Here is a 115343-nt window from a genome sequence, read left to right on the forward strand (position 1 = left end):
TTTGCAGCATACTCTGTGAGCAGCTCCTTCAGCCGGACGTCCACACCATTAATTAATACTTTTCGTCTATACTTTGGACACCATACTACATGGTATTTACAGGAATAGACGACATTGTTGTTTGATTTATATGTTGTGTTCATATTTATATTATACTATGGTTTATTAGTTAATACAATTACTATTTTGTCCATCTTCAATTACTTGCATAAATTCGATGGACGCGTCTTATATCCCCATAGCTGAAGCAAGGGGTTTTACGACGCATTGGATAAGAAACGCATATGCACCGAAATCAACTTTTCTTTTTTCTTCATTCCCTCTTTATTACATACAAAAACCTGCGGTTTTTATAAAAGCCGCAGGTTTTTCCCATGTTTTTTTTAACTTTCTAAACTATTTTTTAATTTTCACATGCTTTCTGTGCATACTCTGTCTGCACCAGATTTTCATACGCTGTACGATCCGTCAGCTCACCTGCATCTTCCAGGATATCCTGCAGAAGCTCAAAGCTGTCTTTTTCGAAGATAAGATTTTCTTTCCAGGTGTCCTGGTCATAATAACGTTTTACAATGGCAGTGATGGTTTCAAGATCTGTTTCCTTGAACTGCGGTGCGATCACTTCTGCGATTTCCTCCGGCGTATGACTCTGCACATAGTCCATTCCCTTCTGAAGTGCATCGGTAAATTTCTGGATGATCTCAGGGTTTTCTTTCATGTAGCTTGTTTTTGCACTGTAGGATGTATATGGTACATATCCGGATGCCTCTCCGAGAGATGCCACTACATAGCCCGCTCCTTCTTTTTCCAGAATGGTCGCAGATGGTTCAAATTCTACTGTATATGCCGCGGAATCATCACCTGTAAAAGCTGCTGCTGTGGAACCGAAATCAATACTCTGGTCGATGATCAGATCCTTTTTCGGATCCATGCCGTTTTTCTTCAGTATATATTCAAATACCATTTCCGGCATTCCGCCCTTACGACCGCCAAGAATCTTCTCTCCTTTCAGATCCTCCCATTTGAAATCAGGCATCTCTTCTCTTGCCACTAGAAAATTCCCCGCACGCTGGGTTAACTGTGCAAAATTTACGACAGGATCCGTGGCGCCCTCCTGATAAGCATAAACAGATGCCTCTGCGCCCATAAATCCAATATCTGCCTCACCGGAAATCACAGCAGTCATCGTTTTATCTGCTCCGAATCCCGTCACCAGTGTCAGATCCAGACCTTTCTCCGCAAAATATCCCTCCTCGATCGCCACATACTGCGGTGCGTAAAAGATTGAATGTGCGACTTCATTCAGTGTAACCTTTGTAAGCTTCTCTTCTGTGCTGTCTTTCTTCGCAGCAAATACTCCCATTGGCAGCGCCGTCACCGCCAGCACAACTGCTGCCGCCAGTGCAATCTGTTTTTTATTTTTCATGAAGATACTCCTTTTTTAACTTCTGATTTTAGCATATGCCAGAAGGACCTGAAGGGTTCGGAACATCAATAAAGCAGATAAGATCATCAGAAAAATGAAAATTCTGGTTACTGTTCATTGGTAATATTCCGTGAGGTGTTTTTTGTGAGCGAAGGTTACAGAAAACCCGAGACATACCGCGCGAATTTATGCGATTAGCATAAATTCTGTGCATCGCGAAGCGTGTTGCTGAGAACGGAGTGAACAGTAACAAATTCTGGCCGTAATATCATACTGAAATGGAAAAGAATTGCCCCTACCCCCAAAATATGATGTCTATGTCATCTCAGACGAGATCTGGTCTGACCTCATCCTGAATGGCCATAAGCATATCCCCAGCCAGTCCGTCAGCGAAGATGCCCGCCAGCGTACAGCGGCCTTCTACGCTCCATCCAAAACCTTTAATCTGGCAGGACTTGTTGGCAGCTATTACATTGTATACAACAGCTGGTGGCGGGATCGTATTTTGAAGGAGTCCAGTCTGAGCCATTATAATATGATGAATGTTCTGTCCATGCACGCTCTGCCTGGCGCTTATCAGCCTGAAGGCTATGAATGGACCGATGAACTATGCGAAGTACTAAGCGGAAATGTAAGCTTTGCCTGTGATTACATTGACCGGCACTTTAAGGGTGTCAACGTTTCCAGGCCGGAAGGCACCTACATGCTCTTTGCCGACTGCACCGACTGGTGTACTGCCCATGGCAAAACAATCGAAGATGTGGAAAAAGCCTGCTGGGATGTCGGCGTTGCCGTCCAGGACGGCAGGATGTTTTTCGGTCCCTGTCACCTGAGAATGAATCTGGCCTCACCCCGTTCCCGCATAGAAGAAGCCTTCCGCCGAATGGATCGGTACGTCTTCAACAGGTAAAAATCTACTCTGCCATTCATTACAATCTATGCTATAATAGAGCTCATAACATCAGCGTTCCATCCTGTCACTTTCCGGAACGCTGTAAACAGGAGGAAATCAATATGGATATTAAAGAGGAAATCCACGCATTATCAGAAGAAATGCTCACAAATCTTGGCAGACTGGTTGCCATTGACTCCCAGCTCGGTACCCCTTCCGAGGGAAAACCATTTGGTGAGGGTCCTGCAAAAGCCCTGGAAGAGGGACTGAAGATTGCCGAAGAGCTTGGCTTTAAAACCGTAAACCTGGATAACTACTGCGGTTATGCCGAAATGGGTGAGGGCGATGAGATCGTCGGCATCGCCGGTCATCTGGATATCGTTCCTGTAGGCGGAGACTGGACCTACGATCCGTTCCGCCTTACCCGTGAAGACGATCATGTATACGGCCGCGGGACCACTGATGACAAAGGCCCTATCCTGGAAGCGCTCTATGCCATGAAGCTTCTCCGCGACCACGGCGTGAAGCTGAACAAAAGAGTCCGCCTGATCATGGGCTGCAACGAGGAAACAGGTTCCAGATGTATGGATCACTACAATCAGGTAGCAGAAGAGCTTTCCTGTGGTTTCACACCGGATGCCAGCTTCCCGTGTATCCACGGTGAAAAAGGTCAGCTTGCCATGATCGCCTGCTCAAAAAACACCCGGATTATCTCCATGAACGGCGGTTTTGTATCCAATGCAATGTGTGACACCTGTACAACCATTGTTCCCGATGAGGACGGTCTGAAGGAAAAGCTGGAATCCGCACTTTCCCGGACGAAGCTCCAGGAATATAAGGTAACCGAAGAAAATGGTGAGCTCACCATCTACGCCAAAGGTATTCCGGCTCATGCCAGCACTCCCCATCTCGGTGTCAATGCTGCAGGAGTAACCTTTGAATGTCTGGCAAAAGCAGGCTTTGAAGATGACTTTGTGGAATTCTATAACTCCCATATCGGCACTGCATGTGACGGCTCCGGCATTGGTCTGAAATTTGCAGATGAATACGGCGATCTGACGTTATGCAACGGAATCGTCAAAACAGAAAACGGTGTCATTTCCTGTACCATCGATATCCGTGTTCCGGTAACTCTTAATGAGACCGATATCCGCAAAATGTGCCAGGACAGACTGGAAGATAAAAACGGTCATATTGAGATCATAAAGGTTGTTGCTCCGTTATTCTTCCCAAGAGAATCTCCGCTGGTAAATGCTCTTTACAAAGCTTACACAGATGTGACCGGCGATACCGAACACAAACCAATGGTCATCGGAGGCGGCACTTACGCAAAATCCCTCAAAAACATCATAGCCTTCGGACCTGAAAAAGAGGGAATTGACTACCGCATCCACGGAGCCGATGAATTTATCCTGGTCTCCGGCATGGAAGAAGCGGTACTGATCTATATGGAAGCGATCAAAAATATGCTTGCAATCTGAAATCAGGAGGATAAGAAATCATGAGTACAAAAGCTGAACACGCTACAAAATTACACGAGAATGGCTGTAACTGTGCACAGGCAGTTGCCTGTTCTTTCTGCCGGGAATTTGGCATCGATGAAAACGAGATGTTCCGTATTGCCGAAGGCTTCGGCCTTGGAATGGGTGTTATGGAAATGTGCGGTGCTCTTTCCGGTATGGCTATGATCATCGGACTTTCCAACAGCCGCGGAAATACCAAAGAAGGTTCCGGCTCCAAAGGTGACACTTACAAAAAGCTCCGCACCTATATCGGGAAATTCAAGGAAAAAAACGGCTCCTGCATCTGCCGTGAATTAAAAGGTGTAGAGACAGGCAAGGTCCTCTGCAGCTGCCCGCAGTGTATCACAGATGCGGTTGCTCTTACAGAAGAATATCTTGCGGAAAACAGATAATCTCATAAAATAAAACAGCAGAATTGTATATTCCCTGTAATCCCGGGACATACATCTCTGCTGTTTTCTGTTTCTATTCGCTTTTCACTGTCATATCCTTCACCCATCTGTATTTCTTATAATTCAGGTACACAGCCGGGATCTTTACAACTTCATCCAGACTGATGAGCTTTCTGGTAAAAATGCCGGCGCTCTTTTATTTTCCATTTATTTTTGCCCACGTCTCTTCGTCAAACTTACGGTCTTTCACGCTTTTCTATTTCATCTCGATCTTAAACAATCTGGCCGCTTTTTCCTGTGGCATCTTCACTACAAGATTTCCATTTTCTATCTTATATCCGCACATCTCTTCCTTCGGATAGATCACGGATACTCTGCGGACCTGCTCTGTATTTTCCAGCGGGATCACTGCTTCTGTTGTTCCCGGTGTCCATACCGAAAGATAGGTATTCTTCTCTGCTTTCACTCCGTAAGCAAGAACTTCAGATTTCAGAGTTCCAAAACCAAGCGGAAAGAACGGCACGCCGTCACGGACTTCCTCACGGATCTCCTTATACAGGGAGATTCCCTCCTTCATACGGTTCATGGAGTTTTCGCCCAGCTTCCATACCATACCGCTGATATATGGGCGGAGAAGCATACCATTTACTACATTGTAGATTACATGCTCTTCTTCATCCTCATACGGATATACCCACATACCACCCTGCTCCGGAGTTACCGCACTGGCTACATTGGCAGCGATATTGGCATTGTAGAGATAATCTGTCTGATCACTGGTAGACTGCAGGCTTAAGATCTTCAGCATACCATAATCCATACGCTGTCCGCCGGAACCGCAGTTCTCCACAACAAGCTCCGGATGATCCCGGAAGATTTCCTCATACCACTGGTGAAGACATTCATAATGCTCACGGATGGCATCTGCACAGCTGTCACTGTTCAGATCACTTCCATATCCCATGGTTACGTTATAGTCCACTTTAAAGTACTCTACACCGTAATCATTGATCAGCCTGTCTACTACATCACGGCAATATTTCCGTACCTCCGGATTGCGGAAATCCAGCATATAGCGTTTATTGTCAATGTGGCGTTTTCCATGACGGCAGACAAACCAGTCATCCGGAAGCTTGTTTGCCAGTTCGCAGGCAACTCCCATAACCTCGATTTCCAGCCAGAGTCCCATTTTCAGGCCTTTACTGTGTGCATGATCGCAGACTTCTTTCAGACCATTGGGGAATCTTCCGGATGCTTCTTTCCATTCCCCGACACGGTCCCACCAGAATCCGTCGTCATACCAGCCTGCATCCAGGCAGTAATATTCGCATCCGAGCTCTGCTGCCTTGTCAATGATGGAAAGCTCCCGCTCCGTTGTAGGGTCTCCCATCAGGCAGTTCATGTAATCATTAAATACCACGTTCAGCTTCTCATCGTCCGTATTCGGTCTGCGTACTTTTCTCCGATATCTGGTCAGTGCCGCTGCTGCCGGATTCAGGCCACCTTTTACAACAGCTGCCCCTGCCGGAACGGTTGTAAAGCTTTCTCCCGGTTTCAGATTCTTATACCAGCCATGCTCCTGCTCTGTGGCGCCGCTTAAGGCAAGATACAGATTTCCGCCCTGTGCAGAACCATATTCTGCCAGCCACTGTCCGGAGCTTTCAATCTGGAAAATATACGTCTCCCCTGTTTCTCTGTCCTCGGCAATTCCCATGGGAAGATACTCACAGGTAGACCAGGTGCCCTTTCCACTGTAACAATAACGGTTCAGGCCATATCCCTGATGATTGAAGCCATCTACGACCATTCCGTTTAAATTCAGCGTTTCTGCATCGTATTTCTGCCACTGTGCCTCACAGCACCAGCTGTTAAACGGCACATAGATATCTGTTTTTTTATAATAAGGCTTCTCGCCGCCTCTGGAGATTCCCTGATACATAAAAGAAGAAACATAGGTCAGCCCCTGATCCTCGCTTCCCTCGTTGATGATCTCTGTCCAGGTCTGTACTGCCGGCACTCCGTCAAACAGGCGCATATGATATACTGCCTTCAGCTTTTCCGGGGAAATCATTACGATCTCCAGCTCTTTTCCGCCGGCCTGTACCTTCAGCTCATGGTTCTCATAAACAAAATCCACAGAGGACTGATTGATGTTGTTTTTGTAGGCATGCATGTTTAAGCTTCCTGTGCCGCTTCTGTGGATCTCAACAGCCGGATAACAGATATCCTCCTTCGGCTCCATGACTGCTTTTTTTACTTCCTGCGAAGAAAAATCTGCCAGCTCTACCACGCCGTTTTCCCGGATACGAAACTGGATATCCAGGCCATTCTCATGTAATTCGATCATTTTCATGTTTTCATTTTTATAGCTCATAGAAAATACCCTCCGTTTTTCTGATTCTGATCACAGTATAATATCTGTTTTTTTATAATGTGACAGGTATCATCCCCTGAATGTAAAAATGCAATATATTGTCGTATTTATTTTTGCGTGATATACTGTTTGCTGACAGTAAAGAGTACAGTCAGTCAGACATGTAGGGCGATTTAATCGAATATCTGCATCTGTCCGACTCGCAATTTACAGCTGAAATATTTACATTCCGCTTCGCAGCATACTCAGGAGGTTTTTTCATGCCAGATATTTTCCAGGACTCTTCCCGATATTTCCATATTTCTGCTTTTTATGCTCTCTCCCTGCCTTATTATCATATGGAGCATCACACACATTCCAGCTATGAGATCATGTATATCACCTCCGGTTCCTGCCGGGTTTTCTGCCTGGATGGCACACAGGACACGGAATTCCCACTGAAATCCGGGCAATTTATCTTTATCCGGCCGGATGTACCTCACAGGCTGGAGATTCCGGATGGTTTTCCCTGCTCGATCCTGAATCTGGAATTTTCCCTTACTCCCGAAAAAAGTCCGGTTGCTCTGGAGCTTCTCCTGAAAAAGGATCCCGGATTTTCCCGGTTCTGGAATTTTATGGAAGCCTCCCAGGGCTTCTGCTCCGGCGCGGATTCCCGCAGCTTCGGATACAGCCTGAAGGATCTGCTCACCTTTTTACAACAAAATTCCGGTCAGATACAAAAGGAAGAATTTCTCTTCTTTCTTCTTTTCAGCCGCATGCTTACAGAGCTTGCATTCTGCGCCCGCTCCAGCCGGAGCACCCAGGGAATCGTCTATCTGAAAAAAGCGCTCCGCTATATTGACGAGCATTATCTGGAAGACATTGATATTCCTGCCATCTCCGCATATGCAGGGATCAACAAATCCTACCTGCAGGCGCTCTTTACAGAAAAAAACGGCTGCACCATCAATACCTATATCAACCGCAAGCGTATGGAACAGGCCTCCTTTCTTCTGTGCAACAGTACTCTGCACATTACGGATATTGCCTTTTCTTCCGGATACAACAGCCGGCAGCATTTTGCACATACCTTCGAAAAATTTTATCATATGAGCCCCTCCAGGTACCGAAACCTTCATACCCGGCCTCTCCGTTCGGATACCCAAAAGAAACGCTATCATATGACTGACGGACTGATGTTGGAAAGCGAACCCTTTCCTCAGGAATAAAACTTACTTCATACACCTACACCTTCAGGCTGATACCTGCGATCCACGTCTGAGCAGCCTAAAAAAACGGCCAGGTACGAAGCTCATATCTCTTCGATAACCTGGCCGGCTTTTTATATTTATTGTCAAGCGGATATTCGCAATCCTGCAGGGGACTTACTTGATTCGGTTAAAATTTTTCTATGGAAGCAGATTCTGCATACTCTTCAGGCTGATTGCCAGTGTGGAGGTATTATGCAGAAGTGCGGATGAAGTCGGCTGCAGAATACCTGCAACGCCACAGGCGATAAGACCTGCGTTAAAGGTAATAATAAAACGGTAATTGCGTCTGATACGCTTCATCAGTGCATTGCTGATCTCTTTCAGAACAACAAGCTCCTGAAGATCATCTGCACCTACAGTAATATCTGCGATCTCCCGGGCAATTTCAGCACCATCACTGATGGCGATACCGACATTGGCTGCGGAAAGTGCCGGAGAATCATTGATTCCGTCACCTACCATGATAACCTTTCTTCCGGCTGCCTTTTCTTTTTCGATGAAGTTGGCCTTATCCTCCGGAAGTACCTCGGAATAATATTCGTCCACTCCCACACGTCTGGCAATGGCTGCTGCTGTACGCTCACTGTCCCCTGTCATCATAACGATCTTGGAAATCCCTGCCCCGCGCAGTGCTTCTACAGAAGCTTTCGCCTCCTCACGAAGAGGATCTTCAATACAGATCACGGCTGCAAGACGTCCGTCAATGGCAAGATACAGATGGGAATACTCTTCCGGAATATTGTCGAATTTCTCCTTGCCATCCTCCGGGATCAGACATTTCTCATCTTCAAATACAAAGTGATAGCTTCCGATCACGGCCTTATGGTCTTCGATCGTAGTGGAAATTCCATGCGCTACTACATATTCAACCTTTGAATGCATCTCCTCATGGGCCAGATGCTTCTTCCTGGCAGCACTGACAACAGCCTTGGCCATGGAGTGCGGGAAATGCTCTTCCATACATGCGGCGATACGCAGCATCTCCTCCGGATCATTGTTGTCAAAAGGAACCACATCCACAACGGTTGGCTTCTCCTTTGTCAGAGTTCCTGTCTTATCAAATACGATGGTATCTGCCTCAGCCATTGCTTCCAGATATTTACCGCCCTTAACTGTAGCCTTATGTGTACCGGCCTCACGGATCGCAGACAATACAGAGATCGGCATTGCAAGCTTAAGCGCGTAGGAGAAATCCACCATCAGGATCGCAAGGGCCTTGGTGGCATTTCTGGTAAGGAGATATGTAAGTGCTGTTCCTCCAAGAGTATAGGGAACCAGCTTATCTGCCAGATGCTCTGCCTTTCCCTCCAAAGAAGATTTCAGCTTCTCAGACTCCTCGATCATGGTAACGATCTTGTCATAGCGGCTGGAACCACCTACCGTCTTTACGCGGATGGTGATCTCACCTTCCTCCACAACAGTGCCTGCATAGGCAACGCTGCCCTCTTTCTTGCATACAGGTACAGACTCACCGGTAAGAGAAGCCTGGTTGACCATAGCCTCTCCATCTGTAACACTTCCGTCAAAAGGAATTACGGTACTCATGCGTACAACAACATCATCTCCCGGCTGGACCTCTCCGGACTCTACCAGGATCTCCTGATCCTCTCTCTTCAGCCATACCCTGCCAACATTCAGGGACATGGTTCTTGCAAGATCACCTACGGATTTCTTGTGCGTCCACTCTTCCAGGATCTCTCCGATCCCAAGCAGGAACATGATGGAGCCTGCAGTACCAAAGTTCTGACGTAATACAGACACTCCAATTGCAGTGGCATCCAGGACCGGCACCTCGATCTTACGGTGAAGAAGTGTATCGATTCCCTTCCAGATATATTTCAGGGAAGTAGCTGTTGTATAAATGGCATTCAGCGGATATGGCAGAAAAAGACTTCTTCCGTAATGGCAGATCACCTTGGAGATCAGCTTCTCCTGATATTCTGCATTCAGTGCTCTCCCTGAGCTCTGCAGCACCTGTGAAGGAACCTCTACATCCTGATAATGAAATTCGCTGATACCACGGATAACCGCAGCTCTGCTGCCCCGATAATTTACAACTGCGTCACAGGTTCTCTCGTATACCTTGGCAGAAACCACTCCATCAAGATTCTCGAGATAATACAACAGCGTATCTGCCTGCCCGTAGCTCATCCTCTTCTGAGCAAAATGGATACGAAGCCGGCCTCTTGTCTCATGTTTGATATAAAATTTCACGGAAAATCGCCTCTTTACTCAGCTGTCTCTTCTGCTGCTTCTTCTGTCTCTTCTGCTGTTTCTTTGAATGCATCCTCATCTGCAGTTTCCTCTGCTTCTGTCTCAACATCCTCTACAGCCTCTTCAGCTGCTGCTCTTTCCTCATTGATCTCCTTAGCTTCAGCATAAATATCTTCAGCATTCTCCTGAAGATTCGTAGCTGTTTTCATGATGCAGTCCTTAGCTCTTAAAACAGCTGCTGTGCATCCTGTGTAAAGCTTCTTCGCATCCTTGCTTGTGAGGATCTTGATTCCTGCTGTACCGAAAAGAACGCCTGCTGCAAAAAGTCCTGATTTCTTGAATTTAAAGTCTGCCATAATAATTTCCTCCTGATATATGATTTTTATTTTTTTCTGATTCCCAGTGAGGATTTTTTCATGTCCGCCCCGATATTTTCATTATTATAAAATGTCTGTAAAAAAAGTCCAGTGTTTTTTGTGTGAATCCAACACAATTCGTTAAATTTTCAGTTATTTTTACCTAACAGTTAATTTTTACTAATAGTTTAATCTATCTAATTCTTAGTCTGTACAAACCTCTTCTTTCCTATTATATTGTGCCATAGCTTTTCCATACTCACCCGACCTCATGAACAGGCAGCAGCGCCAGGGTACGGATATTCTGTTCACTGATCTCCCCGCAGGCCCGAAGTCCTGCAAGGATCACTTCATTAAGCTTCTGTCCGGACAGATGGCATATCGTATCATCATCCAGTTCTACTGTGCAGACGCCTTTTGTGCTGCATGCCACGCGATACATATTCTTTCGGCTGATAGCACCGATGGATTCCAGCGTATTGACCATACGGTATACTGTAGCTACACCGATCTTCGGATCCAGTGCGGAAGCCCTGTAATAGATTTCCTTACAACAGGAGCACTCTCCCTCCAGGATAATGTCCAGAAGAATCTTTCTCTGTCTGGTGATGCGGAGCCCCTTCTCCTTCAGTTTCTCTATAATAAGATCCCTCTGCATCTCTGTATGTCGGTAGCATCCTGTTTTTTTTCTCTTCTGTTTCGGCTTCTGCAATATGCATTCTGATCCCTCCTTTATTGAGAAAACTTTTCTTTTATCTAATAAGTTAGTATACTCCAACTTATGTTAGTTGTAAATAACTCGTTTGAACTTTTTTTACATATTGAGGATTCTGCCTGAATACCGTATAATGTTTCGTGAACCTGTACATAGGAAACCGTCGTTTTGGCAAAATGACGAAAAATCCCCTTTCGTTTTTTCGTCAGAATGACAAGAAACTGCCGGAAACTTTGTAAGATTCAGCTCTAGCCCTTTTCTCTCATTTTCGATATACTGTTAACCAGCAAAGGAAATTACGTAAAACAATATATTAATTTTGGAGGGAAACAACAATGGCAAGTTTATCATTATCTCACATTAATAAAACTTATCCGAACGGCTTCCAGGCAGTTAAAGATTTCAACCTGGAGATCGAAGACAAAGAATTCATCATCTTCGTAGGACCATCCGGATGTGGAAAATCTACAACACTTCGTATGATCGCAGGTCTTGAGGAGATCAGCGGTGGTACACTTAAGATCGGTGACAAAGTCATGAACGATGTTGAGCCTAAGGACCGTGATATCGCAATGGTATTCCAGAACTACGCTCTGTATCCTCATATGACAGTTTATGATAACATGGCATTCGGACTTAAGCTTCGTAAAGTTCCGAAGGACCAGATTGACAAGGCTGTTCGTGAAGCAGCAAGAATCCTTGACCTTGACAAGCTTCTTGATCGTAAACCGAAGGCTCTTTCCGGTGGTCAGAGACAGCGAGTTGCTATGGGACGTGCTATCGTTCGTAATCCTAAGGTATTCCTTATGGATGAGCCTCTTTCCAACCTGGATGCTAAGCTTCGTGTACAGATGCGTATCGAGATCTCCAAGATTCATCAGAGACTTGGCGCTACTATCATCTATGTAACACATGACCAGACAGAGGCTATGACACTTGGTACCAGAATCGTTGTTATGAAAGACGGTGTTGTTCAGCAGGTTGATACACCACAGAACCTGTATCAGAAACCAGGCAACCTCTTCGTTGCAGGATTCATGGGATCTCCGCAGATGAACTTCCTTGATGCTGTTATCTCCGAGAAAGGCGGCAATGTAGTTGCTACGATCGGTGGTGAGCATGAGGTTATCGTTCCGGCAGCTAAGGCTAAAGTCCTGAAAGACAAAGGCTATGTTGGAAAGAAAGTTGTTCTTGGTATCCGTCCTGAGGATATCCATGATTCTCAGATGTTCCTTGAGACATCTCCAAGCAAACCAATGAACTCCGTAGTTAAAGTTTACGAGCTTCTTGGTGCTGAAGTATTCCTGTACTTCGATGTTGACGGAACTCAGGTTACAGCACGAGTTGATCCTCGTACAACAGCTAAGACCGGTGATCCGATCAGATTTGCATTCGATATGGAGAAAGCTCACTTCTTCGACAAAGAGACAGAGCTTACTATCACAAACTAATTCTCGTCGAATCATAAAAACAGAAAGTAACCCCGGGGATATGATTTCCCGGGGTTTCTTTTTATTTCACTAGTTTTATTTCACATCAGAAAGGACGCTTTTTATGAAAATACAGCAAACAATTCAAAAATGTCTGGATGACTGGAACCGGATCAGCGGTCTTGATTTCTGTATTCTGGATGAAAATGACCAGATATACATTTCCACAGGGGACCACCGACTTCCTTCTTCTGAAAAGCTTGCTCAGTTCCGGGAGGATCCTGCCTTATGCATCTCCAACCGCAGCTGCAGTCTGTACAAGCTGAACAACACACCTCAGAGCAATATGCTTCTGATCGTATGGGGCTCCGGAGAGCAGGCTTCTACCATCGGAGAGCTTGCTGTCTGCCAGGTAGAAAGTCTCCTCACCGCCTATACGGAAAAAACAGACAAGAACTCCTTTATGCAGAATCTTCTCCTGGACCGCTATTCCCAGGTAGAAGCTTTTAACAAGGCTGCCCGTCTTCATATCACACCTTCTGCCCGCCGTGCGGTATTTCTTGTGGAAACCAAACAGCACAAGGACGAAAATGCCCTGGCTACCATCCGCAACATCTTTTCTGCCCGTACACGGGATTTTATCACTGCACTGGATGATTCCGGCATCATCGTAGTACGTGAGCTTCAGAGCACCGAAAGCTACGAAGAGCTGGATGGTATCGCCTGCATGCTGGTGGATATGCTCAATACAGAGGCCATGACCTCTGCCTGGGTTTCCTACAGCAATGTTGCAGATGATATCATGGAGCTTTCCGATGCCTACAAGGAAGCCCGCACTGCTCTGGAGGTCGGCAAGATCTTTTATGCTGACAAAAACGTTTTCGGTTACAACCGTCTGGGCATCGGACGTCTGATCTATCAGCTTCCCACTCAGGTCTGCAACATGTTCGTAGGCGAGATCTTCGGAGAAGAATCCCTGGAATCTATTGACGACGAAACCCTCAATATCATCCGGACCTTCTTTGAAAATAACCTGAACCTTTCTGAAACCTCCAGACAGCTCTATGTGCACCGGAATACTCTGGTGTACCGTTTTGAAAAGCTGCAGAAGCGATTTGGCCTGGATATCCGTACCTTTGAGGATGCACTGGCCTTCAAGCTTGCCATGATGGTGTCCGATTACATCACCTATTCCGGAAATCACGGAAAATAGCTCCTGTCCGCAAAAATCCATCAAAAATGCAGGTGCACAAAAAATCCCGGAAACAGCAGATAATGTCTGTTTCCGGGATTTTCTTTATTTCAGCAGCATCAGATGCTCCGGTGGAAGATACAGATATTCCGGAAGATCTTTATCCGGATCCTCCGTAAAGCTGTTTTTGGGACGCATCCACCATAATCCGGAAGCACTCTCTTCCGCTTTGTTCCGGATCATATACTGATGTTCAAATGTAGTTTCTATGTATTGGTCTACCTGCACTGCCATACAGTTCTCACCCGGCTCTGATTCCGGGCGGATCCAGTGGCCGCGGATCCCTACATGGGTAATATCCATATCTACGTTTTCTTCGGTATGGAGCTTCATTTTCCAGTCCGCCGCATAGATCTCGTGAGGTCCCAGCATCTCCGCTCTGGAAAAATTCTTACAGCCGGTAAGCTTTGCTGCCTCCAAAAGTCCCGGTCTCTCAAACAGCTGCTTTGTCTCCCCGGTCATAAGGATCCTGCCTTCATGTACAATGGAAAGCTCCCTGCAGAATTTATAGGCCTCATCTCTGCTGTGTGTCACAAGGATCATATCTCCCGGATAGTCCTTGAGGAAATCCTGCATCTCCCGCTGGAGCACATCCTTCAGGTAACCGTCCAGTGCGGAAAACGGCTCATCCAGAAGAATAGCTTCCGGCTCTCCGATCATCATTCTGGCCAGTGCCACTCTCTGCTGCTGTCCGCCGGAAAGCTGTGAGGGCAGGCGCTTCTCCAGCCCCTCCAGATGATATCGCCGGATCAGATCTGCCACTTTTTCTCTGGCGGAGGATTTTTCCCCACGATAACCGCAGCGGATGTTCTGTTCCACTGTCATGGTTGGGAACAGCGCATAATTCTGAAACAGATATCCGATCCGTCGCTTCTGCGGTTTCAAATTGATCCCTTTTTCAGAATCAAACACTGTTTTTCCATTGATGACGATCCTTCCCTTATCCGGTGTTTCGATCCCTGCAATACAGCGTAAGGTCATGCTTTTTCCGCTGCCGGAAGCACCAAGAAGCCCAATGGCTGCCGAACTGCCTTCAAAATCCACCTTCAGGGAAAAATCCCGGAAGTTTTTTTCGATATTTACTTTGACTGCCATCAGATCCACCTTCTTGTTTTCATTCCTCTTCCGGATACGATATTGATCAGCGCTATGATCACAAAGGAGATCAGCACGATCACAACGACCCAGAAGCCTGCAGTTCCGTAATTTCCGGCTGCTGTCTCTGATGCAATGGCAACAGAAACTGTTCTGGTTTTTCCAAGGATATTTCCGGCAAGCATGGAGGTTGCGCCATATTCTCCGATCGCACGTGCAAATGCCAGCACTGTTCCGGATGCGATCCCCGGTCCTGCTGCCGGCATGACTACCCGCCAGAATATCCGGCTGTCGCTCATCCCCAGAGTCTGGCCTGCATGGATAAGATTTATATCCACCTGTTCAAAAGCAGCCCGTGCATTGCGGTACATCAGCGGAAATGCGATCACTGCTGCTGCGATCACACAGCCCTTCCAGGTCTGCACGATCTTAATATCAAAATTATCCAGAAGAAAGCTTCCGAAGGGCCTTTTCAGACTGAAGATCAGTAGCAGAAAAAATCCAGCCACTGTAGGAGGAAGTACCAGCGGAAGAGTAAGGATCCCGTCCAGTACTGCTCTGGCTCCCGGCTTCAGTTTCATGATCTTCCGGGCACAGAATATTCCCATAAAAAAAGCGATCACTGTGGCTGCCAGACCTGTTTTTAAGGAAATCCACAGCGGACTCCAGTTTATTTCTCTCAAAAATTCTGTCATATTTCATTCCTGTGCCGGCATTTACTGTGTTTCAGTATTTACTGCCTGCCGGTTTTCTACATCATACTCATTTGGATGTGCTGTCTGCGGAAGCTGTACTGTCCTCAGCCTCCGTGTTGTCTGCGGAAGCTTCTGTGGAATCCTTGGAGTCCTCAGCCTCATATGCAGTAAATCCATAGTCCTCAAATACCTTGATCGCTGCGTCAGACTCTACATAATCAAGAAAATCCTCTGCTGCCCTGGTATCGTCTTCCGATGCTTCCTTGTCCTCGATAAGTCCCACCGGATAAAGAACCGGCGTCTTAAGGCTGTCTGCCGGCGCCTCTGCGATGATATCTACTTTATCAGTAACAGATGCAGCATCTGTCGCATATACAACACCAACCTCATTACTTCCTTCACTGACTGCTGCAAGTACATCCGTTACATTCTTGCACTCGTTGATCTCCATTTTGTTTACATCGTCCATGATCCCAAGATTGTTAAAGATCTCACGGGCGTACTGTCCCACCGGAACATCCTCTCCTGCAAGCGCCATATTCTCAGCGTCTGTGATATTCTCGAATCCTGTTACCTTTGTCTCTCCGTCCTTTGGTCTGATCAGAACGACTTTGTTCTCAAGAAGATCCTTAACGGTGTCTTCCTTTGTCAGTTTTTCCTCTGTGAAGGCATCCATCTGTTTATCTGCTGCTGAAAAGAAAAGATCACAGCGTGCACCTTCCTCGATCTGTGTCTGCAGTGTACCTGAGCTGTCTGCACTGTAATAGATCGTTACATTCGGATAAAGCTCATTGAAATCCTTCTGGATCTCCTCCATGGAATTGCTGAGGCTGGCAGCAATAAATGCATAAACCTCTCCCTTCAGGTTCTCATCACCTTTCACTTCTGTGTCCGCCGCAAAAACAGTTCCGGTCATAAGGCCTGTTGTTAAAATTCCCGCGGTAAGGGCTGCTAAGATTTTTTTCTTCATCTTTTGTTCCTCTACTTTTCCGTTTCATTCAGTTTTGTTTAGTTTTGAATGGTTTTGTTTAATTTTACCGAAAGGAAAGTTTCTTGTCAAGCTATAAGGCATTGCTGTTTTTCTCTACAAGTGCTATCATAAATACATAGTTGACAAGCCAGACGGATGTTCACGATCCGCTTCGTTTCTTATCATGAGTGGCTTACAGCACTCCTGATACAGACAAATCCCACACAAGGTTCATTGCTCTGCACAACGGAAGCAGGGAACTTGCCTGATCCGGTTCATTCAATATTCAAGAAAAGGAGAATTACTTATGAAACTCAGTGCACGTAATCAGTTAAAAGGAAAAATCATCAACATCAACCAGGGAGCTGTAAATTCCATCGTTTCCATCGATATCGGTGGTGGAAATATCATCACTGCTACCATCTCCTGTGCGGCGGTGGAAGAACTTGGACTGAAAGTAGGCTCTGATGCTTACGCAGTTATTAAGGCAACCAATGTTATGGTAGGTATCGATGAATAAAGTCTACACAGCACAGGAAGTTGCAGATAAACTAAAGATCAAAAAATCCACAGTATATGACCTGATCAAACGCGGAGAGCTTTCCTCCTCCAAAGTCGGCAAACAGCTGCGGGTCAGCGAGGAACAGCTGTCTCAGTATCTTAAGGGTTCGGAATGTTCTGCGTCTTCTGCTCAGTCTTATGATCACCAGCCGGAGAGTTCTCTTTTGAAAAGGGATTATCTTCTGCATTCCAGTGGACTGATCATCAGCGGACAGGCTTCTCCGGCTCTGGATCTTCTCCTGAATCAGCTTCCCACACACCCGGATAATCTGCCGGTTCTGCAGTCTCACATGAATACCTACAACGGACTGTATTCTCTCTATTTTGAAAAAGTCCACATTGCCTGTGCATCCGCCTCACCGGAAGATATCCATAGCCTTATACCCGGTATCCCACTGACTGTGATCTCTCTGTGTCAATATCCCGTCGGCTTCTATGTAAAAAAAGAAAATCCCAAGAATATCCGGGGATTTTCTGATCTTACACGGGCAGATATTATTTTTGCGAACCGCGAAAAAGGAAGCAGCCGTCGTATCCTTCTTGACCGTACACTTCTGTCTTCCGAAATTTCACCGGATTCCATATCCGGATATCGAAATGAGCTTGTTACCGATCACTCCACGGCTGCTGCAGTGGCTGGCGGACAGGCAGACATAGCTCTTGGCGAGGCCTGTGTAGCGAGAAGCTTTCCGGAGCTGGATTTTCTTCCTGTTTGCCAGGAATCACTCTTCCTGGTTATGCAGACCAAAAATCTGAGCACCCCCGGCTTTCAGGCCGTAGCAGAAACCATTGCATCCGAACCTTTCCGCCGGTTCCTGTCCCTCCAGACCGGATATGATACAAGCCATACAGGAGAAATATTTTCTATCTGAGCCTGTTTCTACACAATAAAAATCCTGAATGCTGATATCTATCAGAAGCCTGGACATCTATTCTGTCCGGTAAAAAAGATGTTTATCAGAATTCAGGATTTTTTATATTTTTACATAATCTGTTCTGCTTTCACACAGATGTTCTGGATCAGGCGGTTGTATCCGCTTACCTTTTTCAGCCATTCCAGCGCTATGGATACTGCCAGTGAAGCCAGCAGAAGCGTCAGTGTATTGGTCAGAAAATATCCACTCACATACACAAAAGAGTATTGTCGTAGAAATGTATGTGTCAGAAATATATTCATGGAATGTTTTCCGAGGAACAATAAAATCTGTCGCACTCCCGGAATGACATTAATAAATTCGCAGCAAAATGCCATAAATACAATTGGATACACACCCCAGTGGATCTCACTGTATACCGTCAGCGGCAAAGTTCTGTACGCTTTATACAAAATAAACACCGCAAGAAGCTCCAGAAGAAATTTGAAAACATGCTTCATTCCAGCATTCCATATCTTAAACCATCGGTTAAACAGATCATACTTGGCTACACACATTCCCATGAGAAATACCGGTAAAAATGCATAAATACCCGTAATTCCCATAACCTCCATGGAAATTGTCCGTGGAAATGCCGCAACAGCCACAAGAATAAATACCAGATATTCTTCCTTTATCATAAACAGCGGCACGCAGATGATAAAAATGATCGCCGCACTCATATACCACCAGGTTCCGTTCAGAGTCGAAGTTCCGAAAAGTTTCGCCAGACCAAAAAAATCCAGCACCATTGCGCTAACACCTTTGGCAATATTTCCGTTTCCGAAATATCTGGTCACGGCATAGCCGTTATAAAGCTGTAAGATCACAACAGAAAACCCCCATATGATCCAGAACCCTCCCATTGTTTTTATCAGTCTTTTGGCTGTCCACTTGCCAGGTGTAGAATTATTTTTTCTATAACTGAGATACAGTCCGTATCCGGAAATAAATGCATAGATCGGTACACAGATCTTAAATGTTCTGCACAGATACATGATCCAATCTGCTGAAAACGGAGTGAAAACAACATTCAGCCCCTCAAATCTGTCTTGACTCAGATACATATGATGGAACAACATCATAACAATGGCAATGCCCTTTATCGCCTGAGAATTATATTTATCAAACTTTATTGCCTGCTTTCCTTCCAAAATCCAACCTCCATATTACCGATTCTCGATGATCCTCTCATAAACTCGTTTGGAACAGTTACGATCATTAAATGCAAAGGTCTCATCCATTCGTTTCCGATATTCCTCTTTCATCTGACAGCTGTCTGCCATATATTCGATGATCCGTTCCACAGTTCCATCCAGTGTATGCTCCACCTCTCCGAAGCCATCTCTCTCATAGTCAAAGTATCCCTCTGTGTAGGAATGCGCGCCACTGAAAAAGCTGTCTCTGTCAAACTGGGAGTATACGATGGGTTTTCTCAAATATGCAAAATCAAAGGCAACCGAAGAATAGTCTGTGATCATCAGATCTGTCTGGGCAAAAATGTCCTTGTAGGAATAAGACGAATCCATAAATTTTACCCGTGGATCATGACGGAACATATGCAGACCGTCAATGGTATTTGGGTGAGGCATGAAGCAGATGGTATATCCGTATTTCTCTGCCGCTCCCAGAAGTCTTTCGTTGTTGAGAAGATCATCATAAAAATGGAAATATTCGCTTTCCTTAAATTCTTTTCCAAGCTGCCATACTCCTCTGGCATCGGTTCCTGAGGAAAGGCTCTTGCGCCAGGTAGGCATCACCGTCACATACTTACGCTCATCATGGACCAGACGGTCATAACGCGGCATTCCCGTAAGCCAGATATTTTTTTCCGGATAAAAATAGTCATAGGTAAAGGCAGAATCATATTCCGGCTTTGTGCTGACGATAAATCCGAAAAGATTACGGTTGTATTTGTTCAGCCACTTGGACTGGTTGTCTTTGGTCACACCATGCTGCAAAAATACCAGCTTTTTGTCATAGATGATATCGCGGTACAGATACTCCAGCTTTCCAAAAGGATTGATCACCGGTTTGTTAGCCTGGGAGGACAGTGAAAATTCATTCAGCAGGAACAGAAGCTTATGCTTCCAGGAGAAAGGCTCCACAACCTTTCCAAGCTTCTTCATTTCCACATAATCCTGTGTATCCTTGTTGACTACAAAGTACGGCTCCACCGTAGGATCCGGATTGGCGCAGAGATAGCGGAACATCACTTCGCCGTTGTCATCTCCGCGTGTTGTACGATCAGAGATCAGCCAGATCTGCTTTTTCTGCTTCGCCTTCTGCATCTCGTAGAGCTTACGCACGAGAACTGCCTTTTTTCCGGCCTTTCCCTGAGAAAATATTGCTTTGGTGCGTTTTTTCTTCAGCTGTCTCTCCCTGCTCTGACTGTATGGCTCTACCGTTACTTCATACTGATGGCCCAGAACCTTTGCATCTTCCTGATCCTCTCCACGGATCATCCGGACTTTTTCGTTAAGATACAGAAGCTTATCCTCTATGTGCAGGAAAAGCGGCAGCTTCTTTGTAAATGGCACATATTTTCCGTAGGAAATATTGTACATTTTGTTTACATTTCCATCTGTGCCTGTGCCCCAGCTGATAAACTCCCGGATCTCAGAAAGCGGGATGTCCACGATATACAGCTTCTCAACGGCACTTTCTTCTCTGCACCAGCCGGTTCTTCCCAGTGTATATTTCCATCTGGCTTCATAGGTGTTGCCACCAGTCATCATATATGCACGGTTTGTCCTGCTCACAGGCTCCACAATGGAAAATTCACAGTGCAGCTGGTCTTTTTCCGGCTGGAATATCTTGACACGGAGATTGTCATATATGGGATTCAGGATCGTGTCTGCCTGATCCGGAAATTTTTTGCATATATCCGGATAATATTTCCGGAGAAGATATACTTTGTTTGCCCTGCTGATATGCTGATTGGACATCACGATCTCCGGAAACTCCATCTGCTTCAGGAAGCTTTCGATGCCTTCCCCATATCTGCACTTTTTCTCTTCATCAAGCTCCTCGTTATCAAATATGATATCAGCTATTTTTGCGCTGTAATACAGCAGCACATAATCTGCATTTTTTTCATGAACAGGATTTTCTTTTATTCTGCAGTCTGCGATCTTTCGGAAAAATTCCTGATAAAATACCTCCAGCTGGTCCGGATCCTGCAGCATATTCTTCCAGTCCTCCACCATGAGATGGTCCGCAAGGATCTGCACATAGATATCTTCCCCTGAAGCCACTCCCAGACTCCGGCAGCTTACAACGGACCGATATACCATGGTCATCACATCAAGATACCAGATCTCCGGACGGATCTCGGATACCCATTTCACCTGATCTGCGGCAAATGTGTAAGCGGTATACAGCTGATGCAGAAGATATACATTATTATCCAGCGTTGTTTTTTCGGTGAAACGGTTACAGTAATTATTATGCTCCCGCACATGGATATTTCCTTTTCCACGGATCTTTGTTAGGACAACATCTCTGTTCTCTTCCTCAAAGCAGCGTCTGATCTCTGCACTGGATTTTGGGGAAAAACGGATTCCGGCTTTTGCAAAAACAACATAGCTTCCGGCTATCTTATCCTTCAGCTCCGCCACAAGATCCCCGCATTCCAGTCCGTCAATATATAAAAGATCCCGGTCATCCAGCATCTCCCGGAAACGAGGATCCTCCGGATTGAACTCTCCGTAGATCTTATCCAGCTCTTCGTCCTTGAGCTCTTTCTCCTTTTCTCCGGCTTCCTCCAGCTCCCGCATGTCCCGTTCATCAGGAATATCCATATCTCCTGCAATGCGTACTGCAAGGATCTGTACCGTTCCTTCCGGTATGACCTCACGTACATTTTTAAAGGTTCTGTAAAGCTTTGCGGTATCTTTTGCAAAAACAACTACTGAAAATTCATACTCCCTGTTCATATTGCTCCTTTTGTATCCTTATATTAAAATTTTTTCTCTTTCAGCCTTCTTTTCAGTTTGTCCGGTATCTGAGCATTGGCTATATATTCATAGATTCGTTTGCTGTTGTCATTGTCCCTGTAGGGAAGAAGCTCATCTCTTCTTCCTGAAAATTCCGGTTTTTCACGGAATCCGTTCCTCGCATATTCTCCGATAAGGTCTACCAGCTGGTTCTGATCCCATGCCAGATCTCCGAAAACATCTTTTTTGTAGTCCATATAGCTTCCCTGGACTTTCTCATAGGTTTCCAGATCAAAGGGATAAAATATCACCGGTTTTTCCTGATAGTAGACATCCCAGGAAACAGAAGAATAATCGGTGATCAGCATATGGCAGCTCATCAGAAGCTGATTCAGCGGCATGGTCCCAAATGGGATCAGCCGGATATGCCTGTCTTCCACCTGAAAGCTCCGGATATGTTCCCTGAATTTCGGATGGATATAAAAGTTCAGCGTGATATTTTCCTTTTCCAGAAGAGTCTTAAGCCTCTCATCCTGCAGAAATGCTTTATAACGCTGATAGTATTCACTTTTTTTAAACTGCTCCTCGCTGATATCCTCCAGCCAGCTTCTCCATGTAGGCATCAGCAGGATCTCTTTATGAGCCGGATCCGACTTGTCCTCCAGCACATCCCATCTGGCCAGACCAGTGATGATGATCTCTTCATTATCGTATCCGAAATAATCATGGATGATCTTCTGTTCATAGCCCGAAGACACCACAAACAGTGCCATCTGATTGCCTCCGCCTTTGTGGAAGGTCCTGTGGCATTGCTTGAAGCCCATCACTCCATGCTGGAGAAATACAATGTTCTTCCGTGCCTGATACAGAACCTTGTAGATGCTGTTGGGCGAATCCCAGATATAAAAATGCCGGATCGCATCGGTGGATATCAGATACCGTGCAGCGCTGAGATAGATCATGTACTTAAATGACATGAACTGGATCACATTGGCATCATACTCTTTTACAGCCTGATAATCCGGACATTTTTTATCTATTACATAAAAAATCCGACTTCTGTCCTTCTCCGGTGCATGCTCCATACAGTACCGGAAAAAATAGAGGCCGTTGTCCTGTGCCATTGTACAGTATTTCTCGCAGATCAGCCATAATTTCTTATGATCCCAGTAAGGTTTCAGGATAAAATAGCAGAACAATGCAAGAAATTCTTTTGCTATAAATGCATAGCTGTCATATTTCGAATCATATTTCCGGTATTGAATGGTAAACTGCCTTGCTCCGTTGACAAAGGGATAAACCATATGCCCATCCCCGGTTCTGGTCCATCTTGGAAAAAGGATCAGCTTAAGTTTAAGTTTTGAACTTAAGCCTCCCAGGATCGCATCCTCATAATTTCCTTTTCCTTCTTTATCCACAGATGCCACCACATCCCAGAATGCGGTTTCCATAGGATACTGATCTACATTGATCTGTGCATGATACACGATCGTATTTCCTTTTTTTGCTGTCTGCATTTCAAAAGGAAAGCTTGTATCCAGCACTGTATTTCGCTGTTTCAGCTTCAGGGAACGGATCCTTCCTCTGGATCCTTCCAGCTCAAAACTGATCTTTATGGTTCCTTTTGTCAGCGAAAATTTCCTGGTTTTTACCTTGATCTCCGCCGGAGCTTCCATTAACTGCTGCAATTTTTCACCACCTGTTACATTTCTTTGATCGCTTTGTAATTTCTTTCACAGTTCTTTGTATCCCACAGATCAAAATATTTTCCGTGTCTTTCCAGATAGATCTCTTCATTGGCAAATCCCTGCTTATGCAGGCGGATCAGCCAGTCCGTTACTTCCTGTTCCGTTACACATACCGGACCGAAGCCATCTTTCCGGAAATCAAAATACCCGATCTGATGATGACTTTGCCGGAATTTTTCATTGTCAAACTGGTAGTAGACCAGTGGCTTTTTCATGTAGGCAAAGTCCATGGCCACACTGGAAAAATCAGTCACCAGCACTGCGGACTCTTTAAGGAGTGTCTGCACATCGTACTCAGGCCAGGACGCCACTGTGATCTTCGGATGATCCACATGAAAATATTTCAGGAACCGGTGCATTTCCCTGTGCGGATAAAAGATGATCTGAAGATCGTTCTCCTCAATGTAGCGGATCAGTCTCTCATCCTTGAGAAGTGCATCCCAGTACCGGTAATAATCGGTTTCCATGAATTTCTGTGCTTCCAGCTCGTGATCAGAGGCTGAAATCTCATTGCGGATATACATACGCCAGGTCGGCATGATCAGGATCTGGTTCTTTTTTACCTTCATATCATGAAGCTGATCAAAACGACACAGTCCCAGCTCCTGCACATAGCCTTCCGGATATCCGTACCGGTCATTGACATATTTCCACTCATCATAGGTACTGGTAACAAAAAGGCTCATTTTTGTATGCGGATAGTACAGAAAACTAAGATCTGCCGTAATGATCCCATGCTGCAGGAACGCCCGCTTGTTCCGAAGGATTCCGTAAACCTCCAGGACATAGCAGATGGCTGCGTTTGGTTTTCCCATTTTCTGGGAGCTGATATTTTTTGATGCAGCCAGATAGTAGATCCAGTGGCGGAAGCTTCCATACTGGATCACAGGTCCCAGATCTTTTACCCGGGCATAATCCGGAGATTTTCTATTGATGGCGTACACTGCATCCTCACTGGTATTTTCTCTCAGATATTTGTACAGCCAGAATCCGTTATCCCGGCATTCATTCTCTGTATCACAGAGAAGCCAGAGATCCCTGCGAAAAAGTCTGTAGACCATCGCAATGGGAAATGCCAGGATAAACTTGATGATGTGAAGCAGATCCCCAGGTTTTACTCGTTTCAGTTTTTCAAGAAATGTCTGTTCCATGTTTCCCTCTGTTTACAGGATCCCGGTTTATTCCTCTGACCAGTCTCCGTTATCATCCCAGACAATCTCTCCGTCTCCGCTGTCATCTGTATCTGTACTGTTGTCAAGAGAATCGTCACCGCTTCCGCTGTTGCTGCTGTCATCTACATAGTCGCCGCTATCATCACTGCTGTCATAGTTTCCATCATCACTACTGTTGTCGTAGCTTCCGTCATCGCTGCCGTCGTAGCTTCCGTCATCGCTGTTGTCATAGCTTCCGTCATTACTGCTGTCATAGCTTCCGTCATCACTGTTATCATAGCTTCCATCATCACTGTTGTCATAGCTTCCATCACTGTTGTCGGAAGAAGTATCCGTGATACCGGAAGAACTATCTGTCAGATCTGAAGCATCTGTGCTGTCTGCGGAATCACTGCTGTCCGCCTCACTGTTATCCGTTTCCACATTGCCAATAGTGCTCTTCTCACTCTTGTCACTGAGGCTTGTATAGGTCAGGTATGCTTCTCCGTTATCGATCATCAGTTTTGCCTTTTCCATATCGCTCAGCTGTACACTGTAGATCTCATAGGCATTTCCGTCTCCGTCTACGATCTTCATATCATAGATGGCATCTCTTGCAGAATCCGGGGTGTAATACATCTGCACCTGCTCCGCATCTTTGATGGTAGCTTCTGCAGGAACAAGACTTTTGCCCCATTCTTCCCCTCCTGCCGCGCGGAGATAGATCTCACGGATCTCTCCCTTCGTGCTGTTGGTAAGATAAATAAATTTTGCAGTACTGGTCTTTACACCGATCAGCTTCGGTGCAGGTGTAGATGTGGGAAGCGGTGTGGATGTAGCCGGTGCAGCCGTAGGTGCGGCTGTAGGAACCGGTGTTGGTGTCACCTCTGCTGTTTCCTTTGATGATTTTCCACAGCCGGCAATACCAAGCGCCGTCACTGCTGTCAGTACGATCAAAAGCTTCTTATATTTCATAATGATTACCTCCAGATTGCAGTTTTATGCTAAAAATGTTTTTCCAACGAAGTATCCGAGCACCAGGATACCAAGGATGATCCTGTACCAGCCGAATACTTTAAAATCGTGTTTCTTGATATATCCCATCAGGAATTTGATGGCAAGAACAGATACCACAAAGGATACCACAACACCTACGATCAGGATGATCAGCTCTGTGGAGCTGAAGGCAAAACCGAATTTGACCAGTTTCAGAAGACTTGCTCCGAACATAACCGGAATTGCCAGGAAAAAGGTAAATTCTGCTGCAACCGTACGGGATGTTCCTGCAAGGATTCCTCCGATAATGGTAGATCCAGAACGGGATGTTCCCGGAATCACGGAAAGCACCTGGAAGCAGCCGATGATCAGCGCTGTCTTAAAGGAAAGCTCATCCAGTCTGGTGCAGGTTGGTCTGCGGCGTTTGTTGTAGTTCTCGATAACGATAAAAAGCACACCATAAACGATCAGCATGATGGCAACGACCACATAGTTGTAAAATTTCTTTTCAATAATGTCATTAAAAGGAAGAGCGATGATGATCGTCGGCAGACATGCTACCAAGATCTTAAACCAGAGGATCCACTTATCCCTATCACAGTATTTTTCTACAAAAGTAAGGACAGTTCTGGGTACTGCCGGCTGTTTACGCAGTGCCATCTGTGTTTTCTTCGGGATTTTTCTTATGTAAAAAGGCCACAGCTTGTTCCAGTACAGTACAACAACTGCCAGGATCGCGCCAAGCTGGATCACCACCAGGAAAAATTCCATAAATGCCTCGGATACATTCAGCTTGATGAACTCATCCACAAGGATCATATGTCCGGTACTGCTGATCGGAAGCCACTCGGTGATTCCCTCCACAATACCGAGAAGGATAACCTTCAGTAATTCTATAAAAATCATGTTAACTCCTTTCCAAAAGCAAGATAAGGACAGGGCCGGTATGTGAACGACGGCCCCGTCCTTATCAGTATATTACATATTTGACAATTCGTAAACTTTTAATTTTTTATTTCACAAAATTTACAATTTTTTATCGATTGTCGATGGTGGCGATATCTACCAGAGTTAGGTGGTTCAGGTCTGTATTCTCAAGACTTGTGACCAGAGCCTCTGCAGTATCAAGGCTTGTAAGCACATTGACACCTGTCTCGATGGCATTACGACGGATCACGAAACCATCCTTCTGATGCTCAACACCCTGTGGCGGTGTGTCAATAACAACATCGATCTTGTGGCCAAGGATCAGGTCCATCAGGTTCGGAGACGGCTGCTCCAGCTTGTTGGTACGTGTTACCTTGATTCCGTTTTCAGTCAGTACGCTTGCAGTACCTCTTGTTGCAAAAATACGGTATCCCTGAGCTTCGAAACGTTTTGCGATCGGAATGATGTCCTTCTTATCCTCATCTTTTACAGTGATGATCATCTGTTTGTGCTTCGGAAGACGGATTCCGGCTCCGATGAAGGCTTTGTAAAGAGCCTCGTTAAAGGTTTTTGCAATACCAAGGCACTCACCTGTGGATTTCATCTCAGGTCCGAGGCTGATATCTGCGCCCCTGATCTTCTCAAAGGAGAATACCGGCATCTTGATTGCAAAGTACTCTGCTTCCTTCTGAAGTCCCGGTGTATAGCCCAGCTCTTTGATCTTGCGGCCAAGGATGACTCTTGTTGCAAGAGGAACGATCGGAATTCCGGTTACCTTGCTGATGTACGGTACTGTACGGCTGGAACGCGGGTTAACCTCGATCACATATACATCCTCGCCTACAACGATGAACTGGATATTGATCATACCGATAACATGAAGTGCCTGTGCAAGACGACGTGTGTATTCGGCGATGGTATCTTTTGCTTTCTGGCTGATGGTCTGTGCCGGATATACGGAAATACTGTCTCCGGAGTGGATACCTGCACGCTCGATGTGCTCCATGATTCCAGGGATCAGGATGTCCTCACCATCGCATACTGCATCGACCTCAATCTCTTTACCCATCAGGTACTTATCAACAAGGATCGGATGCTCCTGTGCGATCTGGTTGATGATTCCGATGTACTCTTCCACGTCCTCATCGCTGACAGCGATACGCATTCCCTGTCCTCCAAGTACATAGGACGGACGGACAAGTACCGGATAACCCAGCTCATTGGCAGCTTTTTTCGCCTCTTCTGCTGTGAATACGGTATGTCCCTTCGGTCTCGGGATCTCACATTTCTCAAGGATAGCATCAAAGAGCTCTCTGTCCTCTGCAGCATCTACGTTCTCAGCAGATGTTCCGAGGATCTTAACGCCCATCTTGATCAGTGCCTCTGTAAGCTTGATGGCTGTCTGTCCACCGAACTGAACAACGGCTCCGTCTGGCTTCTCGATATTTACAACATTCTCAACATCCTCCGGTGTCAGCGGCTCAAAATACAGCTTATCTGCAATATCGAAGTCTGTACTTACTGTTTCCGGGTTATTGTTGATGATGATCGTCTCATATCCCTCTTTCGCAAATGCCCATGTACAATGTACAGAACAGAAGTCGAACTCGATACCCTGACCGATACGGATCGGGCCGGAACCAAGTACCAGGATCTTTTTCTTATCTTTTGTTTCTACAGCTTCATTCTCTGTCTGCTCATCGCCATATACAGAATAATAGTATGGTGTCTCTGCCGCAAACTCTGCTGCACAGGTATCAACCATCTTGTATGCTGCACGGATGCCGTACTCTTTACGCAGGTCTTTGATCTCAGCTTCTGTCTTTCCTGTCAGGTCTGCGATGATGTAGTCCGGGAACTCCAGACGTTTTGCTTCCAGAAGAAGGTCTTTGTCCAGCTTCTGAGTTTTCAGAGCCTGCTCCATCTCAACAAGGATAGCCAGCTTATCGATGAACCAGATGTCGATCTTTGTGATATCATGAAGCTTTTCCTGGGAAACATTTCGCCTCAGGGCTTCTGCGATTTTCCAGATACGGCGGTCATCCACAATGTTCAGCTCGTCCATCAGTTCCTCATCAGAAAGATGTGAGAAATCATAGGACATCAGACTGTCTACATGCTGCTCCAGGGAACGGATAGCTTTCATTAAAGCGCCCTCGAAGTTATGGCAGATACTCATAACCTCACCGGTAGCCTTCATCTGTGTAGTCAGTGTACGTTTTGCTGTGATGAATTTGTCAAATGGCAGACGCGGGATCTTAACAACACAGTAATCCAGCATCGGCTCGAAGCTTGCATATGTTTTGCCTGTGATGGCGTTCGGGATCTCATCCAGTGTGTAACCCAGCGCGATCTTGGCTGCAACCTTGGCGATCGGATAACCGGTAGCCTTACTTGCAAGTGCGGAGGAACGGCTTACACGAGGGTTAACCTCGATAACGCAGTACTCAAAGCTCTCCGGATGAAGAGCGTACTGTACGTTACATCCACCTGTGATGCCAAGCTCTGTGATGATGTTAAGTGCAGATGTACGGAGCATCTGATACTCTTTATCTCCTAAGGTCTGGGAAGGAGCAACTACGATGGAGTCACCGGTATGGACACCAACCGGGTCAATGTTCTCCATGTTGCAGACTGTGATGCAGTTTCCTGCGCTGTCTCGCATTACCTCGTACTCGATCTCTTTCCATCCGGCGATACATCTCTCTACAAGAACCTCGCCTACACGGGAAAGACGGAGACCATTCTCAAGGATCTCACGAAGCTCCGGCTCATTATGCGCGATACCGCCGCCGCTTCCGCCAAGTGTATATGCAGGACGGAGAACAACCGGATAACCGATAGTCTGAGTAAACGCAACACCGTCTTCTACAGTTGTTACGACCTTGGATGCTGCAACCGGCTCGCCGATCTTTTCCATTGTATCCTTAAATTCCTGACGATCCTCAGCTTTACGGATCGTTGCTGCTGTGGTACCGATGAGACGTACATTGTGCTCTTTCAGGAAGCCCTTTTCCTCAAGCTCCATGGCAAGGTTCAGACCTGCCTGTCCGCCCAGTGTAGGAAGTACACTGTCCGGTTTCTCTTTGAGGATCAGCTGCTCTACGACTTCAACAGTCAGAGGCTCGATGTAAACTCTGTCTGCGATGTCTTTATCTGTCATGATGGTAGCAGGATTGGAGTTTAAAAGTACAACCTCCATGCCCTCTTCCTTCAGGGAGCGGCATGCCTGGGTTCCTGCATAGTCAAACTCTGCTGCCTGGCCGATTATGATCGGGCCTGAGCCGATTACAAGTACTTTTTTTATGTCCTTATTCCTTGGCATTATTTCTCTCCTCCCATCATCTTCATGAATCTGTCAAAAAGGTAACTGGAATCCTGTGGTCCAGGGCATGCTTCCGGATGGAACTGTACAGTAAAGATGTTCTTTCCGTTATATGCCATACCCTCGTTTGTTCCGTCGTTGACGTTTACAAATGCAGGATGTGCGATATTTTTCTCCTCAAGACCCTCTGCGTCTACAACGTAGCCATGGTTCTGGGAGGAAATATATACTCTTCCTGTCTCAAGGTCTTTAACCGGATGATTTCCGCCTCTGTGACCATATTTCATCTTATGGGTATCTCCGCCCGTTGCAAGAGCCATAAGCTGATGCCCAAGGCAGATTGCAAAGATCGGCACATCAGAATCATAGAGTTTTTTGATCTCTTTAATAATAGAAGTACATTCCTTCGGATCTCCAGGGCCGTTGCTGAGCATGATGCCGTCCGGATTGTCTCCAAGGATCTCTTCTGCAGATGTCAGAGCCGGGTAAATAGTAACCTGGCATCCTCTCTCATTCAGTGAGCGTGCAATGTTTTTCTTGGCGCCCAGATCAAGAAGGGCAACCTTCGGTCCGTTCCCCTTAAGCACTTCCTTTTCGCGGCAGGAAACCTTCTCTACCACTTTTCCTGTTGTATATGCTTTTAATCTGGGGATGATTGTATCCAGGTCATAGTTCTCGTCAACTGTGATCATTCCGTTCATGGTTCCCTTCTCACGAAGGATCTTAGTCAGTGCTCTGGTATCAATTCCTGCGATTCCCGGAATGTCGTTTTTGCTCAGAAAATGCTGAATGGTGTCTACGCTTCTGAAGTTGCTGGGAACTCGTGATAATTCGCGTACAATAAATCCGTCAATCCACGGCTTCCTTGATTCCTGGTCATCATAACAGATTCCGTAGTTTCCGATCAGCGGATATGTCATACACACCGCCTGTCCTGCGTAAGAAGGATCTGTCATTACTTCCAGATAACCGGTCATGGAAGTGTTAAAGACAATTTCACTGATGACTTCCCTTGCAGAACCAATGCTGGTTCCTGTAAATACATGGCCATCTTCCAATATCAGAAATGCTTTCATACAATCTCCCTTTCTTTGTTCTCTTATTTTATCCTAAATCTTCAAGATTGTATCACAGGAATCGTCATTTTTCAACACCATATGCAAAAAAAATGTATAAAACTAACTTAAAATATTTTTTTTGAATTTTTTTAATTTTTTTGAATTTTTCTATTGACATTATCCAATTCCTGAGTTATTATAAATGAGCAGTCGAGGAGCGGAGCAAACAAAGCAAAGCAAGCCGGTTGAAAAAATGCAGGAATGGCGGAATTGGCAGACGCGCAGGCTTCAGGTGCCTGTGGTCGCAAGATCGTGTGGGTTCAAGTCCCATTTCCTGCATTCTTTTTTATTTTATCCAAAATCAAAAAAAACAGAAGCGCCCAACACCGGCACTTCTGTTTTTTTATTTATTTTTCTTTTTCAGAAAAGATCTCGCTCCCGCCCCAGAGAAGCGCACCTGTAAATATGAAAAGATCCGAAATATTAAATACGACCTTCTTAAGCTTCGAATTTTCCACATTCAGGCTCACATAATCCGTGACGTATCCCTTTCTGCGACGTTCCGTATAATTATTCAGACCGCCGCCCAGGATCATGGAAAGCCCAAGCTTGGATATGCGTGTGCCTTTTTCTCCGGAAGTACGTATATACTCCCAGATCGCACCGCCCAGCACCATAGATGCAAGATCTCTCAGGAATTCTTTATCTTTGTTTTTTAATATTCCAAGCATCATCCCATGATTATGGCAATTTCTTACGATCAGTCTGCCTCCCAGGCACTTTTCCTTCAGATCTTTCTTTTCCGATGTGTTGATTTTCTTCTTTATATAATAGTCTGTACCAAAGATTCCCGCCGTCAGTAAATTCCACAACATTATTCCCTCTCCTTATTTCTGTGGTCTGCATAATACTCAGGCAGGCTCCCACTGGGGAAAGCCTGCCTTATATGCTTATGGTTATTCTGTTTTTTCTTCTATTGTTTCTGTATTTTCCGGATCAGCCGCAGGCTCCTCTGTTTCTGCAGATCCCACTTCCGTTCTTTCCTCTTCCAATTCCGGATCTGATCCTGATGTTTCTGTTTCTGACGCTTCTGCGGTTTCTGCTGTTTCTACTACTTCTGACGCTTCTACTGTCTCTTCCGGATCTGCTTCCGCTTCTGTCTCCGGTACTTCTGTCACCTCTGCCTCAGCAGCCTCTTCAAGCTCCTCATCTGCCTGCTCAATCACATCGGCAGCTTTCTCTTCCAGCTCCGCTGTAGGACACGCCGCTCCGCAATACGGACAGAAGCTGGCCTCCCGCATCACCGCCTTATGGCAGGCCGGGCAGAACTTCTCCCCTTTACTGGCAGCGATCGCATCTCTGTAGTGATCTGCCTCCAGCATGTGCTGGCTGATCTCCTCGCAGATAGCTCCCGTCTCACCGTCAACGGCATCTCCCTGCTCATAACGTGTATAGATCATCTTTCCGATATCCATCATCAGCTTTTCGGTCATACGCTCCTGTGCAGAGAGCTTGTTACGGATCTTCTGGATCTCATAGAGATTCTCTGCTCTGGAACTTAAGCCCTTTGCCTTTCTTGTCAGTGTGTTTCCCAGATCATCCCAAAAACTGCTTTTTGCCATATCTGTCACGCTCCTTTATATATTAAAGAATCTTCTTGTTTCTTATCCTTCCAGTGCCGGGATCTCCTGTCCACGCATAAGGATCTTCGGACCTCCGTTGCCCTGAATGTATCCCTCTGTGATCACGACCTCACCGATATTGTCGTCCTTCGGGATCTCATACATGATATCCAGCATATATTCCTCCAGGATAGCCCGGAGAGCTCTGGCTCCTGTATGGCGTTCCAATGCCTTACGGGCAATGGCATGTAAGGCACCGTCCTCAAACTCCAGTTTTACTTCATCCAGTGCCAGAAGCTTCTTGTACTGTTTCAGAATAGCATTCTTCGGCTCCTTGAGGATCTTCACAAGCATATCTTCCGTCAGCCCGTTCAGGGTAAAGATGATCGGAAGACGACCGATAAATTCCGGAATCATTCCAAATGCACGGAGATCATCTACCGTTACTTTCTCCAGCACATGCGGATCATCATCATATTTGTCCTTCAGATCTGCATAAAATCCGATAGACGCCTGTTTATTCAGTCTTTCTTTGATGATATTCTCAAGATCCGGGAACGCACCGCCACAGATAAACAGAATGTTCCTTGTATTCACAGTCACCATAGGTACCATGGCATTCTTGCTGGTAGCACCTACCGGAACTTCCACTTCACTTCCCTCCAGAAGTTTCAGAAGTCCCTGCTGGACAGCCTCTCCGCTGACATCTCTCTGGTTGGTATTCTTCTTCTTTGCGATCTTATCGATCTCATCGATGAAAATGATCCCGTGCTCTGCCTTCTCCACATCATTATCTGCAGCTGCAAGCAGCTTGGATACTACGCTCTCGATATCATCACCGATATAACCGGCCTCTGTAAGAGATGTGGCATCTGCAATGGCAAGCGGTACCTGAAGAAGTCTGGCAAGCATCTTCACCAGATAAGTCTTACCGCAGCCTGTAGGTCCGATCATCAGCATATTGGATTTCTCGATCTCAATATCATCCATGGTATCTGTGGCAACTCTCTTATAATGGTTGTATACACCTACAGACATTACCTTCTTGGCATATTCCTGTCCGATCACATATTCATCCAGAGTTGCTTTGATCTTATGTGGTGCAGGAATATCTCTGAGATCGATCACCGGCTTCGGAGTCTCTGATTTTTTCTTGATCTTCTTCGCCTGGTTTCCGGGATTCTGGAAACTGCTGAGATCGATCATGCTCACATTCGGCATGTTAAAAAGATCGGAATAATTTCCATTGTTCATCTGGGTGTTCATAGTATCAAAGCTTTTCTGCATGCAATCTGCACAGATATGTATATGATTGGGAAGGTCGATCATCTTCCCTGCCTGACTCTCCGGTCTGCGGCATAAAAAACAGAATTTCTCGTATTTCTGCTCCTGGTCATTGTCTTTATTATTATCAAACTGATCTGCCATAACATTTCCTTTCTGGTTTTTATTATGCATATTATAGCACATAATCCCGCTGTATCAAATTAAGTTTTTATAAACCGGGGAGCTGCATGTTCTTATGCAGCTCCCCGGTTTATAAATGGTTATCCTGTATTTTCTTTTATTTGTCAGAAGAGGGTTTGCTTCCGAGGGTCACTTCAACCGTCTGTTCCTTGTACTCTCCGCTGTTCGCTCTGGAGATCACCACTTCGATGGTTTCTCCTGCCTCATAATACTGCAGCTTATCAACAAGGTCATCCTTGCCGCTTACCTTCTGTCCATCCAGCTTCACAATGATATCGCCTTTTTTGATCCCTGCATTATCTGCTGCGCCACCTTCCGTTACCTCAGTAATAAAAGCACCTGCCGGCATATTATACATCTGGATGGCTTCTGTTGTAAGATCGGCAGCCTTGACTCCCATATATCCTACCTTGGAAGAATCTTCCACCTTATCCCTGGTTTCGCGGTTCATCAGTTCTTCCAGGATTGGCTCTGCCTTGGAGATCGGAATGGCATATCCCATGCCTTCCACCTGACTGTCTGCATACTTGGCCGCATTGATACCGATCACTTCACCGTTCATGTTCAGAAGTGCACCGCCACTGTTTCCGGGATTGATCGCTGCATCAGTCTGGATCAGTCCGCTGGCTTCTCCGTCCTCTGTACTGATGCTTCTGTTAAGGGCACTTATCCATCCGGAGGTAACTGACTGTCCATAGCCCAGTGCATTGCCAATGGCAACCACCTGCTCACCAACTACAAGATCGTCCGAACTTCCCATCTGTGCGATCTTGATCTCCTCCATGGTCTCATCCGGAATATCGGATTTCTCCACTGCCACCACTGCCAGATCATTCTCTTCATCGGTGCCTTTGATCTTGGCAGAAACTGCGTTATCCACATCCGCATCTCCATCGAAGCTGCTTGCCATAGCCTGGGTTTCTTCTTCCGCTCCTACCACATCACTGCCTGCAAAGCACACAGTAAGTGTAGTCGCTCCAGATACCACATGGTTGTTAGTCGCAATGAGAAGCTCGCTGTCATTTTCTCCTACAATAATACCGGAACCACTTCCTGCACTCTGATACTGCCTCGTTCCATATCCGAAAAAGCTTGGGATCTCCTGCACACTGACAGATGTAATGGCAACGATAGAAGACATGGTTGCCTGGGCTACACCGGCCACTGTACCACTCTCTGCCACAATATCCTTCACAGTAGAATCCGCAGAGCTACTGTCAGTACTGTCCTCTGTTCCGGTAACTGTTTCTGTCTTTCCGATCGTTGTACTGCTGTCATTTCCTCTGTATTTATCTGCTGCAATATTCACGCCCTGAAAAACTGCTCCGGCTACCAGCCCAAAGATCACAGCCAGTGCCACCGCAGTGGCTGCTTTCTTTCCAAAGCTGTTGTTGCCTGAAAAATCTCTCTTTTTCCGTGGCTTTTTGGGCGGTATATTTCCACCGGCATAATTACCGGCCTGAGGCTGGTGCACCTCATAATGTCCGTATTTCGTTTTTTCCTGCGAAGTGCCTTCACTCTGTCCGGCACCTGCATAACTGTCTTGTCTGCTCTCCTGCATCCTGCGTCCCTCAGAATAAGGATGCGTCAGCGGTTTCTGTTCTGCCGAAGCATTCTTATCCTCATCCGGCAAGTCTGTCACCCATTTATTCTCTTCACTCATGCCTCTGGTGCTCCCTTCTATGTTATCTGATGCATGTATCTGTTACTGCTCACTCCGTTCTCAGTAACATTTATTTCTCTTATAAAAGACAGTTTAACAGGGAATTGTGTTTAAACTGTGATATCTCTTTTAAAAAACCGTGACCTGCTCTTATTTGTTCTTTTTCCAGTATTCCGGATTCATGGTGCAGGAGCGGATCATTTTTTCAGGGAGCTTTTTGTATCGTTTTCCGAGAAAATAGCCGGCATATTTGGAGACACTTTGCAAAAACAGTCCGGGGATCAGCCATATGTGGCCTGTTTTCAGAAGATATGCCATGCTTTTTTTTACCAGCCGGATGCCCTCACCTTCGGAAGGCACTCCTTCAAAAACCTCCGGATGCTCCGCCTGGGAAACTCCCAGATCAAAATTCCTGTGGAACTGCTGCATACAGGTGTAATTGTGAGAATGATATACACGCGCTTCTGATACATAGGCAACTCCATAGCCTTTTTTTACTATCCAGCCTGCATAGATCATATCTTCATTAAAAATAGCATGCTCCGGAAATCCACCAATCTCATCATAGATCCTGTGATCATAAGCAGCACAGACGTTGGAGCAGAAATATGTTTTGATCCCGTAGGTCTGTACATCTTTTTCCGTTTTCAGACAGGACTGTTCCGGATAATTAAAGGAACGGGTATATTTTTCCAGAAATCTGCAGTCCTTTTTTGGAAGCTGACGCGCATAAGCGGCTCCTGCCTGTGGATTCTCTGCAAGAGCTCCTACCAGTGCTCCGATCAGTTCCCTGTCTGCCGGCATTGCATCCTGTGTCATAAATACAAGGATCTCCGCATCCGAAAGCTCTGCCGCCTGCCTTCTGGTACCGCCATGGTCAAATTCTTCTTTTGTAAGATGCCGGACTTCCACAAGCGGATATTCCTGTTCCCAGGTCTCTTTCCAGAATTTCTTTTCTGTATTCATGACAAGGATCTTATTGATAGGATATTTCTGTGCGCTGAGTCTTTCCAGCAGTTTTTCAAATTCTTCTCCCGGACGGTATGCCGGGATGATCACGTCTGTTTTTAATGTTTTCATATTTGTCTCCTGTCCAGAAAGGACCACCCGTTACTGGATGGTCCCTTCTGCTGGTTGCTCATTTTGATGTTTTATTCATTCTCCGAATAATCTTCTCCGTCGGTATAATCGCTATAATCCGTATCGGAATCGCCTCCGGAATAGTCCGTATCTGTGCTGTAATCGTCTCCGGAATAATCCGTATCTGTGCTGTAATCGTCTCCGGAGTAATCCGTATCATAATCTGTGTCTGTGCTGTAATCAGCATCATCACTTGTGTCCGTACTGCTGTAATCTGTGGATGTATCTCCCTGCCACGTGTACGAATCATCCGTTGTGTCATTCGGTGTATCTGTCACCGCAGGTGCAGTGTCCTGCACGTCGCCTCCGCCTGCGATATTTGTGATCTGGGCACTTCTGTTGAGTACATCCTGCGTCGGAGTGTAACTGGTGTCTCCATACAGAAACTGATGCATCTTCAGAACATTGGATTCCAGTGTGGTAGGTACGATAACGCTGCCCTTTACCTGGGCAAATTTATAATCGTTGGGGAAGCCTGTAGTTTCATCAATACTGTAGCCGATCATAGCCGGGATCATCTTCAGGATCTCTGTTTTGGAAACAGAAGTTTTGACCATCGGGAATACCTGATCCATAATATCAAAGATAGTGGAAAGTCCTGCCTTTTTCGCCTTATCTACGATCATCTGGATCACTCGCCTCTGTCTCTCGGTACGTCCCATATCAAGACTTGCAGTATAACGGATACGGCAGTAGGAGGTAGCCTGTACACCATTAAGATGATAGGTATCTACGATCGCTTCCTCATCCTCCGGCTTCGGATCCGGCAGTTCGACCGGTGTGTAGCTCTTTCCGGTTTCCTCTGATGTCTCCACACAGTAATTGTTCATATGAACGATCTCCGCATAGGAAAGAGGGATGTCCAATCCTCCGAGGCAGTCTACCACAGTTACCAGCGCATTAAAATCAATGGCAACATAATCTGTGATATTCAGATCCAGATTCGTATTCAGCATGGAAACCGCGTTGGTCGGTCCGCCAAATGCATATGACGAATTGGCTTTGGAATAGGTATCATCCTTTACATTGAGAAGGGTATCTCTATAGACAGACACAAGTTTGACTGCCTTTGTATCATTGTTGATACTCGCAATGATGATGGTATCACTGTTCTCTGTATTCAGCTTCTCATTCTTGCTTCTGTGATCCAGTCCGAACAGTGCATAGGTGGTATATCCCGTCATCTGCGGTGCCTGATCATTGGTTACAATATCCTGGTCTGCAAGATCTGTTTCCTGGATGTCGATCTTATCCAGTTTGGCTGAGATCTGACCATAAACGAACAGACCTCCGATAAACAGGAGCAGTACGACGATCTCCAGGATAAATAAAATCTTCTTGCTTTTTTTCCGAGGTTTTGACATCTTTTCCTTTTCCCCTTTTTAGTATGCGTTCTTATTAATAAATCCTTTGAATATGGTAAGAAACATGATCTTTATATCAAATCCCACAGACCAGTTTTCGATATAATACAGATCACACTCTATCCTTTTTCTGATAGAAGTATCTCCACGATAGCCATTTACCTGTGCCCACCCGGTAAGACCCGGCCGCACCTGATGCTTGACCATATAACGTGGTATCTCCTCCCTAAACTTTTCTACAAAAAACGGCCTCTCCGGTCTTGGTCCCACAAGACTCATCTCACCCTTCAGAATGTTAAAAAGCTGCGGAAGCTCATCCAGACTGGTATGACGCATAAATTTACCGATTCCGGTAACTCTTGGATCGTTCTTTACTGTCCACGCCTTTTTTTCTTCTGATTCTTTCTGGATCTCCATGGAACGGAATTTATACATCCGGAAAGTCTGATTATGAAGCCCGACACGTTCCTGCTTATAGATCAGCGGTCCCGGCGAAGTCAGCTTGATCAGCATACACAACACCAGCATCACTGGTGAGGACACAATGATCGCAACGATCGCGCCTGCAATATCCATAGATCTCTTGATCAGTGCATTAAACGTGTTGCTCAGGGGCACATACCGGATATTGATCACCGGAAGCCCGAGAATATCTTCTGTATATGGTTTGGTCGGAATAATATTATTATAATCCGGAATAAATTTTGTGTGCACGCCGGATTTTTCACAGAGTGCAACGATCTCTTCCAGACGATAATACTCACTTAAGCCCAGGGTAATGGCTATCTCATCCAGACGACTGGATGGAAGGATGATCATCAGATTGGCGATTCGACCGATCACCTTAACGCCCTTATAAGTAGTGCCTGCCGGCACATTGTCATCCAGTATGCCCCTGATTACGTATCCCCATTGCGGATTCTGCAGGATCCTGTCTACATATTCCTCGGCAGCACGGCTGTATCCTACCAGCAGCACCTGTTTCTGGTTCATTCCTTTTTTGCGCATATCCCGGAGAATGTAAAATATGACCATACGCACAAGCCATTCCAGGACGATATTGATCACACAGAAAGAAACCAGAGTAAGACGGGAATAGTCCAGCTCTTTAAAATTGTAAAGTGCAAACATGATGATAAGGAGCCCTAACGCATTTGCCTTCACAATTCCGGCAAGTACGAGACGACGCCCCTGCATTCGCATCGGTGTATAAAGATCAAAGGCCTGATAAAGAAGTAAATATCCCGGAATAATGAATATCAGCATAAACATATATTCCTGGACGGTCTTGGACTGGACCGCCGAATGTTCAAAAATTCCCTGAAAACGGATCAACCAGGCCAGGGCATAGGAGGCCGCGATCACAAATACATCGATCAGCATATGGAGACGACTGAAATTTTTCTGGTTGTCTTTAATCAATTTCCGCCACCTCATTTAAGTTCATTGCTTTTATCTTATAATAGATGAAACTCAAAAGCAATAAAATCTTCCCTCCGAAATATAAAAATCCTGTGAAAATATGATGTCTTAACCGGCAAAACGCCTAAAAATGTTGATCCAGAGTTCAAACTGGAGCTGTATATAACGTGGAAGATTCCTCATGGAAAATCTAACTTTTTTGTTTTTGCGGCTGATCTGAAAGCCGTTTTTGATGCCTGCAAGGTACTCACGTCCGAATCCCTTGGACGCAAAAAACAGGATCTTCGCACCGAATCCCACCAGAAAAAACGGAAGGTTCAGCACGATCTGGAGAAACGGCATATTCTTATAGATAAGATAAATATTGTTTCTGGAAGAATACCGGATCTTAAACTGATTATATCTGGAGCCGCTAGTGCCGCTTCCTACATGATAAACCTTCGCTTTTGGAGCATACCAGTTCTGATAACCGCAGATCCTGGCACGATAGCCGATATCCAGATCTTCCAGATAAGCAAAATGCTCCTCATCAAAATCTCCGATCCTGTCAATAAATTTCTTCCGGTAGATCGCAGCTCCCGCACAGGTGGAAAAAATCTTCTGCTCTCGGTCATAATGGCGGATATCCTTGCCTTTTCCCCTGGCAAAAGCCCAGCCAAGGGCACAATAATAATTTCCGGCATCATCCATCTTGTCCCTGTCATGAAGCTGGATCATCTTTGCCTGACAGGAAAATGCCTTCTTATGTCTGCGCAGGGCAGCAACCATCTCCTCCAGGAAATCCGGTTCCGCTTCCGTATCATTGTTCAGAAGCAGCACATATGGGGAACGTGCCGCATGGATCCCTTCATTGACGGCTCTGCTGAAGCCGTAATTCTCCGGAAGCTGTATCATGTGTACCCATGGATATTCCGCTGAAACAAATGCACAGCTGCCATCAGTGGAATCATTATCCACTAGTATAACCTCAAAATTACGGATAGTCTGTCTTTCAAGACTGGAAAGAACACCATCCAGATATGCCATTCCGTTAAAGTTTGGTATGACTACTGATACTTCCTGCATTGCTTTATCCCTTCTTCTTTCCCATTCCCTGAAGGGGCTTCAGGGAATAATTCCATTTGGTTAAAGAAAGATTTTTGTTATAGTATGGATCTCCTTTTTTCAGGATATCCAGCCAGTGACAGCGCATGTATTCGATCTCCGTCTGGAAACGGCGGACCTTTTCCTCGCTGTCCTCAGTGCCTCTTGACTTGGATTCGTAATGATAGAGCTTCACATACGGATCATAGACGATCAGATGGCCGTGGCTTCGCACCTTCAGACAGAGATCCACATCATTAAACGCAACTGCAAGCTCTTCCGTAAAGCCTCCTGCCTCCAGAAAAACTTCCTTCTTCATCATCATACATGCTGCAGTCACACAGCTCATATCCTGCAGAAGAGAAGCCTTATGGAGATATCCGGTACGCTCTGCCGACATATTCACAAACATGTTCCCGGCAATTCCGCCCATTCCCACCACGCAGCCTGCATGCTGAATGGTGTTATCCGGATAGATCAGCTTGACGCCAACTGCACCTGTTTCCTTACGCTGGCACACGCTCAGCATCTCTGACATCCAGTCCGGATCGATGACCTTTACGTCATTATTCAGAAAAAGCAGGTAATCTCCTTTGGCATGGCGCACCCCGAAATTGTTGATGGCAGAATAGTTGAAGCCTTTTTTCCAGCGGATCAGATGGACCCTGGGATCCTCCGAAAGCTTTCTGTAATACCGAAAGATCTCTTCGGAGCTGCTGTTATTCTCCACAACGATGATCTCGTAATTTTTGTAGGCAGTTTTTTCAAAAATGGATTCCACGCAAGCCTGAAGCGTTTCTTTCTCCTCACGGTTCGGAATGATAACAGAAACCAGAGGTTCTCCCTGCACCGGATACTTCACACGGTAAAATCCAAAATCCGGAGTATGCTCCACGGTTCCCGGAGTTCCGGTCCGTTTGAGATTCCCCTCAATGGCACGTCTGCCGGCTTCAAAAGCATACATCTTGCTTGCCGGATTATCTGCTGTGGAGGATTTGTGGGTCCTCCAGTGATAAAGAATCTCAGGTACATGGACCACTTCCCTTGCCTGCTCCACACAGCGGAAAATGAAATCATAATCCTGGGCGCCGTCAAATTCCCGGCGGAATCCGCCCACTGTCTGCACTACGGAACGTCTTACCACCAGAAAATGGCAGATATAATTATTGGATCTTAAAAGATCCAGGTTAAAGTCCGGTTTCAGATGGGGCTGAAAATGTTCAGAAAGATCTGTCGTGACCTTATCCTCATCTGTATAGATCACATCCGCCTCCGGATGCTCCTCCAGTGCCGCCGCGACCTCATACAATGCATTAGGTGCCAGCAGATCATCATGATCCAGAAGTGCGATAAATTCACCCTCTGCCATGGCAAAAGCTGCGTTTGTATTTTCTGCAATGCCAAGATTCTCTTTCAGATCCTGATAGCGGATCCTCCTGTCCATCTCTGCATAGGATCTCAGCACAGTCTGCATGTCCGGATTCTCCGGGCTTCCGTTTGCCAGACACAGCTCCCAGTTCTCATATGTCTGTGCAAGGAGAGAGTCCAGCATCTGTCTTAAAAAACGCTCCGGTGTCAGATATGCAGGTACCACAATGCTGATCAGCGGCCCATCCGGAAATTTGCGTTTCCGCTGCTTCTCCAGTGTTTCCTCGTCAGGTCTGTATGCCTCATACCATGGTCCGTAAGGAACCTCTTCCGGTTCAAAACGTTCATGAAGCCGGATCCAGAACTCTTTCAGACCATAATGCTTCAGGTATCTTAAGCCCTTCTGTACTGTATAGGGGGAAAGCTTCTTTATAAGTCTGTCCCATTGGATCTTTCCTGTAGAATCATCTTTACTCATATATTATCTCCGTATTACTCAGTTTGATGTTACTGTTCACTCTGTTCTCAGTAACAGTTTGATGAACATATTTTACCATTCCATCATTTTTTTTGCAAGGAAGAGAGGAAATGTGTTATACTGAGCTTACGTATGTATTGCTTACATAAGAATTATTTTTTATACAGGAGTACCATTTATCATGAAAAAATCAAGAATAACCACAGCGCTTCTGGCTATTGGGATCTCCGCTTCCATGGTGTTCCAGACTCCAGTTTTCGCCACAGAAGAAACCGCTGTTGCTGTATCCTCCGGTGTTACCACCAATGGGATCAGCGGATGGCCTCAGGGGCCTGAGATCACTTCCGCATCTGCCGTGATCATGGAAGATACTTCCGATACGATCCTCTATGCCAAGGATATGGACACCACGCTTTCTCCGGCCGGCGCAGTTAAGATCATGACCTGTCTTCTGGCACTGGAGAACAGCCAGCTTGACGATCAGGTTACCATGACAGAAACCGGTGTATCCGGTGTTACAGATGGAGGCGCTCATATTTCCTCACAGCTCGGAGAGGTATTTACCATGGAGCAGTGCCTTTACGCTCTGATGTTGGCCTCTGCCAATGACATTGCTCTCCAGGTCGCAGAACAGATCGGCGGATCTGTGGATGCCTTTGTCCAGAAAATGAACGACCGTGCCAAGGAGCTAGGATGTACCAATACGGTATTCACCAATCCTACCGGTCTCCCGGATGACAACCAGCATACCACAGCACATGATCTGGCTCTGATCATGCAGGCGGCCATCCGTAATGACAGCTTCCGCACCATCTCCGGAGCCACCTCCTATACGATCCCGGCTACCAATGTTTCCGGCGGTACCCGTAACCTGACAAGCTCTTTTACCATGACAGATCCTGCATCCGCTTCCTATTATGAAGGATGTATCGGCGGTCGTGAAAGTACCACCACTGCTTCCGGAAGCGTTCTTGTCACAGCTGCACAGCGAAACGGTACTACTCTGATCGCAGTAGTCATGAACGGAGCGACCGGTCAGACAGCCAACGAAGCGATCTCACTTCTGGATTACGGTTTTTCCAATTTCCAGCTTCTGAATCTCAGCGAGGATGATTTTCACATCCTGTCCGGCGGCACTGTAATGGTTCCATCCGGTGCGACCGCAGACGACCTGACTACGGAAGATACGGAATCTGATGGTCAGATCTTACGCACCTATTTCTTTGGCGGAACTCAGGTGGGAACTGCAGTTGTCGAGGATTCCTCCCAGGAAAGCGCTTCCGATGTACTGGAAAATGATGAAAACATGGATTCTGCAAAAGCTTATTCTGAATCCAGATCCCAGATCCCGTATTTTGCCATTGGCGGTGTGGGCATCCTGCTCCTTATCCTTCTGCTGTGGCGCATGATCCGGATCATCCGTTCCTGATCTTGGTTCCCAGGCAAATATATTTCAGAATTAAAAAATCCCTCCTATGTACCGGTCATATCCGGATACATAGAAGGGATTTTTTTCTGCCATCTCACCCATCGGGGTGTCAGCCATAAAACGGAACTACCAGGAAGATATAGCATAAAAACGGAGAAGCAGCCAGAAGTGCTGTCAGGACCCGGTATATCCACATCCTGATATTTTCTTTTTTTACAAAACGCTCAAGCAGACGATTCCAGCCGGCTGTCACAAAATACATGGCCGGATACAGTGCCGGCATGATATAACGTCCCTGTGCCTGGTTGTCACTATAATATACATAATACATAAACAGACCCACAGGGATCAGGATCAGAAGGATCAGCAGCAGATGAAAGATCCCTTTTCTGTCCCATTTATCGTACACGGTTATTGTTTTTATCTTCATCTTTTCACTTCCTGCTGCTTTTCGTTCTTTTACTACAGTACGTTTCTTCGGATAAAACATTCCCAGCATGGTCAAAATACCAATCCCACCCATTCCAAAGAACAGGAAATATGCCTTGCTCACATTATAAGGCATATAGATCTGCATCAGACCAAAGGTTCCGATAAAGCTTACCAGTACTGTCAGCAGCCAGTTATGCTTCCAGCCCGGGTCCTGATACAGAAGGATATCCTTCCATGACCAGTTCAGCTTCTCCGGTGTAGGGTATCTGGACGGCCTGTAATCAACAGCCGCATATTTTTCCGCACACTGTGCACAGGCTTTTCTTCCGATAAGATCTCCGTCATAGAGAACGGCATTTCGTATAAACCACCAGCCGCATAAGGCAAGGGTTACTGCCGCGATCACGATCCCTCTCCGGAACAGAAATGCAACTCTCTGTTTTACCGGCTCTTCCCTGCACAGAAGGACTGTCAGGCAGAAAAACAGAAAGCTGCATAAGATCCATCCGTAGGCATTATAGTAGGACAGTGCACAGACCGCCATTCCAACAGCCAGAAGGATCGAATTTCTGAAGCTCCAGTCTCCCGCTTCCAGATAACAGGACCAGGAATACAGGATCATCGCCATGGATAAAAGTGCCAGGGAATCCGTATTTACATAAGTTCCCAGAAACAATGCCTGCGGCATAAAGCCTGCCAGTGCGGCAAACAGCCATCTTCCTTCTTTCGGAAAAAGCTTTCCGGATGCTTTCACCACAAAATATACTGCTCCGGTCACAAAGAGCACATCTGCCATTCTCGCCGCATGGAGTAATCCGTCTGCAGAAGCATGGAACAGACCTGCGATCCCCATAAATACAGCAGATACCATATAGGAAAGGATCGGATAATAGGCATAGGAAATCCCCCATGTCGCATCACGGATGGTTGGCTCATCTCCAAGAGGCAGCTTTCCCGGATGCTCATGAAGATACTGTGCCACCATGTAGCGCATTTTTTCATCAGGGCCTGCCCCCAGGGGCTGCATGAACGCCCATGCAGTCAGGAGCAGAAATGCTGCCAGGACAAGAACCCCTGCCTGAACTCTCTCATCCTTCCAGATTTTTTTCTTTTCCAAAATATAACCTCCTATATCCGCTTCAGAGAAAAATCCTGGCTCTCCAGTGTAAGGTTCGGATTATAGTAAGGATCTCCGTCACGGAGGATCTCCGGCCAGTGCTTCTCAAAGGAAGCGATCTCGCGGTTAAATCTTGCCACCTTCTCCGGTGTATCCTCAAGACCTCTGGATTTGGATTCATAGTGATAAAGCTCCGCATAAGGATTGTATACAACCAGATATCCGGCTTTTCCCAGACGAAGGCAAAAATCTATGTCATTAAAGGCAACCTGGAATTCCTCACTTAATCCGTGAACCTTATCAAAGGCCTCACGCTTCACCATCATGCAGGCTGCGGTTACAGCGCTGTAATCCTGGGCACAGATGATCCTGTGGCAGTATCCGGTAGCGTCTCTCTTCTGCTGCACAAAGCAGTGTCCCGCAATGCCGCCGAAGCCAACGACTACTCCTGCATGCTGCACGGTATCATCCTCATAATAGAGCCGCGCTCCTACAGCTCCCACATCCGGTCTCATACAGTATCCCAGAAGCTGCTCCAGACAGTCCGGGCTGATGATCTCCGTATCATTGTTGAGAAGAAGCAGATAGTCACCCTTAGCATGAGCAGCTCCGAAATTATTGATGGCAGAATAGTTGAAAATACCATCCCAGTACACCACATGGGCTTTCGGATTGGATGCTTCCAGCTCTTTATAGTAGGCAAAGGTCTCATCCTCCGTACTGTTGTTCTCCACGATCACATACTCATAATTGCGGTAAGTTGCCTTTTCTTCGATGGAATCAATACATCTCTTCAGATCATCAATGTGATCCTTGTTTGGGATGATGATGGAGATCAGCGGTTTTTCCTCCCAGAGGAATTTTGTACGGTAAAGTCCAAGATATTCACCCTTTTCGATTTCCACCGGAACTCCGAGCCTGTCATAATGAGCCTTGATGGCACGTGCTCCTGCATCAAAGGCATACATCTTGCTTTCCGGATTCTCTGCTGTGGAATCCTCATGGCATCTCCAGTGATAAAGGATCCTGGGGATATGATGGATCTGCTCTCTTCCCGCAGCTTCCACACAGCGGAACACAAAATCATAATCCTGTGCACCGTCAAATTCCTTTTTCAGCATTCCGATCTGATCCACGATCTCTTTTTTTACGACAAAAAGATGACAGATGTAGTTTACTGTACACAAAAGATCAATATTGAAGTCCGGTTTGAAATGCGGCTGAAAGAATTTGTGCCCGTCCATGGACATCTTATCTTCATCGGAATACAGAACCTTAAGCTCCGGATCCTCATTCAGCGCTTTCACACACCGGAACAAGGCGTCCGGCGTCAGCTCATCATCATGATCTGCAAACACGATAAAATCTCCTGTTGCCGCTTTCATGGCCGCATTGGTATTCTCTGCGATCTGAAGTGCCTGGTCGTTGCGGATCACACGGATCCTGTCATCACTTTTTTCCAGCCTGTTCAGATAATCGGTAAGAGGAGAATCTGCTCCGCTTCCGTCGGAAAGACAGAGTTCCCAGTTCCCGTAGGTCTGGGCTTCTATGGAATCTACCAGCTGCTGGAGATATTTTTCCGGTGTTTTGTAAAGCGGGATCACAATACTGAATTTTGGATTCCTGGAAAATTTCGTTTTTCTTTCTTCTGCAAGCTCTGCCTTGTCCGGCAGATGCTTCACGATCCATTTGGAATAATCCACCGGACGGTTTTTACGGTCCAGCACCTTTCCAAATACCTTTCCGGTAAGGGCTGCTGCCCCGTGAAGCTTCATGTAACGGCTTCCCTTACGGAAATATACCGCAGCTTTCTCCGCAAGGCGCTTCTGTGGCTGCAGATGTACCAGACGAAGCGTCCGCACATTGCCTGCCTCAAATACAATGTAGAATTCCCTCACACTGTCATAATGGAATTCAAAGAAAAAACCGCTCTTCTCATCGATTTCTGTTTCCTGGTACTGATTCTGTACATCCACACGTTTCAGTCTGGTGATCTCGCAGGGGATTTCCTTCCGGCTGCGATCCTCCAGGCGTATGGTCAGGGGGCTGTTAAAGGCTGCCCAGCCACGGACACGGCAGATCTTTTCCCCGGCTTCCACCTCGATGCTCTCAATAAAGTACTGCGGTTTTCCCTGTTTCCTGTAAAGCTGTGCTGCCGAAACAGAAAACCACCGGACACGTTTTTCACCTTTTACCGCATAAACAACAAGCTTCTTTTTGCCCTCCAGATCCGGCAGGCAGATTTCCATCTGCACACGTTCTCCGTTTACCAGATCCAGATCCTTAAAGCGCTCCAGGGCGCTGACACGCTCCTGGGCACTGATGGCTGCCGGAAGCTTTTCCCCGTCAAGAACGGCTTCCGGCTTATGATCCTTCGGCCAGATTCCCTGAAGGTGATACAGGGAACTGTCCTTCAGGTCAAACCTGTCCTTTTCTACTTCGTATAGCTCTCGCTGCATAACAATTCCTCCATTGCATCCTTTCCGGTATTTACTGTAAGGTAATGTTCCATAACCTTCTGATGTGCAGCCTCACCCATGGCTTTTCTGGCCTTCTCATCAGTAACCAGAGCTTCCAGGGCATTGACCCACTCTTCTTTTGTGGTGCACATCCAGCCATCTTTTCCGTTTTCGACCACGTATTCCATCTCACAGTTACGGCTCATGACACTCGGAACCTTTACAAGGGCAGCCTCTGTCCACTTATTCTCGGATTTACACCAGTGGAACAGGCTGTTCTCCAGTGGCATCAGATTGATATCAAGTCCTGCGATCACGGCAGGCAGCTGTCTCCAGTCCATAAACGGAAGCTTCTCAATGCGGTTCTGCACCGGCTCCATTCCGGATTCATCCAGCACACCCACCAGCTTCAGATAAACCTCCGGGTGGCGCTCCATCACCTCCAGAAGTGCTGCCTCCACCTGGGCAAAATCCTGATCATGAGTTTTGGAACCACTTAAATATCCGATATAGATCCGGTCTTTAGCCTTGTCTGTCTGCTCCACAGCCTCGTGAGACAGGATCTCCATCTCCATACTCATACAGTTGCGGTTGATCACCACCGGTTTTTCCGGAAATTCTTCCCGGATCTCTCCTGCCAGTGTCTCCGTGGATGTAAAATATCCGTCGCAGAATCCCATACATCCGCGGATACGGTCTGTAGTTGTGCGGAAGTCACTGTACTCGCTTCCCTTCAGGAAATGCAGCCCGGAAATTTTTTCGTAATTAAATACCAGGTCATCCACATCATAGTAAACAGGGATTCCGGCTGCTTTCGCCCGGTTGGCAAGCATTTCTGCTTCCATCAGCTTGCTGCAGCGGTACATCACGATCGCTGTATATTCCTCGATCTTTTCCTGCTCTGCCTGATCTATCTGGATAAACTTCGATGCATAGCCTTTAAGGATCAGCTGCTCCCGGAAATGCTCCACACGATATCTGGAGGCAAAGGAAATCTCCTCTCCTACGAAAAGAAGCCTGCGTTTTTCCACAGGAAGTTCATTTTCGCCGAGAGTTTTCCACAGGAAAATCATCTCTTCCACAATATTCTCCGGCTGCTCATCTTTCAGGACAAGGCCCTTGGCATAGCGTTTCACACGTTCTACAGGTGCACCTACCGGAAGTACCGCTACCGGAAATCCCATGGAAATGATCTCCGAGGTTGTGTAGGAGAAGGTCTCCGGCCATACGGACGGGATCAGGAACATATCAATATCCTGCTCCAGGGTAAGTCTTGGGATCTCCTCTCTTGAATATCTTCCGGTCTGGGAAAATACCGGACTTTCGATCTCTTCATCGGAAGTACCGATCAGTCTCAGACGGATATTCAGTTCATTCTCTTCGATATATCCTGCAAGCGCCTTCACAACCTCCAGGCCTTTTTTGTAGCAGAGTACGCCGATAAGACCAATGTTAAAGGTCTCTGTGGTTTTTTTATTTTTTTTCACTGCCGGAAGGTAATGGGGTGCATGCGGGATTACATGGAGATTGTATACATCCGGATAAGCACGCTTGAACAGCCTTGCCGTATCATCGGAAAATGCACGGATCTCATCACAGTTTGACAGAAATTCCCGGAATTTTGTACGCCAGAGCGTTCCGGTTCCGTATTCTGTGCAGGCATTGCTGCGGTTATCCGGAATACATTTATCGCAGACCTCACAGGATGGAACACCACAGTATTTTCCTTCTGCATCGATCAGATTCACTGCCGGACAAAGGGCAAAGAAATCATGAAGAAGCATAAGGAGCTTCGCACCCTGCTCTCTCTTAAGACGCAGGATACGTTCCAGGGTTCCGTAAAGATTCTGATAGGTCACAAGCTCGTTGATCCAGATCTCATCCACACGCATCAGCTCACCAAGGGCAGTTTCCAGATCATTTGCAAAAAATTCCATCTCATACTGCTTATACTGATACGTAAAGTAAAAACGATTGCTTACGATATTATAGCGGATGGTCACAAAACGGTATCCTTCCCGCAGAGCCAGACGTCTTTTCTCCACAAGATAAGCCGTTGCACCGCCGCCAAGATCATGGTCAAAGGCCACAATGGTAGGCACATCCAGCTTCCTGTTGAGAAGCTTCATTTCCACGTAGAGTCTTACTGGACGAAGCGGGTCTCTTCTGCAGTAATCCGCAGTATCCTTGTTGTAATCCGGATGCTTGCGGAGCAGCGCCTCACTGTGCTCTTTCAGAAGTCTCTGCTTTTCCTCAGACGGGAAGCTTCCACCATGCTTGTGATATACAAACAGGTTATCCACATGCACGTTCTCATAGCCTGCAGCTATGGCACGCTGGCACCAGTCATTCTCCTCACCGTAGCCTTTTCCGAAATTCTCCTCATCCAGAAGGCCAACCTCCTGGATCGCTTTCAGGTTCATACCCATGCAGAAGCCCACACCGGTAGGCATAGCCGGATACTGCGGACGGAGCATGCGGAATTCATCATCGATCTCCCACAGCGGCATTCCCTCAAACAGTTTGTTATCCCGGCAGAAATCCGGGAAGCTGCAGATGGTTCCGCAGGTGGTAAACGGTGTAGTGGTTGCAATATTTTCCTTTGCAAAGATCGGAAGCATCAGGCGCTCCAGCCACTCTTCCGGAACCTCCACATCTGTATTTACAAGAGCCACATGATTTTCCGCCATCTTTAATCCACGGTTTACAGACGGAAGAAAGCCCATATTGGTCTCATTATTCAGAAGTACCACATTGTCATGCTCTGCGGCATATTTTTCCAGATAGTTTCCTACCTCAGGATCCGGGCTCTTGTCATTTACGAGGATCAGACGATATGGAACCTTTGTCTTTTCAATTCCGGAAAACAGGGCATCAAAATACTCCAGTCCGTTGTAAACCGGCACGATCACATCCACCTTCTGCTGATAGACTGCCTGTGGATATGCCTTTCTCGCACTGCATACATGACGCTGTTTGAAATGACGGAGATTTCCGATACTCTTCGGATCTTCGATCGCATATACCAGAAGCTCTTTCTGATCCCTGGTTCCCGGGATCTTTCCGATAAGGAATCTTCCGGTATCCGCTGCGGTTCCGTATTCCAGGAAAACAGAAGTCTCTGCCGGCGCAAGAACCGTTGCCTGGAAAGAAAACCCGGCACTTTCCGCATTCGGATTTCCAATGGCATTGGCCACATCCGTACGGTAGATCGTAGTACAGGAAGCCTCCTGAAGCTTCTGTGTTCCCTGATAAAATGCGATCCTTGGCTGTCCCATAGACGCAAACGTCGGATCAAAGGCCCAGCCAATGGCATTTAAGGTGCCATTCTCATAATGGAAGAAATCAACACTGCCCATACAGGTAGGAGTTGTCTCCACTCCCATCACTGCTGCCGGCTCTGTATGATAACGAAGAATCTTTTTGACCAGTTTCTTTACCTGCGCTTTTTTGCCTGGATGACGAAGGGCCTCTTCCTGCGCAGCCTGCTTTGCGGCACGTTCAGCCTCTTTTCTGACACGCTCCTGTTCTCTTCGTACTTCACGCTCTTTTTCAAAGGCCAGAAGCTTTTCCACATCCGGAAGCTCAAGGCAGTCAAGTTTTCCCTCTATTACGATCCTGTCCACATTTTCCGGGTGTGTAACATCGATAAGATAAAAGCCATCGGTGGTAAAAAACGCAGTGGTACTGTTATCCACCTTCATATGGACACCCTGAGGCACAAGCTCCGCACTGCATCCGCAATCCAGACGCTCTATCCTCACTTTCAGGAAATGACCGTTTGCAGGATTCCAGCGGAGATTTCGTATTCCTTTGATACCGGAAAGCGCAAACTCTACCCGGAAACGGTTTCCGGAAAGTTTTCCCTCTGCATAAAGTGTATGCTCTTCACAGAATCCCTCACCAAGATCATAGTACATCTTGCTGTGCATCTGATGCTTTTCTCTTTCTCTGTTCACCAGCTCTGTTACGGAAACCGGCACTTTTTTCTGTTCAAACGGGATCAGAGAACCACAGCCCACATACTCATAGACGAAATGCATGGTCCAATCCATAAATATCTCATAGTCTGTATAGCTGATGTCAAACTCCGCCATCATCTCATCCTCATGACATAACCGCGGCAGCTCAGAAACATGTGTATACAGTTCATGGATCAGGCGCCACATGATAAAATTCACAGGCACAGGGAAATCAAACATCCACTCATAATCTATGATCTGATTTTCCTTTTCTCCCATAAAGATGTTGCTGCAGATCAGGTCCACATTGGCCGGGCAGACACATTCGTAATCCTCTCTTCCCGGATGATCACCAAATACCTCACGGAACTCTCCGGTCCTGTAATCCACAGTCTGACGAGCCCCGAAAAATTCCTGATAGAATTTTTTAAGAAGGGCCTTGATCTCTTCAAGATCTTCTTTATGGGCAAGCTCTGCGATTTCCTGGTGAAGAGTTTTTCCAGTAAGGAGCGGATAAGAGATCTTTCCGTTTTCTGCCCTGCAGGGAAGATTCTTGTATTTATCGGATCCGGTACTCTCTGTTCCGGTTTTTTCCAGTTTTTCCACAAATTCCTCAGCCTGGGGCACCATAGCCTCTTTTTCCGCACGGACCTCTCCGTTCTCCCGGACGATCCTGGTCAGAAGACGGAACTTTTCTTTTCGCTCCTGGTTCAGCTTCACATAAAGGATTTCCTCCGGGTCCTGATTCTCGGTACGTCCTGCCTCCACAAGAAAAGAATTCACAAAGCTGTCCAGGATCTTCTCTTTTTCGAAGGCCCTTACGCCTTCACTTTCTGCAAAAAGATCTGCTGTCTTATCTGTGTATACAGGATAGCTTCTTCCGTAGGAATTGGTATAAAGGCTCTCATCTGTAAAAATCTCTGTCGGAAATTTATAATCCGGATACGGGTAGTAAAAGCGCAGAAAAGGAAAGCCGCTGTTTTCCAGCAGCTCTCCCAGTTCATTCTTGGAAAAGGTGCGCACAGACTGATTTCCCGGATATCCATTGATCCCGAAAAAGTGAAGATCTGTGTGATCCTCCGGTGCTCCGGCAAAGTACTTCAATCCCAGTCTGTTCTCAATGGCGATCAGAAGTCTTCCCTCCGGCTTCAGATAAGCGCCCATACGCTGAAGAAATGTCTCGTAAGGAGTTTTTCCCTCGGTAAAGCTCATGGCATACTCCAGCACACCGTTTACTACCACATAGTCGAATTTTTCCGGAAAAGTCATGTCATTCAGGTTTCCAACCATGATCGTCAGATTTTCCTTATCCCTGTTTCTCGCATAATTGATATCTGCCCGACGTTTGGAAAGCTCCACGGAAGTCACATGACCGGCCTTGCGGCAAAGCATTCCGGTAATGGCTCCGCATCCGGCTCCGATCTCAAGAACGGAATCCGCCTTTTTCAGAGGATACCAGCTTAAGATATTCTCCCGCAGCCCTGAAAAATGGTAGACCATTGGAAAACTCACCTCTTCCTCCGGCAGGTCTTCAAAAGATTTGCCTTCCTGTGCCATTTTCAGAAGTGTTTCCTCGATATCCCCATCGGAATAATGATCCTTCGCCGTATAATAATCTAAATTCAACTCCGCCATAGTCGTTCCTCCACTTATTTCACAGATACTTTGGAAAACAGATCAAAATATCCCACTGCTTTCTTATCTGTGATCACGGTCAGGTTACACACATCGTAAAGACGATGAAATACGGTAAAATCGCCGTCTTTATATCCGGTGCAGCCCAGACACAGCATATATTCCCCTGCCTCCAGAGGCATCACCTGTTTGAAGGTGATCTCACGGACATCGCCTGCCTTCTGCGGTTTCAGAGGCGTATGTTCATACATGGTATTGGTTCCTGTGATCTCGGTGCCTTTCAGATCTTTCAGGGTAAATGCAAAGATCGGATCGCTGACATCTGCCTGGAACTTCACTTTCATCTGAACGGAAAATTCCTTGCCTTTTTCGATCACATTGGTGATCATACCTGTATCATCCCGGATGGCAAAATCCACGATCTCGCCAAGCTTACTGCCGTATTCCAGGACCTTGGGATTCAGGTTCAGGCTGTCCTTCATAGCTTTACCGCTTCCGGTATGTGCTTTCAGTGAAACGTCTGCTCCGGCTGCCTGGTTCTCCGTCGTCTGTCCCTCTTCTGCATCGTCTGTGTTTTCTTCCAGATCTGCATCGTCATACTGATTGACCAGCACACGACGGTAAAGATTGACCATCTCCTTGGCACCACCCTCTGCAAGCTTCTCACCTTTGTTTAGAAGCACAACACGGTCACAGTATTTTCCGATGCTGCTCAGGTCATGGCTTACAAACAGAATGGTCTTTCCCATTTCCTTGAACTCTTCGAATTTTCGGTAACATTTTGCCTGAAAAAATACGTCACCTACGGAAAGAGCCTCATCAACGATCAGGATCTCCGGATCGATATTGATAGCTACCGCAAAAGCCAGACGCACGAACATACCACTGGAATATGTTTTTACCGGCTGATAGATAAAATCACCGATATCTGCAAAATCCAGAATAGACTGCAGCTTGGCATCGATCTCTTCCCTGGAAAAACCGATCATGCTTCCGTTGAGATATACATTTTCAAGTCCGGAATATTCTCCGTTAAATCCGGCTCCCAGCTCCAGAAGCGCTGAGATCCTTCCGTTTACGGCTATTTCCCCGGCCGTGGGCGAAAGTACGCCGGTGATGATCTTCAGGATCGTGGATTTACCGGAACCATTTGTTCCGATAATTCCCACTGTTTCTCCCTTATGCACCTGAAAGGATACATGGTTGAGCGCATAATGCTCTTTATATTTCTTTTTTCTGGATAATCCCAGGGACTCCTTAAGACGATCCATAGGATTATCGTAAAGCTTGTACATCTTACTGACATCATTTACTGAAATCGCAATATCTTCTGCCATTTTCAACCTCACTTTTGTGTAAATCGTTCACTCTCACAATCTGCCGCCGTTCTGCTTTTTATCCTTACAGAGCAAATCCCCCATGGGAACTGTCCGGTCCGGATCAGGCGGATATCCGCCATCCGCATTCAATTAAAGCACATCTGCAAAATGCGGCTTCAGACGTTTGAATATCACAGATCCCAGTCCGAAAAGCAGGATCGTAACTACCCAGAAATAGATCGTCCATGAAGCATGGTTCCAGATCCCGATATGACCAAGCATGGAATCACGGTAGCCCGTAACTACATAGTACATCGGATTCAGCTTAAACAGCTTGATCAGCCATGGATGTGAAGAAAGCATATTGATATCCCACATGATCGGTGTAAGCCATACCCCCACCTGAAGAAAAATACTGATGATCTGGGTCAGATCACGGAAAAAAATGACGATCGCACTTGTAGCATACACAAGTCCCAGTACAAAAAGGAAGGTGCAGACAGAGTAATAAATGATCTGCAGTGTATAAAGGCTTGGTGTATATCCGTAGCATGCACATAAGATCAGTGCAAAGGCCACAAAGAAAACATGCACGAAAAGTGCGGAAATGATCTTTACGATGGGAAGGATGCTGATCTTGAATACAACCTTCTTCACAAGATAATTGTATTCGATCAGGGCATTGGTTCCACCGTTTAATGCATCCTGGAAGAAAAACCACGGCACGATACCGGATACCAGATAGAGTACAAAAGGGTAATCCGATACCGTTCCGGCCTTCAGTCCTACGGAAAATACAAACCAGTAAACCAGGATCGTTACGATAGGCTGGATAAATGCCCAGACAATACCAAGATAGGATCCTGCATATTTTGTTTTGAAATCATTTTTTGCAAGGCTTAAAACCAGCTTTCGATTCTGGTACAGCTCCGCCGGCAAAGCTAATATTTTCTTCATTCTGCAATTCCTTATCGATTCTTATATTCCTCGAAGCTTCCCCACTTCTGGTCCTTGTCGGAGAAAATAAGCTCCATGCCTTCCGGGATCGGCCACTCAACGTTAATGTCCTTGTCATTCCAGATCAGTCCGCCCTCATCGTTTGGATGATAGAAATCAGAGCACTTGTAAGTGAACTCTGCATTCTCGGAAAGTACCAGGAAGCCATGAGCAAATCCCTTCGGAATAAAGAACTGTTTCTTGTTTTCTGCGGAAAGGACTACACCATACCATTTTCCAAAGGTCTTGGAGCCTTCACGAAGGTCAACCGCAACATCAAACACTTCTCCGTTTACCACACGTACCAGTTTATCCTGGGGATAGCTGATCTGGAAATGAAGTCCGCGGAGAACACCGTAACGGGAGCTGGACTGATTGTCCTGAACGAATTCCACATCAATGCCTGCTTCCTTGAAATCGTTATAATTGTATGTTTCCATAAAATATCCTCTGGAATCACCAAATACAGTTGGCTCGATCACTTTCAGTCCTTCAATATCTCCGCACTGTGTTACTTTTATTTTTCCCATTTTTTCTTTCTCCTTTTCTGTTTTGATTTATTTGTGATGTTTCTTTTCTTTTATTCTGAGAGCCGCAAGAAGGGCGACCAGGATCAGGATCATCGCTGCCATGATCATAAGAAGTATCTTACGCAGGGCAGGAATGCTCTTTTTTTCGCTGGAGTCCTCTCCGGCTGTACTCTTCTCTGTTGTTTTGCTGTTATCTTCCTCTGCTGATTCTGTGGAAGCTTCCGCTTCGGAGCTGTCCGCTTCCTGGCTGTCCTCTGCCGCCGCGGTCGGTTCCGGTACCGGTGTATCAGTTGCCTGTGCAACACTTGCGGTACCGATCAGATAATCTCCGAAATAGTAACCGGTTTCTGTTTTCCCATTGGTATTCTCTGACTTCTCGGTAAGGGAATTCAGCTCCACCCCTTTTGGAAGGAATACATAGCCGCCATTTACTTCTGTTTTTGTGAAATTCTCAAATGCGTAATTGAACATAGCTGTACTGTCCATACAGGAATTGGAAAGCTCTGTTCCACGCATGGTCACTGCAATATATGTGGTATTATCTCTGGTCACTCCTGTGACAAGTGTATGCCCTGCCGCAACGGTAGTTCCGGTTTTTCCACCAATGCAGCCTTCATAGTAAAATCCACTTTCCGGTGCAAACATAGGATGATGGGTATGCAGGATCCTCTGCTGGCTGTTCATATTTGTAGGCTGGATGATATAGTCCGGTGTGCCCACGACCGTACGGAATGTTTCATTTTTCAGGCCTTCTCGGAAGATCAGCGCCATATCCCGTGCTGAAGAATAATGATTATCATCCGGAAGTCCGCTGGAATTTGCAAAATGTGTATTGGTACATCCGATCTCACTGGCGCGCTGGTTCATCATATCGATAAATGCCTGCTCTGTCCCGCCGATATGCTCTGCGATCTGTGCCGCAACGTCATTGGCAGACTGGATGATCAGAGCATGAAGACAATCCTCCATAGTCAGGACTTCGCCCACCTTTGTGCCGATATTACTGGAATCTGCCGTAACATTACGCACCCCGGTCTCTGTAAAGGTCACCTTCTCATCCATGGTGGAGTTCTCCACTGCCACCAGCAAGGTCATGATCTTGGTAATGCTGGCCGGATATCTCTGTTCATCTCCGCCCTTGTTATAAAGAACAACTCCTGTGTCTGCATCCATCAGGATACCGGTATCTGAGGTAATATCCGGTCCTGCCGGCCATCCCTGGATCTGGTTGGTGCTGATATCATATTTCGCATTCAGATCCACTGCAGCCATGGTCTGTAACGGCAGCATCAGCGCCACACCGACTGCTGCGAAAACTGCCAGTAATTTTTTTATTTTTTTCATAGCTCTCCCCTTCTTCTGTTAAAACCCGTCAAAGGAAGCAATCGCATCCACAACTCTCTTCGCATCCTCCATATCCAGATTATAGAACATAGGCAGTCGCATAAGACGCTCGCTTTCTTTTGTAGTATAAACATCTTCTCCGGAAAATCTTCCGAATTTTTTTCCTGCCGGTGCGGAATGAAGGGGTACATAATGGAACACACTGCAGATATCCTTTTCGCGGAGATATTTCAGAAGCCTTGTGCGTACCTGGATATCATGTACCTTAATGTAGTACATATGTGCATTATGTGTGCATTCTTCCGGTACATAAGGCTGCTGGATCTTTCCTTCCTCCGCCAGAAATCTAAGGTTCTCATTGTAAAAATCATAGATCTGCATCCGCTTATCGCTGATCTTCTTATGCTGTTCCAGCTGGGCATAAAGATATGCCGCATTCAATTCGCTCGGAAGATAGGATGATCCATAATCCATCCAGCGGTATTTATCTACCTGACCACGGAAAAACTTACTGCGGTCCGTTCCTTTTTCTCTCAGGATCTCTGCCTTCTCCAGGTACTGCTCCCCGTTGAACAGGATCGCACCGCCCTCTCCCATGGTATAGTTCTTAGTTTCATGGAAGCTGTAGCAGCCAAAATCTCCAATGGTACCAAGGGCTTTTCCCTTATAGTAGGCATCCACACCCTGGGCCGCGTCTTCCACTACCTTCAGATCATGTCTTCCGGCAATCTCCATGATCGTGTCCATCTCGCAGGCTACTCCTGCATAATGGACCGGAACGATCGCGCGGGTCTTATCTGTGATTGCCTGTTCGATCAGCTTCTCATCAATATTCATGGTATCCGGCCGGATATCCACAAATACGATCCTTGCACCGCGAAGCACAAAGGCATCTGCCGTTGATACAAAAGTATAAGACGGCATGATCACCTCATCGCCAGGCTGGATATCTGCCAGAAAAGCAGCCATCTCCAGTGCATGGGTACAGGAGGTTGTCAGCATCACATGACCCACATGAAAGCGCTCTTCCATCCATGCAGAACATTTCTTCGTGTAGATCCCGTCGCCGCAGAGCATTCCCCGTTCTACTGCGTCACGGATGTACTCAAATTCCTTACCTGTAAACGCAGGTCTGTTAAAATCAATCATGTATTTCCTCTTTATTTCTTATTCTTCATGGTTTTTCTACATTAACTGCACATTTCATTTTCTCACACTCATGTTGTAAATTCAATGCCTATTTTTCTGCCGATGCATAATCCGGGATCTGATTATGGTATGCCACCTCCTGGCCGTTGGGATCCAGAATATGCATTTCCTCATAAAATGCTTCTGTGAGAAGATCCATTTCCTTACGATTCTCTGTTTTTACATAATATAATGCCAGATACGGATTAGGACCATGCTCAATGACCTTCTCTCCTTCCTGATAAAAGATCCAGGGCTTTTCCACCTGTTCTTTCTCTCCCAGCCGGACTGCCGCAGACTGATCTCCGATGGTAAGAAGCCTTCCCTGAAAATAAATGACAGCTCCACAGCACTGTGGTTTATGAACATCGTGTTCTGCAAGCATTTTTTTCAGCTTATCCGGATCATAGAGAGATGCAAGAAGAAGCTCTTCCATATTAAATCCATAGACCATATCGGTCAATTCATGCTCATATCCGAAAAATCGTGCGGCGATCTCGCAGACCTGGATACCTTCTCCCGGCTTCCAGAAAAACTGCATGGAAAGGGATCCGTCTTTCTGACCGGTTCTGTCCGCATATGCCTGAAGAAGTTCTGTGGCAGGCTTTTCAACTTTTGACAATAATCTGGAAGGATACACATTTCTTGTGCTGATGGGAATCTCACCTTTGGCAACAAATGTCTTTTCACGGTCTGCAATACTGATCACATGGACTTTTCCATGCCGCACCCAGGTCATCATATTGAATTCATAGCCATCGTTATATTCTTCCACCAAAATCTCCGGCATATCAGAAAATCCTGCTGTTTTTTCTGCCCCGTTTATCAGCTCCTCCAGATCTTCGGATATATAGATCCCGCGGGAGCCGTATTTATCCAGTGGCTTGCTGACCACCGGATAACGAAGTCCCTCAAGCAGCTCTTGCAGCTGAGTTCTTTTGGACCTGTCTTTAAAATATGCGATCGGGATTTTTCGAAAGCCCGGAGTGGGAAGTCCCAGTTCAGTAAGCAGTGCTCTGGTCGCTGATTTATCACGATACCAGGGAAGCTGCTCCGGTTTCAGATAACAGGGGATTCCTGCCCGGTCCGCGATCTTTACCATACATTCCAGAAGAAGGTCGGAAAAGGATGTGATGATCCCATCGATCTCTTTTTCCCGGCAGAGACAGGCGATCCGTTCCGTATCTGTTACCGGGATCTGAAATGCCTCATCTGCAAATTTTCTTGCCGGACCATCCGGATATCCGTCGCAGACAATGGTGTAGTATCCTTTTTCGCGGGCCTTCTGCACCAGCTGCTCAAATTCTCCCAACGTTCCCAGTATCAGCAATCTGTGTTTCATGATTCCGTTTCCTCCCATTCTCTTATGGAATCCGCGATATACTGCATTTCTTCTGCCCCGTATCTCTGGTCACAGGGAAGCGGCAACACATTGGCAGCCCAGTCATATTCCATGGTATCCCTGCCAAATCCTTCCAGGATATTGCGCCAGTTTGTCGGTACAAAAATCTTCCGGCCTGCCAGCCAGCGTCGAAGCTCTAATCCGTTCTTATGATAATACGGATAGGCAAACGGTCCCTCCGGCACCTCCCCTATAAAAGCATTCCTTGAAGGAAGAAGCTGCGACAGCAGACGGTAGTTCTGTTCTCTTCTTGCTTTGATACTGGAATAATCCATAGTCCTGAGGAGGTTTCCGGTCAGACGGGACATTCGGCGGATCTCCATCTCATGATAATTTGCTGCATTATCCAGCATTTTCTGATAGAAGGTTCCGGCATCATATTCATAACGTCCCAGAATATGCTCCATTCTTCCCATGGAATGGTCCAGAGGCTTCTTTTCCGGTTCCAGTTCCGCATCGGTAGACAGATATGCTCCGTCACTGACTCCGAGAAATTTTCTGCAGGAGTACAGAGTGTCCACACCCGGCAGCGGCTTCTGAAAAAACGCATGCGTATGATCCACAATGATATTTCCATAGATTTTTTTATATTTCCGGATCTTATCATCGGTAAGCTGGCCATAATAATTTACCAGATACAGATATTCTCCTTCCGGAAGAGTTCTCTCCTCAAGAACCGGATGCAACCCTTCATCCATATGATAAAATTCGATTTCTGCCCCGGACCTCTCACAGGCACCGGTTACGGAATCACAGAGAAAAAATGGCAGGTAGATCTTTTTGCACCTGCGTGCTTCCATCAGCCACAAAAGCGCTGTTCTTCCGAGATTCACGCCGCAGAGATCCGGATAGTATTCCTGTCCCGCCGGTTCTTCCAGTTCCAGATAGCCGCCGATCTCTTTTTTCATCAGTCTGTCTCCTCCTGACGGATCACATAATGCGGCATCTTTTTGGCCTCATTGAGAATATTCATGAGATAAATACCGATGATCCCGATCGAAAGCAATGTCAGTCCGAAAAATGCCAGCATCACAAGCATCAGAGATGTCCAGCCTTCCACTGAGATCCCGCACAGAAAATATCTCACCAGATAATAGATTCCCAGTAAAAAGCTTACCAGAAAACTGGCAATGCCGATGTTTCGCACCATAAGCAACGGAAATGCCGTATGGGCAGTAATATCATAGATGAGATCCTTAACAAGGCGGCGAAAAGAATATCCGCTCTTTCCATATGCACGTGCTGCATGCTGCACCGGAACATTGATGATACGGTTGGAGCTTAAAACCAGAAGATTTCCAATCTGCGGAAGATATGTATTGGTCTTCAGCATGGCTTCCACCAGAAAACGGCGAATCAGTCGATAACTGGTGATCTGAAGGTTCGGATCCTTGCCGAGCATTTTGGAAGTTGCCCATACAGACAGCTTTGTGCCCAGCTTCCGGATCAGATTATGCTTACGTCCTTCATAGCTTGCAATGATCACATCCACATCGTCACGTTCCTTCATTACATTGATCATTTTGGGGAGCTCCTCAGGCTGATGCTGAAGGTCATCATCCATAGTTACGATGAACTCTCCCTTTGCGTGGGCAAATCCGCACAGAAGCGCAGGATGCTGTCCAAAATTCCTTGCCATCTGGATGATCTTGACACGGGGATCTTTTTCCCGGAGTTCTTGCATAACCGCAAAAGACCGGTCCCTGGACCCGTCATCTACAAGGATCAGTTCAAATTCTTCTTTTATCGTTTCACGGAATACTTTTTCCAGACGGGTGTACAGTTCCTGCAGCGTATGTTCTGAATTGTATACAGGAACAACCACTGAATATAAACACATATCGTTTTTCCTCTCTTTTGTATCAATTGACACTTATCGTTTAATCTTATCATTTTCATTTCCTGTTGTAAACCGTTACATTGTTCAAACATTTTCTTGCATAAACCTACCGGATGATATATATTGATTATCAGTCTATGATAATCGCATTTATGATATGGAGGAAACATGACAAAAATCAAAGATTATATTCAGCTTCATCTGAATATCCTGCTGTTTTCTCTTACCAGCGTTTTTTCCAAGCTTGCATCGGTTTATTATAATAAAGAAGGGCTTCATAGTCCTCTTCTCTATGTATTTCTTTTTCTTATGATCGCAAACTGTGGGATCTACGCCATTGCATGGCAGCAGGTGATCAAAAAATTTTCCCTTTCCACGGCCTACGCCAACAAAAGCGTCTATCTTCTGTGGTCCCAGGTATGGGCTGTGATCATTTTTCACGAAAATCTTTCGCTTCAGAACATCATCGGCATCCTGATCGTTCTGATCGGAGTCTGGATGGTGCAAAGATATGAATAGAACATTTATGCTGATCATGCTGGCCGGAACCTTTTTTTCGGCAATTTCCCAGGTACTTCTGAAGCAGAGTGCCAATATGGAATACAAAAATCCCCTCCGGGAATATCTGAACTGGCGGGTGATCCTGGCCTATGGTATCTTTTTTGGAGTGCTGCTCCTGAATACCTGGTGCTACACCAAAGTGGATATGAAATTCGGACCGGTGATCGATACTGCCGCCTATGTTTTTGTCCTGCTGTTTTCCTGGCGGATCCTGAAAGAAAAGATTTCCCGCGGAAAGATCATCGGAAATCTGATCATCATCCTGGGAATCCTTGTTTATACCTTATGATCATAAAAATGCCGGCAGCGTACGTAAAGCTGCCGGCATTTTTTTATTTTTTCTTATTTGCTGCGGATACAGTTGTGTATACACCATCTTCATCGAATGTATAGCTCTTTCCGTTTTTCTCAATAGTACAGTTTTTGTACATGATTCCTGTTTCCGGATCAAAATAATATCTCTTTCCGTCCAGTTTGAGCCAGCCTCTCTGCATCTTTCCATTGGAGCCAAAATAATAGGTATGGCTTTCATTATTTCCGCTCCATGTATAGAATACCTTTTTGACCATAACGCCATCACCGCCAAAATAATATACATCATTCCTGCTGTTCATGTACCGCACATGTCTCATCCTGTATCCGTATTTGGCCTGAAAATAATAATAGTTCTTTCCAACCTTTTTCATGCCCTTTAATGCATGTCCGTTTTTGTCAAAATAATATTTTTTCTCCTTATAGGTGATCCAGGTATTTTTCACAAGGACTCCATTTTTATCTACATATCTGGAAATATTCTTGGAATCCCTGATCAGCTTTGAACGGCACATTCCTGCGGTCTTATGGATATAATATTTCTTATTTTTCACCTGAACCCAGCCGTATTTTTTGACACCATTGACATAATAAAATTTCTTTCCGTTCTCTGTTGCCCAGCCGGTTTTTCCCTTATAGTTGCTGGTATCCGGTCTGGTGGATGCTTTGTATCCGGTCTGTACATGCCATCTGGGTGTGATGATCTTGGTATAATCAACATAACCGAAGTCAATATCTACAGTAGAATAAGACGGGATTCCCGCAACCAGACCCTTGGTGGTATTCAGATATCCGCCACCGTCACCATCGGTGGACTGCCAGATGGTATATTTGTACTTTTTCTTGTCAGGAGCCGGGATCGTATCACCATACCGCGCAAGCCATACATCATAACCTGTCATCTTGCTCCAGTCAAGCTTGTTGTCATACCAGTCTGTATTGCAGTAGATCATTGGATGATATCCGGCTTTTTTTACCTCATTGCAGAAGGTCTTTGCCAGATCCGCGATCTGTGATGCGGAAAGATTGCGCATCTGATCATATTCAATGTCATAAACCACCGGATAGGATACTTTATATCCATCCATTTTGCGGATGGCAAGCTGTGCTTCCTTCAGTGCCTGCTGTGTGTTCAGCGCAAGGCTGTACACATAGGTTCCTGTCGGAACTCCTGCCTTCTCTGCCTGTTTCATGTTGTAATCATATGTTTTATCCAGATGGTTCAGACCATAGGAGATCCTGACAAAGGCAAAATCTACATTAGATTTTTTGACCTGGCTCCAGTTGATGGTATCCTGCCACTCAGAAACATCGATTCCACGTGTGACAGCACCTTCCAGCTTCTGGCCGCTTCCGTTATAGCAGACACCGTTGATCTTCTTCCAGGCCTTTGAGCTTGCCCTGGAATCCTGTGTTGCCATCCCGCTGGGGACCTTTTCTTCCTCAGCAACTGCCTCGCTTCGGTCTACGCCTCCGCCGCCCATGGCCATCGCTGTAGTTCCCATTGTTCCGATTCCCAGCAGTGCTGCCATACAGCCTGCCACCAGCCATTTCTTCCAGTTTTTCATTTTAGTTTCCTTCCATAAATTATGTTGTTTATTTGTGCATGACTTTTATTATACATATGAAAAAATGGAAAGTAAAGCCATATATGGAAAAAGACCGATGTCAGCTTCATACAGCTGAACATCGGTCTTCGGTTATTCTATATATTTCTTTCTGGTACTGTTTGGTAAAGATCACGGAACTTCCGGGTCTGTAGGATCAAAGTTTCCGGCTCCACGGAAGGTTGCCAGCGGTCTGCGGCCTAACGGTCCCTTGAAGGATTCATTGTTAACGTAATTTCCGCTGCTGTAAATGTGGATCGTAGAACCGTTACAGTTCTCAAATACCCACTTCGCATCAGCCACACAGGTACGGATACATCCGTGAGATGCAGGCTGACCAAGCTTCAGGTACTCGCCTGCCGGAAGATTGTAAACACTCCTGGTTGATCCGGCTACGGAATGGATAAAGATTCCTCCCTGTCCGCATCCGTCAACATGTGTTCCGTACTGTCCCCAGGACGGTCCCATCAGTGGCTGCCATCTCAGACTGCGGGTCAGTCTGTATGTACCATCCCATGTAGGTGTTCCGGAGAGACCTACAGAAACACGGATCGTCTTAACAGGAATCGTCTTGCTGCTGTTTGTGTATACAGTCATAACACCGTTGGTCTTATCAACCTCCAGGTAATAAGGTCCTCCGTAAATACTGGAAACATCATTGCGGCGGTAACCATCCTTATCAAAGTAATACAGTTTTCCATCGATCCATCTGCTTGTGTTGGTCAGATACTTGGAACCGCTGTCCGGATCGATATATTTGACCTGATCATAGTAATCGCTGATGATCACCCAGCCGGTGGAGAAACGTCCCTGGCTGTCCAGATAACCATTTACGGAACCACGCTTCATGGATTTATTTGTCACAACGGTATAGTTCTGCAGATAGTACCAGTATTTACCGACCTTCTGCCAGCCTGACTTTTTCAGAACACCGTTGCCGCCTGCATAATACCACTTATTCTGGTAACGGATCAATGTACTTTTATACATCCAGCCTCTGTGCGCATTGGCATCTGATGTTGCAAAGAAATAATAATTTTTGCCGATCTTGGTCTTTCCGGTTGCAAGCTGTCCTGTGCTGTTGAAGTAATAGCTCTTTTTGGAGGACTTATTTGTTATCATCTGGCTCTTATAATGATTTCCATTTTTGTCGAAATAAAACCATCCGAAGAACTGGCCTTTTGCGTCGGTCACCTTCTGCCAGCCATATTTTTCAACAATCTTTCCTGCTGTGCTTCCGAAATAATAAATCTTGTTGGATGCTCCCGGACAGCCATGCCAGCAGTTCTTCCAGGAAACTCTCTGGCCATTGCCTCCGAAATAATATCTGCTGCCTTTATACTTCACAAGTTTTTTTGTAATGATGCGGCCCTTGCTGTCTGAAACATAATATGCGTTATTCTGCGCCTTCGCCATTGTATTCGTCATAACATAGCCGCTGGCATTCAGCATATATCGATATTTCTTGGACATTACAGGTGATACATAAACTCCATGTTTCATGATCTGTCCACGTGTGGCAGCCTTCGGACTACAATAGATAAAACGTTTCTGATTTTTGCTGTTTAAAACATATGTCCATCCGCCATAAAAAAGCTTTCCTGGAATCTCTCCTGCCTTTGATGACGGCTGGAAGTAATACTGATATGTTGTGGAACCGGTTGTCAGCTTCAGGATTCCTGTTCGCGGTTTTCCGTTACGCATCAGTGTATAATAAGCATTTCCGATCTTCTTGATCTTGCCTACAAGGTTCTGAGCCTCTATGGATTTGTAATCACCCTGGGAATTATAATAGCGGAAAACAGTTCCTGTCCATAACCAGTAATTTCTCTTCTGCTGGCCAAGATTGGATGTCCACGGTGTGATTGCTTTTCCGGTGGAATCCGAATACAGGGAAGCTTTGGAGTTTTCGAGGAAATACCATTCTGTCTTCTGTGTTCCGGTATAACCTGCTGCACCTGGCTCACGGGTCATACGGCCGGTTACCAGATATCCGTCTTCATTAAAAAGATAATATCCCACATGTCCGTTGGTATTGATCTTAAGAAGACCATCCTGCGCAGTAAAATAATTATCTTCGATGGAACCTGTTTCTGATACCTGAGAAGCGTTCCCTTCATCCTGGGCAAGAGTCTCTGCGTTATCTACGCTCTCTGATGTTTCGACTGCCGTCTCTGTTTCTGCGGGTGCTGTCTCTGCGGATGTCTCCTCTGCAGACACTACATCTGCGGATGCTGTCTCTGCAGAAGCTTCTGCTGCGGATACTTCCTCTGTAGAAACTTCTTCTGCTGCACCTTCCTCGGCTGCAGTCTCCTGCTCTCCTTCTGCTGACTCATTCTGGAGTACCTGAGCCTGCTCACTCTCTGCTGCACCATCCGGAAGCTCTTCAGTCTGCTGTACCTCCTGTGCTGCTGCAGCTGTTTCATCAACTGTTGTTTTCTGCTCTTCTTCGCTGCTTTCTGCAGGATCCTCAGAAGCTTTTCCCTCCGGGGCTGCAGATGCAGCAACCTTCTTTTTGCGGAGTCTGTAAAAACCGTTTGCAGAAACCCAGTCACTTGTCTTGGCAACGACTACACCGTTTACCAGTGATGCTCCGGTAGCAGAAGTTTCCTCTGCCTTGTTGTTCTCTACTTTGTTCTGTACTGCGGTATCTGCTGACGGTGCATCCAGTTCCTGTGCATCACCTGCACTGAAATCATCGCCCGGATCTGTACTGTCTTCTGTTGTCGCATCCGGTGCTTCTGTAGCCTCCGGTGCTTCTGTAGTTTCCGGTGTCTCTGTAATCTCCGGTGTTTCTATAACATCCGGTGTCTCTGCGGGGTTCTCCGGTGTAACAGGTGTTTCTTCTGAACTGTCTGTACTGTCAGTACTACCTGTCTGATCCTCTTCTGTCTCCGGCTGCTGTACAGTCGTTCCCTCTTCATCACTGAATACATCCTCAGCCGGATCGCCGGCTGTCTCTGCTGCCATCTGCACGTCTGTACTTCCCAAAGCCGCAGCGCCGGCTTCCAGAGTTCCGCCCATGCATAATGTCAGACTGAGAAAAATTGCCACAACTCTTCTCTTCACAATAATCCCTCCTGATCATGCTGCTGTAAATAATTATTGTATCTGTTACGTATCATTCGCCCAGTCCGCCTTCGATAAGAGCCACAAGCGCATCTATCGCAACCTGTTCATCCTCACCCTCGCAGACCAGTGTGATCTCATCCCCGCTTTTAACACAGGCACCCAGAACACTCAGAACACTTTTGGCATTCGCTGTACCTCCGGCATACTGAAATGTTATGGACGATTTGTATTTTATTGCCTCGCCGCACAAAAGCCCTGCGGGACGAAGATGAAGCCCTGACGGGTTCCTGACCGTTACCTTATAACTTAACATTGCTGCTGTCTCCCTTTATATTACTTATCCTTCAAGCCTTGTCCAAAGCTGTGATTACTTACTGACTGCTGCTGTCTACATTGGAAACCTTGGAGATTTTGATCTCGGCGGTTACATCCTCCAGCAGCTTGTAGCCTTCCGGAAGGCTGATTTTGATCGGTACTTCGTAGCTGCCCTCCTCCCAGTCATCCATGGAAAGTGCTGCTCCTACCGACTTCAGATCAAATTTGGAAAGATCTCCGTCTTCCGCCTGCACCTTCAGTTCAATATCTGCAACTTCAAATGCCAGCTGCAGATCATCAGGCAGACCCTTTACTTTGATATCCTCTGTCGGGAAGCTGTATATCTTACTGCCCTCCGGCAGGATATTGACTGTGATCCAGAGGTCCGTACTGGATCCGGATGTCAGCTTAAGGCCATCCGGAAGAAGCTCTGACAGGTTTACTTTCTTTTCCACGTCATTGCTCTTTCCTGAAATATCCACATTCTCATTATCAAGATAAATAGTATTTCCCTGAAGTTTCAGATTGTTCAGTGCTTCTTCACTTCCGGCTACGCTGAAAGTCTCCGGTACTGTCGTGACACTGTCCACAACATAACCTTCTGCCGGTTCTCCCGTATATCCCGCACTGATCCGTATATCAGAACGCACCTTCCAGAGCTTTGCCGTGACATTGACATTTCCGTTGTTGTCAAATTTCAGATAGCTCATGGAATTTGATGAAAGTGTATCCTGATTCTTATCTGTGATGGTCAGTTCTGCGCCTGTGATCGTCGTATCCTGGTCGATTCCCTCAAGCTTTGAACTTACATCCACACTCACACTGTCTATCTTACCAACCAGGGATTCCGGTCCTGTAATACGGACTTTTTCCGGATTTGCGGTAAGCGAAGCAACCTCCAGCCCCTGTGCAGGCTTGCTGTCATCACTGGTAACGTTGATCGCAAATTCCTTGGTTACCTTTTTTTCCAGATGGACACTTAGATTCTGCGGTGACACCCGGATATTCTCCGGAAGTATCCCGGAACAGGTTGCTGTAATGGGGATCATTACAGGATCTGTATCGGTAGAATGAGCCTGTTGCAGGTCTGCAACTGCCTTAATATCACTTGAGGTGAGACGGTTGACTATCTTCCGCTCACCTGTAATATAAACACGTACTGAATTTTCACGATCATCCTGCATGACCATCTCGCCCAGCTGATCCACATAAGCTTCATTGATGATCTGCACATCTGAGATCACAAAGCCTTTCGTAATGATAGGGTCATCAACATTTACTACGATCAGCCACACCAGGATTCCCACAATGATCGACATGATTTTCAAAGGGATGTTCTTAGTCAGATTTTTCTTCATGTTTCACTCTCCCTTTCAGCAGATTTCTCAGCTTACCGTTGTCAACAACCTTTTTATTCTGAGCAGAAACAAGTACTTCACGAAGCTGCTTGCTGTTAAGCCCTCTGGATAACTCACCGCCTCTGGCCACAGAAACCTGTCCTGTCTCTTCCGAAACAATGATCGTAAGAGAATCCGTAGCTTCGCTGATACCCACACCTGCTCTGTGTCTTGTTCCCAGCTGTTTGCTCAGTTCCATATTATCTGAAAGAGGCAGATAGCAGGTTGCTGCTACTACGCGGTTCCCCCGCACGATCACCGCTCCGTCGTGAAGAGGTGTATTATGCTCAAAAATATTGATCAGCAGCTGACTGGTAAGGATACCGTCAATATTGATACCGGTTCTCACATATTCATCAAGCCGGATCTCTTCCTCGATCACGATCAGTGCTCCGGTCTTAACTTCACCCATATCAAAACAGGCCTTTACCAGTTCGTTGATAGTCTTGTCATTGAAACGCTCCTGCACTTCCCTGCCGGAATCAAAGGGAATAATGTTGGAAACAAACTTCTTCTGTCCCAGCTGCTCCAGCGCCTTCCTCAGCTCCGGCTGAAAGATTACGATCACACCGATCACCAGCACATTAGCCAGGTTCCGGAAGATCCAGAGGATCGTATTCATTTTGAAGATATATGCGACCAGGATAAATCCAAGGACGATCAAAATGCCCTTCAGAAGGGTATATGCACGTGTAAATTTGATCCATGCCATAAACTGATATACAAAAAAGGAAATCAGTCCGATCTCAATGATATCTATCACGCCAAGTCCCGGAAGGGAAATTTTCCCAAGATATCCGACCACAACTGTCAGCACATTCTGCATAAGTCTCCTCCTTTCTTCCTGAGCTATTCCAATCGTTCCTGTTTAAAGATCCTTCAGCGATTCCTCCAGCTGTTTTTCGAAATCGATCTTGTCCAATCCCTGCGGTTTCTCACTTACTGTATTTTCGGAAACCATATCCGGCATCTTTACTGTATGCATTTCGTTCTTCTCAGGAAATACATCATCACTGAAAGACACAACATTGTCTTCTTTTTTTTCTTCTTTTACCGGCTCCGCATTGATCTTTTTGATACTTCTCTCAGAAGTGGCAACCGATGCCTTCGGAACGGCTTTTACGTAGTAATAGTACTCATCATCCTCATATTCCAGACGTTCTGTTCTGCTGTAATCTCCGCCAAAAACAAAGAACTCCAGAACAAATCCTGCCAGTACGGAGATCACTGTGGACAGGATCATCGGCACCATGGCTACCGTAATACTAAGGCAGAAATCTCCGGCAAGGATAACCAGGATATAGATCACGCCACCGGCAATGACAGCGATCCTCCATGCATAATCAAACGCCCGTGTTCTCAGAAGGTTCACAAACAGGATCACTACCACAAACGCGATCACCGTGATCCACATTGCCCAGTTGTGGACAAGTCCGTCAGAGATCAGCTTCAGTTTTTCTGTGATCTCTGCGGCAGGATCACTGAGTGCCGCCGACTGTGCATGTACAAACCGTATAAAATAATAGACCACAACACCGCATCCGGCCGGAAGCGCTGACAATGCGCTACCCAGCAGGCCTGCTCCGATCGGCATAAGTGCAGGAACACCAAATCCGAAGGAAAGTGGTGTAAGGATCATTACAAGATTCTGTGACCTGCTGAATCTTAGGAACAGGATCAGCATTAACAGAATAAGAAGCAGCATAAATCCTGCCGTTTCGATCCCGACTGCATAACAGTGCCCGATCATCAACGCAAATCCCATAAACATCATCACGGAAACCGGAAGGATCGAACATACAAGCGCCAGGATCAGGACAACAAAAATATTATCCAGCTGTTTCATGTAACCCATATTGCTGTTGATCCAGAGAAAATAGGCAAATGCCAGAACAAACTTCAGGACCGGCAGTATATATACTTCATATTGTCCGTAAAATCTTTTGATATTCTGTTTGATCTCAAGTAAAGCTGTCATTTTCTATGTCCTCCTGCATTTCTCCGGACCGGATTTCTTTTTTCCTCCCGCCCGTAGATTTTTTCCAGTCTTGTAAGATCCTGATAATATTCTCTGACACTTTTTTTTGCCCGGAAATATTTCACAGAATACTGGATGTAGGTCAGTATCGAATATACAACAAGCAAGATCAGATAACCGACGATGATATAGATCCCAACCTTGACCAGATTAATCTTATTCACATTATCCATAAGATATTCGCTGAAATATGCGGCAACGCCTGCAAGTCCCAATACATATCCGATCGTTACCAGAAAAAAGTTTCTGATCAGTGCAAGTCCAATATAATCACTTCGATAATATCTGCTCACCGGAAGATACTTCCTGCCTTCGCCATGTTCATACATAGCCAGACGGTTCATGATCTTCACTTTTTCTTCATTTACCATAAAAATAACTCCTCATAAGCTTTCTTTATCAGGAAAATCCCCAATATATGATCCGCATTACGCTTTCCATACAGTTATACTGTTTAACTGCAATCAAATTTATTGTAGCATAGTTCCATACCTATGAAAAGTGTTTTTTCGGCTGTTTCATGCCCTTCCTGCGCATATTGTCAGAAAATAAACTTTCTCTGCACCGGCCTCAAGAAGACACATTGCCATGGCATCTGCCGTACTTCCTGTTGTGTATACATCATCCACCACAAGTACAGAAAAACCCGGGATCTTTTCGGTTACCTGATATGCATTTTTCAGGTTCTGACGCCTCTGTATGGCATTAAGTTTTTTCTGAGATCTTGTGCTTCGTATCTTCTTTACCAGATGCTCATTCCATGGGATCCCTGTAAGAACACTGAGCCTTTCTGCCAGATATGCTGCCTGGTTAAAACCTCTCATCCTTTTTTTTCTGGGATGCAGAGGAACGGGAACGATCAGATCAGGCTTCCACCGTTCCAGATATTTTTTTCCGAAGACGCTCATTGCATTTGCATAAAAATCCCCATATTCCCGACATCCGTAATACTTAAATCGTACCAGAGACTGTCTCCAGACCTCTCCGTACCAGAAAATACTTCTGCCCTCCGTAAAATGATGGGCACCCTTGCGGCAGTCTTCACAGTATTCCTCTTCCATTTTTACCGGTCTTCCGCATTTCATACACCTGGGACCGGATATAGGCCTGACCTTTCCGGAACACTCCGGGCAAATCAGCCGGTCTTTTTCTTTCAGTATCTGATGACACAGCGGGCATTTTTTCGGGTAGAGCATGTCCAGTAAAAAATCTGCTGTTTTTTTCAAGAAAGTCCTTTCTCCCCGATGGCGCTCTCTTTCTGTTCAGATTCATCCAGCTCCCGGATCCGTCTGTCCAGAGAGCTGTATCTCTGCTGCTGTTTTTCATTACGGATCATCTCCGCAAAAGTGGTCTCGCTGCCTACTACGGTAACACATTTTCTGGCTCTGGTCACTGCTGTATACAGAAGATTCCGATTCATCAGCATCCTTGGTCCGGAAAGGATCGGAAGGATCACTGCCGGATATTCTGAGCCCTGGGACTTATGTATGGTCACTGCATAGGCAAGTTCCAGTTCCTCAAGCTGTTTGAAGGAATATTCTGCCTGTCTGCCATCCTCAAATTCCACGGTAGCCGTTTCCGCAAATTCATTGATCTCCGTCATAATACCGGTATCTCCGTTAAACACGCCCACACCTTTATCTACAGGAATCTTGTATCGTCCAAGGATTTCCCACTCCAGCTGGTAATTGTTCTTCACCTGCATCACCTTATCCCCTTCGCGGAAAAGACGCTGTCCAATCTCTTTCTCCTTTTTCTTTTCATCCGGCGGGTTCAGATATCTCTGAAGGATCTGGTTCAGCCGCTCCACACCTAAAAGTCCCTTACGCATAGGAGTGAGCACCTGGATCTCATAGGGCTTTGCATCTACATAACGCGGAAGCTTCTCCTGGATCAGTGCGATCACCACACGGATAATGATGTCCGCGTCATATCTTTTCAGAAAAAAGAAATCCCGGCTCTTGTTATTGATGGTCACCTGCTCGCCCCGGTTGATCTTATGTGCATTCACCACAATATCACTTTCAGATGCCTGGCGGAAAATCTTTTTCAACTCTACTACCGAAAAACAGCCGCTGCGGATAATATCCCTCAGAACATTTCCCGGGCCTACACTGGGAAGCTGATTTTCATCACCTACCAGGATCAGTCTGGTCCCTGCTGTCACTGCAAGAAGCAATGAATGCATCAGTGCGATATCTACCATGGACATCTCATCAATGATGATCACATCCGCTTCCAGCGGATTCTCCGAATTCCTGTCAAAATGAACGGCACGGCCTTCCTGCTCTTCCTCCGGCATTCCATTCAGCTCCAGAAGTCTGTGGATCGTCTGAGCCTCGTATCCGGTAGCCTCTGTCATCCGCTTGGCTGCACGGCCGGTGGGAGCTGCAAGCCGCAGCTCAGCGCCTTCCTCTTCAAAATAACGGATAATCGCATTGATCGTTGTAGTCTTTCCGGTTCCCGGCCCTCCGGTCAGAATGAACAGACCATGACTGGCAGCTGCCGCCACTGCCTGTTTCTGCATTTCATCTAACCGGGTTCCTGTCTCCTTTTCGATCCTGTTGATCCGTTTCTCCATCATCTCCTCATCTTCCGGGCAGAGGATGTTCAGCTCACAGAGCATTCTGGCTGAATTCAGCTCAAGATAATAATATCGTGTGGGATAGACAACTGCACCGTCTTCTGTTTCTTTCAGGATCAGTTTCCGGTCTACTACCATATCCATGAGATGTTTTTCCATGTAGGAGGAATCTACTCCCAAAAGTCCGGATGCCCTGGAAAAAAGTTCCTCCTTCGGGAGATAGATATGGCCTTCTCCGGAAGCCTGTAGGAGAGTATACAACATTCCGCTTCTTATCCTGTAATCTGAATCTGTATGGATCCCGATCCGGGAAGCGATCTCATCTGCGATACGGAATCCCACACCACTGATATCCTCTGCAAGGCGATACGGATTCTCCTGCAGGACTCCATATACAGTCTGCCCGTATTTCTGATAGATCTTTGCGCCGAGATTCAGCGATATCCCGTATTTCTGGAGAAAGATCATAGCGCGACGCATATCTGCTTTCTCCGTCATCTGTTCTGCGATCTCCATGGCCTTTTTTTCGCTGATTCCCTTGATCTCAGCCAGCCGCTCCGGCTCTTCCTCTACAATACGCATAGTATCATCACCGAAACGACGTACGATCCTGGCTGCCAGTGCCGCTCCGATCCCCTTGATCGCACCGGAACCCAGATAACGCTCCATGGCCAGTGCATCCTCCGGCATTTTTTCTACGTAGGAGGCTATCTGAAACTGCTTGCCATACACCGGATGTGTTGTATAATTTCCGGAAGCTTCAATGGCAGCCCCCTGGGTGATCGCAGGAAATGTCCCCACACAGGTCAGTTCCCGTTCCTCTTCCATCCCTTTCAGTACCATGACCGTATATCCATTATCTTCATTTCGGAAGATCACATGATCTATATATCCTGTAACTGTCTCACTCATTTTTTTCTCCATCTGTAAACCTCTGATAACAGCAAAAGGCACTGCAACTGCAGCGCCTTATCTGTATGAATTTCCTGCGGCAGTCTCTTCTCTGACCCTGTGCCGTCCGGACGCCTCATAACGGTTTACATCCTTGACATGATTTCCGCATATTTTCCTGTTCCGGCAGCCACTACAAGCATTGCATCCTGCACAGTCAATGTGCTGACTCCTGTTTTCTGCTCGATCAATGCATCCATTCCATGCAGCATGGCACCTCCGCCTGTAAGAACGATTCCTCGGTCCATGATATCTGCCGCCAGCTCCGGCGGTGTTTTCTCAAGAACGCCATGGACTGTCTCTACGATCTGTCCGGTCGTTTCCCGCAAAGCGGTCCGGATCTCCTCAGAAGTCAGTGTTGCCACCTTCGGAAGTCCTGTGATGATATTTCTGCCCTTGACCTCCATCGTGCGAAGATCCGCTTCTTCACTGGCTGTTCCGATTTTGATCTTGATATTCTCCGCTGCATCCTCCCCGATAAAGAGGCTGTGCTTCTCACGTACATAATTCATGATCGCATGATCAAAATTATCTCCTGCAACCTTCACAGATGCGGAAACAACCACACCTCCTACGGATACGACCGCAACATCCGTGGTCCCTGCACCGATGTCCACGATCAGATTGCCAAATGGCTTGGTAATGTCTACACCTGCCCCGATAGCAGCAGCGATGGGCTCGTCCACAAGAAAAACTTCCCTGGCTCCTGACTGATAGGCAGCTTCCTCAATTGCTTTACGCTCAATCTCCGTGATCCCGCTCGGAACACTGATGCTGACTCTCGGCTTCCGGAACGCTCTCCGTCCCATAGCCTGTGAAATAAAATATTTCAGCATCTTTTCCATTACATTATAATCTACGATCACACCTCTTCGGATTGGCCAGATCACTTCCATATTGGAAGTCAGATGGCTTGCCATCTGTCTGGCTTCCTCACCGATCGCTCTGATCTTCTCTGTATCTTTATCATAAACAACCACAGAGGGCTCTCTTAAAACGATCCCCTTGCCTGTGGAAAACACCAGACTGTTTCTGGTTCCCAGATCGATTCCAATATCCTTTGCCGGCATAAATCCTCCCGCCTGCGTCATACGCATTCTGTATGCTGACGCATTTCTGACTTATTCTGTTCCGGTCTGTGCCGGAACGTTCCCGCACTCCATTATATACAAAACCACAGAAATTGAAAAGAACTTTTACCGGTTATTTCTGTTCCATATATTTTTTCACATATTTACCAGTGTAGGAAACCGGATTCTCTGCTACTTCCTCCGGAGTTCCTCTGGCAATTACCGTTCCGCCTCTGTCACCGCCTTCCGGTCCGATATCAATAATATGATCTGCCGTCTTGATCACATCCAGATTGTGCTCAATGACCACAACGGTGTTTCCTCCTTCAGACAGACGGCGCAGGATCTCGATCAGCTTGTGGACATCCGCAAAGTGCAGTCCTGTGGTAGGCTCATCCAGAATATAGATCGTCTTTCCGGTACTGCGCTTGCTGAGTTCTGTGGCAAGCTTGATACGCTGTGCTTCTCCTCCGGAAAGAGTGGTGGAGGGCTGCCCCAGACGGATATAGGAAAGCCCTACATCATACAGGGTCTCGATCTTTCTCCGGATCGATGGTACATTCTCAAAAAATGTCAGTGCTTCTTCCACAGTCATATTCAATACATCATAAATGCTCTTGCCCTTATACTTCACTTCCAGAGTCTCACGATTGTAGCGTTTGCCCTTGCAGACTTCGCAGGGCACATATACATCCGGAAGAAAATGCATCTCGATCTTGATGATTCCGTCACCGCTGCAGGCCTCGCACCGTCCGCCCTTGACATTAAAACTGAAACGGCCTTTCTTGTAGCCCTTTGCCTTGGCATCTGCGGTGGCTGCAAAAAGATCACGGATCTGGTCAAAAACCCCGGTATATGTGGCAGGATTGGAACGGGGAGTTCTTCCGATCGGAGACTGGTCGATATTGATCACCTTATCCAGCTGATCGATACCCAGAATGTCATCATGTTTCCCGGGGATCACTCTGGCACGGTTCAGGTCTCTGGCAAGTCTCTTGTACAAGATTTCATTGATCAGAGAGCTCTTACCGGAACCGGAAACACCTGTGATACAGGTCATCACTCCCAGAGGAATATCTACGTCGATATGCTTCAGGTTGTTCTCTGCCGCACCCTTTATATGAAGAAATCCGGTTGGTTCCTTCCTCACTTCCGGTACCGGAATCTTCAACCTTCCGCTTAAATAAGCTCCTGTCACAGACTGCTCATTTTTCATCAGATCCTCAGCTGTCCCCATTGCGACCAGTTGTCCGCCATGTTCTCCGGCTCCGGGGCCGATATCGATGACACAGTCTGCCGCACGCATGGTATCTTCATCATGCTCCACCACGATCAGACTGTTGCCAAGATCACGGAGACGCATCAGTGCCCCCAGAAGCTTGTCATTATCTCTCTGGTGAAGCCCGATACTCGGCTCATCCAGGATATATGCAACCCCCACAAGCCCGGATCCGATCTGTGTGGCAAGACGGATCCTCTGAGCCTCTCCGCCGGAAAGGGTTCCGGTAGCTCTTCCAAGTGAAAGATACTCCAGGCCAACCTCTGCCAGAAATCCAACCCTGGCGCGGATTTCCTTCAGGATCTGCCTTCCAATAAGCTCCTGCTGCTTTGAAAGCTTCAGATCGCGGAGAAAGCCCTGCAGCTTCTGTACCGGCATATTGGTCACTTCATAAATATTCTTATCCGCCACGGTCACTGCCAAGGACTCTTTCTTCAGCCTCTGTCCCTTACATGTGGTACAAGGAGTAATCCGCATAAAACTCTCGTATTCCTGCTTCATAGCCTCGGAACCGGTTTCACGGTATCTCTGCTCCACATTGCGGATCAGTCCCGGGAACGCCACATCGTAAACACCCTCTCCCCGCTGTCCTTTATAATAAACCTTCACAGAATGTCCGCCGGTACCATGGATGAGGATATCCTGGACCTTCTTCGGATACTCACAGAAAGGCGTATCCAGAGAAAACTCATATTCTCTTGCCAGAGCATCCAGGATCGCTCTGGAAAAGCTTCCCTGGGTGGTACAGGACTGCCACCCGAGAACAGCGATAGCTCCTTCATTGATACTCAGCTTCTTATCCGGGATCATCAGATCGATATCAAATTCCATCTTATATCCAAGACCCAGACACTGGGGGCAAGCACCAAACGGATTATTAAAGGAAAAGCTCCTGGGTTCGATCTCATCAATGCTGATGCCGCAATCCGGACAGGAAAAACTCTGACTGAAATTCAAAAGCTTCCCGTCCATAGTGTCTACTACCAGCAGACCATCCGCCAGATCCAGCACGGTTTCAATGGAATCGGAAAGACGCTTCTCTATTCCCGGTTTCACAATAAGTCGATCCACAACGATCTCAATGTTATGTTTGATATTCTTATCCAGCTTGATCTCCTCAGAAAGCTCATAGAGATTTCCGTCGATCTGCACTCTCACATATCCGCTTCTTCTGGCCTGATCCAGAAGTTTAACATGGGTTCCCTTGCGGCCCCGCACTACCGGTGCAAGAAGCTGGATCTTCCGGCGTTCCGGAAGCGTCATGATCTGATCCACCATCTGATCTACCGTCTGTTTGCGGATTTCCCTTCCACATTTGGGACAGTGAGGGATTCCCACACGGGCATACAGAAGTCGGAAATAATCGTAGATCTCCGTTACCGTACCCACTGTAGAACGGGGATTCCGGTTCGTTGACTTCTGATCAATGGAGATTGCCGGCGGAAGGCCCTCGATACTCTCCACATCCGGTTTCTCCATCTGTCCCAGGAACTGCCTCGCATAGGAAGAAAGTGACTCCATATAACGTCTCTGTCCCTCTGCATAAATGGTATCAAATGCAAGAGATGACTTACCGGAGCCACTGAGTCCGGTAAGTACCACAAACTGGTCTCTGGGAATATCGACGCTAAGATTCTTAAGATTATTCTCATTGGCTCCGCGTATCCTGATAAAACGCTTCTTATCGTTTGCTTCTGCTGACATGAAAGCCTCCTACTCTGTCCGGTCATAAAAAATACTCCGGTATTCTTCTCAACAGCAGAATCTACCTCTCTTATTCCGCTGTAAAACTTCTGATTCTTATCAGTATACTGCCAGAACATCCGTTCGTCAAGGTGAAAAAATCGACAAATTTTTCTACAGCAGAAAATCCGCCATCACTCCATTGCTCACATGGATTCCCTTTCTCGAAAGATATATCCTGTCTCCTTTTTGTTCCAGCATTCCGATCTCCAGATGTTTTTTCAGGACCTCTCCGTAAACGTTTTCCATATTTTTTCCGAAATATTCCGCAAACGCTTCCATTGAAACGCCCTCTGTCATCCGAAGCCCCAGAAACATAAACTCAGCCATCTCATCTGCCTCTGTAAGGCTTTCCATATTCTGACGGATCTTATCCGGAAACGCACTGTTTCCAATATATTCCTTCATATCCGCAGTATTGGAAAAACGCATATGATTCAGAAGTGAAGACGCCCCAAGTCCCAGTCCCAGATAATCGATCCTCTGCCAGTATCCCTTATTATGACGGCATTCCCGTCCGCCTCTCGCATAATTGGAGATCTCGTACTGATGAAACCCATATTCCTCCAGGATCCCTGCCGTATTCTCATACATACGGTACTCCGTATCCTCATCCGGCAATTTCAGCTTTCTCTCCCCGAAAGGAGTGCCTTCCTCAATGATCAGACTGTAGGCGGAAATATGTTCCGGAGAAAGCCCTGCCACCGTGCGGAGATTTTTTTCCCAGTCTGTATAGGTCTGTTCCGGAATGGCACTCATCAGATCGATATTGATGTTGGAAAAGCCTGCATCCCTTGCCATAAAAAAGCTCTCCTGAAACTCTTCCCACGTATGGATCCTTCCAAGGATCTTTAATTCCCGATTCTGCGGGGACTGAAGCCCCAGACTCAGCCGGTTGATCCCGTGTTCCAGATATATTTGAAGTTTTTCTTTATATAAAGTCCCCGGATTTGCTTCGATGGTGATCTCAGCATCCGGGGCCACAAAAAACTTATTTCTGATCTGATCCAGCATCTCTCCAACAAGAGACGGATCCGGCACGGAAGGTGTTCCTCCGCCGATAAAAACTGTGGTGATCTCCCTGTCCGAAAAATCCGGAACAGCGGCAATCTCCCTTTCCAGAGCCTGGAAATATTCACGCTGCCTCTCTTTTCCGGCAGGTCCGGAAAGGAAATCACAGTAATCGCATTTTTTTACACAAAACGGAACATGGATATAGAGCTCCAGCGGTTTTTTCGCCTCATTCTCCATCCATGGCTCCTTCCTCTCCACCACCACCTGATGTATCATTATCCTCATCGGAGCTTGTATCTTCACCGGCACTATCCGCATTATCCGTACTTCCGTCTGAAGCAGCCGGTGTCGGTGTCACGCCATCGATCCCCAATGCCTCGCTACCGTTTTCTGCCAGGTACTCATTGACCATTGTCAGATTTCCATTGCTCGTCACTGCATCCGGATCTACGGTTTTCGGATCAGGAGTGGCAGTCGGTTCCGGCGCTGTACTGATTTTGATCACACTTTCCTCTTCTGCATTTTTCTTCTTTGAACCACATCCGGTAAGCAGAGCTCCTGTCATAGCCAGAAGTCCTGCTGCCAGAAACAGTTTTTTTATATTTTTTTTCAAAAAGTCATCTCCTATTTATCATCCAGCTTCAGGACACTCATAAATGCCTTCTGCGGGATCTCCACGTTACCTACCTGACGCATACGTTTCTTACCTTCCTTCTGTTTTTCCAGAAGCTTCTTCTTACGGGAGATATCTCCACCGTAACACTTGGCAAGTACGTCTTTACGCATGGCTCTTACCGTCTCTCTGGCAATGACCTTGCTTCCGATAGCTGCCTGGATCGGGATCTCAAAGAGCTGTCTCGGGATCTCGTCTTTCAGCTTCTCACACATCTTTCTTCCACGCTCGTAAGCAGTATCTGCATGCACGATAAAGGAAAGAGCATCCACTTCTTCTTTATTCACAAGGATATCCAGCTTCACAAGCTCACTTCTCTCATATCCGTCCAGTTCGTAATCCAGGGATGCATAACCTCTGGAACGTGATTTCAGTGCATCAAAGAAATCATAAATGATCTCGTTCAGCGGCAGTCTGTATTTCAGGAGTGCACGGGTTTCTTCCATATATTCCATGCCTTCATACTGACCACGTCTCTCCTGGCAGAGATCCATGATCGCACCAATGAACTCTGTGGTTACCATGATCTCCGCCTTCACCATAGGCTCTTCCATGTATTCGATCTCTGAAGGATCCGGAAGGTTGGTGGGATTGGTCAGCTCGATGATCTCACCATTGGTTTTATAGACCTTATAGATAACACTCGGTGCTGTAGTTACAAGATCCAGGTTATACTCTCTCTCCAGACGCTCCTGGATGATCTCCAGATGAAGAAGTCCCAGGAAGCCGCAGCGGAAACCAAATCCAAGGGCGACCGATGTCTCCGGTTCATAATAAAGGGAAGCATCGTTGAGCTGAAGCTTCTCCAGCGCGTCACGGAGATCGCCGTACTTGGCACCATCTGCCGGATAAAGGCCACAATAAACCATAGGGTTTACCTTCTTATATCCCGGAAGTGCCTCTGCACAGGGGTTGTCCGCATCCGTTACCGTATCACCCACGCGGGTATCACGGACATTCTTGATGCTGGCTGTGATATATCCGACCATACCTGCTGTCAGCTCGTCACACGGGATAAACTGACCCGCTCCAAAATATCCAACCTCCACAACCTCCGTGGTGAATCCGGTCGCCATCATATGAATCCTCGTGCCCTTTTTCACACGTCCGTCCTTCACTCTGCAAAATACGATAACACCCTTATAAGGGTCATAAACAGAGTCGAAGATCAGAGCCTTCAGAGGTGCATCCACATCCCCCGCCGGCGCCGGGACCTTATTGACGATCTGCTCCAGAACCTGGTCTACATTCAGTCCTGTTTTTGCGGAGATCTGCGGTGCATCCTGCGCTTCAATTCCGATCACATCCTCGATTTCATTGATAACACGCTCCGGATCCGCACTTGGAAGGTCGATCTTGTTGATCACCGGAACCACATCCAGATCATGGTCCAGTGCCATATATACATTGGCAAGTGTCTGAGCTTCGATTCCCTGTGCTGCATCCACAACAAGGATCGCTCCGTCACAGGCAGCAAGGCTTCGGGAAACTTCATAGTTAAAGTCCACATGTCCCGGGGTATCGATCAGGTTAAAAATATACTCATTTCCGTCCTTGGCTTTGTATACAATACGAACCGCCTGGGATTTGATGGTGATCCCTCGTTCTCTCTCAAGGTCCATGTTATCCAGAACCTGGGCCTGCATTTCCCTCTCGGTAAGAAGTCCCGTCATCTCGATGATACGGTCCGCAAGTGTTGACTTGCCATGGTCGATATGTGCAATGATACAAAAATTCCGAATTTTACTCTGGTCTATCATTCAGGAAGTCCTCCTTAAATTTCTCTCGTATAAAGCGTTCAGAACGCATATTTTTCCATACTGCTCTTTATCATATCATATTTCAGCCTTCTTTGTCACTGCCTTTCAGAACTCTGTTTAAGATATCTGCAAATGGTTCCATGGCATTTCGGACTTCCTCCACGGTATTTGTCTGTGCTCCGGCCTCCAGAAGCAGGGCCCGTGGCTTAAGATGCAGATTATAGCGAAGACCTGCCAGATAGATCCCCCGGTAAAGATCGGGGTAATACTGTGCCGCCTGATATTCCAGCTGAAAGGAAAATGCCAGATTCTCTTCTATGTAAGGATTGGGCAGATAACTCACTGCCCCCTGACTGACTGTATAGCTTAATCCATTATAAAAAAGCAGCTGAGCAGTAGGTTTTCCATTCACCTGCGTTACCAGATGACGCTCATCCGGCACACCATCTCTGTGAAGGTCGATCACAACTTCAATGGTGGGATTTTCTTCCAGCACTTTTTCTATGGATGCCCTGGCATAATCATAAGCCTTGCTCCTGTCCAGTGTTCCTCCCATCATATCAAAGGCATCTGTTATATGAATGACCTGGTATCCATATGTTTTTTCCAGAAGTTCAGTAAGATGATCTCCCACTCCCACGATGGTGTCCTCAGTCTGTCCTTCCCTTGAATCTGCAAAAGCCTCCTGGGAATGGGTATGATAAATCAGGATCTGGGGTACCGATGAATCCTTTTTAACGGACAGATCCTCCTTCAGAAAACGGGGCGCACTGATCTGCTGCGCATTCGTTTCCGTATTGGAATCCAATATAAAAAACTGATTCATCACATAGTCAAAATCTGCCAGTTTCGCCTGAGACAAGTCAATCTGCGGATGTGGCAGTGCCACAGTCTCCTGTTCCTTCGCAGTATTTTCACCGGATCGGTTCTCCTCTGACGCTGGAGGCTCCGGTTCTGTGTTCCCCGGCTCCGTAGCTTCCTGTTCTGAACCTCCCGGCTCTGTAATTTCTGGCTCTGCAACTTCCTGTTCTGCATTTCCCTTAACAGTCTCCTTTTCATTTTTTTTGCCGTCAGGAGATTTTTTCTCTGCATCTTCCGCTTCTTTCTTTTGGATTTCTTTTTTCTTTTGAATCTCTTCTTTCTTCTGAAGGGCTTCTTTCTTCTCCGCCTCTTCCGCCTCAGCCATCAGCAGCGTCTCCTGCTCTTTTCGGTTCTCTGCTTCCACTTCTTCACCCAGATGCTCTGCGTTTTTTTCCTGCAAAAGCATCTCTGTTTCCCGGTCTCTGCCATTTTCCTTCTGCAGAGCTTTCTTTTCCAGAAAGCAATACAGCGGCAGCTGTCTGTAGATCTCACCATGCCTGAAAAAATCTCCCGGAAGGACAGCCACCACCCCCAGGAAGATCAGGCTCAAAACCACGCAGAAAGCCCTCTGGATATTCGTCACCAACGATCACCTCTTATGGTATTTTATGACCTGTCCTCTTCGATTAGACTATCGGAAAAAGCCAGATTCAGTCCCTCGGAAATGGTAAAGCTTAAATATCGTACCGTTTCATCCACATCCTTTGGTGTTACAAACATGGTGTAAAGCTTCGGTGAGATCATTTCTTCCAGAAACTCCTTCTGCTCATTTTCCTCCAGCGCCTCCAGAAGCTCTGCCATGGAATCATGGACAATAGTAGCCGCATCCACCACAGTCGGAACACCGATCCCGATCACACGGACCGAAAGATTTTCTTCATTCAGGCCTTCCCTGTGATTCCCCACGCCGGATCCCGGACTGATCCCGGTATCCGTGATCTGGATCGTCCGGTTAAGTCTTGCCGTACTTCTGGCCGCCAGCGCATCTACGGCGATCACCAAATCCGGCTTTGTCTCAGAAACAACACCCCGAACAATTTCCAAAGTTTCCATTCCGGTCTGTGCCATCACACCTGGAACGATCCCGCTGATCTGATGCATTTTCATATGTTCATTGCTCTTCAGCCCATATTCCCGGATCACATGCCTTGTCATATGAAGATTGGAAACTGCACGGGGGCCAAGGGAATCCGCAGTGATCTCCTGATTTCCAAGGCCTACCACCAGGATCGACTGCTGCCGTCCAAGATCGATCAGCTCCCTTAAATGATGTGCCACCTCTTCCGAGATCTCCCTGTGATAATCCTCATCCGGAACGGAAAGATCCGGTGCCTCAATGGTAATATAGGTTCCCTGTGGTTTTCCCATGGTCCTGGCTCCGTTTTCCGTTGTGATCCGCACTACGGTAGTCCGAACATCCTTTTCCTCATCGTATCTTTCCCTGATCTCTACTCCACGTACTTCTACGTTTTCCGCCTGAAAGCGTTCCGTTGCTTCCAGCGCCAGATCTGTTCTGATTCTGCTCCTTCCAGCCATACTCTCACCCTCTTTTTCTGTAAGATTGCAAAGACTTTTTCGCTGCTGCCTGCAGCTTTTCCGGTGTTTTCCCTTTTATTATTTCCCCTTTTTCCCATAAATATGTATCATTTCCCCTTTTCCACACAGCATCTGGTATTTTTTGCATATTTTTTTGGAATTTTTGCGAAAAACATCTTGACATTCCTGTGCACGTATAATAATATATATAAGCATGTTTCATAGGAGCGCCCGTGTCTGTTCCTGTGAATGTAATTTAATATTATATTTTTAAGGAATCGGAGGTGTACGAATTGGCTAACATTAAATCCGCAAAGAAGAGAATCTTAGTTAACAGCACTAAGGCTGCAAGAAACAAAGCAATCCGTTCTGCAGTTAAGACTTCCATCAAGAAAGTTGAGACAGCAGTTGAGAATAAGGATAAGGCAGCTGCAGAGGTTGCTCTTAAGGACGCAATCTCCACAATCAGCAAAGCTACATCCAAGGGCGTTTATCACAAAAATAACTGCGCCAGAAAGATTTCCCGTCTTTCCAAAGCTGTCAACAGCATTGCGTAATAGACCACGGAATATTTTAGTTATAAGCTTATAAGTAAAAGGAAAGACAGTCGAACCGTCAGCGACTGTCTTTTTTGTATATAGATTTCTGCATTGACCAAAAGGAGTTTTTTATGATATCCCATCCCTTTCCCTACCGCATTATCCGCAGCAGTCGGAAAACCCTGGCGATCCAGGTCAGCGTTTCCGGTCAGGTAACTGTCCGCGCTCCACACACAATGCCAGATTCCACCATCCATCGTTTTCTCTCACAGAAAGAAAGCTGGATCCTGGAGCATCTCTCACACGCTGCCACTGAGCCGGCACAGCCCCAGGCTGAAAACCCGCCTCTTTCAGAATTCCGCCGCAGTTATTATATGGAATCCGCCAGAAAAATATTCAAAAGAAAAACCGCAGCCTACGCCAGAAAAATGGGCGTAACCTACGGCCGTATCACGATCCGGGAACAAAAAAACCGCTGGGGAAGCTGCACCAGCGAAGGAAACCTGAATTTCAACTGGCGGCTGATCTTCGCCCCGGAAAAAGTCCTGGATTATGTTGTAGTACACGAACTTTCCCACAGAAAAGAAATGAATCATTCCCCTGCCTTTTATGCAGTGGTGGCATCTGTGATGCCGGAGTATAAAGCCTGCGAAAAATGGCTCAGGGACAACGGAGCGACCCTGTGGCAGAACCCGTCTCCGTAAAACTCAGGCTCTCACTGCTCTCGCCGAGCTGTACTTCACGATCAGAAGCTCCACGCTGAGCACATCTCCAAGTGTACCTGTCTTTACCGCCTCTTCCGCATCCACAAAATCCCGCACAGCATTCTCCAGCTCTTCCACAGTGTAGGATCTAGCACAGGATGCCAGATTCCGCACAACAAAAGAGGGTACTCCCAGTTTGGAAGCGATCTCGGTTTGAGAAAGACCCTCCTGTGACATTTTCTTGGTCAGGCAGATCTGACGAAACTGTTTCGCCAAAAGAAACAATATACGCATCGGCGGTTCCCGAAGAGTCAGAAGGTCATAGTACAGATCCAGGGCCCGCTTCTGGTTCTTCTCCGTCACCGCACGCACCATATCAAAGATCTTATTGGTTGTCTGCGTGGTACAGACAGCCTGGATATCTGCAGCCGTCACAACATCTCTTCCGACCGTATAGGAGATCAGCTTTTCCAGCTCCATCCTTATATTTCCCATATCTGTTCCCGTCATGGTCAGCAGAAGCTCCACATCTTTCTGGGTGATCCTGCGGCCATTTTTTCCAAGGATCCCTGCTGCCCACCGCATAAGAGTCTTTTCATCCTGCTGTTTAAATTCCCCGATGCTGCCGCAGGCTTTTACCGCCTTGTACATACGGCTTCTTTTATCTACTTCAGACTCGCAGAACACCAGATACAGATAATCAGGCAGAGCTTTCATATAATCTGCCAGTTCCTCGCATTTGTTCTTAAAGAATCCCGTATCCTCAAGAAGGACTACTCTTCGCTCTGCAAAAAAAGGCATGGTATCACAAAGACTCAAAAGCTCCCGGACATCGATCCCCTTCCCCTCATATCTGGTAAAATTCATGGTATCATCGTCCGGGTTCAGAGCCTTCACCAGATTTCTTTTATATTGTTGTTTCAGATAGGCTTCCTCACCGTAAAGGAGATATGCCTGCTTAAATTTTCCTGTTTTAATATCTTCCTGAATATTCTTCAATCTCTGTACCCCTGTCTGATTTTCTCTGTAATCCAGTTTATACGACAACTGCCGGAAATGCAACACCCAAACAAAAATTTGACTTTCCACCGGATTTATGCTACTGTAAACAGGTACATATTCCGGCAGATCCGTTCTGTCAGCGAAATATGTGGAAGGGAGTGTTCCATTATGGAAAAAAGAAGAAACAGCAGAACAAGCAACCTGAAGAGCGCAACCACCAAGGCCAAAGCTACCGTGAAATCAACTGTAGAAAAAATTGAAAAAACACCTGCAGCTGAAAAAACCGTTAAAGCAGTCAAAAAGGCAACAGAGACTGTAGCAGCCAAGGCACCAGAAGTAGTAGAAGAAGTTAAGAACACTGTAAAAAATCATAAGATCAGCGGCATCACACTTGAAATTTTTGAGACATCCATCACAGTTGCCGACCTTGAGGCAGCTGTTAAGAAAGATGCAGAAGCAAAGGGCCTGAAAGGCAAAGAGCTCCACATCTATGTAAATGCAGAAGAAAGAGCAGCTTACTACACTGCTGACGGAGCGGGTTCCGACGATTACAGGATCGATCTGACCACTCTGTAAGCTCCGGCGGATCTGTTCCGCGATCGCTTATATGCCGGTCTGTCTGTGACATTCCGGAAACGCAAAAAAGCCATGCACAGGACATTTTCATCCGGTCCCGCTGCATGACTTTTCTTTTTTATCTTTTACTGGATCTTTTTGATCCAGTCTCTGGAGCAGCCTACTGCAGCTCTCCAGCCTTTTACCATGGCATTTCGCTTCTCGTCATCGATCTCCGTGCGGAAAATACGTTCCACATCACGGCTTTTCAGTACTGCCTCCTTGCTTTCCCAGAATCCCACAGCAAGACCTGCCAGATATGCGGCACCAAGAGCAGTTGTCTCAATACATTCCGGACGTTCTACAGCCACATTACTGATATTGGCCTGAATCTGCAGAAGAAGGTTGTTTGCACTTGCTCCGCCGTCTACACGAAGAACTGCAAGGTCACTTCCTGCATCTTCCTTCATAACTTCCAGCACATCATTGACCTGATATGCAAGTGATTCCAAAGTCGCACGCACAATATGATACTTATTTACACCACGGGTCAGCCCCACGATCGTGCCGCGGGCATACTGATCCCAGTAGGGAGCTCCAAGTCCCGTAAACGCAGGCACGACGTAGCAGCCGTTTGCATCCGGTACCTTTCCCGCAAAATACTCGGTATCCGATGCGGAATCCACCAGATGAAGCTCATCACGAAGCCACTGGATCGCAGCACCAGCCACAAATACGGATCCCTCCAGAACATAAGTGATCTCTCCGTTAAGTCCCCATCCGATGGTCGTAACCAGCCCGTTATTGGAAAATACCGGTTTATCTCCTGCATTCATCAGAAGAAAGCCACCGGTTCCATATGTATTCTTGGTTTCACCTTTCTCAAAGCAGGCCTGTCCGAACAGCGCCGCCTGCTGGTCCCCGGCAGCACCGGCTACCGGGATCCTTCCACCGAAAAAGGATGGATCTGTCTCACCATAAATCTCACTGGACTCTTTTACCTGCGGGAGCATGCATTTCGGAATATCAAGCTCCTCCAGGATCTCATCATCCCACTCCAGTGTATTGATATTGAACATCATCGTTCTGGATGCATTGGAATAATCTGTTACATGAACAGCTCCCTTGGTCAGCTTCCAGATCAGCCAGGTCTCCACGGTACCAAACAGAAGCTCTCCCTTCTCTGCTCTTTCGCGGGCACCCTCCACATTATCCAGGATCCATTTTACCTTGGTGGCAGAAAAATACGCATCGATAACAAGTCCTGTTTTCTGACGGAATTTTTCTTCCAGTCCCTTTGCTTTCAGGCTGTCGCAGTATTCTGAGGTTCTCCTGCACTGCCATACGATGGCATGATAAACCGGCTGTCCCGTATTCTTATCCCAGACAATGGTGGTCTCTCTCTGATTGGTGATACCGATCGCCGCAATATCCTCTGCCGTTGCCTCAACCTGGTTCATAGCCTCTCTGGCAACAGAAAGCTGTGTGGACCAGATCTCACCTGCATCATGCTCTACCCATCCCGGTTTCGGAAAATGCTGGATAAACTCCTTCTGCGCCACACTGCGGATCCTTCCGCTTTCATCAAAAAGAATACAGCGGTTACTGGTCGTTCCGGAATCCAGCGCCATAACATATTTTGCCATATAAAAATCCTCCAATACATTTCTTGGCTGCGGCTCAATGCCTCTGCAGCCTCATAATTCCCATACCTTCTGATTTGTAGTGGAAACCGCTGCTGCCCCCGCACCCAGGGCTCCCATCACATCCTCCTTATCGGAGATCAAACCGCCTGCGATCACAGGCACCTTGCTTGTTTTACATATCTGTTTAAGAATCTTCGGCATCAGCCCCGGCAGAACCTCTACCACATCCGGCAGCTGCTCATGCTGATTTCCCAGATTCTCAATATTCTTAATCGCCATGGAATCAATAAGGAAAAAACGCAGAACTGTATACATTCCAAGCTTCTTCGCCCTGTTGATCATGGATGCTTTTGTTGAAATGATCCCATCTGCATGGATATTTTTACAAATATAATCCACAGAAACCTCTTTTGAGCTTAAACCTGTGATCAGGTCTATATGTGCCATCGCGATCTTCCCCGCCTGGTGGATCCGCTCCACAATTCCCCCAATAGAACGGATATCTCCATACAGGATAAAGATCACGGTAAGCTCCTCCCTGCCCAGACAGTTCTGAAGCCCCTGCTCATCCTTTACAGCCGCTATGATCGGGTTCGCCTCGATCGCGTCCAGAAATTCTTTGTTCATCTTCTCTCTTCCTCCGCAATGTTCACAAAATATCATCCTATCTCCGCGCATTGTTTGAAGATATTATTCTTATTGTATCAGTTTATTGCTTCAAAGACCAGACACATTTGCCAAATATATCTGTTTCATTTCCGGCTGTATTACAATTCTCAGACAATCTTCTTCTCTGGCAAAAGAAGGGAAGCCCCTATGGACTTCCCTTCTGCAGATACATTATTTCTCAAACGGGAATTTGAACTGTGTAAGTCCGAATTCATCGCGAAGTCCGATAAACTCTTTCTGAACTGCCTCTGTCACCGGAACTCCCTTATCCTTACGATACATCCATACATCATATTCCTTCTCGCCTGCTGTGTAGATACGTTCCTGTCCAGGAGCCTTCTCGGAGCCTCTCAGGTCTCTCAGGATATCACCGCATGTTTTCTTGAATGCCTCTGCACCCATAAATGCCTCTGTGTCGATAGCAATAAAGAAATGTCCAAGATGATATGGACGGATCTTTCCTTCCTCATCCTTACCATCCAGAGCTTTCAGGAAGAGACCGGACTGAAGAGCAGCGGAAAGGATCTCAACAACCGTAGAGTATCCGTATCCCTTATATCCTCCGGTTGTCTCACCAAATCCACCGAGAGGAGCAAGTGCTGCCTGCTGGCTTCTGATCTTCTTAAGGATCTCTGCACTATCTGTAAGCTCCTCTCCTTCTCTGGAAATAACAAGACCCTTAGGAGTATCATGGTTGATACGTGCGTAGTATTCGATCTTGCCATTCTGGATAACAGATGTTGCACAGTCCAGTGTAAACGGGAACGGCTCATCTGTAGGCATACTAAATGTCAGTGGGTTGGTTCCAAGCATATTCTCAACACCAAATGTCGGTGCAACGGATGGTCTTGCGTTGGTACCGCTGATACCGATCATATTCTCTTTTGCTGCGAGACCTGTCCAATATCCTGCGATTCCATAATGAGAAGAGTTACGGACTGCAACCATACCCATGCCGTATTTATGTGCTTTTTCAATACACATGTCCATAGCTTTCTTGCTGGCTACCATTCCCATACCATCGTTAGCATCAAGAACTGCAGTTGTCGGTGTCTCTTTAAGAATATCGATCTTTGTTACAGGATTTAAGATTCCGGATTTGATACGGTCGATATAGATCGGTTTAAAGCGGTTGCAGCCATGGCTCTCGATTCCACGTCTGTCACTTTCCAGAAGTACATCAGCGCAAAGTCTTGCATCCTCTGTTGGAACTCCCATTTTCTCAAATACTGCAGTCATAAAATCGTCTGCAAGCTGCCAGGAAATAAAAGGTCTTGTTTCTTTCTCCATTGTAAAAATCCTCCATATACATTATTATAGTTTTTTTATTTTGCTTATATAGATCTGCAGCAGGACCCCCTCCTGCCGGAGATTTCAAATTTAGCCTGCCTCCTGTATGTACCTTACAGAAAGCGTCTTTGCATTACAGTTTCAATCCTCGTCTGCCACTGCTCTTCCTCTGTCCGGATAATTGGTAATGATGGAGTTTACTCCCCATTTCTTCATCCTTCTCATATCCTCTTCCTCGTTTACAGTCCAGACATTCACCCCGATCCCGTTCTGGGAACAGCTGCGTACATGTTCTTCCTTCAGGTATTCCAGATTCGGATGATAATACTGCACATCGCAGGTTCTTGCATAAACCCCTGCATTATCCACATATTTCTCTACCAGAAAGCCTCCTGCAATAGTCTCATCACTCTGTCTGCACAATACAATGGATGCGTTATTGAAAGAGGAAAGGATGATCCGATCCTCCAGACCATATTCGCAGATCATATCAATGACCTTCTCTTCCATACCACCATAATAATAAATACTGTTCTTCAGCTCGATGTTTGTGATCAGATCTTCCTCCTCTGCCATCCACTCCAAATACTCTCTCAGAGTCGGAATCTGAAGCCTGCCGAATTTTCCGGCAAACTTATCCGGATAACTGCAATCCAGTTTACACAGCTCAGCATATGTAAGATCATAGATATACCCGTTTCCATCCGTGGTACGGTCAACCTTCTCATCGTGCATGATCACCGGAACCAGATCCTTGGTCAGCTGCACATCAAGCTCGATCCCCTCGCAGCCAGCCTCCACAGCCTTCTGAAACGCCAGCATTGTATTCTCCGGATATTCTCCGCTGAAACCACGATGTCCAAATACTTTCATTCTAATCATCCTCCATTCAATGCATTACATCATTGTGAGCATTTTTGATAATTCATATTTCTAATTATATCATAGCGTTTATTTATTTTCAACATTTTTTATCAATTTTTATATATTTTTTTGTTATTTTTTAATTAATTATTCTTTTAAGAGCTAATATTTTTTGTGCATTTTGTATATTTTATTTCATGGCAAACAAAGCGATAAAAAAGCCTTTTCAGGTTTATTTTATTCGCTTTGTCTGCCGGAGGGCTGACATATTATAAGCATACAGTTTGCCATATATATCCTTTGCAGATCACTGTATGATCTGCTTCACATTTCCTGTAGCCACGATATCCACGCCTGTGCCTGCTACATTCTCCAGGATCACGTCCCCGATCTGAACCGGCGCTTCCACACATACATCCCGCAGCGCTTCCACACAGTCAAAAATCTTTCCTTTCGGAATATCCTGTGCTGTCTTTACTGACACCACCGGCATACTTCCATTCTTCACACGAACGGTCGTTGTCACGATCCTGGTCGGATCTGTCACTTCCTTCACTGCATATTCCGCACCTTTTTTACAGGTATTTCCTGTGACGGAAATGATTTCTTTTCCATTCATTTCCACCAGAAGGGCGCATCCCATAGGACATCCGATACAAGTAAGATTCCTTTTTTCCATTTTCATCACTCCTCCACCTGGATCACAAGTTCATGTTTATCCTGTTTCTGTTTTCCTTCCAGAATGGAAAGAAGCTGTTCTTTTTTCAATTTGATCTGTTCCATCTCTCCGGGTGCTGCCACCTGTTTTTTTCTGGAAAAGATCCGTTCTCCATCCAGATATGCACGGATGTAACAATTTTTATATACATTTCCCACACGGAAGCGGACCAGCTGCTCCTCCGCCATATGACCGATACGGATCTCAGACGGCACTGTATAGCGGACTCCGTTTTGGGGCGAAAGCGTGATCTTTATCTCTTCCGGTATTTTGTCCTCTCCATTGTTGTTTATATAGAGAGCCGCATTTCTTCCTGCATTGCCGGCTTCCTCCGAAACAAAATCCACCAGATCATGAACATGAAGAACATTTCCGCAGGCAAAAATACCTTCTACATTTGTCTCCAGACTTTCATTTACCACCGGTCCGGAAGTCACATTGCTCAGCTTCACACCTGCCTGTCCGGAAAGCTCATTCTCCGGGATCAGACCAACAGAAAGAAGAAGCGTATCGCATTCAAAAAATTCCTCTGTACCGGGAATCGGGCGTCTGTTTTCATCTACCTCTGCAAGAGTGATTCCTTCCACACGCTCTTTTCCTTTTATGTCAACCACTGTATGGCTAAGCTTCAACGGGATACCAAAGTCATCCAGGCACTGCACGATATTTCGCTTCAGGCCTCCGGAATATGGCATCAGCTCTGCCACTGCCTTAACCTCTGCGCCTTCCAGCGTCATACGTCTGGCCATGATCAGTCCGATATCACCGGATCCCAGGATCACTACTTTTTTTCCCGGCATAAATCCTTCCATATTTACAAGGCGCTGTGCTGTTCCTGCTGAATAAATGCCTGCCGGTCGATATCCCGGAATGTTCAGTGCACCTCGCGGTCTCTCTCTGCAGCCCATGGCAAGGATCACAGCTTTTGCCCGGATCTGATACATTCCCTCCTGGCGGCTCATGGCAGTGATCACCTTATCCTGGCTGATATCCATGACCATGGTGTTCAGCCGGTACTCGATCTGCTGCTCTTTTACCATCCGGATAAAACGTGCCGCATATTCCGGTCCTGTCAGCTCCTCCTGAAATGTATGAAGGCCAAATCCATTATGGATACACTGATTCAGGATCCCGCCCAGCTCCTTATCACGCTCCAGGATCAGGATACTCTCTGCTCCCTCTTTCTTTGCAGCCAGGGCTGCTGCCAGTCCTGCAGGGCCTCCGCCTATGATCACGATATCTCTCTTCACCATAATCTTATCATTCATGGTTCTCGCCCTCCTCTGCAATTTTCTTGTTGATTCCTTCGATCAGTCTGGAAGCTCCGCCTGTTTTTGTGATCTCCTCCATGGAAATGCCAAGCTCTCGGCTGAGGATTTCCATTGTTCTGGGAGAGCAGAAGCCTGACTGACATCTTCCCATTCCTGCTCTTGTACGGCGTTTTACTCCGTCCAGGGATTTCGCTCCAAGCGGTCTTCGGATCGCATCCAGGATCTCTCCCTCAGAGATCATCTCACATCTGCAGATGATATTTCCATATTCCGGTGATCTTTTGATCAGCTCATTTCTTTCTTCCAGAGAAAGCTCTGACGGATCCAGGATCCCTTTTCTCACCGGATCAAAATCCGGATTTACTTCCGGATGTAATTTTTCTTTTACGATGTCAGCAACCATACAGCCAATGGCCGGTGAGCTGGTAAGTCCCGGAGATGCGATTCCTGCACAATCGATAAATCCGGGAGCATCCTCCACCTCTTCGATCACAAAATCCATACCGTCCTCGATAGCTCGAAGCCCTGCAAAGCTTGTGATCACCTTCCGCAGTGGAATATCCTTTACTGTTTTCCGGGATTTGGCACTTACTTCCTCCATCCCCTCTGATGTAGTCGCTGTTTCCTCCCGATCCTCCAGATCCGTAGCTGTAGGCCCGATCAGAAGATTACCGTGAACAGTCTGTGTTACCAGAACTCCTTTTCCGTTCTTATTTGGAAGTGCAAAGATCGTATGATTCACATGTGTTCCTGCACTTTTATCAAGAAGCATATACTCACCCTTACGAGGAGTGATATGCAGTTTTTTCTCACTTACCATATTATGAAAAACATCCGCATAGACACCGGCAGCATTGACGATACAGCCTGTCTCAAGATCACCCTTTGAGGTTTCCACAACAAAACCTTTTTCCTGTTTTCGGATGTTCTTTACTTCTGTGTCAAATTTAAATTCCACACCATTGTTATATGCATTCTCTGCCATTGCAATGTTCAGCTCAAAGGGACAGACAATTCCGGCTGTCGGTGCATACAGCGCTGCCAGCACCTGATCAGACAGATTCGGCTCCATGGCAAGTGCCTCTTCTCTGTCAAGGATCCTCAGTCCCTCTACTCCGTTTTTCAGTCCTCTTTCACGCAGCTTATGCAGCATGGCGATTCCATTCTCAGTTGTACAGACAGTCAGTGAACCAGTCTGTTTAAAAGGAAAATCCAGTTCCTTCGAAAGCTGTCCCATCATATTGCTGCCCTTCACATTCAGTTCCGCCATAAGGCTTCCCGGTTCTGCATCATAACCGGAATGAGCGATTCCGCTGTTTGCCTTGGAAGTTCCACAGCATACATCCTCTTCTCGCTCCAGAACGCAGATTTTCAGCCGATATCTTGAAAGCTCTCTCGCTGCTGCCGCTCCGGAAACTCCTGCTCCGATAATGATCACATCATACATAGATCTGTTTCTCCTTTCCTGTTTACGGATCTTCTGAACTGTCCCCGGCTTTCTCTGCGCCGGAAACAGCAGAATATCCGTTGCAACACAAGCATTGCCGTCCGCAGGTATATATTCTGCGAGGAGTACTGCTTACGAACAGCAATCTTTCAAGTGAATATGCCATTATTTTTATGCCGTAACCCTTTGTAACCCTTGTAATCCTTTTGAAACATTAACATTTGCGCATAAAAATAGCCGGCATAAAAACACACTTATCCATGTGTCTTCATGCCGGTCTCTGTTCTCAATGGCATTCTCTGTATTCAGCAAGCTGAATCAGATTCCTTCTTCACTTTGCATCCATTGTATCAGACTATTCTTCATATTTCAAGTACATTTTTCGTAAAATACATCGTTTTTTCTTTAACATGCTCTTAACTTTCTCAAAAACATGATAAATTTCATTGTATTCCCGATTCCCGATCATATTTCCTCCACAGAAATAACTCCTTCCTGCTGTCTTACCTCACGAAATACAGTATGGCGTGCTTTCCATTTGGCAGCCTCCATTGTTGCCTGGATCACCACACTCTGTGTTTTGGATCTCTTTTTGATGATAACTACGTTGGAGATCAGGATGTCCTCTTCCCGGAGCTTCTTTATGACCATACTCATCTTGTCTTCATTTTCAAACTCCATATATACGTCATAGGTATTGGAATGCTCTTCCACATAAACCTCTATATATTTCGCATATTTGAACACCAGAATAAGCCCCAGCGTGGTCAAGATCGCACCGCTGTAAAAGCCGATTCCCACAGCAAGTCCGATACACGCAGAAGTCCAAAGACTGGCCGCTGTCGTAAGACCGGATACATGTCTCTGTCCGGTCACAATGATGGTTCCCACTCCAAGAAAACCAATCCCGCTGACAACCTGTGCGCCAAGTCGTGCAGTATCTCCGATTCCTGCCCCATTAGAATATACATGGATAAAATCGCCCGTCATCATAACCAGAGTTGCCCCCATACAGACGATCATATGTGTTTTTACACCTGCCACACGCTTCTTCATTCCACGATCAATACCGATCAGACATCCAAGAAACATCGCAAGAATCAGCCGAAACAGCGTCGATCCCATATTTAAAGTGTGCAAATAATCCGATATTACATTACATGCTCCGAGAATTCCGCCCATAAATTTGCTCCTTTCCTGTTGTAACATTATTTTCTGCCGGTGATAACGCCAATAGCGCATCACTTCATTTTGCCCTGCATGAACGCCGCAGGCCACACTCCTCCATTCGAAAGCTGTCTAGTCAGCCGGACTCACTCCGTCCGTCTCACTACACAGTTTTTCATATGATCCTATACCCCGGATATACATGATCTGTAGTCTCACAGCATATAAAACAGCAGGGATACCGGCGCCCGGCGGCGGTATCCCTATCTGTTGCTCTATCTACTGATCAGAGGGCATTCTGATTATTTAATAGACTCGTTATAGTTCTCGATCGCTTTGTTTACAGAAGCTGCAAGCTGATCAACAGCGTCCTGAGTTGTAAGCTTGCCATCATATACCTGCGGCATGATCTCGTTGAATGTAAGACGGGCTTCTGTCTGTACACCGGAGAGAACACCTGCTGTATTGCAGTTTACAGGAGAATCCTTCAGCTGGTTGATAGCTGTCTCGAAGTTCGGGTTTTCTTTGAGGTAAGCCTTCATATCCTCTGTCTCATAAGCTTTCTCGTTGATCGCAAAGTATCCTGTACCCATGGACCATTTAGCCTGTACATCAGGAGTTGTGATGTACTCGATGAATTTCCATGCTGCATCTTCGTTAGCTTCGTTGCCTGTATCTGTAAGCCACAGGGATCCACCACCGATGATAACGCCGCCTTCATCATTCTGCTCGATTCTCGGAAGATATCCTGTACCAACTTCGAACGGAGAAGAATCAACTGCATTTTTCAGGATAGCAGTAGACTCGATGATCATACCAACCTGTCCGGAGAAGAATGCTGTCTGAGTATCTGCTGTTGTTGTTCCGTAATCTTCGAAATATCCGGAATCATACAGCTTTTTCCACATATCAAATACTTTCAGGCCGCCGCCGTTGGAATCAAAATCAACAGCTGTAACTGCCTCTTTACGTCCATTGTCATTGTTTCCGTATGTTACACCAAGTCCTGCAAGCTGCTGCTCAAAGAACCATCCGTAAATAGCCTGTGAATAACCAACCGGAGCTGCTCCGCTCTCTACGATCTTCTTGGCATCCTCAAGAACCTCATCATAAGTTGTCGGCGGAGTTTCAGGATCAAGTCCTGCTGCCTCAAATACGTCTTTGTTGTAATACAGCATAGGTGTGGATACGTTAAATGGCATTGCATACTGCTTGCCGTCTACGGTATAGTAGCTGCTGATAACCTCCATAACAGAGCTCTTATCATAGCCTGTGCTCTCAAATTTGTCTTCTACAGGAATGACAGCACCACTGTCATACATGAACTTTGTTCCTACGTCATACATCTGGCAGACATCCGGAAGACCGGAGTCACTCTGCATAGCAGCTTTCAGTTTTGTGATGGTATCATCATAGGTTCCCTGATACTCAGCTTTAATCTCGATCTCATCCTGGGATGCGTTGAAATCATCCACGATCTGCTGAAGCACCTCACCGTTTGTGCCGCCCATTGCATGCCAGAATGTAAGTGTTGTTTTCTCAGCTGCACTTACTGAGCACGGAGCTGCCAGAGATGCAGCCATGATTCCTCCTAAAAGAATCGCCATCCATTTTTTGTTGTTCATATAGAAACCCTCCTTTTATAATGGTCCGACCCGCCCCAATACAGGTCGGACAAATTAACATTTTTGCTACTTGCTCTTATGTGATTGGATCAACCCTTAACAGCACCTGCTGTCAGACCACTGATCATCTGCTTCTGACCAATGATAAATACAAGGATCGACGGAATCAGGATAACCATAGCACCAGCCATAACCGGTCGGAAGTCTGTTGCCTCAGCCCCCTGAAGCATACCAAGACCGATCTGAACTGTTCTCATATTTACACTGTCAGTTACAAGCAGTGGCCACAGATAATAGTTCCAGCTCTGAAGGAATACATAGATGATCAGAGCACCCAGTGATGGTTTAATAAGCGGAACACCGATGGTATATAAGAACTTGAAATTTGTACATCCGTCAATCTCTGCCGCTTCATGGATCTCCTTCGGCAGTGTCAGGAATGCCTGGCGCATGTTGAATACCGCAAAAGCTGCTGCTGCATTAGGAAGGATCAGCGCTGCGTATGTATTACGAATACCCCAGTCAGCAATAGTCAGGTAGTTTGCGATGATGATCGCCTGGCTCGGGATCATCATGGTTGCCAGCATAATATAGAACAGAACCTTTTTGCCTTTGAACTCCATCATTGCAAAAGCATATGCTGCAAGAGCACCTGTAACGACCTGAGCAAATGTGATAACACCGGATACGATCAGTGAGTTCTTAATGAAGGTAAAGAACGGTGCAAGCTGAAATGCTCTTGTGTAGTTCTCGATAGTCAGATGGGACGGCCAGAACTTTCCGCCGTAGATCTCCTTCAGATCCATCATACTAACATTGAAACAGTAGATAACAGGAACAATAATAATAATTGCAAAAATAATATTCAGCGCATACATCGCCACTTTTACATATGGTTTTTCTTTCATCAGTAGGTCACCTTCTTTTCCAGTCTAAACTGCAGTGCAGTCAGGATGATCAAAATAACAAACAGAATTACGGATTCTGAACAGGCCACACCGAAACGGCTGTTGATAAATGCCTCCTGGTAAATCTCATACACGATAACGTTGGTACTCTCTGCCGGTCCGCCCTGGGTCATCATCTTGAACTCTGCGTATGCCTGTACGGAGTTGATGACATTGATGATGAGAAGGAAGAACAGTGTCGGAGAGATTGACGGAATCGTTACATGACGGTGCTTCTGGAAGAAATTCGCTCCATCCAGGGCAACGCTCTCATAAAGCTCAGCCGGTACACTCTGGATCGCTGCAGTAAGGTAAATGAAATTCATACCGATCGCCATCCATACACTAACGATCGTAACTGCGATCAGTGCATATTTCTTATCTGTCAGCCATCCGATATGAGTTCCGAGAGCCTTGTTCAGGATACCCAGAGAGCTGTGGAAAATAAACATGAACACTACAGATGCCGCTGCTGCGGAAATAGCCATCGGAAGTGCATATACAGTACGGAAAAATCCCTTTGCCCTGATCTTCTCTGTACTGATGATCGCCAGTATAAAACCGATCACAATAGAAAGGATAACTCGCATAACAGAGAATTTCAGTGTTGTCTCCAAACTGTTAAGGAACGTTCCATCTGTAAAAATATTCGTATAGTTGTCTAGCCCTACATACTGTGCCACCTGACCAAGAGGTGTGGTTCTGGCAAAACTCAGTCGGATCGTCTTAACGAACGGCCAGAATACAAACAGTATAAAAAGGATCATTACAGGAACCAGATAGAGATAAGGCTCCACTGTCCTGAAAAAAGATTTTTTACTTTTCATTGTATATCACCTGCTTTTCATAAATTTACGTACTACCGATCAGCTGCATCATCACGATATCTCTGTCCCCCTGACAGTGCTGATCATGTTGCTCATTACACATTCTGCTGAAAAACATTTCCGTTATATCTTCCAGCAATTACCCCAATACATTAAGCAAAACTCTCATTTACGTTCTGCTGTCAAAAATGCCCTCTCACTACCCTCCTTTGTATTTGCGTGTTTGTTATCTTTACCAACTTTTTACCAAATGATAACACATTTCTTGCATATAATCAACAGTTATTTTCCTATTTTTCAATATTTATTTATTTGTTTTAGACAATTATCATTTGATAATAATTATTTTTTTATCTATTTTATACAATTTATCGCACCCCAATAAGGCAATCCATTCTGATCACCTTCCATAAAAAACAGATAAAAAAATCGGCAGAAAATAACACATCCTTCGATGCATATCTTCTGCCGTTCTCTCTTCTCAATGGCATCATCTGTTTTTATACAAAACAGACACAGTCTTAACTTGTTGATATGAATTATACAGTAAAATCCACTATAAATCAAGACCAAACACGTATTTTTTATGCAAATCTTATAAATACTTTTTTCACAAGCAAGCCATTTCATTACACGGAAATTGTCTTTATTTCACAGCTATTGTGGAACAATTATACTTTTTTCTTCCTGTACCAGGATATTAAATACAAAACTATACCAAAAATTATCAAAAATGGAGCAACTGCCACCAAAACAGTTGTTAAAAGTATCACAATTAACGCTGCAATGGCGATCACGATCGCCTTCCCATACCATGTGCTCAGATCCAGTTTAAAGCTTCTTGCCTTTCCGGCACTGCTCTCCGTCCCATTATCCGCATAATCATCTGCACCGTAGCTCTCTTCAGAATAACCGGACTCATCATAAACAGCTGCACTGTCATCTGTATCGATCAAAGTCTTGGCGATCAGCCTGGGATCCCCCAGTTCTGCCAGGACATCTGATTCACTTCGGCCGTTCCGGACCTGAGACTGAATGTAATCCTCATAATACCGCACATGAGCCGCAGCTCTCCCCTGGGTCATCTGTCCGGACAGCTGCCCCCGTAAAACCTCAAGAAACTCTCTTCTGCTCATAAATATGTCAAACCTTTCTTATGAAATATAATGAAAAAAACAAAACTCAAAACAACTCCAGAAACCTCACCTTGAAAACTTCTGCAAATTCTTTTTTATTACTCTCTTAAAATTTTTCTCATTATACCATAACCCATAAATTTAAATCAGAAACAAATCATAAAATTTTGATTAAAAAATAAAAAATCATAGTACAGCGCAAAGGGCGGTTCATTTCCGGATGCCGCCAAAGCCGCATTCGGAAACGAATCGCCCTCCATGACGTTCGTTATGCCATCAAAAATCACTCAACATGAACAGCCCCTGTACTCCTGATATTCATCGGATAGACATTTTCCCTTCCAACATACTGAGCCATATAGTCCACATACGCATCTGCGTTCTCGATCGGAAGCACGCACATGATAACTCCTGCAAAACCACCACCATGAACTCTGCAGATACCAGCACCGATCTTATTCAGAAACAGCTTGGTAAGCGCCAGACTCAACGTGATCTTCTGCTCCTTGCAATTCTGCAGAGAATAACAGTTCTGCAGCCACTCCCAGGAAGAATTACCGGACTCTTCAAGAAGACGCAGGAATCCCTCACCGTCTTTATTCTCAACAGCCTTCACAGCATCTGCAACACGTCTGTTCTCTTCATAAAAATGCATCGCACGAAGAACAGCACGGTCATTCGGAATATCCTTCACATGTGCCAGAAGATTCTCCATACTGGACTCACAGAGAAGCTCTACGCCCATAGCCTTCGCAGCCTCACGCATCTCCATAGGAATAGAAGAATATTCCTCACTGAGATCTGCATGGCCCTTACCGGTATTTACGATCACAAGTCTGCAGCCCATATCCTCAAAGGAAAATGCGATCTTCTCACAGCTGATATTCTCTTTATCAGAGAAATCCAGAAGGATCGGGCCGCCGGCAGCACAGGCCATCTGGTCCATCAGACCGGAAGCCTTTTTCCAGTAAACATTCTCAGCATACTGACCTGCTCTCGCATACTCGCCATACTCCAGCTTACCTTCATTAAAGAAATAATTGGCGATCGCACATACAAGCATCTCAAAGGAAGCAGAGGAGCTTACACCTGCAGCGGCAATAACCTTGGTGGAAACATAAGCGTCAAATCCACCGGTAGCATAGCCTTTTTTCTGCATATACTCCATAATACCTGCAACAAGAGCATCTGTACCTTTTGTATAGGTTTCTGTGCTGAGCTTGTCAAGATCAACAACTACTTCCTGTTTGTAACCCTCACTGATCATATGGATCACATTGGTTCCGTTTGGATAAGCAGCACCGATGGTATCCAGATCGATACTTGCCGCAATGATCTGACCGCCGTTATGATCAACATGGTTGCCAATGATCTCCGTACGGCCCGGAGCAGTAAAAAACTCTGCCTTGTCATGATGATATTTCTTCTCGAAATTCACAGCAAGATTGGTATAACGGGCGCTGCTCTCCTCTGTCTCGCCATAGATTTTTTTCAGCACTTCTGCTGCCGGAATTTTAATTGTTCCCATTTTTTCTTCCTCCTGTTATATAGTTTACACCCCAGATCCGGAAGAACCTGAAAAAATCTTCCGCTCTGTCACGCTTCATGGTTACTGTTCACTCCGTTCTCAGCAACACGCTTCGCAATGCGCAGAATATCACCAGTGAATAGTAACGCTTCATGTACTTTTATTATAACAGTCCCGTCTTTTCTGTCCATAACAATTTTGTGTAAAAACCGTATTATTTTGTGGTGATCCCGGAATATCCCTTTGCATTTTCTGCCTTTTCTGATAAAATAAATTCCACTATGAAAAGCAGATATACACTTCAGGATCCGCGCACAGAAGGAAGGAGGTAACACCATGCAGATCATCACAGATCCCGCCGGAAAAGAACTGAAAAAACACGGAGACAGCTCCTTCCCATTCCTGGTAAGCTACGAGCGGCTTTCCGGCTATGAGACCGGTTCCTTTCTGTGGCACTGGCATCCGGAGATCGAGCTTACCTATATCGAAAAGGGCGAAATGCTCTACAAGATCAATCAGAATACCTTTCACCTGAAAGAGGGACAGGCAATCTTTGGCAATGCCAATGCCCTTCATGCCGGATATATGTATCAGGATCAGGACTGTCAGTATATCCCCATAACCTTTGACCCCAAACTGATCTACGGATTTTCGGGAAGCCTTCTTTTTCAGAAATATACAGAACCGATCCTCCGAAGCTTTTCCCTGTCCGCCGTACCGCTTGATCTATCCTGCAAATGGCATTCCGAGGCCATAAAAGATATCCGTGACATCATCAGCCTGGACTGCAGTCGGGAACCCATGTATGAATTTGAGATCATCGCCAGACTGCAGCACTTCTGGAAGATCTTGTATGAAAATACGATCTCCCGGACAACTCTTCCATCCGGTCAGGATGAAGAAAACTACCGCCGCATCCGTCAGATCATGTCCTATATCGCAGAACACTACTCTGAAAAGATTCTCCTGAATGATGTTGCAGACCTGATCCACTTAAGTCCCAGCGAATGCAGTCGGCTTTTCAAAAAATGTATGAATATCACTCTCTTCGGATACATCCAGGAATACCGCATTGAACGCAGCCTGGAATATCTGGAAAATCCCTCCTGTTCTATTACGGAATCAGGACTGCTGTCCGGTTTTTCGGACTCTAATTATTACACAAAGGTCTTTACGAAAATCAAGGGCTGTACACCAAGACAGTACAGAAAAAATCAGGAGCTGTGACATGCTCCTGATCTTTAACCGTTCAGTGCTCCATACCTATGAAGCAGAACAATATTTATCCGTGAAAATGGCTGTTATCTGAACAGCTCTTTCATTACCGGATACAGTTTGCGGAATTTCCGGTATTTTTCTTCATATTTTGCAACCAGCTCCGGTTCCGGTTCTACCGTATCTACTACCCTGACCAGCTTATTACAGATCGTTTCCACATCCGGGTATTCACCGCAGCCTACTGCTGCCAGCATTGCACCGCCCATGGACGGACCTTCCTCATTCTCCGGCACATCCACCTTCAGGTTCATCACATTTGCAATGATCTTTTTCCAGAGAGGGCTCTTGGCTCCGCCGCCGCAGATCTTGGTGCGCTCAATATGGATCCCGAGGCTTCTTGCAACCTCAAGGGAATCTCGAAGTCCGAAAGCAACTCCCTCCAGAACTGCCTGTGTCATATCTGCTCTCGTGGTATCCATGGACATTCCGAAAAATACGCCTCTTGCATCCGGATCGTTGTGCGGAGATCTCTCTCCCATCAGATATGGAAGGAAGAATACCTGATTCTCACCAAGCTTTTGGATTGGTGCCTGCTCTGCCGCAAAATCCTTTGTCTTAAGGATCTCCTCTGACCACCATTTGTTGCAGGAAGCAGCGCTTAACATGCATCCCATCAGATGATAGCTTCCATCTGAGTGGTCAAAGGAATGAAGTGCATTGTTTTCATCCACTCCGAAATCTTTGCTGGAAATAAAGATCGTACCGGATGTTCCAAGGGAAATGTTGCACTGGCCATCGCCAACCGTTCCTGTTCCCACAGCTGCCGCAGCATTGTCGCCTGCACCTGCTACAACCTTCACATCCTCTGAGAAGCCAAGCTCTTTTGCAACTTCCGCTTTCAGGTTTCCGACTACCTGCCAGCTCTCGTACAGCTTCGGAAGCTGTTCCTCTGTGATATGGCAGATCTCAAGCATTTCCTTTGACCAGCAGCGGTTCTTCACATCCAGAAGAAGCATACCGGAAGCATCGGATACATCTGTGCAGAAGGATCCGCTTAAGCGATAGGCAAGATAATCCTTCGGAAGCATGATCTTTACCACTTTTTTAAAATTCTCAGGCTCATGCTTCTGCATCCAGAGGATCTTTGGTGCAGTGAAGCCTGCAAATGCAATGTTTGCGGTATACTGAGAAAGTTTTTCCTTTCCGATAACCGTATTAAGATATTCCGTCTCCTCACCGGTACGGCCGTCATTCCAGAGAATCGCCGGACGGATCACATTGTCATCTTTATCCAGAGTTACAAGACCATGCATCTGACCGCCAAAACCGATTCCTGCTACTTCTTTGCGGTCAATCCCTTCTGTAAGCTCTTTGATCCCTTCCATGCTCTGGGCGAACCAGTCCTCCGGATTCTGCTCAGACCAGCCCGGATGGGGGAAGAACAGCGGATATTCTTTTGATACGATGTTGCAGATCTTTCCGGATCCTTCCATAAGAAGAAGCTTTACAGCGGAAGTTCCAAGATCAACGCCAATATAATACATAGTAATTTTTCCTCCTGTAAATACAGAAACCGCGGCCCTCAGTTCGCAGCGCCTGCACGCCTGAGAGCCCGCGGTTTCTGAATCGTATTTAACCAAATCAAGAACGTCCCCTGCGGGGTTACGAAAAGCAATAAGCAGCGAGTGGGGACTTGCTTGTATCAGACCACACGTACGGATGATCTTACCCGCCTGTTTTAATTATCTCCAAGGATTCTCTGTCGGATATCTCACGCCTGCCGGCTGATTGTAACCGATCTCTTCAACCGGTACACCAATGTATTTGAACACCTCGAAGAGAGCTTTTCCGTGATGTCCGAATGCTACAGCACCGTGATGCGGGAATCCTCCCTCGATCAGCACGTGACGGTAGAAACGTCCCATCTCCGGAATTGCAAATACACCGACAGCACCGAAGGAACGTGTTGCAACCGGAAGAACCTCGCCGTGTGCGATATATGCACGAAGCTTGTTGTCCGCTGTACTCTGCAGACGATAGAAGGTGATATCTCCAGGCTTGATATCTCCCTCAAGAGTTCCGTTTGTAACCTCGATCGGAAGGGATCTTGCCATGATCATCTGATATTTCATCTCACAGAAGGACAGCTTGCTGGATGCTGTGTTTCCACAATGGAATCCCATAAAGGTATCCTGAAGCTTATAGTTGAATTTTCCTTCGATAGATTCTTTGTACATATCCTTCGGAACGGAGTTATTGATATCAAGAAGTGTAACGATATCATCACTTACTACCTGTCCGATAAACTCACTTAATGTACCATAGATATCAACCTCACAGGATACCGGAATGCCCTGTGCTGTCAGACGACTGTTTACATAACATGGAACAAATCCAAACTGTGTCTGGAATGCAGGCCAGCATTTTCCTGTCAGTGTTACATATTTACGATATCCTTTGTGATCTCTTACCCAGTCCTTCAGAGTCAGCTCGTACTGTGCAAGCTTCGGAAGGATCTCAGGTTTCTTGTTTCCCGCACCAAGCTCTTCTTCCATCTCTTTTACGAGCGCCGGGATTCTTTCATCGCCTTCATGCTTGTTGAATGCCTCGAAAAGGTCCAGCTCTGAGTTCTCCTCGATCTCAACGCCAAGGTTGTAAAGCTGTTTGATCGGTGCATTGCAGGCAAGGAAGTTTGTAGGACGCGGTCCGAAGCTGATGATCTTCAGGTTGCTCAATCCCTCGATCGCTCTTGCGATAGGAAGGAATTCATGGATCATATCCGCGCAGTCCTCTGCATCACCTACCGGATACTCCGGAATATAGGCTTTTACATTACGAAGCTGCAGATTATAGCTTGCATTCAGCATACCGCAGTAAGCATCTCCACGTCCCTGGCAGAGATTATCCTGTGTTTCCTCAGCTGCTGCGATAAACATCTTCGGTCCCTCGAAATGCTTTGCAAGAAGGGTCTCAGAAATCTCCGGTCCGAAGTTTCCAAGATATACACAGAGTGCGTTACAGCCTGCTTTTTTGATATCCTCCAGAGCCTGGACCATATGGATCTCACTCTCTACGATACAGACCGGACATTCGTAGATATCCTTTGCATCGTATTTCTTTGTGTAAGCGTCTACAAGAGCTTTTCTCCTGTTTACGGAAAGGCTTTCCGGAAAACAATCTCTGCTGACTGCAACGATTCCGATCTTAACTTCTGGCATGTTGTTCATAATCTTCATTCTCCTTTTTATATCCGGCAGATTTTCCACCGGTGATATTATTGTTCGTTTGTAACTATTCACTTCACCCAAAATCAGTCAAGTGTGATATTTTCACCCTTCAATCCGTTGAATGCGCCTTCGATCTTCGCATCCTCATGAGCGATAAGCCATTTATTTCTGGCTGTCATCAGACCGTCCTCTCCGTCCTCTGACATCGGAAAATCAATCTCTGTGTTGGTTCCTCTCGGAAGAACAACTACACACTGAAATCCACTCTCATTCACATGACACGGTGCATAGTGGAGCGTTGTGGCATAAACCTCGATCCCGGTTCCTGCCGGTACCAGAAATGCCTCCACCTTTGAGGTATCGTATGTAAGATCCTCTTCTATATCCTGCTGATGTCCGATAAGCAGTACAAGATCTGTCACTGCTACATTGATCTCGGAATTCCGATGATATTCCAGGGCATTCAGCTTTTTATTGTGACCATTGCAATATCCGATCTGGACAGGTAATCCACCAAACGCTCTGTTTTTCAGCTCTTTTTCCACATCGAGAGCTTCCAGCTCCTCTGCTGACGGAACATATACCACATCCTCCGGAACCGGTGTATGCTTCATCTCCTTCAGAAGCGGACCGAAATTGTATCCCTCCAGAACCTTTCCGTATCTGCGGAAAGCCGGATCTGTTACTTTCTGAATTTTCACGATTTAACCCTCCTTACAAAATTACTGTTTCACAGCTTCTCTGCATCTTCGTTTTGAACTGAAAAAAGCATACCACATCATGGTATGCTTTTCGCCGCTTTTCTTGACTCATTCATAGCACTTTTTTGACATTTTTATGATTCTGACGCTCCACTCTTCCCGGCAGGATCCCGTAACGCTTTACAAATTCCCTGGAAAAAGCCCTGCTGCTTGCAAACCCGTTGTCAAGTGCGATGGAGCTGATGGTATGATCTGTATGCAAAAGCTCCTTATAGGCATATGCCATGCGGATATCCTGTAAATATGTCTTAAAATTGACCTTCGCATATTTCCGGAACATCCTTGACAGATATGCATCGGAATATCCGAACATGGCTGCAAGTCCGGAAAGTCTGAGATCCTCCTTGTAATGCTCCCGCATATAAGTGGTTATTTTCGACAAAGCATCCAATCTGCGGCTGATCTTCAGCGCATTCTCCTCCACCTCTGTTTCCCTGTATGCGGAAACCATAAGATAAAGGATTTCATAGAACACTGCCCTGATACGGAATTCGTACCCCGTTTCCCCGGATACATACACCCGGTACATCTCCCGGATCAGAGAAACCATCCGCCTGTCTGTTTCCTCAGACTCTTCGTTTCTGCTCCGAAAACGGATGAACCTCTGAGCGGTAAAATAATCCGAAAACTGCTTCAGCGGGATCTGCAGTACGATGGTCTCATTACGTACTGGCGCCTGAATAGAATGTACTTCATTGGAATTAATGATCAGAAACTCCCCTGCCTTCAGAGGATACTCTTTCTCATCGATATAAAAATAAAGGCTCCCCTCCATCACCGCAAAGATCTCGATCGAAGTATGCCAGTGTTTTTCCCTTACATAATTTCCGTTTCTTCCTTCAAAAAGAAAAAGCTTAAAAGGAAATCCTTCATTGGGAATGATCAATTCATGCTGAAACTCCATGCTCCTTCTCCCTTTCCTGCTGTCCGGTCTGGACCCGGCGCATCATACTTCCGTAAAAAGCCGCCAGGATCTGCTGAAATAACGTTCCGATCATAACCGGAAATAATGTTTCCGCCGGAAAATACGCTCCCGCGATCACCGCACCGGCGCTGATGTTCCGCATTCCGGAACCATAGATCATGGAAACCGTTGCCTCTTTATTCTGCCTTGTAAGAATGGCAATGATCCAGCCAATGGCATATCCCCCTGCTGCCAGGACCAGGATCGCTGCTGCTACCTCCAGCCGTTCTCCGTTAAGATGCTTCATATAAGGAGAAACCTTGGAGGAGTTGGAGGTTACCACAAAGATCAGGCACATTTTTGAAAAAGGTGCCAGCTTTTTCGGCCAGGACTCCATAACCTTTCCATGGCTGACTTCATTAAGGCACATGGCAAGGACTGCCGGCAGAGCGATCATGAAAACCAGCTCCTTCATCATTCCCACAGTATCCATTTTTACGCTGGAGCCCACCAGGAGCTTCAATACTGCCGGGATCAGAAAGGGAGCCAGGATCGTATCGATCACAACCAGCGAAAGTGACAGCGGACTGTTTCCATTATAAATGGACACCCACATCAGACTGATCACCGCTGCAGGTACGGAAAATTCCAGCACCATTCCTGTGATATAATTCATATTGCCCGGGAACAGAAGATGTCCCAGACCGCAGGCGGCCACCGGTCCCAGCACATGAAGGATCAGCAGCATCAGGATCAGCGGAAGCGGCCGCTTAAACACATCTGCTACATCACGGAACCTGGATTTCAGCGCACCGATAAAGGTCATAAATGCAAAAGCATACGTCACATAGGGCACGCCATGCTTTGCAATATCCGGAAACAGTACCCCCGTAAGCAGACAGGCCGGCGTCACAAAAGCCATCCATTTCTCTATAAAGCTGTTAAATTTTTCCAGCATATCACACCTCTTGTTTATCTTTTTTTACAGTTTATCACAAAAAAACAGCGGTGCAAGAAAAAAATCCCCTGTTTTATAGCCGATTCCGGACAAATATGATATGATAGTACCCATCCAAAAGCAACCTGAAACCAGGGCGGACTACAGATAACCGCCAAAATGATCATTTTTTATGATCTGGAAAACGAGGCAAAAAATGATTTCTTTAATTATACCATGCTTCAATGAGGAAGAATCCCTTCCGCTTTTTTACCCGGAAGCCACTTCTGTCCTCAGGCAAATGAACTGTGATTATGAGCTGATCTTTGTGAATGACGGTTCCAGAGACAGAACCCTTGAGATTTTAAAAGAGCTTTCCGAAAAGGATCCTCATGTGATCTATCTTTCTTTTTCCAGAAACTTCGGAAAGGAAGCTGCCATGTATGCAGGCTTCTGCAATGCCGGCGGCGATTATGTAGCAGTGATGGACGCTGATCTTCAGGATCCGCCGTCCCTTCTCCCGGAAATGCTGGAGAAGCTGGAATCCGGAGAATATGACAGCGTTGCCACCAGACGTGTCAGTCGTGACGGAGAGCCACCTATCCGGAGCTTTTTTGCCCGGAAATTTTATCAGCTGATCAATAAGATCTCGGATGCAGATATTGTGGACGGCGCCAGAGACTTCCGTCTGATGAAGCGCAGTATGGTGGATGCCATCGTCTCCATGAATGAGTACAACCGCTTCTCCAAGGGAATCTTCGGCTGGATCGGTTTCCGCACCTGCTGGCTCCCCTACAAAAATATCGAACGCGTAGCCGGTGAGACCAAATGGAACTTCTGGAAGCTGTTTAAATACGCCGTCAGCGGCATCATCAATTTCTCTCAGGTACCGCTGACCATCGCCTCCTGGTTCGGAACGACCATGACCGGTTTTTCCTTTCTGGTCCTGGTAGCCATCATAGTCCGAAAGCTGATCTTCGATGATCCGGTCCCAGGCTGGGCTTCCACCATCTGTGTCATCATCTTCATCGGCGGCCTGCAGCTTTTCTGCCTGGGTATCATGGGACAATACATAGCTAAAACCTATATGGAGGTCAAGCAGCGCCCCCATTACATCATAGCAGAGTCCAACAAAAAGGACTTTACACCCATACGTTGATTTTCTATTCTGTCGGAAGCTCGACCACCTGATATTCGTGGCCCAGCGCCGGCAGGATTTTTTCTTTTACATCACTGGTCTTCATCAACAGAGTGGAAGTATTGATACACGGATGGCATCCGAAATTTTCTTCATCCAGGACTTCTTTATCAATCACCAGGTGTACCTTCTTTTCTTTATCAAAGATCAGTCCCATCAGACTTAAGGACCCCGGGGTAATGTTCAGATATTCCTCCATCTGCTCTCCGTCTGCAAAGGAAAGTCTGGCTGTTCCGATCTGTTTGGACAGAAATTTTGTTTTAAACGGCTTCTCTCCCGGCATCAGCAGCAGATAGAAATCCGTTTTCTGTCGGTTGCAGAGAAAAAGATTTTTGCATATCTGCGCTCCCAGAAGCTGATCCACTGCCTCGCAGGCCTCCATGGTCATCAGTGCTTCATGATCTGCTCTTTTATATTCAATCCCAAGACTATCCAGAAAATCGTACACTGCGATTTCCTTCTCCAGACGGCCCTCGGTGTTCTCCGGTCTTCCTGTATAGACTGTTTTGTCAATTCTTGGTTCTTCCATGATGTCTCCTCCGTTATTTTTACATTCTCATATGTGCAGGTCTTAGTCGCAGCACATTACGCTTTACTGCTTCACCCGTAACCTGCCGATTTGTTTAATCATAGCACACCTGTAACAAATAAGATACTCCGGATTTCCGTCTGACTATTGACGATATCAGCCTCGGATGCTATACTCTCAGGCAGAAAGGGAATGAAGTTCTCCCCCGATCTTTATCGAAACCGCCAATGAGCTGATGACTTCTGTGCAATGCACGGGGTTACCAGCTTTTTTTGATGGATTTTTCAAAACGGGGAGATTGAAAGGAGTTACTATGACAAAAGAAACTATCCAAAAAGAACATCGGATCCTGCAGCTGAAATATGCTGCCCTTGCAGTGGTCGTGGGAATCTGCGTCGGGATCGTAGATACTATCTTCGGCCGGGGCCTGCTGGCGATCTCTGCTTTTCGCACCGCACACTGGCGCTGCCTGCTGCCCTTCCTGCCTCTGGCCGGACTTCTTATTGTGTGGATGTATCATCATTTCAGCACCTTAAGCTTAAAGGGCATGTCCCTGGTCTTCGAAACCGGGCAGAAAAAAAGAGACCAGATTCCTCTGGCCCTTGTCCCTCTGGTAATACTCGGCACCTGGATCACTCATCTCTTCGGAGGAAGTGCCGGCCGTGAAGGTGTTGCCGTGCAGATCGGTGCTACACTCTCCCACGAGGCCGGACGCAGGCTGCATATCCGGGAAAATAAGCCTGTCATGCTGATCACCGGTATGGCTGCCGGTTTTGGCGGTCTGTTCCAGACGCCATTAGCCGCTGTATTTTTTGCCATGGAGGTGATCGTTGCCGGATATCTTGAGTACGATGCGCTGCTGCCGGCACTTATCGCCGCATATACAGCCTCCTTCACCTCTCATTTCCTGGGACTGGAAAAATTTGCTGTGGATATCCAAGACACCTGGACTGTGACCGATCTCCGAAGCATGATCTCTCTCATTGCTCTCGGACTTGCCTTTGGTCTAGCAGGACGATGCTTTTCCGTACTTCTTCAGAAAGCAAAGAAATTATTCGGGGAAAAAATCTCAAATCCGCTGATCCGCATCGGTGTCATGGCCATTCCACTGGCAGCTCTGCTGTTTGTGATCCACGGCGGACGCTACACAGGTCTTGGAACCAATCTCATCTCCGCTTCCTTTGCCGGAGAAACGATCTACGGATATGACTGGATTCTGAAGCTTCTGTTTACTGTATTTACACTTGCCATCGGTTTTCAGGGCGGCGAAGTGACACCACTGTTCTCCATCGGCGCTTCCCTTGGAGTCGTCCTAGGTTCCATCCTCGGGATCCCTCCCATTATCTGCGGGGCACTTGGCTACGCCGCAGTATTCGGCAGCGCCACCAACACCCTCATCGCCCCGATCCTCATCGGCCTGGAAGTCTTCGGCAACCGAAATACCCTTCCCCTCATCCTGGTATGCATCCTCGCTTATCTGATCAACGGAAATCACTCCATTTATGGAGCACAACAGAAGGCGCTTTGCAGGTTTGAGAAGTAGATATGTACATATTTTTTATTCGGTCATGGCTGACTCGGTTGTGACCGAGTGAACTACCCATCACCTAAAGGTAATGGACTTCTAAGGATATCAGATTCGCCATATGATTCCTTTCTTCAGCTATTAATGGATTCTATCTCCGAATCATCATATATTTTCTTTAACTCTTTTCTCATTTCCTTATTGATACTTATATATTTTGAATCATTATCAGCCCATTTTACTTTCAGGATATCGTGTTTGCGTATATATAATACAGGCAGCCGGCTTCTGTGCTTATCCATAAAGATTCCCTGGCTTTCATAAAAAATTTCCTGCAGATAATCATTCATTTCATCTACCTGGATTACAAATGTAAAACGAATATCCTTCTTTTTTTCTTCTCTGCTCATCTCATTGATCCAGAACTCTGCAAATTTATCATTTAACAACAAAACATCATTTCTATCCATATCTGTAATATCTATAAGCGCCCAGATATTCACCTGATTATTTCTATTTTTCTTGAAAAAACTTACTTTTCCTTTTTCGTCCAGTTCATATTCTGACTTTTTTTGGTACTGGTTATGTAAAAGCCCTTTTTCAAATACAACGTTTCGTTCTTCGACCTCTTCTGGAAAAGTTATTTTGATATCTATTAACTTCTCATATTTGTAACAAATAAAACTGAATGGCATCCAGATTTCTTTTTTATTCTCTATATACCTGTAGCTTCTTGCATGAATCCTAGCACTATGCTTCAAAAATTGAACATACCCCGCTGTCATTAAAATATACAGTGGTAATAACGCTTTTTCAATCGCATCATTCCCACTGCTATTCGTCCAACATTTCCAACAGGAATATACTGCTGCAAAAAAAACATCTGTCAAAAGCAACATTTGAAACAGAAAACACCCTCTGATTCCGGAAAGCCATTTTCGATTTTTTCTCATCATCCCATAAACATATAGAGGATTTTCATCTACACTTTCCGAAGAAATATCCTGATCCGGTGTTTCGCCACATCTGAATACCCATCCAGTCAATGCCATATATCCCCAAACGGCTACTCCAAATGTGAATCTATCATCTTCAAAAATCCAACGATATGACAAGAATAAAATACAAAATAATAAAATTTTTCCAGGTATATTATTTTTTCTTTTTCGGTTTATTATGATCCCCCCTAGTCGTCAAGCCTGTACAACATCCGATATTCCCAGACAATCCAACAGATCTTTTTTCATTTTCTCATATTGTTTTTTATATCTCGAATATCTATATAACGGAAGGATTTCCAAGCGATTATAATAACGGTTATATACCGCTCCAAGACGGTATCGTCTTTTATACATCATTATCCCTGAATTATTCCGTACAATGCTCTTCAGAATACGATTATCATCTTCTACTTCCAGCACAAAGGAAAAATATATTTCCTTTTTTTCCTCTTTCGTTGTAATATATTGTTTCCAAAATTCTACAAAAGCTTTATTTAATTTTCCGATATCCGCTTCCTGAAACAAATCTGTTTTTACATATGCCAGAATATGTATCTCATCTGTTTTGTCATATCTGTAGAAAAAAGTTTTTCCATTTCGAGGAGCTTTATACGTATTTATATACTGATAAATTCCAAAACCTTTTTCCATTACATCAGAATGTGTCTGTAAATCCCTGTAACACACCGGATTTTCATAATACATATTGATATTCTGGCACAGAAAACTGAATGGCGCCCAATTTCCTTCTTTATCTGTTGGATATTTATAATTCTTTTTATAAAATTTCACATAAAATATCCACATGCATGATCTTGCCATGATCATAAAAGCCAGCGAGATATTCAGAAGGATTTCTATCACTGTACTATT

The 115343-nt window shown here is 46.1% G+C and carries 90 protein-coding genes, 1 tRNA gene, 1 pseudogene and 1 riboswitch; of the genes and pseudogenes, 18 read left to right on the plus strand and 74 right to left on the minus strand.

Translation table 11 applies throughout. The features are described from left to right. Both ACTNDQ_RS03875 and ACTNDQ_RS03880 read right to left on the minus strand, forming a co-directional pair. A partial coding sequence (locus ACTNDQ_RS03875) for a transposase (RefSeq protein ID WP_192925806.1) occupies positions 1-143 on the minus strand: 143 nt, incomplete at its 3' end. Positions 144-403: 260 nt separating this feature from the next. Continuing rightward, positions 404-1426 carry an ABC transporter substrate-binding protein gene (locus ACTNDQ_RS03880; RefSeq protein WP_441063788.1) on the minus strand — a complete coding sequence of 341 codons (1023 nt, stop codon included), beginning with the start codon at positions 1424-1426 and terminating at the stop codon, positions 404-406. Positions 1427-1730: 304 nt separating this feature from the next. Between ACTNDQ_RS03880 and ACTNDQ_RS03885 the strand changes: the two are divergent. The 3 genes and pseudogenes from ACTNDQ_RS03885 to ACTNDQ_RS03895 all read left to right on the plus strand — a co-directional run. Beyond that, positions 1731-2336: pseudogene (locus ACTNDQ_RS03885) on the plus strand (aminotransferase class I/II-fold pyridoxal phosphate-dependent enzyme); the annotation flags it as partial. Between the two features lie 104 nt (positions 2337-2440). Continuing rightward, positions 2441-3799 carry a M20 family metallopeptidase gene (locus ACTNDQ_RS03890; protein WP_278795947.1) on the plus strand — a complete coding sequence of 453 codons (1359 nt, stop codon included), beginning with the start codon at positions 2441-2443 and terminating at the stop codon, positions 3797-3799. A gap of 20 nt (positions 3800-3819) precedes the next feature. After that, positions 3820-4233, plus strand: a complete 414-nt coding sequence (locus ACTNDQ_RS03895) for a C-GCAxxG-C-C family protein (protein WP_320811066.1) — start codon at positions 3820-3822, stop codon at positions 4231-4233. A 256-nt stretch (positions 4234-4489) separates the two neighbouring features. On the opposite strand, the gene ACTNDQ_RS03900 is transcribed toward ACTNDQ_RS03895, so the two are convergent. Further along, the gene (locus ACTNDQ_RS03900; RefSeq protein WP_278795945.1) at positions 4490-6607 is read right to left on the minus strand and encodes a glycoside hydrolase family 36 protein; all 2118 of its coding nucleotides are present in this window, start codon (positions 6605-6607) and stop codon (positions 4490-4492) included. A 260-nt stretch (positions 6608-6867) separates the two neighbouring features. On the opposite strand from ACTNDQ_RS03900, the gene ACTNDQ_RS03905 reads away from it, so the two are divergent. Continuing rightward, on the plus strand, positions 6868-7815 hold the full coding sequence (locus tag ACTNDQ_RS03905) for an AraC family transcriptional regulator (RefSeq protein ID WP_441063791.1): 948 nt from the start codon (positions 6868-6870) through the stop codon (positions 7813-7815). A 180-nt stretch (positions 7816-7995) separates the two neighbouring features. On the opposite strand, the gene ACTNDQ_RS03910 is transcribed toward ACTNDQ_RS03905, so the two are convergent. From ACTNDQ_RS03910 to ACTNDQ_RS03920, 3 genes are all read right to left on the minus strand, one after another. Continuing rightward, on the minus strand, positions 7996-10071 hold the full coding sequence (locus ACTNDQ_RS03910) for a heavy metal translocating P-type ATPase (RefSeq protein ID WP_441063793.1): 2076 nt from the start codon (positions 10069-10071) through the stop codon (positions 7996-7998). Between the two features lie 14 nt (positions 10072-10085). After that, positions 10086-10427, minus strand: coding sequence for a DUF6110 family protein (locus ACTNDQ_RS03915; RefSeq protein ID WP_110102788.1), 342 nt, complete (start codon positions 10425-10427; stop codon positions 10086-10088). 259 nt (positions 10428-10686) lie between these two features. After that, entirely contained in the window at positions 10687-11085 is a 399-nt protein-coding gene (locus ACTNDQ_RS03920) for a transcriptional repressor (RefSeq protein ID WP_015527385.1), read from the minus strand. A gap of 392 nt (positions 11086-11477) precedes the next feature. Here ACTNDQ_RS03920 and ACTNDQ_RS03925 point away from each other — a divergent pair, with 392 nt between their 5' ends. Both ACTNDQ_RS03925 and ACTNDQ_RS03930 read left to right on the plus strand, forming a co-directional pair. Beyond that, the gene (locus ACTNDQ_RS03925; protein ID WP_015527387.1) at positions 11478-12593 is read left to right on the plus strand and encodes an ABC transporter ATP-binding protein; all 1116 of its coding nucleotides are present in this window, start codon (positions 11478-11480) and stop codon (positions 12591-12593) included. A gap of 103 nt (positions 12594-12696) precedes the next feature. After that, positions 12697-13785 (plus strand): PucR family transcriptional regulator, encoded by a 1089-nt coding sequence (locus tag ACTNDQ_RS03930; RefSeq protein ID WP_110102789.1) that lies wholly within the window; start codon positions 12697-12699, stop codon positions 13783-13785. A gap of 84 nt (positions 13786-13869) precedes the next feature. On the opposite strand, the gene ACTNDQ_RS03935 is transcribed toward ACTNDQ_RS03930, so the two are convergent. From ACTNDQ_RS03935 to modA, 3 genes are all read right to left on the minus strand, one after another. Further along, positions 13870-14919, minus strand: coding sequence for a sulfate/molybdate ABC transporter ATP-binding protein (locus ACTNDQ_RS03935; RefSeq protein WP_441063796.1), 1050 nt, complete (start codon positions 14917-14919; stop codon positions 13870-13872). Continuing rightward, a complete protein-coding gene (gene modB, locus ACTNDQ_RS03940) occupies positions 14919-15614 on the minus strand; it encodes a molybdate ABC transporter permease subunit (protein WP_441063798.1) in 696 nt (231 codons plus the stop codon). Before modB ends, ACTNDQ_RS03935 begins: the two co-directional genes overlap by 1 nt. 67 nt (positions 15615-15681) lie before the next feature. Further along, the gene (gene modA, locus ACTNDQ_RS03945; RefSeq protein ID WP_441063800.1) at positions 15682-16584 is read right to left on the minus strand and encodes a molybdate ABC transporter substrate-binding protein; all 903 of its coding nucleotides are present in this window, start codon (positions 16582-16584) and stop codon (positions 15682-15684) included. 307 nt (positions 16585-16891) lie between these two features. On the opposite strand from modA, the gene ACTNDQ_RS03950 reads away from it, so the two are divergent. Both ACTNDQ_RS03950 and ACTNDQ_RS03955 read left to right on the plus strand, forming a co-directional pair. Continuing rightward, positions 16892-17104, plus strand: coding sequence for a TOBE domain-containing protein (locus ACTNDQ_RS03950; protein ID WP_015527392.1), 213 nt, complete (start codon positions 16892-16894; stop codon positions 17102-17104). After that, entirely contained in the window at positions 17097-18017 is a 921-nt protein-coding gene (locus ACTNDQ_RS03955) for a substrate-binding domain-containing protein (protein WP_144094762.1), read from the plus strand. Before ACTNDQ_RS03950 ends, ACTNDQ_RS03955 begins: the two co-directional genes overlap by 8 nt. Positions 18018-18127: 110 nt before the next feature. On the opposite strand, the gene ACTNDQ_RS03960 is transcribed toward ACTNDQ_RS03955, so the two are convergent. The 8 genes from ACTNDQ_RS03960 to ACTNDQ_RS03995 form a co-directional block, all read right to left on the minus strand. Further along, positions 18128-19213, minus strand: a complete 1086-nt coding sequence (locus ACTNDQ_RS03960; RefSeq protein WP_441063802.1) for an acyltransferase family protein — start codon at positions 19211-19213, stop codon at positions 18128-18130. Positions 19214-19228: 15 nt separating this feature from the next. After that, entirely contained in the window at positions 19229-21997 is a 2769-nt protein-coding gene (locus tag ACTNDQ_RS03965; RefSeq protein WP_441063804.1) for a CDP-glycerol glycerophosphotransferase family protein, read from the minus strand. Between the two features lie 23 nt (positions 21998-22020). Further along, positions 22021-23685 carry a CDP-glycerol glycerophosphotransferase family protein gene (locus ACTNDQ_RS03970; protein ID WP_441063805.1) on the minus strand — a complete coding sequence of 555 codons (1665 nt, stop codon included), beginning with the start codon at positions 23683-23685 and terminating at the stop codon, positions 22021-22023. Positions 23686-23699: 14 nt separating this feature from the next. Continuing rightward, positions 23700-24896: a CDP-glycerol glycerophosphotransferase family protein gene (locus tag ACTNDQ_RS03975; protein ID WP_015527396.1), complete on the minus strand. Its 1197-nt coding sequence runs from the start codon at positions 24894-24896 to the stop codon at positions 23700-23702. Between the two features lie 27 nt (positions 24897-24923). Next, positions 24924-25871: a hypothetical protein gene (locus tag ACTNDQ_RS03980; protein WP_441063807.1), complete on the minus strand. Its 948-nt coding sequence runs from the start codon at positions 25869-25871 to the stop codon at positions 24924-24926. 24 nt (positions 25872-25895) lie between these two features. Beyond that, positions 25896-26798 (minus strand): undecaprenyl-diphosphate phosphatase, encoded by a 903-nt coding sequence (locus tag ACTNDQ_RS03985; RefSeq protein WP_278795923.1) that lies wholly within the window; start codon positions 26796-26798, stop codon positions 25896-25898. 130 nt (positions 26799-26928) lie between these two features. Then, positions 26929-30144, minus strand: coding sequence for a carbamoyl-phosphate synthase large subunit (carB, locus tag ACTNDQ_RS03990; RefSeq protein ID WP_288787226.1), 3216 nt, complete (start codon positions 30142-30144; stop codon positions 26929-26931). After that, positions 30144-31220 (minus strand): carbamoyl phosphate synthase small subunit, encoded by a 1077-nt coding sequence (locus ACTNDQ_RS03995; protein ID WP_015527400.1) that lies wholly within the window; start codon positions 31218-31220, stop codon positions 30144-30146. Before ACTNDQ_RS03995 ends, carB begins: the two co-directional genes overlap by 1 nt. Positions 31221-31457: 237 nt before the next feature. On the opposite strand from ACTNDQ_RS03995, the gene ACTNDQ_RS04000 reads away from it, so the two are divergent. Continuing rightward, positions 31458-31541: transfer RNA gene (locus ACTNDQ_RS04000), tRNA-Leu, on the plus strand. Between the two features lie 68 nt (positions 31542-31609). On the opposite strand, the gene ACTNDQ_RS04005 is transcribed toward ACTNDQ_RS04000, so the two are convergent. From ACTNDQ_RS04005 to ACTNDQ_RS04045, 9 genes are all read right to left on the minus strand, one after another. Continuing rightward, positions 31610-32077 (minus strand): signal peptidase II, encoded by a 468-nt coding sequence (locus ACTNDQ_RS04005; protein WP_441063811.1) that lies wholly within the window; start codon positions 32075-32077, stop codon positions 31610-31612. 81 nt (positions 32078-32158) lie between these two features. Then, positions 32159-32824 carry a zinc ribbon domain-containing protein gene (locus ACTNDQ_RS04010; RefSeq protein ID WP_441063813.1) on the minus strand — a complete coding sequence of 222 codons (666 nt, stop codon included), beginning with the start codon at positions 32822-32824 and terminating at the stop codon, positions 32159-32161. A gap of 42 nt (positions 32825-32866) precedes the next feature. Next, positions 32867-34252 (minus strand): ATP-dependent Clp protease ATP-binding subunit ClpX, encoded by a 1386-nt coding sequence (clpX, locus tag ACTNDQ_RS04015; protein ID WP_441063815.1) that lies wholly within the window; start codon positions 34250-34252, stop codon positions 32867-32869. Positions 34253-34388: 136 nt separating this feature from the next. Next, positions 34389-35954 carry a S1C family serine protease gene (locus ACTNDQ_RS04020; protein WP_278795916.1) on the minus strand — a complete coding sequence of 522 codons (1566 nt, stop codon included), beginning with the start codon at positions 35952-35954 and terminating at the stop codon, positions 34389-34391. Positions 35955-36104: 150 nt separating this feature from the next. After that, positions 36105-37034, minus strand: coding sequence for a glycosyltransferase family 2 protein (locus ACTNDQ_RS04025; protein ID WP_441063817.1), 930 nt, complete (start codon positions 37032-37034; stop codon positions 36105-36107). A 71-nt stretch (positions 37035-37105) separates the two neighbouring features. Further along, positions 37106-38458, minus strand: a complete 1353-nt coding sequence (locus ACTNDQ_RS04030) for an LCP family protein (RefSeq protein WP_279200872.1) — start codon at positions 38456-38458, stop codon at positions 37106-37108. 18 nt (positions 38459-38476) lie between these two features. Continuing rightward, the gene (locus tag ACTNDQ_RS04035) at positions 38477-39880 is read right to left on the minus strand and encodes an undecaprenyl-phosphate glucose phosphotransferase (protein ID WP_278795911.1); all 1404 of its coding nucleotides are present in this window, start codon (positions 39878-39880) and stop codon (positions 38477-38479) included. 108 nt (positions 39881-39988) lie between these two features. Then, the gene (locus ACTNDQ_RS04040) at positions 39989-40945 is read right to left on the minus strand and encodes a glycosyltransferase family 2 protein (protein ID WP_278795909.1); all 957 of its coding nucleotides are present in this window, start codon (positions 40943-40945) and stop codon (positions 39989-39991) included. A gap of 4 nt (positions 40946-40949) precedes the next feature. Further along, the gene (locus ACTNDQ_RS04045) at positions 40950-42809 is read right to left on the minus strand and encodes a glycosyltransferase (protein ID WP_441063828.1); all 1860 of its coding nucleotides are present in this window, start codon (positions 42807-42809) and stop codon (positions 40950-40952) included. 181 nt (positions 42810-42990) lie between these two features. On the opposite strand from ACTNDQ_RS04045, the gene ACTNDQ_RS04050 reads away from it, so the two are divergent. Further along, positions 42991-44238: a D-alanyl-D-alanine carboxypeptidase family protein gene (locus ACTNDQ_RS04050; RefSeq protein WP_279200874.1), complete on the plus strand. Its 1248-nt coding sequence runs from the start codon at positions 42991-42993 to the stop codon at positions 44236-44238. Between the two features lie 109 nt (positions 44239-44347). Here ACTNDQ_RS04050 and ACTNDQ_RS04055 read toward each other — a convergent pair whose 3' ends face one another. From ACTNDQ_RS04055 to ACTNDQ_RS04105, 11 genes are all read right to left on the minus strand, one after another. Beyond that, a complete protein-coding gene (locus ACTNDQ_RS04055) occupies positions 44348-45787 on the minus strand; it encodes an ArnT family glycosyltransferase (protein WP_441063831.1) in 1440 nt (479 codons plus the stop codon). Between the two features lie 11 nt (positions 45788-45798). Next, positions 45799-48246 (minus strand): glycosyltransferase family 2 protein, encoded by a 2448-nt coding sequence (locus ACTNDQ_RS04060; RefSeq protein WP_288787219.1) that lies wholly within the window; start codon positions 48244-48246, stop codon positions 45799-45801. Beyond that, positions 48222-53843: a glycosyltransferase gene (locus ACTNDQ_RS04065; RefSeq protein ID WP_441063833.1), complete on the minus strand. Its 5622-nt coding sequence runs from the start codon at positions 53841-53843 to the stop codon at positions 48222-48224. The genes ACTNDQ_RS04060 and ACTNDQ_RS04065 overlap by 25 nt, the downstream gene beginning before the upstream one ends. Before the next feature lie 14 nt (positions 53844-53857). Next, complete coding sequence (locus ACTNDQ_RS04070; RefSeq protein ID WP_021651905.1) at positions 53858-55180, minus strand: ABC transporter ATP-binding protein; 1323 nt, start codon at positions 55178-55180, stop codon at positions 53858-53860. Between the two features lie 132 nt (positions 55181-55312). Then, a complete protein-coding gene (locus ACTNDQ_RS04075; protein WP_015527413.1) occupies positions 55313-56119 on the minus strand; it encodes an ABC transporter permease in 807 nt (268 codons plus the stop codon). Positions 56120-56130: 11 nt separating this feature from the next. Further along, positions 56131-56688: a dTDP-4-dehydrorhamnose 3,5-epimerase gene (gene rfbC, locus ACTNDQ_RS04080; RefSeq protein ID WP_015527414.1), complete on the minus strand. Its 558-nt coding sequence runs from the start codon at positions 56686-56688 to the stop codon at positions 56131-56133. 27 nt (positions 56689-56715) lie between these two features. Further along, complete coding sequence (locus ACTNDQ_RS04085; RefSeq protein WP_278795896.1) at positions 56716-58032, minus strand: D-alanyl-D-alanine carboxypeptidase family protein; 1317 nt, start codon at positions 58030-58032, stop codon at positions 56716-56718. A gap of 18 nt (positions 58033-58050) precedes the next feature. Further along, positions 58051-59181, minus strand: a complete 1131-nt coding sequence (rffA, locus tag ACTNDQ_RS04090; RefSeq protein WP_021651902.1) for a dTDP-4-amino-4,6-dideoxygalactose transaminase — start codon at positions 59179-59181, stop codon at positions 58051-58053. A gap of 88 nt (positions 59182-59269) precedes the next feature. Continuing rightward, complete coding sequence (locus tag ACTNDQ_RS04095; RefSeq protein ID WP_441063837.1) at positions 59270-60562, minus strand: ATP-grasp domain-containing protein; 1293 nt, start codon at positions 60560-60562, stop codon at positions 59270-59272. Beyond that, positions 60559-61530, minus strand: a complete 972-nt coding sequence (locus ACTNDQ_RS04100) for a hypothetical protein (protein WP_441063839.1) — start codon at positions 61528-61530, stop codon at positions 60559-60561. Before ACTNDQ_RS04100 ends, ACTNDQ_RS04095 begins: the two co-directional genes overlap by 4 nt. Continuing rightward, positions 61530-62462 carry a glycosyltransferase family 2 protein gene (locus ACTNDQ_RS04105; protein ID WP_015527419.1) on the minus strand — a complete coding sequence of 311 codons (933 nt, stop codon included), beginning with the start codon at positions 62460-62462 and terminating at the stop codon, positions 61530-61532. Before ACTNDQ_RS04105 ends, ACTNDQ_RS04100 begins: the two co-directional genes overlap by 1 nt. 168 nt (positions 62463-62630) lie before the next feature. On the opposite strand from ACTNDQ_RS04105, the gene ACTNDQ_RS04110 reads away from it, so the two are divergent. Together ACTNDQ_RS04110 and ACTNDQ_RS04115 are read left to right on the plus strand one after the other, a co-directional pair. Next, a complete protein-coding gene (locus ACTNDQ_RS04110) occupies positions 62631-62981 on the plus strand; it encodes an EamA family transporter (RefSeq protein ID WP_015527420.1) in 351 nt (116 codons plus the stop codon). Continuing rightward, positions 62974-63312, plus strand: coding sequence for an EamA family transporter (locus tag ACTNDQ_RS04115; protein ID WP_015527421.1), 339 nt, complete (start codon positions 62974-62976; stop codon positions 63310-63312). Before ACTNDQ_RS04110 ends, ACTNDQ_RS04115 begins: the two co-directional genes overlap by 8 nt. 43 nt (positions 63313-63355) lie before the next feature. Here ACTNDQ_RS04115 and ACTNDQ_RS04120 read toward each other — a convergent pair whose 3' ends face one another. The 16 genes from ACTNDQ_RS04120 to gpr all read right to left on the minus strand — a co-directional run bounded on the left by ACTNDQ_RS04120 (position 63356) and on the right by gpr (position 85235). Continuing rightward, a complete protein-coding gene (locus ACTNDQ_RS04120) occupies positions 63356-64903 on the minus strand; it encodes a GH25 family lysozyme (RefSeq protein ID WP_441063842.1) in 1548 nt (515 codons plus the stop codon). A gap of 171 nt (positions 64904-65074) precedes the next feature. Next, positions 65075-68011, minus strand: a complete 2937-nt coding sequence (locus ACTNDQ_RS04125) for a L,D-transpeptidase family protein (RefSeq protein ID WP_441063844.1) — start codon at positions 68009-68011, stop codon at positions 65075-65077. Between the two features lie 52 nt (positions 68012-68063). Then, positions 68064-68327 (minus strand): HPr family phosphocarrier protein, encoded by a 264-nt coding sequence (locus tag ACTNDQ_RS04130; RefSeq protein ID WP_279198915.1) that lies wholly within the window; start codon positions 68325-68327, stop codon positions 68064-68066. Positions 68328-68385: 58 nt separating this feature from the next. Beyond that, the gene (locus tag ACTNDQ_RS04135; RefSeq protein ID WP_279198916.1) at positions 68386-69687 is read right to left on the minus strand and encodes a CdaR family protein; all 1302 of its coding nucleotides are present in this window, start codon (positions 69685-69687) and stop codon (positions 68386-68388) included. Beyond that, positions 69668-70552, minus strand: a complete 885-nt coding sequence (cdaA, locus tag ACTNDQ_RS04140; protein WP_021651893.1) for a diadenylate cyclase CdaA — start codon at positions 70550-70552, stop codon at positions 69668-69670. Before cdaA ends, ACTNDQ_RS04135 begins: the two co-directional genes overlap by 20 nt. Positions 70553-70594: 42 nt before the next feature. Beyond that, positions 70595-71704, minus strand: a complete 1110-nt coding sequence (locus ACTNDQ_RS04145; RefSeq protein ID WP_278795884.1) for a hypothetical protein — start codon at positions 71702-71704, stop codon at positions 70595-70597. Beyond that, complete coding sequence (locus ACTNDQ_RS04150) at positions 71701-72135, minus strand: hypothetical protein (RefSeq protein ID WP_278795882.1); 435 nt, start codon at positions 72133-72135, stop codon at positions 71701-71703. The genes ACTNDQ_RS04145 and ACTNDQ_RS04150 overlap by 4 nt, the downstream gene beginning before the upstream one ends. Before the next feature lie 147 nt (positions 72136-72282). After that, entirely contained in the window at positions 72283-72990 is a 708-nt protein-coding gene (locus ACTNDQ_RS04155; protein ID WP_278795881.1) for a ComF family protein, read from the minus strand. Continuing rightward, positions 72987-75260 (minus strand): SF1B family DNA helicase RecD2, encoded by a 2274-nt coding sequence (gene recD2, locus ACTNDQ_RS04160; protein ID WP_279198942.1) that lies wholly within the window; start codon positions 75258-75260, stop codon positions 72987-72989. Before recD2 ends, ACTNDQ_RS04155 begins: the two co-directional genes overlap by 4 nt. 125 nt (positions 75261-75385) lie before the next feature. Continuing rightward, positions 75386-76369: a rod shape-determining protein gene (locus tag ACTNDQ_RS04165; protein WP_022426956.1), complete on the minus strand. Its 984-nt coding sequence runs from the start codon at positions 76367-76369 to the stop codon at positions 75386-75388. Between the two features lie 133 nt (positions 76370-76502). Further along, entirely contained in the window at positions 76503-79352 is a 2850-nt protein-coding gene (gene uvrA, locus ACTNDQ_RS04170; protein WP_441063849.1) for an excinuclease ABC subunit UvrA, read from the minus strand. A 153-nt stretch (positions 79353-79505) separates the two neighbouring features. Then, a complete protein-coding gene (gene hemW / locus ACTNDQ_RS04175; RefSeq protein ID WP_441063875.1) occupies positions 79506-80642 on the minus strand; it encodes a radical SAM family heme chaperone HemW in 1137 nt (378 codons plus the stop codon). Next, a complete protein-coding gene (locus ACTNDQ_RS04180) occupies positions 80632-81018 on the minus strand; it encodes a hypothetical protein (RefSeq protein ID WP_441063851.1) in 387 nt (128 codons plus the stop codon). Before ACTNDQ_RS04180 ends, hemW begins: the two co-directional genes overlap by 11 nt. Positions 81019-81029: 11 nt before the next feature. Further along, positions 81030-82838: a translation elongation factor 4 gene (gene lepA / locus ACTNDQ_RS04185; protein WP_021651884.1), complete on the minus strand. Its 1809-nt coding sequence runs from the start codon at positions 82836-82838 to the stop codon at positions 81030-81032. Between the two features lie 82 nt (positions 82839-82920). Beyond that, positions 82921-84282: a stage II sporulation protein P gene (locus ACTNDQ_RS04190; RefSeq protein WP_278795876.1), complete on the minus strand. Its 1362-nt coding sequence runs from the start codon at positions 84280-84282 to the stop codon at positions 82921-82923. A 23-nt stretch (positions 84283-84305) separates the two neighbouring features. After that, on the minus strand, positions 84306-85235 hold the full coding sequence (gene gpr / locus ACTNDQ_RS04195) for a GPR endopeptidase (RefSeq protein ID WP_278795874.1): 930 nt from the start codon (positions 85233-85235) through the stop codon (positions 84306-84308). Between the two features lie 293 nt (positions 85236-85528). On the opposite strand from gpr, the gene rpsT reads away from it, so the two are divergent. Together rpsT and ACTNDQ_RS04205 are read left to right on the plus strand one after the other, a co-directional pair. Next, a complete protein-coding gene (gene rpsT / locus ACTNDQ_RS04200; RefSeq protein ID WP_022426951.1) occupies positions 85529-85792 on the plus strand; it encodes a 30S ribosomal protein S20 in 264 nt (87 codons plus the stop codon). Positions 85793-85905: 113 nt separating this feature from the next. Further along, on the plus strand, positions 85906-86478 hold the full coding sequence (locus ACTNDQ_RS04205; protein WP_278795873.1) for a M48 family metallopeptidase: 573 nt from the start codon (positions 85906-85908) through the stop codon (positions 86476-86478). A 3-nt stretch (positions 86479-86481) separates the two neighbouring features. Here ACTNDQ_RS04205 and holA read toward each other — a convergent pair whose 3' ends face one another. After that, the gene (gene holA / locus ACTNDQ_RS04210) at positions 86482-87477 is read right to left on the minus strand and encodes a DNA polymerase III subunit delta (RefSeq protein WP_173733451.1); all 996 of its coding nucleotides are present in this window, start codon (positions 87475-87477) and stop codon (positions 86482-86484) included. 171 nt (positions 87478-87648) lie between these two features. Between holA and ACTNDQ_RS04215 the strand changes: the two genes are divergently transcribed. Further along, positions 87649-88056, plus strand: coding sequence for a DUF6465 family protein (locus tag ACTNDQ_RS04215; RefSeq protein WP_118752917.1), 408 nt, complete (start codon positions 87649-87651; stop codon positions 88054-88056). Between the two features lie 125 nt (positions 88057-88181). On the opposite strand, the gene glpK is transcribed toward ACTNDQ_RS04215, so the two are convergent. From glpK to ACTNDQ_RS04280, 13 genes are all read right to left on the minus strand, one after another. Beyond that, positions 88182-89681 carry a glycerol kinase GlpK gene (gene glpK, locus ACTNDQ_RS04220; RefSeq protein WP_278795872.1) on the minus strand — a complete coding sequence of 500 codons (1500 nt, stop codon included), beginning with the start codon at positions 89679-89681 and terminating at the stop codon, positions 88182-88184. Between the two features lie 51 nt (positions 89682-89732). Beyond that, on the minus strand, positions 89733-90308 hold the full coding sequence (locus tag ACTNDQ_RS04225; RefSeq protein ID WP_015527444.1) for a glycerol-3-phosphate responsive antiterminator: 576 nt from the start codon (positions 90306-90308) through the stop codon (positions 89733-89735). Positions 90309-90521: 213 nt separating this feature from the next. After that, positions 90522-91640, minus strand: a complete 1119-nt coding sequence (locus ACTNDQ_RS04230; RefSeq protein ID WP_015527445.1) for an Ldh family oxidoreductase — start codon at positions 91638-91640, stop codon at positions 90522-90524. Positions 91641-91781: 141 nt separating this feature from the next. Next, positions 91782-92513: a glycerophosphodiester phosphodiesterase gene (locus tag ACTNDQ_RS04235; protein ID WP_441063857.1), complete on the minus strand. Its 732-nt coding sequence runs from the start codon at positions 92511-92513 to the stop codon at positions 91782-91784. Positions 92514-92811: 298 nt separating this feature from the next. After that, positions 92812-93183, minus strand: a complete 372-nt coding sequence (locus tag ACTNDQ_RS04240) for a DUF1667 domain-containing protein (RefSeq protein ID WP_244791228.1) — start codon at positions 93181-93183, stop codon at positions 92812-92814. Between the two features lie 5 nt (positions 93184-93188). Next, positions 93189-94475 carry an NAD(P)/FAD-dependent oxidoreductase gene (locus ACTNDQ_RS04245; protein ID WP_118752936.1) on the minus strand — a complete coding sequence of 429 codons (1287 nt, stop codon included), beginning with the start codon at positions 94473-94475 and terminating at the stop codon, positions 93189-93191. A 7-nt stretch (positions 94476-94482) separates the two neighbouring features. Further along, a complete protein-coding gene (locus ACTNDQ_RS04250; protein WP_015527449.1) occupies positions 94483-95940 on the minus strand; it encodes an NAD(P)/FAD-dependent oxidoreductase in 1458 nt (485 codons plus the stop codon). Positions 95941-96405: 465 nt separating this feature from the next. Then, positions 96406-97122 carry an MgtC/SapB family protein gene (locus ACTNDQ_RS04255; protein WP_441063859.1) on the minus strand — a complete coding sequence of 239 codons (717 nt, stop codon included), beginning with the start codon at positions 97120-97122 and terminating at the stop codon, positions 96406-96408. A gap of 287 nt (positions 97123-97409) precedes the next feature. Continuing rightward, positions 97410-98732, minus strand: coding sequence for an ABC transporter substrate-binding protein (locus ACTNDQ_RS04260; RefSeq protein WP_015527452.1), 1323 nt, complete (start codon positions 98730-98732; stop codon positions 97410-97412). A gap of 89 nt (positions 98733-98821) precedes the next feature. Continuing rightward, positions 98822-99640, minus strand: a complete 819-nt coding sequence (locus tag ACTNDQ_RS04265; protein WP_021651865.1) for a carbohydrate ABC transporter permease — start codon at positions 99638-99640, stop codon at positions 98822-98824. Beyond that, positions 99640-100506: a carbohydrate ABC transporter permease gene (locus ACTNDQ_RS04270; RefSeq protein ID WP_278795869.1), complete on the minus strand. Its 867-nt coding sequence runs from the start codon at positions 100504-100506 to the stop codon at positions 99640-99642. Before ACTNDQ_RS04270 ends, ACTNDQ_RS04265 begins: the two co-directional genes overlap by 1 nt. Positions 100507-101177: 671 nt before the next feature. Further along, the gene (locus ACTNDQ_RS04275; RefSeq protein ID WP_022426942.1) at positions 101178-101642 is read right to left on the minus strand and encodes a DUF1700 domain-containing protein; all 465 of its coding nucleotides are present in this window, start codon (positions 101640-101642) and stop codon (positions 101178-101180) included. Between the two features lie 283 nt (positions 101643-101925). Then, positions 101926-103161 (minus strand): galactokinase, encoded by a 1236-nt coding sequence (locus tag ACTNDQ_RS04280; protein ID WP_441063878.1) that lies wholly within the window; start codon positions 103159-103161, stop codon positions 101926-101928. 345 nt (positions 103162-103506) lie between these two features. Here ACTNDQ_RS04280 and ACTNDQ_RS04285 point away from each other — a divergent pair, with 345 nt between their 5' ends. Beyond that, complete coding sequence (locus ACTNDQ_RS04285; protein WP_279198927.1) at positions 103507-104397, plus strand: AraC family transcriptional regulator; 891 nt, start codon at positions 103507-103509, stop codon at positions 104395-104397. 74 nt (positions 104398-104471) lie between these two features. Here the strand turns inward: ACTNDQ_RS04285 and xylB are convergent, their stop codons facing one another. The 5 genes from xylB to ACTNDQ_RS04310 all read right to left on the minus strand — a co-directional run bounded on the left by xylB (position 104472) and on the right by ACTNDQ_RS04310 (position 110238). Next, positions 104472-105932 (minus strand): xylulokinase, encoded by a 1461-nt coding sequence (gene xylB, locus ACTNDQ_RS04290; RefSeq protein ID WP_279198929.1) that lies wholly within the window; start codon positions 105930-105932, stop codon positions 104472-104474. Between the two features lie 198 nt (positions 105933-106130). Next, complete coding sequence (locus ACTNDQ_RS04295; RefSeq protein ID WP_278795867.1) at positions 106131-107615, minus strand: L-fucose/L-arabinose isomerase family protein; 1485 nt, start codon at positions 107613-107615, stop codon at positions 106131-106133. Between the two features lie 83 nt (positions 107616-107698). Continuing rightward, positions 107699-108316: a DUF4867 family protein gene (locus tag ACTNDQ_RS04300; RefSeq protein ID WP_110102824.1), complete on the minus strand. Its 618-nt coding sequence runs from the start codon at positions 108314-108316 to the stop codon at positions 107699-107701. 112 nt (positions 108317-108428) lie between these two features. After that, the gene (locus ACTNDQ_RS04305) at positions 108429-109280 is read right to left on the minus strand and encodes an AraC family transcriptional regulator (RefSeq protein ID WP_278795866.1); all 852 of its coding nucleotides are present in this window, start codon (positions 109278-109280) and stop codon (positions 108429-108431) included. Next, positions 109264-110238: a bile acid:sodium symporter family protein gene (locus ACTNDQ_RS04310; protein WP_441063864.1), complete on the minus strand. Its 975-nt coding sequence runs from the start codon at positions 110236-110238 to the stop codon at positions 109264-109266. Before ACTNDQ_RS04310 ends, ACTNDQ_RS04305 begins: the two co-directional genes overlap by 17 nt. A gap of 196 nt (positions 110239-110434) precedes the next feature. Between ACTNDQ_RS04310 and ACTNDQ_RS04315 the strand changes: the two genes are divergently transcribed. After that, the gene (locus tag ACTNDQ_RS04315; RefSeq protein WP_279198933.1) at positions 110435-111376 is read left to right on the plus strand and encodes a glycosyltransferase family 2 protein; all 942 of its coding nucleotides are present in this window, start codon (positions 110435-110437) and stop codon (positions 111374-111376) included. A 4-nt stretch (positions 111377-111380) separates the two neighbouring features. Here ACTNDQ_RS04315 and ACTNDQ_RS04320 read toward each other — a convergent pair whose 3' ends face one another. Next, the gene (locus ACTNDQ_RS04320) at positions 111381-111944 is read right to left on the minus strand and encodes a prolyl-tRNA synthetase associated domain-containing protein (RefSeq protein ID WP_237972242.1); all 564 of its coding nucleotides are present in this window, start codon (positions 111942-111944) and stop codon (positions 111381-111383) included. Between the two features lie 179 nt (positions 111945-112123). Continuing rightward, a riboswitch (Fluoride riboswitch) is annotated at positions 112124-112196 on the plus strand. A gap of 61 nt (positions 112197-112257) precedes the next feature. Between ACTNDQ_RS04320 and ACTNDQ_RS04325 the strand changes: the two genes are divergently transcribed. Next, a complete protein-coding gene (locus ACTNDQ_RS04325; RefSeq protein ID WP_441063867.1) occupies positions 112258-113487 on the plus strand; it encodes a chloride channel protein in 1230 nt (409 codons plus the stop codon). Between the two features lie 116 nt (positions 113488-113603). Here ACTNDQ_RS04325 and ACTNDQ_RS04330 read toward each other — a convergent pair whose 3' ends face one another. Continuing rightward, positions 113604-114515, minus strand: a complete 912-nt coding sequence (locus tag ACTNDQ_RS04330; protein WP_173740724.1) for a hypothetical protein — start codon at positions 114513-114515, stop codon at positions 113604-113606. Positions 114516-115343: the final 828 nt, after the last annotated feature.

This window comes from Blautia massiliensis (ex Liu et al. 2021) (assembly GCF_052064225.1).
GTDB classification, from domain to species: domain Bacteria; phylum Bacillota; class Clostridia; order Lachnospirales; family Lachnospiraceae; genus Blautia_A; species Blautia_A fusiformis.

Bases quoted from the DNA above. Each gene is read 5' to 3' on its own strand.
- ACTNDQ_RS03880 (WP_441063788.1), bottom strand. From the start codon at position 1,426: ATGAAAAATAAAAAACAGATTGCACTGGCGGCAGCAGTTGTGCTGGCG.
- ACTNDQ_RS03890 (WP_278795947.1), top strand. From the start codon at position 2,441: ATGGATATTAAAGAGGAAATCCACGCATTATCAGAAGAAATGCTCACA.
- ACTNDQ_RS03895 (WP_320811066.1), top strand. From the start codon at position 3,820: ATGAGTACAAAAGCTGAACACGCTACAAAATTACACGAGAATGGCTGT.
- ACTNDQ_RS03900 (WP_278795945.1), bottom strand. From the start codon at position 6,607: ATGAGCTATAAAAATGAAAACATGAAAATGATCGAATTACATGAGAAT.
- ACTNDQ_RS03905 (WP_441063791.1), top strand. From the start codon at position 6,868: ATGCCAGATATTTTCCAGGACTCTTCCCGATATTTCCATATTTCTGCT.
- ACTNDQ_RS03915 (WP_110102788.1), bottom strand. From the start codon at position 10,427: ATGGCAGACTTTAAATTCAAGAAATCAGGACTTTTTGCAGCAGGCGTT.
- ACTNDQ_RS03920 (WP_015527385.1), bottom strand. From the start codon at position 11,085: ATGCAGAGGGATCTTATTATAGAGAAACTGAAGGAGAAGGGGCTCCGC.
- ACTNDQ_RS03925 (WP_015527387.1), top strand. From the start codon at position 11,478: ATGGCAAGTTTATCATTATCTCACATTAATAAAACTTATCCGAACGGC.
- ACTNDQ_RS03930 (WP_110102789.1), top strand. From the start codon at position 12,697: ATGAAAATACAGCAAACAATTCAAAAATGTCTGGATGACTGGAACCGG.
- ACTNDQ_RS03935 (WP_441063796.1), bottom strand. From the start codon at position 14,919: ATGGCAGTCAAAGTAAATATCGAAAAAAACTTCCGGGATTTTTCCCTG.
- modB (WP_441063798.1), bottom strand. From the start codon at position 15,614: ATGACAGAATTTTTGAGAGAAATAAACTGGAGTCCGCTGTGGATTTCC.
- modA (WP_441063800.1), bottom strand. From the start codon at position 16,584: ATGAAGAAAAAAATCTTAGCAGCCCTTACCGCGGGAATTTTAACAACA.
- ACTNDQ_RS03950 (WP_015527392.1), top strand. From the start codon at position 16,892: ATGAAACTCAGTGCACGTAATCAGTTAAAAGGAAAAATCATCAACATC.
- ACTNDQ_RS03955 (WP_144094762.1), top strand. From the start codon at position 17,097: ATGAATAAAGTCTACACAGCACAGGAAGTTGCAGATAAACTAAAGATC.
- ACTNDQ_RS03965 (WP_441063804.1), bottom strand. From the start codon at position 21,997: ATGAACAGGGAGTATGAATTTTCAGTAGTTGTTTTTGCAAAAGATACC.
- ACTNDQ_RS03975 (WP_015527396.1), bottom strand. From the start codon at position 24,896: ATGGAACAGACATTTCTTGAAAAACTGAAACGAGTAAAACCTGGGGAT.
- ACTNDQ_RS03980 (WP_441063807.1), bottom strand. From the start codon at position 25,871: ATGAAATATAAGAAGCTTTTGATCGTACTGACAGCAGTGACGGCGCTT.
- ACTNDQ_RS03985 (WP_278795923.1), bottom strand. From the start codon at position 26,798: ATGATTTTTATAGAATTACTGAAGGTTATCCTTCTCGGTATTGTGGAG.
- carB (WP_288787226.1), bottom strand. From the start codon at position 30,144: ATGCCAAGGAATAAGGACATAAAAAAAGTACTTGTAATCGGCTCAGGC.
- ACTNDQ_RS03995 (WP_015527400.1), bottom strand. From the start codon at position 31,220: ATGAAAGCATTTCTGATATTGGAAGATGGCCATGTATTTACAGGAACC.
- ACTNDQ_RS04005 (WP_441063811.1), bottom strand. From the start codon at position 32,077: ATGTTGTGGAATTTACTGACGGCGGGAATCTTTGGTACAGACTATTAT.
- ACTNDQ_RS04010 (WP_441063813.1), bottom strand. From the start codon at position 32,824: ATGGCAAAAAGCAGTTTTTGGGATGATCTGGGAAACACACTGACAAGA.
- clpX (WP_441063815.1), bottom strand. From the start codon at position 34,252: ATGGCAGATCAGTTTGATAATAATAAAGACAATGACCAGGAGCAGAAA.
- ACTNDQ_RS04020 (WP_278795916.1), bottom strand. From the start codon at position 35,954: ATGAGTGAAGAGAATAAATGGGTGACAGACTTGCCGGATGAGGATAAG.
- ACTNDQ_RS04025 (WP_441063817.1), bottom strand. From the start codon at position 37,034: ATGAAAACATTAAAAACAGACGTGATCATCCCGGCATACCGTCCGGGA.
- ACTNDQ_RS04030 (WP_279200872.1), bottom strand. From the start codon at position 38,458: ATGTCAAAACCTCGGAAAAAAAGCAAGAAGATTTTATTTATCCTGGAG.
- ACTNDQ_RS04040 (WP_278795909.1), bottom strand. From the start codon at position 40,945: ATGCAGGAAGTATCAGTAGTCATACCAAACTTTAACGGAATGGCATAT.
- ACTNDQ_RS04045 (WP_441063828.1), bottom strand. From the start codon at position 42,809: ATGAGTAAAGATGATTCTACAGGAAAGATCCAATGGGACAGACTTATA.
- ACTNDQ_RS04050 (WP_279200874.1), top strand. From the start codon at position 42,991: ATGAAAAAATCAAGAATAACCACAGCGCTTCTGGCTATTGGGATCTCC.
- ACTNDQ_RS04060 (WP_288787219.1), bottom strand. From the start codon at position 48,246: ATGCAGCGAGAGCTATACGAAGTAGAAAAGGACAGGTTTGACCTGAAG.
- ACTNDQ_RS04065 (WP_441063833.1), bottom strand. From the start codon at position 53,843: ATGGCGGAGTTGAATTTAGATTATTATACGGCGAAGGATCATTATTCC.
- ACTNDQ_RS04070 (WP_021651905.1), bottom strand. From the start codon at position 55,180: ATGGCAGAAGATATTGCGATTTCAGTAAATGATGTCAGTAAGATGTAC.
- ACTNDQ_RS04075 (WP_015527413.1), bottom strand. From the start codon at position 56,119: ATGAAGAAAATATTAGCTTTGCCGGCGGAGCTGTACCAGAATCGAAAG.
- rfbC (WP_015527414.1), bottom strand. From the start codon at position 56,688: ATGGGAAAAATAAAAGTAACACAGTGCGGAGATATTGAAGGACTGAAA.
- ACTNDQ_RS04085 (WP_278795896.1), bottom strand. From the start codon at position 58,032: ATGAAAAAAATAAAAAAATTACTGGCAGTTTTCGCAGCAGTCGGTGTG.
- rffA (WP_021651902.1), bottom strand. From the start codon at position 59,181: ATGATTGATTTTAACAGACCTGCGTTTACAGGTAAGGAATTTGAGTAC.
- ACTNDQ_RS04095 (WP_441063837.1), bottom strand. From the start codon at position 60,562: ATGAAACACAGATTGCTGATACTGGGAACGTTGGGAGAATTTGAGCAG.
- ACTNDQ_RS04100 (WP_441063839.1), bottom strand. From the start codon at position 61,530: ATGAAAAAAGAGATCGGCGGCTATCTGGAACTGGAAGAACCGGCGGGA.
- ACTNDQ_RS04105 (WP_015527419.1), bottom strand. From the start codon at position 62,462: ATGTGTTTATATTCAGTGGTTGTTCCTGTATACAATTCAGAACATACG.
- ACTNDQ_RS04110 (WP_015527420.1), top strand. From the start codon at position 62,631: ATGACAAAAATCAAAGATTATATTCAGCTTCATCTGAATATCCTGCTG.
- ACTNDQ_RS04115 (WP_015527421.1), top strand. From the start codon at position 62,974: ATGAATAGAACATTTATGCTGATCATGCTGGCCGGAACCTTTTTTTCG.
- ACTNDQ_RS04120 (WP_441063842.1), bottom strand. From the start codon at position 64,903: ATGAAAAACTGGAAGAAATGGCTGGTGGCAGGCTGTATGGCAGCACTG.
- ACTNDQ_RS04130 (WP_279198915.1), bottom strand. From the start codon at position 68,327: ATGTTAAGTTATAAGGTAACGGTCAGGAACCCGTCAGGGCTTCATCTT.
- ACTNDQ_RS04135 (WP_279198916.1), bottom strand. From the start codon at position 69,687: ATGAAGAAAAATCTGACTAAGAACATCCCTTTGAAAATCATGTCGATC.
- cdaA (WP_021651893.1), bottom strand. From the start codon at position 70,552: ATGCAGAATGTGCTGACAGTTGTGGTCGGATATCTTGGGAAAATTTCC.
- ACTNDQ_RS04145 (WP_278795884.1), bottom strand. From the start codon at position 71,704: ATGACAGCTTTACTTGAGATCAAACAGAATATCAAAAGATTTTACGGA.
- ACTNDQ_RS04150 (WP_278795882.1), bottom strand. From the start codon at position 72,135: ATGGTAAATGAAGAAAAAGTGAAGATCATGAACCGTCTGGCTATGTAT.
- recD2 (WP_279198942.1), bottom strand. From the start codon at position 75,260: ATGAGTGAGACAGTTACAGGATATATAGATCATGTGATCTTCCGAAAT.
- ACTNDQ_RS04165 (WP_022426956.1), bottom strand. From the start codon at position 76,369: ATGCCGGCAAAGGATATTGGAATCGATCTGGGAACCAGAAACAGTCTG.
- uvrA (WP_441063849.1), bottom strand. From the start codon at position 79,352: ATGTCAGCAGAAGCAAACGATAAGAAGCGTTTTATCAGGATACGCGGA.
- hemW (WP_441063875.1), bottom strand. From the start codon at position 80,642: ATGGAGAATGAGGCGAAAAAACCGCTGGAGCTCTATATCCATGTTCCG.
- lepA (WP_021651884.1), bottom strand. From the start codon at position 82,838: ATGATAGACCAGAGTAAAATTCGGAATTTTTGTATCATTGCACATATC.
- gpr (WP_278795874.1), bottom strand. From the start codon at position 85,235: ATGGCTGGAAGGAGCAGAATCAGAACAGATCTGGCGCTGGAAGCAACG.
- ACTNDQ_RS04205 (WP_278795873.1), top strand. From the start codon at position 85,906: ATGATATCCCATCCCTTTCCCTACCGCATTATCCGCAGCAGTCGGAAA.
- ACTNDQ_RS04215 (WP_118752917.1), top strand. From the start codon at position 87,649: ATGGAAAAAAGAAGAAACAGCAGAACAAGCAACCTGAAGAGCGCAACC.
- glpK (WP_278795872.1), bottom strand. From the start codon at position 89,681: ATGGCAAAATATGTTATGGCGCTGGATTCCGGAACGACCAGTAACCGC.
- ACTNDQ_RS04225 (WP_015527444.1), bottom strand. From the start codon at position 90,308: ATGAACAAAGAATTTCTGGACGCGATCGAGGCGAACCCGATCATAGCG.
- ACTNDQ_RS04230 (WP_015527445.1), bottom strand. From the start codon at position 91,640: ATGGAGAAAGAAACAAGACCTTTTATTTCCTGGCAGCTTGCAGACGAT.
- ACTNDQ_RS04235 (WP_441063857.1), bottom strand. From the start codon at position 92,513: ATGAAAGTATTTGGACATCGTGGTTTCAGCGGAGAATATCCGGAGAAT.
- ACTNDQ_RS04240 (WP_244791228.1), bottom strand. From the start codon at position 93,183: ATGGAAAAAAGGAATCTTACTTGTATCGGATGTCCTATGGGATGCGCC.
- ACTNDQ_RS04245 (WP_118752936.1), bottom strand. From the start codon at position 94,475: ATGGTGAAGAGAGATATCGTGATCATAGGCGGAGGCCCTGCAGGACTG.
- ACTNDQ_RS04250 (WP_015527449.1), bottom strand. From the start codon at position 95,940: ATGTATGATGTGATCATTATCGGAGCAGGAGTTTCCGGAGCGGCAGCA.
- ACTNDQ_RS04255 (WP_441063859.1), bottom strand. From the start codon at position 97,122: ATGGGCGGAATTCTCGGAGCATGTAATGTAATATCGGATTATTTGCAC.
- ACTNDQ_RS04260 (WP_015527452.1), bottom strand. From the start codon at position 98,732: ATGAACAACAAAAAATGGATGGCGATTCTTTTAGGAGGAATCATGGCT.
- ACTNDQ_RS04265 (WP_021651865.1), bottom strand. From the start codon at position 99,640: ATGAAAGAAAAACCATATGTAAAAGTGGCGATGTATGCGCTGAATATT.
- ACTNDQ_RS04270 (WP_278795869.1), bottom strand. From the start codon at position 100,506: ATGAAAAGTAAAAAATCTTTTTTCAGGACAGTGGAGCCTTATCTCTAT.
- ACTNDQ_RS04275 (WP_022426942.1), bottom strand. From the start codon at position 101,642: ATGAGCAGAAGAGAGTTTCTTGAGGTTTTACGGGGGCAGCTGTCCGGA.
- ACTNDQ_RS04285 (WP_279198927.1), top strand. From the start codon at position 103,507: ATGCAGATCATCACAGATCCCGCCGGAAAAGAACTGAAAAAACACGGA.
- xylB (WP_279198929.1), bottom strand. From the start codon at position 105,932: ATGTATTATATTGGCGTTGATCTTGGAACTTCCGCTGTAAAGCTTCTT.
- ACTNDQ_RS04295 (WP_278795867.1), bottom strand. From the start codon at position 107,615: ATGAACAACATGCCAGAAGTTAAGATCGGAATCGTTGCAGTCAGCAGA.
- ACTNDQ_RS04305 (WP_278795866.1), bottom strand. From the start codon at position 109,280: ATGGAGTTTCAGCATGAATTGATCATTCCCAATGAAGGATTTCCTTTT.
- ACTNDQ_RS04310 (WP_441063864.1), bottom strand. From the start codon at position 110,238: ATGCTGGAAAAATTTAACAGCTTTATAGAGAAATGGATGGCTTTTGTG.
- ACTNDQ_RS04315 (WP_279198933.1), top strand. From the start codon at position 110,435: ATGATTTCTTTAATTATACCATGCTTCAATGAGGAAGAATCCCTTCCG.
- ACTNDQ_RS04320 (WP_237972242.1), bottom strand. From the start codon at position 111,944: ATGGAAGAACCAAGAATTGACAAAACAGTCTATACAGGAAGACCGGAG.
- ACTNDQ_RS04325 (WP_441063867.1), top strand. From the start codon at position 112,258: ATGACAAAAGAAACTATCCAAAAAGAACATCGGATCCTGCAGCTGAAA.